Here is a 112584-nt window from a genome sequence, read left to right on the forward strand (position 1 = left end):
CGCCTTCCGCCTGCCAGGCACGGTCGCGGGTCAGCACGATGTGGCGACGGCCCGGCAGCAGCCCGGGCAGGCTGTCGAAGGTCTTGCGGCCCATCAGCATTGGCGTGCCCATGGTCATGGCCTTGAAGCGCTTGAGATCGCCGGGAATCCGCCAGGGAATGTCGCCCTCGCTGCCAATCACGCCATTGTCGGCGCGCGCGAGCAGCAGCACGATTTCTGGACGCGCGTCCATCGTCATGCCGCGCTATCGCTTGTGTGCACGCGCGTCACATGGCCCATCTTGCGGCCGGGGCGTGCTTCGTTCTTGCCATAGAGATGGAGATGCGCGGTCTCGTCGGCCAGAATCGCTTCCCACTCTTTGGCCTCGTCCCCGATCAGATTCTGCATGGAGACGGCCGGCGCGGCGAGCGCCGTCGATCCGAGCGGCAGGCCGCAGACGGCGCGGACATGGTTCTCGAACTGGCTGGTGACAGCGCCCTCAATGGTCCAGTGCCCGCTATTGTGGACGCGCGGCGCCATCTCGTTGAAGATCGGCCCGGCGGCCCCGGCAAAGAACTCCAGCGTAAGCACGCCAACATATTCCAGAGCCTGAGCGACTCGCGCAGCAATCGCCCGCGCTTCGGGCACCTGCGCGAGCACGACCGCCGGAGCCGGCAGCGTGGATGTCGCGAGAATGCCGTCGACATGCACATTATGCGGCGAATCCCAGAAGCGCACGTTGCCATCCTGTCCGCGCACGAGCACCACCGAAAACTCGTGGTCGAAGGTGACGAACCCTTCCAGGACAGCCGGATTGCAGCCGATCGCGTTCCAGGCGCTATCCAGAGTCTCGGGCGCCGCATCCATCAGCCGGACCTGGCCCTTTCCGTCATAGCCAAAGCGCGTTGTCTTGAGGATGGCCGGCGCGCCGATCCGCGCGATTGCATCCTGCAGTACCGCGCCGCTGGAGACGGGCGCATAGGGAGCCGTCCGTCCGCCAAGGCCGGCGACGAAGCTCTTTTCCAGCAACCTGTCCTGCGCGACCGCCAGTGCGCGGGCATTGGGCCGGACGTGCCCGAGCTTAGCGAGCAAGGCGACAGCGTTGCTCGGCACATTCTCGAATTCATAGGTGATGATATCGACCGCGTCTGCAAAGGCCGTGAGCGCGGCGTCGTCCTCATAGGGCGCCTGCGTCCACGCACTTGCAATGTCTGACGCGGGGCCGCTCTCCTCTGGCGCGAAAATATGGACCCGATAGCCAAGCTGGATCGCGGCCATGCCGATCATCCGGCCAAGCTGGCCGCCGCCGACGATGCCGATGGTCGACCCCGGCGCAATCGTCATGGGGGAGGTCATTGCGGGCTGCCCGCCACCGAATCCGTTTGCGCCGCGCGCCATGCATCCAGTCGATCCGCAAGCGCCGCGTCGCTGTTCGCCAATATTGCAGCTGCGAGCAGACCGGCGTTCTTGGCGCCGGCCTTGCCGATGGCCAGCGTCCCGACCGGAATGCCGCCCGGCATCTGCACGATCGAAAGCAGGCTATCGAGGCCGGAGAGGGTTGCCGATTGCACCGGAACACCAAGCACCGGCACGCGAGTCATGGCCGCGACCATGCCGGGCAAATGCGCCGCTCCGCCGGCTCCGGCGATAATGACGTGCAGACCTCGGCCTGCTGCCGTCTTGGCATAATCGACGAGTCGATCCGGTGTGCGGTGAGCCGAAACAATCCGCGTTTCGCATTCAATTTCAAGGTCTTGCAGAATATCGACGGCATGGCGCATCGTGTCCCAGTCGGACTGCGAGCCCATGATCACACCGATTTTCGCCATTCTTCGCCGCCCCGTCCTCATGCTGCCTGGCGTCAACGGGAACGCCGGCCGGAAACTTCTCTTTAAGTCTCAGCCCATAGACACCAGCGCCATGGCGCACAACCGGTCAAAACGCTCTGATCATACGGCGGAACGCGGGTTCCGCAGTGCACAAAGGCAAAGCTTGGAACTATACCCAGTTCACAGGGTTACATGCTGCGGTCGCGCACAGGAGATAGAGCTTTGATGGAAGCCACTGCGCGGACGGTCGCACTCGATCTTCCCGCACCTGACATTTCAGCGCTTGAGCAGGAGTTGGATATACTCCGCCGGGAGCTGTCCCTTCTTAAAACCGCCAACAAGGAACTTGAACGACTCGTCATTCGCGATACGCTCACCCCGCTCTACAATCGGCGGCATTTCATGAACTGCCTTCGGGATCGGCTGGACCGGCTCGAACGGCATGAAGGCAAATGCGCACTGGTGTTCATCGATGTGAACTCGATGAAGCGGATCAACGATCGCTTTGGCCATGGCGCCGGCGATGCCGCTCTGGTGCATATGGCGCGCCTTCTCGCGAATGGGCTGCGGTCTACAGACGTCGCGGCCCGCATGGGCGGTGATGAGTTCGCGTTGTTGCTGGACGATCTTGACCCTGAGGCCGTGGAGGAAACCACCCGGCGGCTCCAGCGCATGATCGCGGAATCGGCCTGCTTGCACGAAGGCGTGCTGCTGCCGCTGTCTATTTCCGTCGGCTGGACGGCCCTCGAACAAGGTGACACGGAATTTTCCGCCCTTACTCGCGCGGATATGGCGATGTATGCTGCCAAAAGACCCGGCAGCACCTTTGCCGAGGCAGCAGAATAAGGAGCAGGTCATGGCCCACGCGGTTCAGGACAATGCCGAGCGCAATCGATACGAGATCATAGTGGACGGCGAGATCGCTTTCGCTACCTATGAGCGCGATGGCGACACGCTGGCGATCACGCACACCTTCACCCCACCGGCTTTGCGGGGGAAGGGCGTCGCGGCCGATCTGGTCGCCGGGCTGCTCGACGATGCGCGCGCACGCGGCCTCAAGATCCGGCCGGTGTGCAGCTACGTCGTCACCTATTTCGAGCGCCACCCCGATCAGCGCGACCTGCTGGCCGCCTGACGCGCGGGCCGTCCGCTCACGGTCAGGCCCCCTCTAGCTCGGCCTTCTCGCGGTCCATCATCGCCTGGAGGATACGCCGCCCCTGCACCGCCGTTCCGTCGCTTTTGAGCATCAGCTCGGGCGGGAGGACGTCCAGCGTGGAAATGATCTTCTCGATTTCCTCGGTCGCGAACTTGTCCTCATCCAGCACCGGCTCGAGACGCCGGCGGGCGTCGTCCACCCGCGCCTGTGACGGCGCGCTCATCGCAAAGAAGTAGTTGCAGCTGGTCTTCTTCGCCGGGGTGACGGCATGCCAGACCCGGCTGGTGTGGAGCACCTCGCCGGCCTTCTCATGACCCTGCGGATAGCGGGATTCCCCAATCCCTGCGTGAAAGCCGGGGAAGAAGAAATCCATGCCGGAGATACGATCGACCAGCCCGTCGTGCACGCTGCGGTCATGATAAGGCGGCATCGGCGTATCGCGCATGATCCGCCGGCTCGACAGGCGGCGATCATTGAGGTCGCGTACTTCGGGCGTCGCGGCATCATCGGGCGTGCCGATCGACGTGGCATGGAGATAGCCGAGATGGCTCAGGTCCAGCAGATTATCGTTGAGCAGTTGATAGCGCCCATCCACATGCATGGAATAAAAGGCATCCGGGATCATGCCGGGAATGTTGAAGCCGATCTCGTCCAGCGTCGGGATGAGCGACTCGTCCGCCTTGTCGGGATCGCCTGGCCAGATCCACGCCCATAGCCCGCGCTCGACCAGTGGGTGGCTCTTGATCCGGTAGACACCGGGAATGGTGCTCTGGCTCGGCACCATCGTGCAGGCCCCAGATGAATCGAAGGTGATGCCGTGATAGCCGCATTGGATCGCATCGCCGACGCGCTTGCTCGCGCCCAGGGGATAATGCCGGTGCGGACAGCGCCCCTCCACCGCCACGGCCGTGCCATCTTCCTTGCGGTACAGAACAACCGGCTCGTTCAGAATCCACCGGCTGAGCAAATCCTCGCCGATTTCGCGCACAAATGCGGCGACGTACCAGCCGTTGCGCGGCGCGTAGCTGCCAGGGGTGAAAGGATACATGGGGCCCGCTCCTAATCGAACATCGTTCGTTTAGCGATTGATGCTTTTTCACCGGCAAACTGTCAAGGGAGCAGCATGTCATTCGCGAAGCTGGATCAGGACGGGATCGTCGAGGAAGCCATTGCGCTGCTGAAGGAAGAAGGGCTGGCGGCGGTCAGCCTGCGGAAGATCGCCACCCGGCTCAGCGTCAGCGTCTCATCGCTTTACTGGCATGTGGAGGACAAGCAGGCCCTCCACGCACTCATGTCCATCTCCATTTTCAAGGCCTGCCTTGACTCGGTGCCGCCGGCAGAAAGCTGGTGGGCATGGCTGCATGATTTCGGCATCGCCTTATGGGACGCGCAGACATCCATACGCGATGCGCGTCAGCTCATTGCCGTCACCCGCGCGCAGCGGGGAGCTGGCAACCATCTGATCGGCCAGATCGTGAAGGAGTTGACCGCGCTCGGCCTGAGCGCGGAGATGGCCGCCGTCGCACAGCGGTCCGTCCAGGCGCTCGTCACGGGCTGGACGACGCTTCGCGCGGTTCAGGTCGAGGCGGACCGGGACAGCTTCATCCTGGCGCTGGATGTTCTCATCGACGGCTGGCGAACACGCGCAGCCACAGATCAGCCGTGACGGACACGCCAAAACGCCCGGCCAGCAACTGACCGGGCGCCTGATTGGCAGAGGCAGGGCGAAAGCGCCCCGCCGCGCGTCTTCAGCCCTGGCGGGCCTTGAAGCGACGCTGCGTCTTGTTGATGACGTAGGTGCGCCCACGACGGCGGATCACGCGGTTGTCCCGGTGACGGTCCTTGAGCGACTTGAGCGAGTTGCGGATCTTCATGATCGGGTCCAAATGATTCTTGGGTGACGGAAAATTCGAAGCCGCGCCTCTATGGGTCAGCCTCCGGAAAGTCAAGGCGGCGGTGCAAGTTTTGCGCAGCCCCGTCCCCTCATGTCGGCAACCGCTTTCCTGAACAATCGTTAAGCCATCATGCAGCATTTCCGGTGCAAACTCGACCGATGAGACGCCATTTCAGAGAGATGGCCAGATGATAAGGGATGCAAGGCCATGACGAGCAGTTTTCCCATGCCGCCGCTCCATGGGCGGGCGACTCCCAACATCGAGAGTCGTCGGCGATTCGCCTCACGCAAGGCCGGCGTCGCGGCCATTGTGCTCGGCGCGCTCGCCCTGGGTGGCTGCGCGACATCCACCGGGCCTGTCGACGTCACCCGATTTCATCAGCCGGACGTCGCCCGGCAGGGAAGCGTGCTCATCATGCCCGGCAATCCGGACGATAGCGCCAGCCTCGAATTCCGCACCGCCGCCAACGCCGTGAGCGCGGCGCTGGCGCGGACGGGCTTCTCTCCCCTCCAGCCCGGCGCATCCGGTGCAGGGGCAGCGCAATATGAGGCGGTTGTGGACATGGGGCGGGAAACGATCGCGCCCCTGCCCGCACGCTCCCCGGTGAGCGTCGGCGTGGGCGGATCGACCGGTTCTTATGGCAGCGGCGTCGGCCTTGGCATCGGCATCAATCTCTCCGGTAAACCCAAGCCGGTGATCGTGAACCGGATGCGCGTGCAGTTGCGCCGCGCGGGCGACAAGGTGGTTGTGTGGGAAGGTCGCGCTGAGACGCAGGCCAAGGAAGGCACGCCGGCCGCCCAGCCCGGCCTCGTGGTCGGTCGCCTTGCCGATGCGCTGTTCAAGGGCTTTCCCGGCACGTCCGGCGAGACTATCACGGTGCCATGACCGCACAGCAGACAGGCAGCACTCCGCCCCTTCGCATCAACAGCAGCTTCGATAGCGGCAACATCCGTGTCGAGGCGATCGACGGCACCACCGCGACTCTCTCCATCCACAAGGACCATGAGAGCGATTTCTTCCAGTGGTTCCACTTTCGCGCTGCCGCGCCGGCGGGCACGCGCCTGACCTTGCGCATCACCGGACTTGCGCAATCCGCTTACCCCGATGGCTGGCCCGGTTATGCTGCCTGCGTATCGGAAGATCGCGAGCGCTGGGGCCGTGCCGCCAGCCGCTACGATCCCGGCGTCGATGGCGGCACCCTCACCATCGACTACACGCTCGTCGGTGATGCCGCATGGTTCGCCTATTTCGCGCCTTACTCACAGGAGCGGCATCATGATCTCGTGGCGCAAGCGGCGGCCTGCGAAGGCGTATCGGTGCGCCAGCTGGGCGAGAGTCTGGACGGGCGCCCGATCGATTGCCTGGAATTGGGGAGCGGCGACAAGCCGGTCTGGCTGATTGCCCGCCAACATCCCGGCGAAACGATGGCGGAATGGTGGATGGAAGGCGCGCTCGACATGCTGACCGACCCCACCAACGCCCACGCCCTGCGTGCCGCCTGCCGCTTCTACATCGTGCCGAATATGAACCCGGATGGCGCCTTTCGCGGCCATCTGCGCACCAATGCCCGGGGTATCAATCTCAATCGCGAATGGCACGAGCCGCAGGCCGACCGCGCGCCGGAAGTGCTCTGCGTGCGCAATCGCATGGACCAGACCGGCGTCGCCTTCGCCATGGACGTGCATGGCGACGAGGCGATCCCCGCCGTCTTTCTCGCCGGGTTCGAGGGCATTCCCTCGATCAAGGACACGCAGCTCGCACTGTTCCGTCGCTATCGCGACACCCTGGCCATCCGCACGCCGGACTTCCAGACCCGCTTGGGCTATCCCGAGGCGCGGCCGGGCAAGGCCAATCTCTCCATGGCCACCGCCCAGATCGCCGAGCGCTACGGCGCGGTGGCGATGACGCTGGAAATGCCGTTCAAGGACAATGACGACCTGCCGGACACCGCCCAGGGCTGGAGCCCGGAGCGCTCCATGCAACTCGCGCGCGACTGCCTCGCCACGCTGGCGGAGATGGTCGGGGATATTTGAGGGCGGTCTGAAACTGTCCTTTAGCCCCTCCCCTGAAGGGGAGGGGCTTTTCTATACGCCGAGCCCTCGCTCGTCGGGCCGCTCTACTTCACTTCACCCCAGCTCATCGCCCAGAAAGGCCATCGCCGCGCGCCAGCTCCGGCGGTTGGTTTCCGGCTCGAAGCCGAAGCTGCGGTCCGCATTCAGCGGCACATCGTCCGCCGTGAAGGCGTGACCGGTGCGGCTGTAGGTGGTGAACTGGAAGTCCACGTCCGCCGCGGCCAGTTCCTTGCACAGCGCCAGCTTGGCCTCGGGCGGGCAGAGATTGTCGTTCCACCCGTCGCAAATCATCAGCTTGGCAGTGATCGGCGCATTGGCGAATGGCGGCGCGTCATAAACGCCATGGAAGGAAACGCCGACCTTGATGTCCGCCCCGGCACGCGCGAGATCGAGCACGCATTTGCCACCGGCGCAAAAGCCGATGGCGCCGATCCGACTGCCATCCACGCCCGGCAAGCCGCGCAGCTCCGCAAGGGCATCGAGCAGCCGGGTCTTCACCGCCTGCCGATCCGTCATGAAATCATGCAGCAGCTTGCCAGCGCTTTCCATATCCGTAGCGCGCTTGCCCTGCCCGTAATAGTCCACGACCAGCACCTTGTAGCCCTGTGCCGCCAGCGTCTCGGCCTTGGCGAAATCCCATTCCTTGGTGCCCATGAAGTTGGGGAACAGCAGCACACCTGGCTGATCGCCTGCATCCGCATCGCCGACGAACATCGATTCAAAGGGACCGCCGGGGCCTTCATGAAGGTGGACAGTGCGGGTGATCGCCATGGTTCCTGCTCCTTTGCTGCAATGGGATGATGCGCTCATCCATGGCGAATTGTGCTCGGGCGGACAAGGGCGCTTGCGGCAGTGATCCCGGTCGAAAAGACAGCCCGCGCCGGTGGTTTCTCAACATTTAACGCAGCCGATCGCTTTTGCCGGAACCAACCGGCCCCGGCGCAGTTTTCTGCCAGCAATATGGGAGTTTACGAGATGAAGACGTTGTGGGATCCGGGCTTTCTCCAGAGCCAGATCCAGCAATTCGAAGCGCAGGCCACAACGGCGATGCACCCGGATGAGAAAGCCGCCTATCAGAGCTATGTGCAGCATTATCAGACGATGCTGAAAGCGCTTCAAGCGCGTGGCCACGCCGCGACCCTCGAGCACGCCTGAAGCGTCTCTGCGCGTCTTCAAGACCCGCCCGAACGGATTGCGCTCACACCAAATCCCGCTATCAGGCCCGATAACGGTAAAACCGCCGAAGATCGGGAGATAAGACCTCATGCCCACCCTCGTCCTCATCCGCCATGGCCAGTCGGCCTGGAACCTGGAGAACCGCTTCACCGGCTGGTGGGATGTCGACGTGACCGAGAAAGGCGCTGCCGAAGCCAAGGCTGCCGGCGCGCTGATGCGGGACAAGGGCCTCGATTTCGACCAGTGCTTCACCTCGCTGCAGACCCGCGCGATCAAGACGCTCAATCTGGCGCTCGAGGAAATGCAGCGGCTCTGGCTGCCGGTGGAAAAGGACTGGCGGCTCAACGAGCGGCATTATGGTGGCCTGACGGGCCTCGACAAGGCCGAGACGGCAGCCAAGCATGGCGATGAGCAGGTGAAGATCTGGCGCCGCAGCTTCGACGTGCCGCCGCCGCCACTGGAGGCCGGCAGCGAATTCGACCTGAGCAAGGACCGGCGCTATGCCGGCATCGCCATCCCGGCGACGGAGAGCCTGAAGGATACCATCGCGCGCGTGCTGCCCTATTGGGAGGGCCGGATCGCTCCCGAGCTGAAGGCCGGCAAGCGCGTGCTCATTTCAGCGCATGGCAATTCGCTGCGCGCGCTGGTCAAGCACCTCTCGAACATCCCCGACGACGAGATTACGGGCCTCGAAATCCCGACCGGCCAGCCCATTGTCTATGAGCTGGCCGACGATCTTTCCGCAAAGGACCGTTATTATCTGTCGGAGCGGTAAGGGTTAGGCGGCCGGTCAGGCCGCCACCTTCACCTCAAGCTGATCGACGGCGGCGAGCGCCGCCTCGATGCCGGCAGCGCGATGCTCTGGACCGACGGCAGCGCCTTCTGCCACGATGAACTCGGGCACGATGCCGATGAAGCCGAAGACGGCGCGCAGATAGCTCTCCGCATGTTCGACAGCGGCGGCAGGCGTGCCCGCGCCGTAAAAGCCGCCGCGCGAGAGCGCGACGATCACGCGCTTGTCGCCTGCCAAGCCGATGGCATTGCCGCTTTCATCATAGCGGAAGGTCTTGCCGGCCACCGCGATATGATCGATCCACGCCTTGAGCTGGGTGGAAATGGTGAAATTGTACATCGGCGCGCCGATCACGACGGTGTCCGCGTCCAGGAATTCAGCCAGCACCGCCGCCGCCTCGTCCGTGCCGAAGCCGGGCAGCGTCAGGTGGGGCAGCGGCTGGGCGGCGAGATCGCGATAGCGCACGTCCGCGCCGGGCTGCTCCGCCTTGAGGCGCTCGAAAATGGCTGCCGAAATCTGGCGGGTGATGGAGTTTTCGCCCTGAATGCTGGAATCGATATGCAACACGGTCATGGTCGGCCCTTTCGTAAATTGCTCTTGAGAGACGGATCAGGAAGATCAGTTTCTGTTTGCAACCAGCTAGGGTGGACCTCTAGAACCAACAAGAACGCATTTTTTCGAGACCTAGTCACATGGATATGACCACCACCCGCCTCACCGTGACGTCGCACAAGGAGTGCATGCGGATCACGCAGACCCTCGCGCGATTCGGTGACAGATGGACGCTGCCGGTGGTTGCGGCTCTTGGTGACGGCACGATGCGCTTCAACCAGATCCGGCGGGAGGTGAGCAGTATCTCGCAGCAGATGCTGACCCGCACGCTGCGCGCACTGGAGCGGGACGGCATGGTCAACCGCACCGTCCATCCGACGACCCCGCCGCAGGTGGATTACGCCCTCACCCCGCTCGGCCATTCGCTGGCCCGCGAAGCGATCCGGCTCGGCAAATGGGCGCAGATGCATCGCGAAGAGATCGACGCGCATCGGGAGCGGTTCGATCGCCTGCAGGAAGGCTGACGCGGTTTAATCAGCATAGTGCTCCTGCGAAAGCAGGAGCCTAGGGCAGCAAGGCCCGGCTTTTGCGCCCTGGGCTCCTGCCTTCGCAGGAGCACTCACGCCTTGCTGCGGACGAACGCCACGGCGATGCCGGCGATGAACAGCGGCAGCCCGAAGGCCAGCGCCACGCCGAACGGCCCAACACCCTGCGCCAGCAGCCAGCCGCCGGTCGCCGGCCCGATGATCGCGAGCAGGCGCCCCGCCCCGGCCGTCCAGCCAAGCGCCGTGGAGCGGATCTGCGTGGGATAGGCGGCTGAGATGAAGGCATAGAGCCCGCTGATCGAGCCGACCACGAAGGCGCCGAAGGCAATCGCCATGAAGGCAGCCAGTGCAGGCGTGAACGGCTGGACCATGTAGACGAGCATCGAGATGCCACCCGCGAAATAGCAGAAGAGCAGGGTGCGCTTGACGCCGATCCACCCGACCAGCGCGATCATGATGAACGGCCACACGATCGCGCCCACTGAGGAAAGGGCGAACAGCGCCGCCGCATCCGCCATCGGGAAGCCGGCCTGCATGTGCCAGAAGGTCGGCGCCCAGGAGGCCACGGCATTGCCGACGAACATCATCATGCCGCCCGCCAGCATGAACAAGAGCGTCATGGCGAGCCGCCCCTCGGCAAAGACGGACTTAAGTGACGCCCGGCCGGCTGGCGGTTCATCGAGAAAATAATGGGCCGTGTCGCTGACGTGGCGCGTGATGTGCCGCAGGACGCGGTTGACTTGTGCAGTGCTGCGCCCGGCGGTGACGAGAAAGCGTGGAGATTCAGGCAGAGTGAAGATCAGCACCGGCAGGAGCAGCAGCGGTGCGGCGCCACCCGCCAGAAACGCGCCCCACCAATCGAGCCGATGAACGATCAAAGGCGCAAGCGCACTGCCCATCGCCGAGCCGAATGCAAAGCAGGCCGTGACCAGAATGATCTGGCGGGGCCGGATGCGGCGCGGCGAAATCTCCGCCACCATCGCGATGATGTTGGGCGTGATGCCGCCGAAAAACGCAAAGGCGACCAGCCGCAGGAGCGACACCGCCGTCAGGGTCGATGCCAAGGCCGTGACAAGCGTGACCAGGCCGAAGCCGAGCACGCACAGAATGACGATCGGCTTGCGTCCAACCCGATCTGCCAGCGGTGCGATGAAGGCGTAGCCCAAGGCCAGGCCGATGCCCTGCGCCACGAACACGGCGGAAATCGCGGCTGGCTCGACAGCAAGACCCGCAGCAAGAGCCGGCACGATGGCCCCGAGCATGTACATGTCGAAGCCCTCCATCGCCATGGCGATGCCGCAGAGCGCAAAGATGTACCAGCGCCAGGCCCCGTAAGGCCGGTCCAGAATGGTCTCGATGTCGATCCGCTGCCCGTCTGCATGGGACTGCGCCATGTATCTCTCCCCCGAAGGCTGGTCGGTCTGTATTCGAGGGTCGAATGATGAGAACCGCCCCCGCCGCATGTGCGCTCCTGCGGAACCGCTGCCCGTCTGGCAAGCCAGAATTCACCGTGACCAACCGCGCGCGAAGCAAGATTTTGCGCCGGCGAACAATGCCTTGCGGCTGCCTCCCATAGCGCCGGTTGAAGGAATTCTGGCCCTTCGCGATCACGTAAAGGTAGAGCGCTCCCCTGCGCTTTCATCGAAAACGGGTCCGATTGTGCGGTTGCACCAAAGTCGTGCGCCTGTAATGTCCCGCTCAGGTGCGCAATTCATCAGGCCACGAAGGGTCCCCAGTCTTGTTCGAAAAGTCCGCGACACTCATCCTGTTCGGCGCCACCGGCGATCTGGCGCACCGGATGCTGTTTCCTTCGCTCTACCATCTGCTGTGCGACGGGCTGCTGCCCGAGCCGTTCAACATCCTCGCCTCCGGCCGGTCCGAGATGGATGACGCGGCCTTTCGTGAAACCATCCGCAAGGCGCTGGCGACCTATCTCGCCGATGAGCATCATGATGAGGCGCGCGTCACCGCTTTTCTCGAAAAGATCAGCTATTGCGCCGTGTCTGCCGGCGAGCAGGCGCATTTCGATGCGCTGGCGAAACGGGCGAAGGCGCTGGGCGAGGGTCCCATCGCAGTCTATCTGTCCACCCCGCCCTCGCTCTTTGCGCCCACCGCCCAGGGTCTCGCCGCCGCTGGTCTGGTCGATGCGCACACCCGTATCGCCATGGAAAAGCCCATCGGCAAGGATCTCGCCTCGTCCAAGGTGGTGAACGACGCCATTGGCGACCTGTTCGATGAAGAGCAGATTTTCCGCGTCGACCATTATCTGGGCAAGGAAACGGTGCAGAACCTGATGGCGCTGCGCTTTGGCAACCGCCTGTTCGAGCCGCTGTGGAATGGCGGGGCGATCGATCATGTCCAGATCACCGTCGCCGAGACGGTGGGGCTGGAGGGCCGCGTCTCTTATTATGACGGCGTCGGCGCGCTCAAGGACATGGTGCAAAACCACATGCTCCAGATCCTCTCGATCATCGCCATGGAGCCGCCCGCGCGGATGGATTCCACCTCGGTGCGCGACGAGAAGGTGAAGGCGCTGCGCTCGCTGCGGCCGATGACGCCCGAAACGGTCCGCACCCACAGCGTGCGCGGCCAGTATCGCGACGGCGCGGTGAAGGGCAAGATCATCGCCGGCTATGCCGAGGAACTGGGCAAGGAGAGCGATACCGAGACCTTCGTGGCGTTGAAGGCCCATATCGACAATTGGCGCTGGACGGGCGTGCCGTTCTACCTGCGCACCGGCAAGTGTATGCCCAACCGCCAGTCGGAAATTCTCATCCAGTTCAAGCCGGTGACGCACAGCATTTTCCGCCGCAACGGCTATGATCGCGCGCTGGAGCCCAATTCGCTGATCATCCGCCTGCAGCCGGACGAGAACATCCGCCTGTGCATCATGGCCAAGCGGCCGGGGCTCGACCGGGATGGCGTGAAGCTGCAGGAAGTCGGCCTCGACGTCTCGCTCACACACGCCTTTGCCGGTGAGCGCCGACGGATCGCCTATGAGCGGCTACTGTTGGATCTGCTGGAGGGCGACACCACATTGTTCGTGCGCCGCGACGAGGTGGAAGCGCAGTGGACCTGGATCGATTCCATCACGCAGAGCTGGCAGGAATCCGGCCAGCAGGTCGTGCATTATGCCGCCGGCACCTGGGGGCCATCCGCTGGCATTGCCTTGATCGAGCGCGATGGAGCAAGCTGGTATGACTGATCTCAATTCCACCGTCGCCGCCGTCACGCAGCGCATCGTCCAGCGCAGCGCGGTCAGTCGCCGCAAATATCTCGACCTCATCGAGCGCGGGCGCGATGCCGGCACCAACCGGGATCGGCTTTCCTGCGGCAACCTCGCCCATGGCTTTGCCGCCAGCGGCGAGGACAAGCCGGCGATCCGCGCGGGCAATGCCATGAACATCGGCATCGTCACGGCGTACAACGACATGCTCTCGGCGCATCAGCCCTATGGCCGCTACCCGGAGGCGATCAAGATCGCGGCGCGGGAAGTCGGCGCCACCGCGCAGGTTGCGGGCGGCGTGCCGGCCATGTGCGACGGCGTGACGCAGGGCCTGGCCGGCATGGAGCTCTCGCTTTTCTCGCGGGACACCATCGCGCTCGCGACCGCCGTGGCGCTCAGCCATGCGATGTTCGAGGGCGCGTTGATGCTCGGCATCTGCGACAAGATCGTGCCCGGCCTGTTGATGGGCGCGCTGCGCTTTGGCCACCTCCCCACCATCTTCGTCCCCGCCGGGCCGATGCCTTCGGGCCTCGCCAACAAGGAGAAGCAGCGCATCCGCCAGCTCTATGCCGAGGGCAAGGTTGGGCGCGAGGAACTGCTGGAGAGCGAGAGCGCCAGCTATCATGGCGCGGGCACCTGCACCTTCTACGGCACGGCCAACACCAACCAGATGATGATGGAAGTGATGGGCCTGCACATGCCCGGCGCTGCCTTCGTCAATCCCGGCACCAAGCTGCGCAGCGAGCTGACCCGGGCCGCCGTGCATCGTGTCGCCTCCATCGGCTGGGACGGCGATGATTATCGCCCGCTCGGCAAGTGCATCGATGAAAAGGCAATCGTGAATGCCGCCGTCGGGCTGCTGGCGACCGGCGGATCGACCAATCATGCCATCCACCTGCCCGCCATCGCGCGGGCGGCAGGAATCGTCATCGACTGGAAGGATCTGGCCGAGCTGTCTGCCGCCGTCCCATTGCTGGCGCGCGTCTACCCCAATGGCGCGGACGATGTGAACAACTTCCACGCGGCAGGCGGCATGGCCTGGATCATCACCGAATTGCTGCGCGGTGGCCTCTTGCACCGCGATGTGATGACCGTCGCCCGCGCCGACCTCACCGATTACGGGCGGATGCCGACGCTGGAAAATGACGCGCTCGTCTGGGATGCGCCGCCGACTGCGCCGGGTAATGAGGCGATCCTGCGCCCGCTCTCCAATCCGTTCAGCGCGGATGGCGGAATGCGGCTGCTCGCCGGCAATCTTGGCCGCTGCATCATGAAGACCAGTGCCGTGGACCGCGAACGCTGGACCATCGAGGCGCCGTGCCGTGTGTTCTCCGATCAGGATCAGGTCATGGCCGCATTCAAGGCGGGCGAGCTGGATCGGGACGTCGTGGTTGTCGTGCGCTTCCAGGGGCCGCGCGCCAATGGAATGCCAGAGCTGCACAAGCTCACCCCGCCGCTGGGCGTGTTGCAGGACAAGGGCTTCAAAGTCGCTCTGGTGACCGACGGGCGCATGTCCGGCGCGAGCGGCAAGGTGCCGGCGGCCATTCACCTCTCGCCCGAGGCGCTGGGTGGCGGCCCGATCGGCAAGCTGCGCAATGGCGACATCGTCCGCGTCTGCGCCGAGAGCGGCACGCTGGAAGCAAAGGTGGGTGCCGCGGAATGGGACGCGCGCGATCAGGCCGATGCGCCACCGCCGCCCTATGACACCGGTCGGGAACTGTTCGCCCTGTTCCGCCATAATAGCGATCTGGCGGAAGCCGGCGCCTCGCCGCTGCTGGCAGCCATGGATGCGGAACTATGACCGATCTTGTCGCCGCCGACATTGGCGGCACCAATGCCCGCTTCGCCCGTGCGACGCTCGATGCGCGCGGCGTGCCCACGCTGGGTACCGTGCGTAAATACAAGGTCGCGGATCATGCCAGCCTGCAAAGCTGCTGGCAGGCCTTTCTAGCCGATGACGAGGGACCGGCGCCCGAGCGGGTGTCCATCGCCTTTGCCACGGCCATCGGGCGGGAGGTCATCAAGCTCACAAACTCAAGCTGGATCATCCGTCCTGCCCAGTTGGCCGATGATCTCGGCGTTGCGGCGGTGCGGCTGGTCAATGACTTCGAGGCGGTGGCCCACGCCATTGCGCGGCTGCCGCTCAGCGATCTGCCGCTGCTGTTCGGACCGGACGAGGCTTTTCCTGAAAATGGCTCGGTGACCATTCTTGGCCCCGGCACCGGTCTTGGCGTGGCGATGATCGCCTTTGACGAGGGCATGCCGCATATCGTCGCGACCGAGGGCGGCCATGTGGATTTTGCCCCGCTCGACGCGCTGGAGGGCCGCATTCTCGCGCAGTTGCGCACCGATCTCGTGCGGGTCTCGACGGAGCGGATCGTCTCCGGACCGGGGCTCAATACACTCTACCGGGCGCTGGCGACGATCAGCCAGGCGCCGGTCACGCTGATGAACGACGCGGACCTGTGGGCCGCCGCGCTGGAGGGCAGCAACCCCCTCGCCCGCACGGCGCTGGAGCGCCTGTGCATGAGCTATGGCGCCACGGCCGGCGACCTCGCACTGGCGCAAGGGCCGCATCATGTGGTGCTGGCCGGCGGACTGACGCAACGGATGCGCGACTTCCTCGTGAACAATAGTGCCTTCCATGATCGTTTCACCGCAAAGGGTCGCTTTGAAGCCCTGATGAGAACCGTTCCGGTTCGCTTGGCAACCCATCCTGAAATTGGCCTTTATGGCGCCGCCGCTGCATGGCGGGAGAAGAAAGCATGAGCATGACTGTCGATGACGTAATAGCGCTGGCGCCGGTGATTCCGGTGCTGATCGTGGAGTCCGTGGCCGATGCCGTCCCGCTGGCGCAGGCGCTGGTCGCCGGGGGCCTGCCGGCCCTCGAGGTCACCATGCGCACCCCAGTCGCGCTCGAGGTGATGCGCGAAATGGCGCAGGTCCCCGGCGCCGTGGTCGGGGCCGGCACCGTGCTCAACCCCCGGCAGCTCGATCAGGCGCTGGAGGCGGGCGCGCAGTTCATCGTGTCGCCCGGCCTCACCGAGCCGCTCGGCAAGGCCGCGATCGCCAATGGGGCCACCCTGCTCCCCGGCGTCGCTACGGCGGCGGACATCATGCGCGGACTGGATCTCGGGCTTGAGCGCTTCAAATTCTTCCCGGCCTCGACCAGCGGCGGCCTGCCCGCGCTCAAAGCCTTGGCGGCGCCGTTCGGCGGCGTGCGCTTCTGCCCGACCGGCGGCATCACCGCGGCCAATGCGCCGGAATGGCTGGCTCAATCCTTCGTCGGCTGCGTGGGCGGAAGCTGGGTTGTGCCCAAGGGGCCGCTCGATCCCGCAGCCATAGAAGCGCTGGCGAGGGAAGCTGCGACGCTTCCGCGATAATCGGAGAGGCGCCGCTGGCGTGCCTTGATGGGCACGCCCACACTTAGGTTACCGTCAGTCCAGCGCGCCCCACAGGCTCGCGGCCTGCACATAGCCGCGCCGGCCGTTCACCTCCATCGCGCACCAGCCATCGGAACAGCCAGAGAGACGCCCCACGACGCCCGGCGCCAGCCGGAACAGAAGGCGGGCGCTCTCGGAGGGGCCGTCGCGCATCTGGGCAATGCCATCCTTCACGATCGCGGTCGCTTCATCCTTGAGCAGCCGCACGTGCATCCAGCCCTGCGTGCCGTCCGGATCCTCGATCTTGCGCCAATTTGTATAGACCTCGACCACCTTCACCGGCAGGTCGCGCTGGCGGTAGATCCAGCTCGCCGGATAGTCGGCGCTCGGCCCCACGCGCATCTTGGCCTCCCCCTTGGAGAGGGAGGCCCAATAGGGTGTCGGGCGACCGGTTTGCGCCTGCGCGTCGGCAGCGCCCAGCCCGAGTCCCAATCCCAGGGCCAGCGCCGCAAAAGCCGTAAATAGCCCGCGCGCGTTCATGCCATCAATCTCCCGGAAAATGCCCACACCATAAGGCCCGCTTCTGCCACGGCCACCGCATGGCATCAACCGGAAGCAGCCTTGCGCGAATTGCCGCTTGCCTTTCCGCTCTCGCCTGAGCATTCCCGCCACATGTCCAGGCGTCCCCGGCCCGCTTCGCCCCGCGTGATCGTGACGCGGCGTCTGCCGCAAGCGGTGGAAGCCCGGCTGGGCGAACTGTTCGACGCCCGCTTCAATGTCGACGATCATCCTATGGCCCGCGCCGAGTTGCATGAGGCCATGCAGCAGTGCGACGTGCTGGTGCCCACGGTGACGGACGATCTCGATGCCGATCTGATCGCGGGCGCAGGCGATGCGCTGCAGCTGATTGCCAATTATGGCGCCGGCGTGAACCACATCGCCCTGCCCGCCGCCCGCGCGAAGAACATCATTGTCACCAACACGCCCGGCGTGCTGACCGAGGACACGGCGGACATGACCATGGCGCTCATCGTCTCGGTGCCGCGCCGTCTGGCCGAGGGCGAGAAGCTGGTGCGCTCGGGCGAGTGGACCGGCTGGAGCCCCAGCAACATGCTCGGCCATCGCATCGGCGGCAAGGCGCTCGGCATCGTCGGCATGGGCCGCATCGGCCGCGCCGTCGCCCGCCGCGCCCGCGCCTTTGGGCTCTCCATCCATTATCATAATCGCCACCGCCTGCCCGAGGTCGCCGAGCAGGAAGTGGATGCGATCTGGCACCCCGACCTCGACGAGATGCTGCGCAGCATCGACATCCTGACGATCCACACGCCGCGCAATGCGCAGAGCGAGAACCTGATCGACCGGCGCCGCATCGGGCTATTGCGTCCCCATGTCTATCTTATCAACGCCTCGCGCGGCGGCATCGTGGACGAGGAAGCGTTGATCGAAGCGCTGGAGGCCGGGCAGCTTGCCGGCGCCGGCCTCGATGTGTGGGAGTTCGAGCCGCAGATCGACCCGCGCCTGCTCGCTCTGCCCAATGTGGTGATGACCCCGCATATGGGCTCGGCGACCTTCGAGGGCCGCATCGCCTCGGGCGAACGAGTGATCGCCAACATCCGCATGTGGGTCGGCGGCGACCGGCCGCCGGATCAGATTCTCGAAGGCTGGGTTTGAGCGAACAGCGCGCTCCTAACCTCACGTCATCCCGGACTTGATCCGGGATCCCGCTTCTTCTTCGCTCACCACAAAAGGCAGCGAGACCCCCGATCAAGTCCGGAGTGACGAGAAAGGGAAAGGTGGGGCTGGCTTCCGCTCTTCAACCCGCCAACGCCTTCGTCGCCTCAATCGCGCTGCGATAGGCTTCCTGCCGCGCCTCGCTCCAGTAAGCGAGTTCGCCGAGCGGGATTTCCACCCCGCTCACGGCGCAGATCACGAAACGGCCCGAGCGGACCACCTGATAATCCGCCGCGCGATATTTGAGGATGGCGAGGCCCGGCATGTCCGGCGTGCGCATCATGCTCATCAATCCCCGGTGAGGATGCGGTCGACCAGTTGCTTCACGGTCGGCACGAACCCGTTGGAATAGAAGGGGTCCTGCTTGAAGCGATAGGCGCCATGGCCGGCGAACAGCAGGTTCTTGTCGACATCGCCGCCATGCACTGCGTCCTGCAGGGTCTTCTGGATGCAGAAGCTGCGCGGATCGGCGAGGCGACCGGTCGAATAATCGTCATGGTCCTTCCACGACGAAAAACCGCAGTGCGAGAGGCAGCCCATGCAATCAGCCTGATCCTTGCGGATGACAGCCCGGTCCTCGTCGGTCACGAAGACCAGCGTGTTGTCGGGTGTCTTGAGCGCAGTCTCATAGCCCTGCAGCACCCACTCGCGAGCGCGCAGCAGATCGTTGCGGGTCACCCAGTAATTGCGGCCTTTGATGCCGACATCGAGCTGATGGTTATGGTCGCCCGCTTCCTCCATGGAGAAGGCGATCTGCCGCTCCGAGCGCGCCTCGAGATCGCGCAGGAAGGGATTGCGGATCGCGGAGGAATAGAAGCCGGTCGGCGAGAAGCGGTGGAGGAGGATGTCGCCTTCCTCCAGCGTCATGAGCTTCTCCTTCCACGCCTGCGGAATCGGGCTTTCCTGGGTGAGCAGCGGACGGGTGCCGAACTGGAAGGCAATCGCGCCCAGCTCCGGATTGTCGATCCAGTCGCTCCAGTCCCGCAGATACCAGACGCCACCGGCCATCACGATCGGCACTTCGTCGCTGATGCCGCCCTCGCGCATCGTGTCGCGCAGCGCCTTCACGCGGGGATAGGGGTCTTCCGGCTTGGTCGGGTCTTCCGCATTGGAGAGGCCATTATGGCCACCGGCCAGCCAAGGATCTTCATAGACCACCGCACCCAGCCATTCCGCAGCCTTGTGATAGGCCCGCTTCCACAGCGCGCGGAAAGCGCGGCCTGAGCTGACGATCGGCAGGTAGCTGACCTGATGCTGCGCAGCAATCTCGCTGAGCTTGTAAGGCATGCCGGCCCCGCAGGTCACGCCTGCGACCATGCCCTTGGTGCGCTCCAGCACGCCTTGCAGCACGGCCTGCGCGCCGCCCATTTCCCAGAGCACGTTGATGTTGATGGCGCCCTTGCCACCGGCCATCTCATAAGCGCGCTTGACCTGCTCCACCCCACCTTCGATGGCGTAGGCGATCAGCTCTTCATGGCGCTGCTGGCGGGTGCGGCCATGGTAGATTTGCGGGATGACATTGCCGTCGGCATCATAGCTGTCCGCATTCACGGCCGACACGGTGCCGATGCCGCCAGCGGCAGCCCATGCCCCGGAGCTCATGTGATTGGAGACCGCAACGCCCTTGCCGCCTTCGATAACCGGCCACACCTCGCGACCGCCATAGACGATCGGCTTCAAGCCCTTGAACAAATGAAACTCCTCAGTGCCCCATCGGCCAGCTTCGCAAGCCAGCCACGAGCGCCTTTACCAGCATTTTCCTCAAACCAAGTGCTAAAATGCCACAAAACTCAAAATAACGCCAGTTCGTTACCGACCGCCTCACCATAGAGCCGGGCGTAGAGCTGGATCATCACGGCTTCATCGAAACAGCGCCTCGCTCTGTCGCGATTGGCTGCCCCGATAGTCCGACGCAGATCGGCATCCCCGGCCAGTTCTGCAAGGGCAGCCTGAAAATCATCGGTCGCATCGGGGGCCACGATGAAGGGCCGGTTGTCCGGCGCGACCATGCCGAGCGTATCGCCGACGTCGGTCGCGACCACCGGCAGGCCGGCCGCCATCGCCTCCATCAGGGCCGTGGGGAACTGCTCACTATCGGAGGACAATGCGAAAATATCGAACGCGCCGACATAATCCTGCGGGCGCGGCAGGGCACCCGGCATCAGCAGATCGTGCATCCCTTGCCGCTGCGCCTCCGCCAGAATCGCCTCCCGCTCCTCCCCGTCACCGACGATGACCAGACGCAGCCGGTCGCGCAGCGGCGCCACCGCCCGGACGAGCCGGGGCAGGTTCTTGACCGCACGCAGATTGGCGACGGTGCCCACGATCAGCCGTCCGTCCGGTACCAGCCCGGGAATCGCAGCGACCGGCCGGGTGCCTTCATAGGCGGCGACATCCAGCCCGTTGGGGATCTGGTGGACTTTCTCGGCGGACTGCCGCCACTCCGCCTGAGCGATATGCGCCAGCTGCGCCGACGGGACGACGAGCGCCCGCGCGCCCTGCAAGGCGATCTGGCGGTAGCGGTTGCGAGCGGCCTGGCGGACGAACGCCTCGTCCACATCGAAGCCCTCTTCGTGGTGGATCAACGGCGGCAGGCAGCGCAGCCGGCGGAAGAGACGGTGCGCCATGACGCCATCGATCGCGCCCCAATTGAAGCTCAGGATGAGGTCATAGCCGCGCATCGCCTTGGCCAGCGCGTTGAAGCGGGCGAAGGTCGCTGGCCCCTCCAACGCGGGCGAATCGAGAAAGCGCACCTTCAGCGTGGGGTCGAGCAAGGCTTGCGCCGCGGTGGCGCCCGGCTCGCCCAGCAGGATGTCGTGCTGCATCCGCGCGCCCCAATGATTCATCAGCCGGACAAGGCGCACTTCCTTTCCGCCCAGATCGAAGGTGCGGTGAATTTGCAGCACGCGCAGCGGCTCGCGGGAGAGATCGCGCCGGGCCGCCCGCCGCGTCATGGCTTCTCGCTGATCCTGGCGAGCAGCCTGTCGAGCGCCGCCACCGCTTCTGGCTCTTCCAGCGTGGGTGCATGACCCACCCGCGGCACCGTCACCAGATCCAGCTGCGGGAGGCGCGTCTGCATCGCCTGCGCCGTCTGGACGGTCAGCAGATCGCTAAGCGCGCCACGCACCAAGGTGAGCGGGATATCGCCGATCGCCTCGAACGCCGGCCACAGGTCGACGCCCGCCGCACCGCCGGGCGCCCGGAACGGCTCGGCGAGGCGCTGGTCATAATCCAGCACGATGCGCCCCTGGCTCGTCAATCGATATAGCCGCTTGGCGATGCGCAGCCAGTCGGTCAGCTTGTAATCGGGGTAGATCACCCCCTGCACATCCGCCACCGCCCGCGCGGCGTGCACCCAGGTCGGCTGCGCGCTACCGGTGCCGACCCCTTGCCGGATGCGCTCCAGCCCTTCCTCGGCGATCTCCGGCCCGATATCGTTGAGCAGCGCGCCCGCGAGGCTCCCGCGCCGCGTCGCCGCGATTAGCATAAGCATGATCCCGCCGAGCGACGTGCCGACCCCCACGAAGCGCGGCAGGGCCAGCTCATCGATCAGCTTGAGCAGATCCTGCAGATAGACCAGCGGCACATAGCTCATCGGGTCCTTGGCGTAAGCGCTCTCGCCGCGCCCGCGCAGTTCCACCACGATAACGCGCCATTCGCCCGCCAGCCGCTCTGCCACCGGCTCGAAGTCGCGGACGTTGCGCGTCAGGCCTGGCAGGCACAGGATCGGCGGCCGATCGTCGCGCCCGGGATAGTCCCGGTAATGCAGCCGTAAATTGTCCTGCGACCACCAATATTTGTCTTCATAGCCCGACAAGCTTGATCCTTTCCCGGGGCGCCCCCCATATCAGAGCATGGACGCAGCGCTTAAGACAGACATATTTCATCCGGAACGCGCAATAGAGTCGATTGCGGATTTTCTGACCGACCCTGTGCAGCCGGCGGATTTCCCGCAGACGATCCTGCGTTTTCGCAACGATCGCGCGGCCCGCACGGTGGGGCTGGCGGCACTCGACGATGCGCAATGGATCAGCCATTTCGGCCGCTTCACGCCCCTGCCGGGCGCGCAGCCGGGGCCGCTGGCACTGCGCTATCACGGCCACCAGTTCCGCACTTACAATCCCGATCTCGGCGATGGCCGCGGCTTCCTCTTCGCCCAGATGCGCGAAACAGAGACGGCCGGCGGCCGGTTACTGGATCTTGGCACCAAGGGCTCGGGCCGCACGCCCTGGAGCCGCACGGCGGACGGCCGCCTGACCCTCAAGGGCGGCGTGCGCGAAATTCTCGCGACCGAAATGCTGGAGGCGCTGGGCGTCACCACCTCACGCACTTTCTCGATCATCGAAACCGGCGAGCCGCTGGTGCGCGGCGACGAGCCTTCCCCCACCCGCTCGGCGGTGATGGTGCGGCTCAGCCACGGCCACATTCGCATCGGTAGCTTCCAGCGGCTCGCCTATCTCGGCCAGCGCGAGGAGAGCGCACGGCTGATCGACTATTGCCTGCGCCATCTGCTGGCGCTGGAGCCCGGCGCGGTGCCCGCGCTCACGCTGCTGAAGGCGGTCGTCGCGCGGACGGCCGATCTCGCCGCGAGCTATATGGTCGCCGGCTTCGTCCATGGCGTGTTGAACAGCGACAACATCGCAATCACCGGCGAGAGCTTCGATTACGGGCCGTGGCGCTTCACCCCGCGCTGGGAGCCGGGCTTTACCGCCGCCTATTTCGACCAGACCGGCCTTTATGCCTTCGCCCGCCAGGCCGAGGCGATCCACTGGGATGTCGCGCAACTGGCGCAGTCGCTGGTGGAGCATGCCGAGACAGAGGCGCTGATCGAGGTGCTTCGGCGCTTCCCGGCCATTTATGAAAGTCGCCTGATCGAGCGGTTCCTCTGGCGGCTGGGCCTGACCGCGCCGGAAGCGGAAACGGCACGCGCCTTCGTAGTCTCCGCTGTCGAGGCGCTGCGCGGCAGCGATGTGCTCATCGACCGCTTCTTCTTCGATTGGCGACGTGGCGACCATGCCGAATCGCGTTATTCGGGCACAGCGTGGGACAAGGTGCGGGCCGCGCGCGAGTCCCTCACCCCACGGCCCGAGGCCTGTGACCATCCCTATTGGCAGGCCGACGCCCCCTGCTCGATGCATATCGAGGAAGTGGAAGCCCTTTGGGCGCCCATTGCCGAGCGCGATGACTGGGGTCCGCTGTACGCCAAGATCGAGGCGATCCGCGCCACGGGGGCGGCGCACGGCCCGGTGCCGGGCCAGCCGCTTGCCTCGCGCAGCGCATAAGCCGATGCGCGCTCCGGAGCGCGCGTCGTAAATCCGCTGGAAACTAATTGCGCCGCATAGCCGCTGCATGTTGCACGCCCCGCTTCATGCCACCGAGGCTCCGCACGAGCCTTCCGTCCTCGAATCGCTCGATCCGGCGACGGGCGCGGCCGTCTGGCAAGGAAAGGAGACCGACCCCGCCGCGCAGATCGCGCTGGTGGCCCACCACTGGACCGCATGGGCAGGCCTCTCCTCCGCTGTCCGCATCGAGACCATGCGCCGCTTCGCCAACGGCGTGCGCGCCAGTGAGGAGGCCTTCGCGACCCTGATCTCGCGCGAAACCGGGCGGCCGCTCTGGTCTACACGGCAAGAGGTGATCAGCCTGTTCGAGCGCGTCGAGAAGGCCGTACAGGCCTATTCCGAACGCACGGGCCAGCGGCAGAGCGAAGGCGCGATGGGCGCCCGCACCGCGCTGCGCCACAAGCCGCATGGCGTGCTCGCCATCATTACGCCGCATTGCCTGCCCGCACGCATCCCGGTCGATCATATCGTGCCGGCGCTGCTGGCCGGTAATGGCGTGCTCTTCAAGCCCTCCGAGAAGGTGCCCGCCACCGGCGAAATGCTGGTGCGCCTGCTGCATGAGGCCGGTGTGCCGTACGATCAGGTGCAATGCGTGATTGGTGGCCCGGCGATCGGCGAAGCGCTGGCCGCCGCGCCGGACGTCCACGGCGTGCTCTTCACCGGATCGACCCGCACCGGCCGCGCCATCAACCGCGCCTGCGCCGACCAGCCCGGCAAGCTGCTGGCCCTGGAAATGAGCGGCAACAATCCGATCATCGCCTGGGACACGCCGGACATCGCCAGCGCCGCCGCGCTCATCGTCCAGTCCGCCTTCGACATGAGCGGGCAGCATTGCCTGTCCGCCCGCCGCCTCATCGTGCGCGACACCCTTGCCGAGCCGCTGCTGGGCGCGGTGAAGGCGCTCACCGACCGCCTGCTCGTCGGTCCCCCGACCGCCGATCCGCTCCCCTTCATGGGGCCGGTGATCGACATGGACGCCGCCGACGGCCTCACCGAGAGCTTCCTGTATCTGATGAGCCATGGCGGCAAGCCGATCCGGCACATGCAGCGCCCGATCGAAGGCCTGCCCTTCGTCACGCCCGGCATCATCGATGTGACGGCCATGGCACCGCGCAGCGACGTGGAACTGTTCGGCCCCATTCTGCAGGTCATATGCGTCACCAGCTTCGACGCGGCGATCATCGAAGCCAACAGCACCCGCCACGGCCTGTCCGCGACGCTGATCGGCGGTGGCCCCGAACATTATGATCGCTTCTGGGCCAACAGCCGCGCCGGCATCGTCAACTGGAACCGACCCACCTATGCGCTCGCGCCCAATGCACCGGTCGGCGGTATCGGCCTGTCAGGCAATCACCGCCCCGGCGGCCATTATATGGCCGACCATTGCGCTTACCCCGTCGCTTCATCCGAAATGCCCCAGCCCCGCGCGACAATCGGCGTAGGTCTGCGCGCGATTGTGGCGGATCGGTGAAGTGAAGGCTCTCTGATAATTGGCCTGCATAGTTGCGGAAAGCAGCCTTAGCCCCCCTCTAAAGAGGGCGGGAGACGTCTCCGCCAAATCAGAACGCCTGGACATCCTGCTGGCGGGCAGCGTCCAATCGCTCAGATACAGCGTGTGCATGGCAAGCATGATACGGCGAACCCTCCACGCCAACCTTCACCGTTCGTGCTGAGTAGGGTCTGAGTAGCGCCGCAGGCGCGTATCGAAGAGCCGTATCGAAGCATCGCGACCGCACAACCAGTCCTTCGATACGCTTCGACAGGCTCAGCCACTACTCAGGACGAACGGAGCGCGATCCGCAATGGCGCGCTGTCCGGGCACCCAGCTTCAACTATCCCAAAAGACCGAGCAACACCCTCACGCCGCCAGCGGCTGCTCGTCCCGCCGCAACGTCAGCACCTCGACGCCGGTCGCCGTCACGGCAACCGTATGCTCGAACTGCGCCGAAAGCTTGCGGTCCTTCGTCACCACCGTCCAGCCGTCGCCCTTGGTCATCACGCCGCGCGTACCCTGGTTGACCATCGGTTCGATGGTGAACACCATGCCCTCGCGCAGTGTAAGGCCAGTGCCGGGGCGGCCGAAGTTCATCACCTGCGGCTCCTCGTGCATCTTGCGCCCAATGCCATGGCCGCAATAATCCCGCACGACCGAGTAACCATGCTTCTTGGCGTGGCGCTCGATGGCAAAGCCGATGTCGCCGAGGCGCGCGCCGGGGCGCACCTGGCGGATGCCCTGCCACATCGCTTGCTGGGCAACACGCACAAGCCGGCGCACGGCGGGCGAGACCGTGCCGACGAGATAGGTCTTGCTGCTGTCGGCAATGAAGCCGTTCTTCTCCAGCGTGATATCGAGATTGATGATGTCGCCATCCGCAATGATCCGGTCGGCATCCGGCACGCCATGGCAGACGACCTCGTTTATCGAACAATTGAGCACATAGGCAAAACCATATTGCCCCTTGCTCGCCGGACGCGCCGCCAGATCATCGACGATGAAGCGCTCGACCATATCGTTGACCGCCATGGTGGAGCGGCCGACGAGATCCTCCCCGTCCAGCATCTCGAAGACCGATGCGAGCAAGCGGCCGGAGATGCGCATGAGGGCGAGTTCGTCCGGCGTCTTGACCATCTCAGGCGGCCTGCGCGGTGGCGAGGTCCTGCCGGTCCTTTTCCATCTTCACGATCTCGTTGAACGACAATGTGGGATGGGCCTCGGCGAGCATCCCGATCTTCATCCAGAACTCGGCCTGAGCATTGATGGAGCGGCACATGACGGCGCTGGTGCGGCGCGCTTCCTCGTGTAACCCATCCTCGATCTTGACCAAACCCATGAACCGCTCCGCATATAGAGAATATGCGGACCATATATGGTTCATATCGTCATACGTCAAACGATACGGTTCAGCTGGTGAGTCCCGCCAGCGTGGCCAGGCCCAGGAAGGAGAGGAAGCCCATCGAATCGGTGACCGTCGTCACGAAAATCGAGGAGGCAACCGCAGGATCGACGTTGAACCGCTCGAACAGGATAGGCACCGCGACTCCGGCAAAGCCGGCCGTGACGATATTCAGCACCATCGCGGAGCCGATCACCCCGCCCAGCAAGGGGTCCTGAAAGAACAGGCCAACGCCAATGCCGAGCACCACCGCGACCGTCGCCCCGTTCAGCACGGCCACGCGCAATTCGCGCATGATCATGCGCCAGGTGTTGGAGGCGGTGATCTGGTTGGTGGCAAGGGCGCGGACGGTGACCGCCATGGTCTGGCTGCCGGCATTGCCACCCACGCTGGCGACGATGGGCATCAGCACCGCCAGCACAACCATCTTCGCGATTGCATCCTCAAAGGCAGCGATGATGGCGGTGGCGAACAACGCGGTGATGAGATTGGCGAGCAGCCAGCGCACGCGCGCCTTGTAGCTCTCCCGCACCGGCTCGTTGATGTCGCCTTCACCGGCGCCCGACAGGCGGAGAATGTCTTCGCCGGCTTCTTCCTGGATGATGTGGACCACGTCATCCACGGTAATCATGCCGACGAGGCGCCCACCCGGATCGACCACCGCTGCCGAGATCAGCGCATATTTCTGGAAGCGCAGCGCGACCTCTTCCTGATCCATATCGACCGGGATCAGCGTCTGCTCGCGCTTCATCACATCGCTCATGGCGATTTCGCGCGGGCAGCGCAGCACCCAGGAGAGCTGGCAGGAGCCGATGGGCCGATGAGCCGCGTCGACAACGAAAATCTCCCAGAAATCCGATGTCAGGTCGCGGGTATCGCGCAAAAAGTCGATGGTCTGGCCGACGGTCCAATGCTCGGGCACCGCGACCAGATCGCGCTGCATGAGTCTGCCTGCGGATTCCTCGGGATAGCCCAGCGCGCTCTCGATAGCGGCGCGGTCTTCCGGCTCCATCGCATCGAGGACGGTCTGCTGGTCCTCCTCGTTGAGATCCTCGATGATGGCGACGGCATCGTCGGTATCCAGTTCGCCGGCCAGTTCCGCGAGCTGCTCAAGCTCCAGCGCCTCGACGACGGTATCGCGCACATAATCGTTCAGCTCGGACAGCACTTCCGCGCCGACCAGCGAGCCCAGCGCATGAACCAGCCCGGCCCGCCGATCCTCGGGCGTCAGCTCGAGAAGGTCGGCGATGTCGGCGGGGTGCAGCGTCTCGACCAGCGCCTGCGCCGCATCGTCCTTGCCCTCCTCGACGGCGGACAGAACGGCAGAGACGAACTCCGGCCGAAGACGATCGTCCTCGTCCAGATTGGTATCGACGAGCGCGTCTTCCTCCTCGGGAGGGATCGCGCCGGGCTGCGATGCGGCCTCGGTCTCGCTCATGCGGCGCCTCCCTTTCCGGCTGCGGCCGCCACTGGCCACGCCTGCTCTCGATAATCGCTCCTTTTGCCCATGCCCGGGGCAAATGCAACGTCATGCAGCCTTCCCTTGACGAAAGCAGTCACTATAGAGGCCGCTCCATTCCCCCGCCCGCTTCCGCTCCGCATTGCGACCCGAGGCCGGTAGAGACAAGGAGACTGCCCCCATGGCCGACCAGACCCTTACCCTGACGCTCGACACCGGCGACGTCGTGATCCAGCTGCGCCCCGATCTGGCCCCCAAGCATGTCGAGCGCATCAGCGCGCTTGCCAGGGACGGCTTTTATGATGGCGTGGTGTTCCACCGCGTGATCCCCGGCTTCATGGCGCAGGGCGGCGACCCGACCGGCACCGGCATGGGCGGCTCGAAGCTTCCCGATCTGCCCGCCGAGTTCAACAGCGAGCCGCACGTGCGCGGCGTGTGCTCTATGGCACGCAGCTCCAACCCGAACAGCGCCAACAGCCAGTTCTTCATCTGCTTCGACGATGCGACGTTCCTCGATCGTCAATATACCGTCTGGGGCGTTGTGACCGAAGGCATGGAGCATGTCGACGCGCTGCCCAAGGGCGAGCCGCCGGCAAAACCGGGCAAGATCGTGAAGGCTACGGTGAGTGAAGCCTAAGGCAAGATTGCCTGCGCGATTGTAATACTATTGCGAAGTCTTCAAGTAAAACTGAACGCCAAGTGAATGGCCCCGTTGTGTAGCACATGTGCAACAGCGGGGCCTTTCCACAATTGCTCCACAATTCATTCGGGAACGGTTCATCTGGCTGAGCCATTTTAGGGACAGTGATCGACGCAGGTCGGTCGCGAAACGAGGACCTAAACAGTCCTGTTCTGTTAATAGAAGGTTCAGTGTTATGAAAGCTTTTCCCCTCACCCTCGCCGTTGCTCTGGCAGCGGGTCTCTCGGCCCCGGCTCTGGCACAGGACGCGCAGGGCCTGCAGCCCTATGTCGGCGTGATGGGCGGCCTGCATGACTTCGACAACCAGCAGCCCGCAGGTGGACCGCCGAGCGGCTATCGCGGCTGGGTCGCTGAAGGCGTGGCCGGTCTGAACTACGACCTCGGCCCCGTCGTGGTCGGTGCCGAAGGTAGCGTCGCCAAGGGCTTCGACAAGGACATCGACTGGGAATATGGCGCCGCAGGCCGTCTGGGCCTCAAGGCCGGTAAGGACAGCATGTTCTTTGCCAAGGTCGGCTATCAGTGGACCCAGTTCAATGACAAGACCGTGCCGCTGGCCGACACCGATCGCCACTATCATGGCGTGACCTATGGCGGTGGCGTCGAGCTCTCGCTGGCCGACATGGGCAGCACGGCCGAAACCAGCAACATCCGCCTGCGTGCGCAGGTCGATACGCGCGGTAACTTCAACAGCTTCCGCCCGATGGTCGGTGTTGTTGCCAAGTTCTGATGACGGATCGATGCGGCCCGCTCGCGAGGAGCGGATCGTATGAAAATAAGCGGCCGGGAGTTATCTCTCGGCCGTTTTTTTAATGCATTACCCTCCCGTTCGCCCTGAGCTTGTCGAAGGGCAAACGGGACGAGTGAGAGGGGGCGGCAACGCCTACCCGCCAGCCGTTCCTTAGCCGCTGTTGCGCAGAGCCGTGGCAATGGCGTTGATCGAGAGTTCAATGCCTTCGCGAATGCGCGGATCGGTCTCCCCGGCGCGGTGGCGCTTGAGCAGTTCCACCTGCAGCAGATTGAGCGGCTCGATATAGGGCAGCCGCAAGCGGATGGAGGCATCCAGCGCCGGGCTGTCCGCCAGCAAATGGGTCTGCCCGGTGGCACCGAGCAGTTGATCATGGGCAAGATGCCAGCCCTCGCGGATGCGCTCGAAGATCGGATCGCCCACCGCGCGGTCCGCGACCAGCGGCAGATATTTGGCGGCGATCTCCAGATCCGACTTGGCGAGCACCATTTCCATATTCGCCATGCTCGCCCGGAAGAAGGGCCAGGCCTGCGCCATGTCCTTGAGCAGGGCGTCATCCCCGAAATCGCGCAGCGCCTGCCCGACGCCATACCAGCCCGGCAGCATCACCCGCGCCTGTGCCCAGGAGAAGACCCATGGGATCGCGCGCAGATCCTCGATGCGATTGCTCTTGGTGCGGCTGGCCGGGCGCGAGCCGATCTTGAGGCCGCTGATCTCTTGAATGGGCGTCAGCTCGCGGAAGAACTCGCGAAAGCCCTTGGTCTCGTACACCAGCCCGCGATAGGCTTCAAACGCGAGGCCGGAAATGCGCGTCATTGCCTGGGTGAAGCGCTCGTTGTCCGCAGGGGAGAGCCGCTCGGGCTCCAGACTGGCCAGCAGGGCCGCGCTGGTGACCGCCTCAAGATTGGTTCGCGCGCTCTCCAGCGTGCCATATTTGGCGGCGATGACCTCGCCCTGTTCGGTGATGCGGATGCGGCCCTGCACGGTGCCGGGCGGCTGCGCCTGAATGGCTGCGAAGGACGAGCCGCCCCCCCGCCCGACCGCACCGCCGCGCCCATGGAAGAGCTGCATCGCAACCCCGGCTTCCTCGAACACCGGCGTCAGCGCAAGGCTGGCTTCGTACAGGCCCCAGGTCGAGGTGAGGTAGCCGCCATCCTTGTTGGAGTCGGAATAGCCGATCATCACTTCCTGATGGCCCCGCGCCCGGACCAGCGCGCCGATCTCCGGCAGGGCGAAATAATCGCACATGATGGCAGGCGCCTTTTCGAGGTCCGCGATCGTCTCGAACAAGGGCACAGCCATGATCGGGGCATGCGGCGCGCCCTCGTCCTGCGCCGCGCGCCACAGGCCCGCTTCCTTGAGGAGGATGTTCACCTCCAGCATGTCCGACACGCTCTCCGCCTTGGAGATGAGGTAATGGCGAATGCAGGCCGCGCCATAGCGGCGATGCGCCTCTGCGGCGGCCTCCACGATGCCGAGTTCGGTGGCGGTTTCCTCGCTCCAGTCGGCAAAGCGGGAGCCCGGCGGGCGGTTGGTGGCCAGTTCGCGACGCAGCAGGGCGACGCGCGCCTCTTCATCGAGCGCGAGATAATCCGGCTCCACGCCGGCGACCTTGAGCAATTCCGCGACGACGCGCTCATGCACCGCGCTGTTCTGGCGCATGTCCAGCGTGGCGAGGTGGAAGCCGAACAGCTCGACCGCGCGGATCAGCCGGGCCAGGCCGCCGCCGCTGCCGAGCGCGCCGTTGCCTTCGACGGCGAGGCCGCGCCCAAGCGTCGCGAGATCGGCGCGCAGTTCCCCCGCATCGGCATAGGGCTCGCCTGCAAGGCGTGAGGGGCGCGGCGGCGGGGTGCCGATGAGCTGCTCATAGGTCGCTGCGACGCGCGCGTAGATGCCCGCCACGGCCCGGCGATAGGGCTCGTCGCGCCGGCTGGCCGCCTCGTCGCCGCTGGCCGCTGCCAGATCGCGGACGCCGGCAGGAATGGCCGCAAGCTCGCTGGAGATGGAGAGCTGCGCGCCCAGCTCGTGCAGCGCATCCATGTAGAAGCGCAGGGTCGATCCGCTCGCCCGGCCCAGCGCGGTGCGCAACTGCTCGGCCTGGACGAAGGGATTGCCGTCCCGGTCCCCACCGATCCAAGTGCCGAGCCGCAGGAAATTGGGGACGCGCTGGCCCAGCACCCGGTCCCAGCGGGCGTAAAGGCTGGGGAGCACCGGCATGAAGATGTCGCGAAAATAGGAGAGCGCATTGTCGATCTCGTCGCGTACGAACAGCCGCTCGCGGCGCAGTGGGCGCGTCTGCCACAGCAGGGCGATCTGACGGCTGATCGCCTCGTCGATCGGCTCGCCATGATCCGTCTCGCGCGCGCCGGTATCGCGCAGGGCCATGAGATCGGAAATGACGTTGCGATGGTCGATCATCGACTTGCGGCGCACTTCCGTCGGGTGCGCGGTCAGCACCGGCACCACCAGCGCCGTTTCCAGCAGCTTGACAATATCGGAGGGGCTGACGCCATGCTCGCTCAGCTTGGCGGTCGCACTGGCAACGTCCGCGCCCGGCTCGGCGGCGACGCCCTGGCGGTCCTCCGCGAGATTGGCGAGCATGGAGAACAGCATGAAGCCGCGCACGAAGGCGAGCGTATCGTCCAGCGTCAGCGCATCGAGACCGCTGTCCACGCCCTCGGCAGGGGCGACGCCGCGCGCCCGGTCGACGGAGGCAGACCGGATATATTCAGTCTGTTTGAACAGGCGCTCGCCGCCATAGACGCGAATGACATCCCCGAGCAGGCGCCCGAGATAGCGAATGTCAGGATTTTGGGTGATGGCGGGGCGCATGGGTGACATGCACACCATGCTGCATTGCAGCGATCAACGGGTCAAGAACGGATTGAGCTGGCGCGCCGCGAGTTCACCCGCCCCATTAGCCGGTCAGGCATGCTCCAGCGTGCACTGGAGCGGATGCTGGTTCTGGCGGGCGTAATCCATCACCTGATTGACCTTGGTTTCGGCCACTTCATAGCTGAACACACCGCACACGCCGACACCGCGCTGGTGGACGTGGAGCATCACGCGGGTCGCCTGCTCGATGTCCATGCGGAAAAAGCGCTGCAACACATCGACGACGAATTCCATCGGCGTGTAGTCGTCGTTGAGCATCAACACCTTGTAAGGCGTGGGCTTGCGGGTGCGTGCGCGGGTACGGGTGGCAACGCCAAGACCGGGATCGCCCGGCCCTTCCTCATCGGGCCGCCCAGCCATGAGCGGCTGATTCATGATCGCGCTTCTGTCTTGCATGGCCCAAAAATAGGGCATCGCCCCCCTTGGTTGCAAGGGCACAGAGACGGACTGCCCAAAAAAGCAAAGGCGGCCCGCCGGAGCGAGCCGCCTTTTCTGAATCGGATCGGCCTGATCAGGCTGCGATCGACTTCACCTTTTCCGTTACAACCGACACGCGGTTGCTGATCGGCTGGGAAATGTCGCTCACCAGCTTGAGCATCTTTTCGCTGTTCTTGGCAGCCTCGGACGCGAAGCTGTCCATCGTCTGGCTGAGCAGCTCGCTCTGGAGCTGGAAGAACTCGGCCGGCGACTTGATCGACGCAAAGCTCTTCATCGTGGCGCTCGACTTCTCGAAGGACTTGCGGCCGAATTCGGCGGCGTCCTGGCCCAGCGTTTCCATGCCCTTGGCAGCGATCTTGGAGGATTCGACCATCGCCTCGAGATTGCCGCGCGTCAGTTCGCCCAGCTCTTCGAAAGCCCTGCCAGACTTCTCCATGGCAGCCTTGGTCTTCTCGTTCATTTCAGTGAAGGCACTCTGCATACGGGTCTTGGCCTCCTCGGCATAGGTTTTCGCGGTGTCCATCATATCGGTCATGGTCGGTTCGCCTTTCGCTGCGGCGGATTTCCCGGTGTCGGGAAGGGGGAATGCATCCGCCAATTCTGGGTTCGAGACAGGTGAGAGGGGCGCCGGACTGGCATCAACGGCTTCAGCCTTGGGGGCAGCGCTGACGGGCCATTCCACCGGCGTTCTGACGGCCGGCACATCGACTGGCTTGCGCGCAACTGTCGAAGTCGCAGGCGTGGCTTTGGGAGCCGCCGCGGCGACAGATTTGGGCGCGAGTGGTGCCTTCGGTGTCACCGGTGCCTTGACCGGCATCGGAGCGGCCGCCGCGACCTTCTCACCCGTGGGCTTAGCCACAGGCTTGGAAGCGTCGTTCTTGGCCGGGCTCCGTGCAACGGACGTCGCGGGCCGGGGACCGGCTTTGGACGAACGGGACTTGCGCGGGGTTGCCAACAGACTCACTCCTCGAACTTTGCTGCGATGCAACATAAGCGAATCGGATCGAATCCGCAAGCAAAATGATGCAGTGCAACAAAACTGCCTTATAGGCGGTGAAACGACGCAAAAGCGCCTGTCAACGCTGCACGACGTAGCGTCCGGGCGCATCCTCGATCGCGGGAAGTTTGCCTTCTCCGGGCATCCGCGCACCGCTGGCACTGACCGTCTCTGGTGACAGCTCCCCCAGCCACGCCCGCCAATCCGGCCACCAGCTTCCCTTCGTTTCCTGCGCGGTCGCGCGGAACGCGGCAAAGTCAGGCTGTGGCGCCGCGCTGGTCCAATATTGATATTTGCCTGCCGCTGGTGGATTGACCACGCCGGCAATATGCCCCGAGCCCGCCAGCACGAACCGCCGCGGCCCGGAGAACTGGTCCATCAGCTTCCATACGCTGCAGGGCGGCGCGATATGGTCCTCGATACCGGCCTGAATATAGGAAGGCGTCTCCACCTTGCGCAGGTCGATATGGATGCCATCAACCTCAAGGCCGCCCGGCACGACCAGCCGGTTATCGCGATATAATTGGGTGAGATAGGCCCGGTGCCATTTCGCCGGCAGGTTGGTGGTATCACCGTTCCAGTAGAGCAGGTCGAACTGGGGATAATCCTTCCCCAGCAGATAGTTGTTGACCACGTAGTTCCAGATCAGATCCTGCCCGCGCAGCAGGTTGAACGTCGCAGCGAGATAGCGTCCATCCAGATAGCCGTCCTTCACGAAGCCATCGATCAGCGCCAGTTGCTCGTCGTCGACGAAAAGAGCGAGATCGCCGGCCTCGGAGAAATCGACCTGGGTGGTGAAGAAGGTCGCGCTGGCGACCTTGTCGCTCTCCCCGCGCGCGGCCAACCATGCGAGCGTCGCGGCCAGGAAGGTTCCGGCCACACAATAGCCGATGGTATGAACGCTGGGCACGTCGAGCAGATCGCGCACCACGTCGATCGCGTCCACCTGCCCCTTGAGCATGTAATCGGCCAAGTCAAAATCGGCCATGCTGGCATCGGCGGATTTCCAGCTGACCATGAACACGGTCAGCCCCTGATCCACCGCCCATTTGACGAAGCTCTTTTCCGGGTTGAGATCCAGAATGTAGAAGCGGTTGATCCATGGCGGGAAGATCAGCAGCGGGGTCTTCATCACCTGCGGCGTGGTCGGCGCATATTGGATGAGTTGGTAGAGCGGTGTCTCGTAGACCACTTTGCCCGGCGTGGTGGCGATGTTGCGCCCCAGCTCGAAGGCCGACCCGTCCGTGTGGGTGAGTTGGCCGCGATCAAGGTCGGCGAGCATATGCTCCAGCCCGGTCAGCAAGCTCTCGCCCTTGGTATCGATCAGCCGCTGGAGCGCGGCGGGGTTGGTGAACAGGAAGTTCGCAGGGCTGGCCGCCTCGACAAACCGCTCGGTCACGAAGCGCAGCTTCTCCTTATCCCGCACATCAAGACCATCGACGCTGTCGGCCAGTTGCATGAAATAATCGGAGGCCAGCAGGTACATCTGGCGAATGAGGTCGAACACCGGATTGTCGTGCCAGCTCGGATCGGCAAAGCGCCGATCACGACTGGTAGGCGCAGGTTTCGCATCGCCATCAGGTCCTGCGCCGATGCCGTCCATCGCTCGCGCCAGCACCTGCTGCCACACCGCCATGCTGCGTTCCGCCGCCTGCGACTGGATGCGCGCGATCTTCTCGAGATTGGGCCGCGCCTCATGCCCGGGAAAGCGCGTCGCCTGCTCCGCCAGCTCGGCGCTGCGCTCCAATATCGCCTGCTGGGCAAGCCCCACCACCCGCGTCCAGTGCTGCAGCTGAGCAAGGCCGGTCGCGTCTTTCAGGTCCTGATCCATAGGAGATGCCTCGCTCGATTGTCCGGACGGTCTGTTTTCCAGACTCGCCGCCCGTTGTTTGGGTGGCACGACTGGCTGGCGCAAGCTATATGCAGTATTGGCCGGTCCTTACCACTTGCAGTGTGACACGGCCATTTCAACCCAAATGGAGATCGACATCCCAATGTCCGACGAATTCTACCGCATCAAGCGACTGCCGCCTTATGTCATCGCCGAAGTGAATGCGATGCGGGCAGCGGCGCGTGCGGCGGGCGAGGACATTATCGATCTCGGCATGGGCAATCCCGATCTGCCGCCGCCCGATCATGTGATCGCGAAGCTGGTCGAAGTGGCGCAAAAGCCGGATGCGCATGGCTATTCGCAGTCCAAGGGCATTCCCGGTCTGCGCCGCGCGCAGGCGAATTATTATGCCCGCCGCTTCGGCGTGGAGGTGGACCCGGAGACCGAAGTCGTGGTGACGATGGGCTCCAAGGAAGGGCTTGCCAGCCTCGCCACGGCGATCACCGCGCCCGGCGACGTCGTGCTGGCGCCCAATCCGAGCTACCCGATCCACACCTTCGGCTTCATCATTGCCGGCGCGACCATCCGCTCGGTGCCGACGACGCCGGACGAAAATTATTTCCGCGCGCTGGAGCGGGCGATGCACTTCACCGTGCCGCGTCCCAGCATCCTCGTCGTGAATTATCCCGGCAATCCGACGGCGGAGACGGTGGACCTGGCGTTCTACGAGCGGCTGGTGGCCTGGGCGAAGGAGAACCAGGTCTGGATCCTCTCCGACCTTGCCTATTCCGAACTTTATTTCGACGGCAACCCGACGCCTTCCATTCTGCAGGTGCCGGGAGCCAAGGACATTGCAATCGAGTTCACGTCCATGTCCAAGACCTATTCCATGGCCGGCTGGCGCATGGGTTTTGCGGTCGGCAACCAGAAGCTGATCGCGGCGATGACGCGGGTGAAGTCCTATCTCGATTACGGCGCCTTCACGCCCATTCAGGCCGCCGCCTGCGCAGCCCTGAACGGCCCGCAGGACATCGTCGAGAAGAACCGCCAACTCTACCAGAAGCGCCGCGACGTGATGGTGGAGAGCTTTGCGCGGGCGGGCTGGGATATTCCGTCCCCCCGCGCATCCATGTTCGCCTGGGCGCCCCTGCCGCCGGCGCTCAAGGAGATGGGCAGCCTGGAATTTTCCAAGCAGCTCCTCACCCACGCCAAGGTCGCGGTCGCGCCGGGCGTCGGCTACGGCGAGGATGGCGAGGGCTTCGTGCGCATCGCCATGGTCGAGAATGAGCAGCGCCTGCGTCAGGCAGCGCGGAACGTGAAGAAATATCTGCAGTCCATGGGCGTCAATACACCGGTGACCAAAGGCGCGGCCTGATGCCGGTGCCGGTGCTGGAAGCGCCCGAGGTCAGCCTCGTCGCGCACACGATCCAGTTGGCGGTGGCGCCGGTGTTCCTGCTCGCAGGCATCGGCGGCTTCCTCAACGTCTGCGCCAGCCGCCTCGCCCGCGTCATCGACCGGGCGCGGGCGGTGGAAGCGCAGGTGATGCGCACGACGGGCGCCGAACATGACCGGCTGATCGACGAGATCCGCATTCTCGATCGGCGCATCACGGTGGTGAATGCGGCGATCTTCCTCTCGGTGCTCGCCGCATTGACGATCAGCGCGGTGGTCATCCTGCTGTTCGCGTCCAATCTTATCGAAGTGAATCTGGGCACGGTCATTTCGCTGCTGTTCGTGGGGTCGATGACCTCCATCGCAGCCGCATTCGCGATCTTTCTCTACGAGACCCGGCTGGGCTCGCGCGTGACGCACATCCGCAATGAGGTGCTGTATCACAAGGTGGAGAGTGAGCAGCTGAGCGAAGGGCCACGCCCAAGCAAGCCGGCTATTCCCGCGCCCGAGGTCAGGCAGTCGCACTAAGCCCGATGCCCGAGCCGCTTCGCCTCGTCATGCCGGCGCCCATCTACCTGCCTGCCTATCGTGCGGCGCTGGAAGCGGGCTGGTCGCCGGACACCGTGCTGGGCAATCTGGCGACCCAGCGCGAGCTGGACCGGATCGACCGCGACGCCATGGCCTTCCTTCTGTCACTGGATGATCCCAAGGCCAAGGGGCCGCCGGTGCTGATGAAGGATGGGACGCCCCGGCCACGTCTACCGGGCTATCGCCGCTGGATGTGGGATGGCGAGTTCTGCGGCAGCATCAGCCTGCGCTGGCAGGAGGGCACGGCTGCGATGCCGGACTACTGCCCCGGCCATATCGGCTTTTCCGTCGTGCCCTGGAAGCGCGGGCACGGCTATGCGGCGCAGGCGCTGGGCGCCTTGCTCCCTGAGGCACGTGGACGCGGCCTCCCCCATGTCGACCTGACGACGAACATCGACAACGACGCGGCGCGCCGGACCATCGAGCGGTGCGGCGGCATTCTGGTCGATCATGTCGAGAAGGACGCCGGCGACGGCGGTGGCCGCGCGGCGCGCTATCGGATCATGCTGGGATAATCGGCCTTGCGATCGGCAGGCCGCGCCCGCCACCCTCGCCATCGAAGAGACACAAGCCCAAATGAGAGGGGCCGCCGGAACCTCCCATCGGAGGCGCCGAGCGGCCCATCAGCATGGTAGATCATGCTGGCCTAACCGGTCTTCGGCCGGCAGGCCTGCTCATCGCCGGAAATACATAAGCCCAAATGAGAGGGGCCGCCGGAACCTCCCATCGGAGGTACCGAGCGGCCCATCAGCATGGTCAGCGGCCGGAAGTGCCGCCACCCGGGGATTTACGCCGCGGTCCGGTTTCCCTCAGGAGACCCTCGCGCGACCCGCCACCAATGCCTTAGCGGCAGGCTCCCCGAACGGACTTGACCGACCCCATTGCTGAACCATGAGACATCGGATCACCTCCTTTCGCTTGCGTTGAAACTCTCTCGCCGGGTTGGCTGGAAGCCGTGCGTCCCTGCGATGGCTTAGATGTGAGTCATTCCGCGCTTGCGAACAAGACTTGTAATTATCTTTTTTCGAATCATAATCATGCGCTCGCCGATTTGGGCGAGGGGCGCTGGAACGGCCTAGCTCCGGCAGTCCTCTACAACGCGCCCGATTTCTGAGACCACCGGCAGAATGATCCGTTGCCCGCCTGCGGGCTCGATGGACACGCGACCGCGCGAAAAGGCCATCCAGTCCAGCCCGGGATCATTGGCGGGGCGCGTGATGACCAGCCCGCTGGCGCCACCCATCGGCTGGGTCGTCCCGCTCCAGTCGAGCACGCCCTTGCTGGTGCGCAGGGTGACGCGCGGACTGGCGCTCCCCGCCAGCGTCATCGACACTTGCCGGCTGCTCTTCTGGCAGCGCAGGACCACCAGCGGCGCGACAGGGGACGCGCCGAAGCTGGCGACACTCTCGCCGCTGCGGCTTTCATAACCCCAGCTACCGGACGTCAACGGCGCCACTTCCCAGGCATCGTTCGACTGCGACGGGGCAGGGACGGGCGCGGGGGCCGGGGCAACTGGCGCAGGCGTGGGCGCCGGCGAGGGCTGCCGGCCGCCCGTTTCCGGCACGACCTGACAGCCAGCCAGCGCGATAGTAACGAGGGAAGCCGCAATATGCGGCGCGATGCTTCTACCGATGCGCATGATCAGGGCCGGACCTGACCGGTGCCGCGCACGACCCATTTGTACGTCGTCAGCCCTTCCAGCGCCACCGGCCCGCGTGCGTGCATCCGCCCCGTCGAGATACCGATCTCGGCGCCGAGGCCGAATTCGCCGCCATCGGCAAATTGTGTGGACGCGTTCCACATGCAGATCGCGCTGTCGCAGCGGGCAAGGAACTGCTCGGCAGTCGCCGCGTCCTGCGTGATGATCGCATCGGTATGGTGGCTGCCATGCACGGCGATGTGATCGAGCGCCTCATCGACGCCATCCACGAAGCGCGCCGCGATGATGGAATCGAGATATTCGGTGTTCCAGTCGCCATCCTGCGCCGGCTCGATGCGGGGGTCGAGCTTGGTGACGGCCTTGTCACCGCGCACCTCGCATTGCGCATCCAGCAGCGCGGCCACCAGCGCTTGCGGCTCGGCATAGCCCTTGTCGATCAGCAGTGTCTCTGTGGCGCCACAGATGCCGGTGCGCCGCATCTTGGCATTGACCACGATCTCGCGGGCCATTTTGGGGTCGGCGGCGGCGTGGACATAGGTGTGGCAGATGCCATCGAGATGGGCGAGCACGGGCACCCGCGCCTCGTCCTGAACGCGCGCGACGAGGCTCTTGCCCCCGCGCGGCACGATGATGTCGATCAGCCCCACCGCGCGCAGCATCGCGCCCACCAGCGCACGATCGGTGCTTGGAACATATTGCACGGCATCGGCGGGCAGGCCGGCCTCGGTAATGCCGCGTACCATGGCAGCGTGGATCGCCCGGTTGCTCTCCACCGCTTCCGATCCGCCCCGCAGGATTACAGCATTGCCGGAGCGCAGGCCCAGCGCAGCCGCATCAGCGGTGACATTGGGGCGGCTCTCATAGATGATGCCGATGACGCCGAGCGGCACCCGTACACGGCTGAGGCGCAGGCCATTGGGCCGCTCGGATTCATCGATGACCTGTCCCACCGGATCGGCAAGATTGGCGACCTGCTCAACGGCATCGGCAATGCCATTGATCCGCGCCTCGTCCAGCCGCAGCCGGTCCAGCATGGCGGAGGAAAGGCCATTGGCGGCGCCGCGCTCCATATCGGTGCGATTGGCTCGGATGATCTTCGGCATCGCCTCCCGTAATGAACGGGCCGCGGCAACCAGCGCCTGCGCCTTCAGCTCGCTCGGCGCCTGCGCCATGTCCGCAGCGGCGCGGCGGGCACGCGCACCCATCTGGGCAATGAGCATTTCAGGCGTCTGCGTGAGATCATTCATGGTAAGAGTCGTCCTGTCCGGCGGAGGGCACTCCCCATAGCATGGGGAAAGAGTCGCGCAAATGGCGGCAACCCGACGCATGGCGGAGCGTTTGCCCTTTCAGCCGAAGGGAACCGCAAGCGATGCCCAAAAGGGAGACGAGCATGAACCGACTGAGCCAGATTTCCTCGATTGCCGCGCTCACCCTCATCCTTGCGGGATGCCAGGTGTCGCCCGATGCGGACAATCAGGCCAATGGCATGAACGCGGCGCAGGCGGACGAAGCCCTCGATAACGCGCTCAATGCCAATGACAGCGGCACCACTTCGGTACAGCCGGAATTTCTCGGCACGCTCGTTCCCCCTGCCCCTGGCGAGCAGGGCGGCCTGCCCGATGACCGCACCCCGCTCAACGAGGCGGCCGCGCGCGTGCCGACCAGCGTCGAGGCTTCCGGCGCGACCATCCAGCTTTGGGGCCTCGCGCTGGCGCAGGGCCGCTTTGGCGATGCCTACCGGCTCTACGCGGATTCCGGGCGGGGCAGCGGCATGACGGAGGCCCAGTTTTCGAGCGCCTATAACCGTTATAGCGATGTCCAGGTTCTGGTCGGCCGTCCCCAGTCGACCAGCAATCAGCGCGTGAAGGTGCCGGTGCAGATGTATGGCCGCATGCGCGAGGATGGTCGCCCGTTCAACATGATCGGCACGATGACGCTGGTGCGCAATCCCGGCGGACAGAAAGGCGAGAGCGGCCAGATGGCCTGGCTGATCGCGGAATCAGACCTCTCGCCGCGCGGCACGGTGAAGATCATCCCGCCGGGCGGCGAGACAGGCGCCGGCGCCATTCCGCAGGCCTTCCGAGGCAACTGGTCGTCCAGCGCGGCGGCGTGCGGCAAGCCCGGCGACAATATGCGGCTGGCTGTTGGGGCTGACGACCTCACATTCTACGAGAGCGTGGGAAAGGTGACGCAAGCCCGCCCGCTTTCGCCCAATCGCCTGAGCGTCACCGCCACTTATTCCGGAGAGGGCGAAAGCTGGACGGATACGGCCGCGCTGACTCTCGCCGGCGGGGGCGAAGTGTTGACCATCGGGTCCGTCAAGCGCGTGCGCTGCCCGAGCTGATGCCCGGCACGAGGCCGGCGCAATAGCAGGACATTTGGCGGCCAACGTTTGAATAGCCGGGCAGAGAAATGTCCGGATTGATAGCCTTGCGTGTGTCTACGATCCGCTTTACGCCCGCCACCGCCGCCCTGTTTGTCAGACAGTATCCGCCTCCGAAGGGGCGGACATCCAGCGCCGGCAGGGAGAGGCGCGATGAGTCAAACCACGAGTCTGTTGGCAGGCCGGCTTCGCTGGGGCGTCCTCGCCGTGCTGTTTGGCGTCACCGTCATCAATTATGCGGACCGGGCGATCCTCTCGCTGGCAGCGCCCCTGATGACGCGCGATCTCGATATCGATCCGCTGCAACTCGGCATCGTCTTCTCGGCCTTTGGCTGGTCCTATGTCGCGGCGCAGCTCCCCGGCGGATGGTTGCTCGACAGATTTGGCGTTCGCCGGGTCTATCTCGTTGCCATTGTGGGCTGGTCGCTGTTCACGGCCACGCAGGGCCTGGTGGTGTTCCTCTCCGGCGCCGCCGCCATCACCGCGCTCTTTCTGCTCCGGCTCCTCGTTGGTCTGGCCGAAGCCCCGTCCTTCCCCGGTAATGCGCGGATCGTCGCCAGCTGGTTCCCGGCCAGCGAACGCGGCCGCGCCACCGCCATTTTCACCTCCGCGCAATATTGCGCCACGATCCTGTTCGCGCCCATCATGGCCTGGATCATCGGGGTCATCGGCTGGCCAGAGGTCTTCCTGTTCATGGGCGGGGTCGGGCTGGTCGCGGCCACGGCCTGGGCGCGCACGGTCCACGAGCCGCATCGTCACCCGCGCATCCAGCCCGCAGAGCTGGCACTGATCGTCGATGGCGGCGCCTTGATCGAAAAGGCCGAACCGGCAGGCCGGCCGGATGGCGAGACGGCGCGGCACGTGCGGGCCCTCATTCTCGCCCCGTCGCTCTGGGGGCTTTATCTCCACCAATTCTGCGTGAACGCCCTCACCTATTTCTTCATCACCTGGTTCCCGGTCTATCTCGTGCAGGAGCGTGGCCTCTCGATTATCGAGACCGGGCTGATGACCGCCATTCCATCGATCTGCGGCTTCCTTGGCGGCTTGCTGGGCGGCCTGTGGTCGGACTGGCTGCTCAAGCGCGGGCATAGCCTCACGCTGGCCCGCAAACTCCCCATTGTCACCGGCATGATGGGTTCGCTCGCCATTCTCGGCTGCAATTACACCAGCGCGCAAACCATGATCATGATCTTCATGAGCCTGGCCTTTTTCGGCAAGGGCTTCGGCGCGCTGGGATGGGCCGTCATGTCCGATATCGCGCCACCCGGTGCGGCCGGCTTGAGCGGCGGCATCTTCAACATGTTCGGCAACATGTCGTCCATCGTGACGCCGATCGTGATCGGCTTCATTCTGCAGGAGACGCAATCTTTCGAGCTGGTATTGATCTTCCTCGCCGGCTGCGGCTTCACGGCCGCCTTCAGCCTGCTCTTCCTGTTCGGCAAGGTCGAGCGCATGAAAGCGCTCGCCCCTGCCGCTGGATAACCCGAAACAATTTAGTCAGAGTTATTCATCGATCGGCTGCGGCTCGGGCAAGGCGTTGGTCGGCTTCGCCCCCCACAACGCATAGAACAGCACGTAGAGTTCGCACGCCGCCGTCAGCATGAAGGACATTTGCAGGCCATAGCTGTCCGCCAGCCAGCCCTGCACGATGACCAGCGCGCCGCCGGCAATTGCCATGATCAGCAAGCCCGAGCCTTCCTCGGTCAGCGGCCCCAGCCCCTTGATGCCGAGCGTGAAGATGGTCGGGAACATGATCGAGTGGAAGAAGCCCACAAGGATCAAGGCCCACATCGCTGCCGGGCCGGTGGTGAAGACCGTCACCAGCATCACCACAAAGGCACCGATGGAGAAGGCCGCCAGCACTGTCTCCGCCGGAATCTTCTGCATGATCGCCGAGCCGACGAAGCGGCCGACCATCATCCCGCCCCACAGGAAGGTGAGGTAGCGACCGGCCTGCTCATGGGTGAGGTTGGCGATGTGCGGCTGACTGACGAAGTTGACGAACAGATTGGCGACGCCGATCTCGGCAATCAAATAAATGAAGATCGCCGGCACGCCGAACACCAGATTGCGGTGCCGCCAGAGCGAGTGGTTGCGGCGCTCCTCCTTGCTCGCGCGATTGGCGGCCGACCCCATGGCGGGCAACGGAAAGCGCGCAATGACGATGGCGAGCACGATCAGCACGACCGCGACGAGGCCATAAGGCAGGATCACCGATTGCGCATCGGCAAGGCGCTCCGCCTGAGTGAGCACAACGCCCGCTTCCGCCGTGCCGCCCTTGGAGCGACCGAGGATCAGATAGGCGCCGAACAAGGGCGCGAACATGGTGCCCGCCGAGTTCATGGCCTGCACGAGATTGAGGCGGGAGGATGCCGTTTCCGGCGATCCGACCACCGCAACATAGGGATTGGCAGCCACCTGGAGCAGCGTGATGCCGCTCGCGATCACAAAGAGCATGACGAGGGTGACGCCATAAGACGGCAGGCTGGCGGCGAGCATCATGCCCAGCGACCCCGCCGCCATCACCAGCAAACCGACGACCAGCGATTTCTGATAACCGATCCGCTTGATCAGCCAGGCTGATGGGATCGACGCGACGAAATAGGCAATGAACCAGACCGATTCGATTAGCGTCGTCTGCGTATAATTGAGATCGAACACGCTGCGCAGATGCGGCAGCAGCGTGTTGTTGATGACGGTGATGAAACCCCACATGAAAAACAGGCTGGCCAACAGCACCAGGGCCGGGGTGTAATTGACCCCGCCGCTGTCCCTGCTCACCCCATTTGCAACCCCTGCCGGTCCGGCCATCGGCTCCATCCCCTCATCAATTTTACCGAGGCGTTTTCGCCGGAATGTCGGCTTGCGTCAATGTCATTTGTCTGACTATAAACCCGCACAGTGCGGACAGAGACAAAAGGATTGGGGCAGGGATGCGACGTGCATATTGGATAGCGATCATCTCCGGAACACTGGCGATGGCGATGCCGGTTTCCGTGGTTCAGGCCGCCGAGGCGCACCGCGCAGCTGCCGGCGCTCTGGCCGATGGCACCGCGATTGAGGCGATCACGCTCAAGAACGCGCAAGGCGTGGAAGCAAAGATCATCACTTATGGCGCCACGCTGCAGTCGCTGCTCGTCCCCGGGCGCGACGGCAAGCGGGCCGATGTGGTGCTCGGCTTCGACAATGCGGCCCAATATGAGGCGCACCCCAATTATCTCGGTGTTACCGTCGGGCGGTTCGCCAACCGCATCGCCAATGGCCGGTTCGCGCTGGATGGCAAGACCTACCAGCTGACGCAAAATGACGGGACCAATTCGCTGCATGGCGGCGGCAAGGGCTTCGATCGCGCCGTATGGAAGATCGTCTCGGTGGAGAGCGGCCCGACCGCGCGCGTCGTGCTCGCCCATGTCAGCCCGGATGGCGATGCCGGCTACCCCGGCAAGCTGGACGTCACCACCACTTACACGCTGGATGAGAATGGCGCGCTCGGCATTACCTTCGAGGCCAGGACGGACAAGCCGACCATCGTGAACATGACCAACCACGCGCTGTTCAACATGGCCGGCGAGGAGTCACCCGGCGGCGCGCTCGACCAGTTGCTGACCATTCCGGCCAAGGCCTTCACGCCCGTCGATGCCAAACTGATCCCCACCGGCGAGTTGCGGCCGGTGGCCGGCACGCCGTTCGATTTTCGTAAGCCCCGCCGCATCGCGCAGGACATTCGCGATGGCCGGGACGACCAGATCCGCGCCGGCCGCGGCTATGACCATAATTTCGCGCTCGACAAGGGCGTGACGGCCAAGCCCGAACTGGCCGCCCGCCTTGAAGACCCCGCCTCCGGGCGCGTCCTCGAAGTGCTGACGACCGAGCCGGGCGTGCAATTCTACGCCGGGAATTTCCTGGATGGCACAGTCCCCGGCAAGAGCAGCCGCCTGTATCGCATGGGGGATGGCATCGCGCTCGAACCGCAGAAATTCCCGGATGCGCCGAACCATCCCGATTTCATTTCCGCCCGCGTTGATCCCGGCAAGCCCTACCGGCATGCCATGATCTACCGCGTTTCAATCCAGCAGGGCACGCACCACAAATGACAGACCCAAAGGGCTCGCGCCTGCGCTCGCGCGCATGGTTCGACAATGACGACAATATCGACATGACGGCGCTCTATCTGGAGCGTTACCTGAATTTCGGGCTCAGCCTCGAGGAACTCCGCTCGGGCAAGCCGATCATCGGCATCGCCCAGACCGGCAGCGACCTCTCGCCCTGCAACCGCCACCATCTCGTGCTGGCCGAGCGGGTGCGCGAGGGCATTCGCGAGGCCGGCGGCATCGCCATCGAATTCCCCGTCCACCCCATTCAGGAGACGGGCAAGCGACCGACAGCCGGGCTGGACCGCAACCTCGCCTATCTTGGCCTGGTCGAGGCGCTGTACGGCTACCCGTTCGATGGCGTGGTGCTGACCACCGGCTGCGACAAGACCACGCCCGCCGCGCTGATGGCCGCAGCCACGGTGAACATTCCCGCGATTGCGCTCTCCGTTGGCCCGATGCTCAATGGCTGGCATGAGGGCGAGCGCACCGGATCCGGCACCATCGTGTGGAAAGCGCGGCAGATGCTCGCCGCCGGCGAAATCGACGATGAGGGCTTCATCAAGCTCGTCGCCTCCTCGGCCCCCTCGACCGGTTATTGCAACACCATGGGCACGGCGACGACCATGAACAGCCTTGCCGAGGCGCTGGGCATGATGCTGCCCGGCTCCGCCGCCATTCCCGCGCCCTATCGCGACCGGCAGGAAGTCGCCTGGCGCACCGGCAAGCGCATTGTCGAGATGGTAGCCGAAGACCTCAAGCCCTCGGACATTCTGACGCTCGATGCCTTCCACAATGCCATCGTGGTCAATTCGGCCATCGGCGGCTCGACCAATGCGCCCATCCACCTCGCCGCGATCGCGCGTCATATCGGCGTGGACCTGCCGCTCAAGGATTGGGAGCGGCTCGGCCACAAGGTGCCGCTGCTGGTCAACCTCCAGCCGGCCGGCGAATATCTGGGCGAGGATTATTATCGCGCTGGCGGCGTGCCCGCCGTGGTCGCGCAGCTCATCCGCCATGGCCTGATCCGCGAAGGCGCGCTGACCGTGAACGGCGTTACGATGGGCGAGAATTGCCGGGATGCGCGGATCATGGACGAGCGCGTCATCCATCCGTTCGAGCAGCCGCTGGTCGAGGACGCCGGCTTTCTGGTGATGAGCGGCAATCTGTTCGATGCCGCGATCATGAAGACCAGCGTGATCAGCCAGGAGTTTCGCGACCGCTACCTCTCCAACCCCGACGCGCCGGGCGTGTTCGAAGGCCCCGCCATCGTGTTCGACGGGCCGGAGGATTATCACAAGCGCATCGATGATCCGGCCACGGGCATTACCGAGAACACCCTGCTCTTCATGCGCGGCGCCGGTCCCATCGGCTATCCCGGCGCGGCGGAGGTGGTGAACATGCGACCGCCGGCCTATCTCATCACGGAAGGGATCAGTGCCCTCCCCTGCATCGGCGACGGGCGCCAGTCCGGCACCAGCGCCAGCCCGTCGATCCTCAATGCCAGCCCGGAAGCGGCGGCTATGGGCGGACTCGCCCTGCTGCGCGACGGCGACCGGGTGCGCATGGACCTGAATGCCTGCACGGTGGATGTGCTGATCTCCGACACTGAGCTTGCCGAGCGGCGTGAAGCCCTGATGGCCAAGGGTGGCTATGCCTATCCCGCGTCCCAGACCCCATGGCAGGACATCCAGCGTTCGCTCGTCGGGCAGCTGGATAAGGGCGCAATTCTGGAAGGCAGCGAGCAGTTCCAGCGCATCGCGCAAACCCGGGGCCTGCCGCGCGACAATCACTAAGGCCGAAAGGGCAGCAAGATGACGGGCTGGCGGATCGTCGAGCGCGACGTGCGCGACGAGCTTGGCGAGGGAACGCTGTGGAGCGCGCGCGACAACGCGCTCTACTGGACGGACATTCTCGCGCCGGCGCTCAACCGGCTCTCGCTCGCCGATGGCACGGTCGACCGCTGGGCGATGCCCGAGCGGCTGGGCTGGGTGGTGGAGCGCGATCAGGGCGGTTTCATTGCCGGTTTCGCGAGCGGCTTTGCGCGGCTCTCGCTCGGTCCGCTGATCATCGAGCCGATCGGCAACCCCGAGCCGCATCTGCCGGACAATCGCATGAACGACGGCAAGGCCGATGCCGGCGGGACGATCTGGTGCGGCACCATGCACAGCCGGATCGAGGGTGAAAGCGGTACGCTCTACCGGTTCACGCCGGATGGTCGCTGGACGCCGATGGACAGCGGCTACACCGTCACCAACGGCCCCGCCTTCTCGACCTGCGGCCGCTGGCTCTACCATACCGACACCATGCGCGGCCTCATCTACCGGTTCGCGCGCACGCCCGATGGTGGCATCGCCGACCGCGAGGTCTTCGTCCGCTTTGGCGAAGGAGATGGCGGGCCGGACGGCATGACTGTCGATGCCGAGGACGGGCTGTGGGTCGCGCATTGGGGGGCCGGCCGGGTGAGCCGCTTTTGGCCGGATGGCACGCTGGATCACAGCATTGCGCTACCCGCCTCCCAGATCACCAATATCGCCTTTGCCGGTGAACGGCTCGACCGAATGTTCGTCACCTCTGCGGCAACCGGCCTGCCTCCGTCCGACTATGATGGCGCCCTGTTCGAGATCGAGACGCGGTTCAAGGGTATCGCGCCGGGCCTCTTTCCGGCCTGACATCGACGCCAAGCCTCATCCGTCCTGCCCTGATCCTATTAGCGAGTGGCTATAACTTATAGCCTCACAGGCCGTTGCTTCTACCTGCCTCTCCGCATGACAAGGTGGTTCAAAATAGGGAGAGGAACGATGAGCTATTCAAGGAAGATGGCGTCCAAAGCCGCGTGGCATGGCGCCAGCCGGCTGATTATCGCGGCATGTGCGGGCCTTGGGCTTTCCGCCGCGATGGCACAACAAGGCGCGAATTCGCAGCAGGGGTCGCCGCCGGTCGGCCCTGACTGGACCTATTATCCCCAGCCGACCAAGGCCCCCAAGGGCGCCCCCAATATCATCCTCGTGCTTATGGACGATGTGGGCTTCAGCGCCTCCACCTCTTATGGCGGGCCCATTCCGACGCCGGTGTTCGACAGTCTCGCTGCCTCCGGCCTGCGCTACACGCGCTTCCACACCACCGCCATGTGCTCGCCGACGCGCGCCGCATTGCTCACCGGCCGCAACCACCATGCCGTCGGCAACGCTTCGATCTCCAACGTGTCAATCGATGCCCCGGGCTACACCTCCGTGATGCCGGACAGCGCCGCGACGCTGGGCCGGGTGCTGCGCGACAATGGCTATGACACGTCGTGGTTCGGCAAGAACCACAATATCCCCGACTGGGAAACCGGGCCGATGGGACCGTTCAAGCGCTGGCCGATCGGTCTGGGCTTCGATTATTTCTACGGGTTCAACGGTGCGGGCGCCGACCAGTTCAACCCGACCATTGTCGAGAATATCAACCCCGTGCGGCGCGACCGGACGGACGATAATTATATCTTCGACCGCGATATGACCGACAAGATGCTGGGCTGGCTGGGCGCGCAGCAGGCGCAGGACCCGAACAAGCCCTTCTTCCTGTATGTCGCGCCCGGCGCCATGCACGGCCCGCAGCAGGCCCCGGCCGATTGGGTGGCCAAGTTCAAGGGCAAGTTCGACATGGGCTGGGACAAGATGCGCGACCAGATTTTCGCGCGTCAGAAGGCCATGGGCATCATCCCCAAGGACGCCCGCATGGCGCCACCGCTGCCCGGCGTGCCGCGCTGGGATAGCCTGCCCGCCGACCAGAAGGCGCTCTACGCGCATATGATGGAAGTGGCCGCCGCGCAGCTTGCCTTCTTCGACAATCAACTGGGTCGCGTGATCGAGCGGGTGCGTCAGGATGGCGAGTTGGACAACACGCTGGTGATCTTCATCAACGGCGATAACGGCGCGGCGCTGCACAATATGTACGGCTCGATCAACGCTTACTCGCAGTTCGCCGGCATCAAGGAAACGCCCGAGACGCTGCTGCCGCAGAAGGACAAGTTCGGTACGGAGGAGAGCTTCGGCAACTATCCGGTCGGCTGGGGCTATGCGCTCAACACGCCCTACCCATGGGGCAAGACGGTCGCCTCCCAGCTCGGTGGGTTGCGTGTGGGGATGGTCGTCTCCTGGCCTGACAAGATCAAGGACAAAGGCGGCATTCGCACCCAGTTTAGCCATGTCATCGACATCGCGCCGACCATCTATGACGTGGTGGGGATCACCCCGCCGGCCATGGTGGACGGTGTGGCCCAGCAGCCGATCGACGGCATTTCGATGAAGTACAGTTTCGATGCCCCCAAGGCCCCGTCGCAACGGCGTGAGCAGTATTTCGAGATGCTGGGGAGCCGCGGTTATTACAAGGATGGCTGGTTCGCCGGGACCGAGGTCAATTGGGAACCATGGGGACCGAACAAGACCGACCCGACCAAGGCCGGCTGGGAGTTGTATAATCTCAACGAGGACTGGTCGCAGACCCGTAATGTCGCCGCGCAATATCCCGACAAGCTGGCCGAACTGAAGGCGGACTTCGAGGCGGCGGCCCAGAAGTTCCATGTCTATCCGCTCTCGGCCGACTTCTTCGAGCGGCTGAACTACAAATATCGCCCCAACGCCCTCGCGCCCGAGCGGACGCGCACTTATTATACGAGCGACATCCGCTATCCGGCCGTGACCTTCCCGGAACTCAACCCCAACTGGACTGCCGAAGCCCGCGTCAAACTTAGCGGCTCAGCGGTGAGTGGGCCGATCTTGACTCAAGGCGCCAAGTTCGCGGGTTACACCCTCGCGATGGAGAACGGCGTCCCGGTCTTCACCTACAACCCCTCGGGCCGCGCGCAGGAACGCAAGATTCTGCGTGGCACCCAGGCGCTCGGTGCGGGCGACCATGTGATCACCGCCCAGATCGCCCCGGCGAGCGAAGGGCTGACGATCTCGCTGCTGGTCGACGGCAAGTCGCAAGCAACGGCGTCGATCCCCCGCGTCATCAAGATCGTGACCGGCGAAGCGATGATCGGCCACGCGCTGATCGATGATCGCACGGGGCCGCTGAACTTCCCCGATACGATCGAGAAGGTGACGATCACCAGCTACTGAGACCAACACTTGCCCATGGCCGCCTGCCTATCGGTGGGCGGCCATGTCATTTGGGGTATGCAGGCCGCTTAGCGGCCGCTGTTGACCAGCAGCAAAATGGCCACGATCAGGATCGCGAGTGCCTGGAAGGTCACGCGGCCCATCATCGCCTTGTTCTGGCGCAGGCTGGACTGGCTCGGGCCGGTGCCATCGCCTTTCAGCTCCGCCTCGGTCGTGCGCAGGAACGTCACGATGCCGCGAACGAGCATGAAAAGTGCGCCTAGCATGGCGAGCACCAGCAGGATGATCATGAGGGCATTGCCCATAGCTTGTCTCCTTGTGGCCCCGATTTAGGAGGCTTCGACCCTGATTCCAACCGGAAAGCGGCCAGCCCGCAAATCTTCGGCGAGCGCCGGCCCGGAAAGGCCCTGATCGCGCAGGTCCGCGAGGCTCAGGCCATCGGCGCGCTTGGCAAGGCGCTTGCCCGCCGCATCCACGATCAGCCGGTGATGCCGGTAGCGCGGACTGGGCAGGCCGAGCAGCGCCTGCAGGGCGCGATGGGCGTGGGTGGAGGCGAACACGTCCCGCCCCCGGATGACATGCGTGACGCCCTGTGCCGCATCGTCCACCACCACAGCAAGATGATAGCTGGCCGGCCGGTCCCGCCCCTTGATGATCAGGTCGCCCAGCGCATCCGGCTCGACCGGGACCGTACCGGCAAAATCGTCCTGCCAGACCAGCGGACCGGTGCGCGCCAGCGCCGCGCCCATATCCAGCCGCCAGCTATGCGGATCGCCCGCCGCGATCCGTGCCGCGCGCTCGTCCAACGACAGCGCGCGGCAGGTGCCGGGATAGAGCGGCCCGTCGGCGCCATGGGGGGCGTGCAGGCTCGCGGCCAGTTCCCGCGCGATATCGCCGCGCGTGCAGAAGCAGGGATAGACGACGCCCGATGCCTTGAGTCGCTCCAGCGCCTGCTCATAGGCATCGAAGCGCGTCGACTGGATCATCAGCCCGTCCCAGCCGATGCCGAGCCAGCGCAAGTCTTCGTAAATGCCCTCGGTAAATTCGGGCCGGCAGCGGGTGACGTCGGTATCCTCGATGCGCAGCAGGAAGGTGCCGGCATTTTCCCGCGCGAAGTCATGAGCCTGCAACGCCGACCAGCCATGGCCGATGTGCAGGCGCCCGGTCGGGCTCGGCGCGAAACGGGTCACCACATGTCGTGGAGAGTCGTTTTCCATCATACAAGGCCTTGACGAAGACTCATCGTCTCTGCTGTCATATGCACGTCACGCTTCTCTTGGAGAGAGTGCGGCGAAACGAAAGGGGCAAGAGCGCGCATGTATCATCCCGATCGAATACGCCATCCAGAAAATTGCCCGGCGCTCGTGTTGAACGCCGACTACACCCCGCTTTCTTATTATCCGCTGAGCCTCTGGCCCTGGCAAACCGCCATCAAGGCGGTTTTTTTGGATCGGGTGGACATCGTCTCCAGCTATGAGCAGGAAGTTCATTCGCCGAGTTTCCAGATGCAAATCCCCTCGGTGATCGCGCTCAAGCAATATGTGCGGCCGAGCGAGCATCCCGCCTTCACCCGCTTCAACCTCTTCCTGCGCGACAAATTCTCCTGCCAGTATTGCGGATCAACCAAGGATCTCACTTTCGATCATGTCGTGCCGCGCCGCGCGGGTGGCCGCACGACCTGGGAGAATGTCGCCACCGCCTGCTCGCCGTGCAACCTCAGGAAAGGTGGACGCACCCCGCGCGAGGCGCATATGCCGCTGCGCCAAATGCCGATCCGCCCGACGACCTGGCAATTGCAGGACCATGGCCGCGCCTTCCCGCCCAACCATCTGCACGAGAGCTGGCACGACTGGCTCTATTGGGATGTCGAACTGCTGGCCTGAGCCAGGGAACCCGTCTCCGCCCTGCCCCTTGCACGCGGCTCTGGAGCCGCTAAGAAGCCGCGATGGACCGTATCCTCATCCGCGGCGGCAAGCCGCTCTCCGGCAAACTCCCTATCTCCGGCGCGAAGAACGCCGCGCTGACGCTGCTGCCTTGCGCGCTGCTGACCGAGGAACCGGTGACCCTGCGCAACCTGCCCCGCCTGGCGGACGTGGACAGCTTCGGCCATCTGCTCAACCAGCTTGGCGTCTCGACCACCATCGAGGGATCGCGGCAGGAAGATTTCGGCCGGGTGATGACGCTCAAGGCCGCGCGCGTCACCTCGTCGGTCGCGCCCTATGACATCGTGCGCAAGATGCGCGCCTCCATCGTTGTGCTGGGGCCACTGCTGGCGCGCACCGGCGAGGCGACCGTTTCGTTGCCCGGCGGCTGCGCGATCGGCAATCGCCCCATCGACTTCCACCTGCGCGCGTTCGAGACGCTGGGCGCGACGATCGAGATGGCCAATGGCTATGTCCGCGCCATTGCGCCGGATGGTGGCCTTAAGGGCGCGCTCGTCACCCTGCCCTTCCCCTCGGTCGGCGCCACCGAGAACACGCTGATGGCCGCCGCGCTCGCCAATGGCGAGACGATCATCGAGAATGCCGCGCGCGAGCCTGAGATTGTCGACCTGTGCGGCCTGCTTGTCGCCATGGGTTGCGAGATCGAGGGCATCGGTACGGACCGGATCGTCATCCACGGCAAGCAGCGCCTCTATGGCACCACCTATCGGGTGATGGCAGACCGCATCGAGGCGGGAAGCTATGCCTGCGCCGCTGCGATCACCGGCGGGGAGCTGGATCTGATCGGTGCCAATGCCGACGACATGCACGCGATCCTCAAGGGCCTGCGCGATGCCGGCGTCCACATTGAGGAAAGCAAGACCGGCATCAAGGTCGCGGCCGATGGCCCGCTCAAGCCGCTGACGCTGACCACCGCGCCGCACCCCGGCTTCCCCACCGACATGCAGGCGCAATTCATGGCGATGCTGACCCTGGCCGGTGGCGCGAGCGTGCTCACAGAGACGATCTTCGAGAACCGCTATATGCACGTGCCCGAGCTGGCCCGCATGGGTGCGGATATCACCGTGAACGGCCGCACCGCCGTGGTGCGCGGCGTCGAGAAGCTGACCGGCGCCCCCGTGATGGCGACCGACCTGCGCGCCTCAATGAGCCTGATCCTGGCCGGCCTCGCCGCACAGGGCGAAACCGTAGTGAGCCGCGTCTACCATCTCGACCGGGGCTATGAGCGGCTGGAAGAGAAACTGAGCGCAGTCGGCGCCGACATCGAGCGCGACAGCGACGGGTAAGCGCGCGTGGGGCCGTACAGTCCCCGACTGAGTGACGTTTGCAGACAGACCCAGATCCTCCTTGAGCGTGCTCGAGGAGGGGGACCGCCGGCAAAACCGGTGGTGGAGGGGTCATAATCCGACGCTTCGCATCAGCCCCTCCACCATTTGCTGCGCAAACGGTCCCCCTCCCCATGCAGACATGGGGCGGAACTTGGAAGGCTGCTGCGAACTTCCCCTTTTCGTCATTCCCGCGAACGCGGGAATCCAAGGGCGCCTGCGCAGTGCGGCTGGATTCTGGATTCCCGCGTTCGCGGGAATGACGGTGATTGAAATCGGCGGATGACTCTGCCGCCGATCTTACCGGCAAAGGACTAGAGCGGCCCTCTCAGGCCGCCGTATCGATGCCCAGTTCGGCCAGCTTGCGATACAGCGTCGAGCGGCCGATGCCGAGGCGACGCGCCACTTCCGTCATGCGGCCGCGATAATGGCCGATGGCGAGGCGAATGACGTCGGCCTCGATATCAGCCAACGCGCGCAAATGGCCGTTCGGCTCGTAGAGCGTGACGCCAATGCCACTTTCCTGCGCGTTGCGGACCATGGGCGTGACCTGCCCGTTCTCGCGCCGCACCGGCTCGCTCTGGTTGAGTTTGCCGGAGAGTTGCGGGAAATCCGCGGCTGTAAGAGCATCCCCCTCGCACAGCACAGCCGCGCGGAAGAGCGTGTTGTGCAACTGACGGACATTGCCCGGCCAATCGTGCAGGGCGAGCAGGTTGATCGCCTCATTGGTGATGCCGAGGCTGCGCATCCCCGGCTGCGCCACCACGCGCTCCAGCAAATGACGCGCCAGCGCGGGGATATCGCCGCGACGATCCCGCAGCGGCGGAATGGTCAGCTGGACGACGTTGAGGCGGTAATAAAGGTCTTCGCGGAAGCGTCCCGCCTCCACCTCGTCAAGCAGGCGCTTGTTGGTCGCCGCGATCACGCGGACGTCGACCTGACTGGGCAGGCGCGCGCCGACGGGCTGAATCTCGCCATCCTGCAGCACGCGCAGCAGCTTGACCTGCGCATCGAGCGGCAATTCGCTGATCTCATCGAGGAAAATGGTGCCGCCATTGGCGGTGCTGAACTTGCCGACATGCCGATCGAACGCGCCGGTAAAGGCGCCGCGTTCGTGACCGAACAGGTCCGATTCGACCAGATTGGACGGAATCGCGCCGCAATTGACCGTCACCATCGGCGCGCGGGCGCGCGGACTGGCGGCGTGGATGGCGTGGGCGATGACTTCCTTGCCGACACCGCTTTCCCCCTCGATGAGAATGGGCACGCGGGCACGCGCCGCCTTGGCGGCGATGGCGAGGGCAGAGCGGAAGGTGGGCGAGGAGCCGACAATCTCGTCGAAGCCGAGCGGTGCGCGGTTCTTCTCGGTGAGCGGGCGCAGTTCACCCGCGCTGCCTGAATGGTTGAGCGCCGCCTGCAGCGCGCTCAGGAAACTGTCCGGCGCGATCGGCTTGATCAGGAAATCATGGGCGCCGGCCCGCATCGCATCCACCGCCCGCTCGGCAGAGCCATTGGCGGTGATGACCAGAACCGGCAATTGCGGGCGACGGACGCCGATGGCGCGGATGAGGTCGCTGGCCTCGCCTTCCTGCGTCCAGTCGTCGATCATCACGGCATTGATGCGCGCGCCTTCACGGGAATCGAGCAGCTCGAGCGCATCCTCGGCCGTGCTCGCGCTCATCGCACGCCAGCCTGCCCGATGCGCCATGGCAATATTGAGTCGGCGCTGCGCCGGCTCGTCGTCGACCAGCAGCAGAACAGGATTTTCGGGATCGGTCATGCTCTCTTCCGCTCGTTGCAGCCGCCGGAATTAAAGAGCGGGGGTAAAGAGGCTGTTAAGCCGACCTGTCTTTGCGGCAAGCTGCTTGAGGCCGCCAAATAATGCCGCTAGGACATTGCGAAGACGACAATCTGGAACAGGATAGCCATGGCGCACGAACAGGACATGAATCAGGCAACCGGCAGCTACAGCGGCTTCGTGGCGCTGATGAAGTGGGGCACGATTCTCAGCGCAATCGCCGCGCTCATCGTCATCATGATCATCGCCTGACCCCTCCGAACGGGGGGATGTTCATGAAAATCGCCGTCATTCGCGAGACCGCCGCTGGCGAGCGGCGCGTGGCCGCGTCGCCCGAAACCGTCCGCAAGTTCAAGGCGCTCGGTGCGGAGCTGGCGGTGGAAACGGGCGCGGGCCTGTCTGCCAGCGTCTCCGATGCGGAGTATGAGGCCGCTGGCGCTACGGTGACCGACCGGGCTGCCACGGTGCAGAACGCGGGCATTATCCTGTGCGTGCAGGGACCGGATCCCGAGAGCATTGCGGGCGCGGCGCCGGGCGCATGGCTGGTCGGATCGCTCAACCCATTTGGCGAGCGCGCGCGGATCGACCGTTATGCGGCCGCCGGGCTGGAAGCGCTGGCCATGGAGTTCATGCCGCGCATCACCCGCGCGCAGAGCATGGACATTCTCTCCTCCCAGTCCAACCTCTCGGGCTACAAGGCGGTGCTGGACGCCGCCGCCGAATATGGCCGCGCCTTCCCGATGATGATGACGGCGGCCGGCACCGTGTCCGCCGCACGTGTCTTCGTGATGGGTGTGGGCGTCGCGGGCCTGCAGGCCATCGCCACCGCCCGCCGGCTCGGCGCGCAGGTGAGCGCGACGGACGTGCGCGCCGCGACAAAGGAACAGATCGAATCGCTCGGCGCCAAGCCGATCTTCGTCGATGCGGTGAAGGGCATCGAAGGCGAAGGCAGCGGCGGCTATGCCACCGAAATGTCGCCGGAATATCAGAAGGCGCAGGCCGAGCTGGTCTCCAGCCATATCTCCAAGCAGGACATCGTCATCACCACCGCGCTGATCCCTGGCCGCGCGGCGCCGCGCCTGATCTCGGACGCCCAGATCGCCACGATGAAGCCGGGCAGCGTGATCGTGGACCTGGCCGTCGAGCAGGGCGGCAATGTCGAGGGCGCGGTGCCAGGCGAAATCGCCCTGCGCCATGGCGTGAAGATCGTCGGCCACCGCAACATGCCCTCGCGCCTCGCGGCGGACACTTCCGCGCTGTTCGCGCGCAATCTCTACAATTTCCTGTCCGCTTATTGGGACAAGGACGCCAATGCGCCGGTGCTGCCGGATGACGACGAGATCGTGAAAGGCATCCGCGTCACCCAAGGCGGCAAGGTGGTGAATGAGAGGCTGCAGACAAGCAGCACCTAGTCTCCATGGGAGGGGACCAGAATCATGGACTTCATTGCGATTCTTTCGATTTTCGTGCTGGCCTGCTTCGTCGGCTATTATGTCGTGTGGTCGGTCACGCCCGCGCTGCATACGCCGCTGATGGCGGTGACCAACGCGATTTCCTCGGTCATCATCGTCGGCGCGCTCATCGCGGCGGCGGAGGCTGGCAATCCGCTGGCTGAGTGGCTGGGGCTGATCGGTGTGGTGCTGGCCTCGATCAACATCTTCGGGGGCTTTGCCGTGACCGAGCGGATGCTGGCGATGTACAAGAAGAAGGAGCGCAAGTGATGCTGGCGTTCCTGCCTGTCGGGCCTCTGGCGGCCCTCGCCTATCTCATTTCCGGCGTGCTGTTCATTCTGGCGCTGCGCGGCCTTTCCAACCCGGAGAGCAGCCGGCGCGGCAATCGCTTCGGCATGCTCGGCATGTTCATCGCGGTGGGCACCACCGTGGCGACGCATGATGCGGTGGCGATGCCGCGCATCGGCGTGGCGATCATCATCGGCGGCGTGCTCGGTTTCGTGATCGCGCGGCGGATTGCCATGACGGCCATGCCGCAGCTCGTCGCGGCCTTTCACAGCCTTGTCGGCCTTGCCGCCGTGCTGGTCGGCGTCGCCGCCTTCCTCAGCCCGGTGTCCTTCGGCATTGCTGACGAGCTGACCGGCGCGATCCATGCCGCCAGCCGCATCGAGATGGCGCTGGGCGTGGCGATCGGCGCGATCACTTTCTCGGGCTCGGTCATCGCCTTCCTCAAGCTCAACGGCAATATGAGCGGCAAGCCCATCCTGCTGCCGGGGCGCCACATCATCAACATCGGCACGCTGCTGGCGATCCTCTTCTTCACCTACGGCTTCTGGCACAGCCAGGCGCCGATGGACTTCTGGATTATCCTCGTCCTCGCCTTCGTCATTGGCTTCCTGCTCATCATCCCCATTGGCGGGGCCGACATGCCGGTCGTGGTCTCGATGCTGAACAGCTATTCGGGCTGGGCCGCCGCTGCGATGGGCTTCACACTGGGCAATAGCGCGATGATCATCACCGGGGCGCTGGTCGGCTCTTCCGGTGCGATCCTGAGCTACATCATGTGCAAGGCGATGAACCGCAGCTTCCTGTCCGTGATCGCCGGCGGGTTCGGCGCAGAAGCAGCGAGCGGCGATGGCGAGGCCAAGGAGCAGCGCCCGTGGAAGCGCGGCAGCGCGGAAGACGCGGCGTTCCTGATGAAGCAGGCAGATAGCGTCATCATCGTGCCGGGCTATGGCATGGCCGTCTCCCAGGCGCAGCACGCGCTGCGCGAGATGGGCGATATCCTCAAGGCGGCGGGCGTCAGCGTCAAATATGCCATCCACCCGGTGGCAGGCCGCATGCCCGGCCATATGAACGTGCTGCTGGCCGAAGCGAATGTGCCTTATGACGAGGTGTTCGAGCTGGAGGACATCAACAGCGAGTTCGCGCAGACCGACGTTGCCTTCGTCATCGGCGCCAATGACGTGACCAATCCCGCGGCCAAGACGGACAAGTCCTCGCCGATCTATGGTATGCCCATCCTCGATGTGGCCAATGCCAAGACCGTGCTGTTCGTGAAGCGCTCCATGGGCGGCGTGGGCTATGCGGGGGTGGACAATGACGTCTTCTACATGGACAACACGATGATGCTGCTCGCCGATGCCAAGAAGATGGTCGAAGAGATCGTCAAGTCGCTCGGGCACTGACACGCAAGATGGAGTTTTGATGCGCAAGCTTGGACTGATCGGTGGCATCTCCTGGACGTCCACGGCCCGCTATTACGACCTCATCAACCGCTCCGTGCAGCGCGAGCTGGGCGGGCTGCACAGCGCGACCCTGCTGATCGACAGCCTCGACTTTGCCGATGTCGCCCGCTGCGCTTCGGCCAATGACTGGGATTGCGGCGCCGGCCACATGGTCGGCGCAGCCAAGCGCCTGCAGGCGGCCGGCGCAGAAGCGCTGATGATCTGCGCCAACAGCCTGCACAAGGTGGTGCCGCAGATCGATGCATCGGTGGACTTGCCGGTGATCCACATCATCGACGAGATCGGTGCGCGGCTGAAGGCGGACAAGGTGAAATCGGTCGCGCTGGTCGGCACCAGCAATGTCATGAGCGACCGCGATTATCGTCAGCATCTGGTGCAAGAGGGCGGCGTCTCACTGCTGCCCGCCGAGGCCGATCTGGCCGAGGGCATCGACAAGCTCGTCTATACCGAGCTGGCAGCCGGCATCATCACCCGCGAGGCCGAGCGCTACATGAAGACCGAGCTGACCAACATCGCCAAGGAGGATGTGCAGGCCGTGGTCCTGGCCTGCACGGAGCTCGACCTGATCGTGGACGTGAACGCCAATGTGCTGCCGATCTACGACAGCACGACCATCCATGCCGAGGCCGGCGCCCGCTTCGTGCTGGGCAAATAGCCGGACCGCTTTGGGCTTGTGCCGGGGTTCGCGCCGGGCGATACATACGGTCCTAATGGTTTAAAAGACCAAGCGAGAGGATCTGCCCGATGCGAGTCTCCCCGACCAAGATCTCGTTGCCTTTGATCGCCGCTGCGCTGCTGTTGAGCACCGCGCCTGCCCATGCCCAGATGCGGGCACTCAATGACGCGGTGGTGGCGCATCCCGACCCCGAATCGCTGTTCACGAGTCCCGACCCAAAGCTGCATCGCAACAAGCAGGCCGCACTCAAGATCGTGAAGGAGCTGCTGGAGGCCAATCACTGGGACCGCGCGCCGCTGTACCTCACCGATCGCTACATCCAGCATAATCCGATGGCGGGTTCAGGCCTCAAGGCCGTGATGGACTTCTTCATGAACGTCGCCAAGCGCACGCCCACGCCGATCCCTGAGAAGATGAAGACGCCGGTGGTGGCGGTGCAGGCCGAGGGTGATTTTGTGACGGTCAGCTTCGTGCGGGAAGTGCCCTATCCCAACGATCCTTCCAAGACCTACACGACGACCTGGTTCGACATGTGGCGCTTTGTCGATGGCAAGGCCGACGAGCATTGGGACCCGGCGACGCTGCCCGCCGCCCCGCCGCCCGCCGCAGCCCCGACGGCCGCGCCCGCCGCGCCGTCCCAGCCCGTGCCGCCGCCGGCCGGCTGAATCATAAACAGGGAGAGGACAAATGACGACACGCACAACTCTGACCGGCGTGGCGCTGAGCGCACTCATGCTGGTCGCTCAGCCTGCCCCGCTGCTCGCGCAACATGCCGGGCATGGCGATCAGGCCGATCACGCCCGCATCCTGCAGGAAGTGCAGGACCGCACCCAGATCGAGAAGCTGATGTGGGATTATGTGCGCGCGGCCGACAGCTTGAATGCCGAGGCCTATGCCGCGCAGTTCACGCCCGACGGCGCGTTCAACGACGTCAAGGGCAGCGAGGCGCTGCGCAAGATGATCACCGCCATGAAGACCAGCCAAGAGGAGCGCCGGGCCAAGGGCGAGCATATCGGCGCGATGCACCACATGATGAGCAACCAGACCATCACCTTCATCGACCGCGACCATGCGCAGGTGAATTACTACTGGCAGACGGTGTTCGCCGACCGCGCGCTCAATCCTCCGCCGCGCCTCGCCGCCGCCGGTCGCGGACGCGACGACGTGGTGCGCGTTAACGGCAAGTGGCTGATCCAGCTGCGCAATGTCGCGGTAAAGGACTGACAGCGGAGGCCGCCCGTGCAGCAACAGATCGCCGTCATCACGCTGGGCATCGGCGATCTAGCACGCGCGCGGCGCTTTTATAGCGTGGGTTTCGGCTGGACGCCGGTGTACGAGGGGGAGGACATCCTCTTCTACCAGATGAACGGCTTCGTCCTCGGGCTTTGGGCGAAGGACGCGTTGGCGCAGGACATGCAGCGTCCGGTGGCTGGCCATGGCGCTGCTTCGGTGGCGCTGGCGCATAATGTCGCGACGCAAGCGGAGGTCGCGCCGCTGATTGCCCGGCTTGTCGAAGCGGGCGGCGAACTGCTGCGTGCCGCCGACGCGCCGCCCCATGGCGGGATGCGCGGCTATGTTGCCGATCCGGACGGCCATGCCTGGGAGATTGCTTGGAATCCGGCCTGGCCGATCGATGCCGAGGGGCGCGTGACCTTCGCGCTTTGAATGGGGGTTAAGCTGTTTGTGCGCGCCTTAGCCCCTCCCCTTCAGAGGAGGGGTTGGGGTAGGGCTCAACCACCACGGATGTTCGCAATGCGAGCGATGCTGCGCATCGCCACCACCCCCTTCCCCTCCCCTGAAGGGGAGGGGCTGATGGACGTCAGGCGTCCGTCGGCTCGGCAGGCTCCTTGGCAAGCAAGATCGGATCGTCCAGCCCCGCCGCGAGCGCATCCTCGACTGTCTCCAGCCAGATGAACTCCAGCTTCTCCCGCGCATTGGCGGGAATGTCGTCATAGTCGCGCTTGTTACGGGCGGGGAGCATGACGCGGGTGATGCCGGCACTCGCGGCGGCGACGACCTTCTCCTTGATACCGCCTACCGGCAGCACAAGACCGCGCAGGGAAATCTCCCCGGTCATCGAGGTATCGCTGCGCACCGTGCGGCCGGTGAGCAGGGAGGTGAGCGCCATGAACATGGCGACGCCCGCGCTTGGCCCGTCCTTGGGCGTGGCGCCGGCGGGGACATGGACGTGAATGTCGCTCTTCTCCAACAGCTCCGCCGAGACGCCGAGGCTGTCGGCTCGGCTCTTGAGCAAGCTCAGCGCCGCCTGCGCGCTTTCCTTCATCACGTCGCCGAGCTGGCCGGTGAGGATGAGCCGGCCGGAGCCGGACATCTTCGTTGCCTCAATGAACAGGATGTCGCCGCCGACGGGCGTCCAGGCCATGCCGGTGGCCACGCCGGGCACGCTGGTGCGCTGCGCCACCTCATTCTCGAAGATGCGGTCGCCCAGCACCTCGTGCAGATCATCGACGTCGATGGAGACCTGCGCGGCGCTGCCCTCGGCAATCCGCACGGCGGCGTTGCGGATGGTCTTGCCGATCTCCCGCTCCAGGTTCCGCACGCCCGCCTCGCGGGTGTAGTAGCGGATGATCTCGCTCAGCACGGCATCGTCCACCGTCACCTGCTCGGCCGTGACACCATTGGCGGCGAGTTGGCGCGCGACGAGATAGCGCTGGGCAATCGCCAGCTTCTCATCCTCGGTATAGCCCGAGAGGGTGATGATCTCCATGCGGTCGCGCAGCGGGCCGGGGATCGTGTCCAGCATGTTGGCCGTGGCGATGAACACCACGCGCGAGAGATCGAACGGCACGCCGAGATAATTGTCCCGGAAGCTGCCATTCTGCTCGGGGTCGAGCACTTCGAGCATGGCGGCGGAGGGATCTCCCTGCACACCGCGCCCCATCTTGTCGATCTCGTCCAGCATGATGACGCAATCGCGCCGCCCGGCCTTGCGGATCGCCTGGATGATGTTGCCGGGCATGGCGCCGACATAGGTCCGGCGGTGGCCGCGGATCTCGGACTCGTCATGCACGCCGCCCAGGCTCACCCGCTCGAACGGGCGCCCCATGGCCCGCGCGATGGACTGGCCGAGCGAGGTCTTGCCGACGCCGGGCGGGCCGGCGAAGCACAGGATCGGCGCCTTGCCGCCGGGCGCGAGCTTGCGCACGGCGAGATATTCGACGATCCGCCGCTTGATCTTGTCGAGGCCATAATGATCCGCATCGAGCGTCTCGCGCGCCTTAGCGATGTCGATGGGCTGCTCTTCGGGAATGTCCCAGGGCAGTTCCGTCAGCCAGTCGAGATAGGTGCGGATGATGCCATGCTCGGCGGCGGCCTCGGGCATCCGCTCGAGCCGCCGCAACTCCTTGCGCGCTTCCTTCTCGACCGCCTCGGGCATCTTGGCGGCCTCGATCTTCTCGGTCAGCTCCGCGATCTCCGCCGCGCGGCCATCATCCTCGCCGAGCTGGCGCTGGATCGCGGCCATCTGCTCGCGCAGGATCGCCTCGCGCTGGCGGCTGGTCAGCGTCTCCTGCACGTCCTTGCCGATCTCGGCTGAGAGGCGCAGCACCTGCAGGCGCTGCTCCAGCAGCCGTGAGACACGGTCCAGCCGCGCCGGCAGCGAGACAGTCTCCAGCAGTTCCTGCTTCTGGGTGGTGTCCACGTCCAGATAGGCGGAAACGGTATCGGCCAGCGTCGAGGCCGACGCGATGTTCTGGATCGCCTCGGCCAGACCCTGCGGCGCCTGCGGCAGCAGCTGCACGGTCTCCAGCGCCTGCTTGCGCACATGGATCAGCCGCGCCTCGACGTCCGGCGTCTTGTCCTCCTGCTCGGCGAGCTTCTCGACCCGCGCGACCATGAACGGCCAGCCTTCCAGAAACTCGACAATGCGAAAGCGCGTTTCGCCCTGCAGGATGAGGTGATGGGTGTCATCGGGCGCTGTCACATAGCGCAGCACATTGGCGAGCGTGCCCATGGCGTGCATGTCCGCAGGGACGGGGGCGTCGACGCCCGCATCGCGCTGGGTGAGCACGCCAATCGGCAGGCTCTCGCGCACCGCAGCCTGTGCGGCGTTGACCGAGATGGCCCGGCTGAGCGCCAGCGGCATCACCACATCAGGGAACAGCACGAAGCCGCGCACGGGGACGATGATGATCGCATCCTCCGGCAGCGGGCGGAAAGGCTGCGTCTCGCCGGGCGCGGCGCCCTGGGGCTGCGCGGCGCCGGTGGACGTGGGATTGGCGGTGTTCGTGGTCAGAACGTCCATCAGAAGCGGCCTCCATCGACCTTGCTGAGCGTAACGAGCAGGCAGCCATTCACGGCGGCGCGACGCACGCCTTGATACTGGCCGCCGGGGAGCGGCAGGCGGCGCTCGAAGCGGCCCTGCGGCAATTCGAGGCGATGAATGCGCGCGGTGCGCAGCTCCGGCGGCAGGATGCGCTGGCCGCGCACGATGAGCACGCCATCCTCGATGAACGCCTCCGCCTTCTCGGCATCGACGCCGGGCAGCGCCACGATGACCAGCACCTCATGCGCCGTCTCGATCATGTCGGCGGGTGGCTCCCAGGCCGGCGGACCGCTGGCGGCGCGGACGGGCGCATAATTCTGCTGCTGGAGGCGCTGCATACGATCCAGCAGGTCGACCGCATCGGCCCACATCCAGTGCCTGTTCCGCGAAGTCATGCGCGCCCTCTTCCCCTTGGGTCACCGGGCGAGATGCGCGGCGTGCATCCAATAAGGTTGCTCGCCGGGCCGATTTCAAGCCCGGCAGAAGGGCGCGGGGAAAGCCCAGGCAGCAATCAGCTGCCGGGCAGCACCGCAGGCAGATGCACGGGCGCGTTCGGCCCGAGCGGTAGGTCGAGGAGCGTCCAGCCGGCGAGCAGTGCCCCGCCAAAGAGCAGCAGCCAGAGGGAATAAGGCAGCATGACCGCCGCAAGGCTGCCAAGGCCGAAGCTCGGCACCCAGCGCTGGCAATAAATGAGGATCAGCGGGAAATAGACCATCAGCGGCGAGATGATGTTGGTCGCCCCATCGCCGACGCGATAGGCGGCCGTCGTCGTCTCCGCACTGATCCCGAGCAGCATCAGCATCGGCACCAGCACCGGGGCGAGCAGCGCCCATTTTGCGCTGGCCGAGCCCACGAACAGATTGAGCACGGTGGTAAACAGCACGATCAGGAGCAGCAGCACCGGCGTCGGCAAGGCGACGGCCTGCAGACCGCCGGCGCCGTGAATCGCGAAGATGAGGCCGAGATTGGACCAGCCGAACATCGCCACGAAATGCGCCGCCGCGAAGGCGAGGACGAGATAATAAGCAAGGTCGCCCATCGCCCCGCTCATCATCTTCACCACGTCGCGATGATCGGCGATGGTGCCCGCCGCCTTGCCATAGGCCCAGCCGCCGGCAAGGAAGAGCAGGAAGAAGCCGCCGACCAGCGACTGGTAGAAGGGCGTCAGTCGCGCCTCCGGCACCGCTGCATTTGCATCGACCAGTGGCGCACCCGGCATCAGCGCCATGATCGCCCAGAGTGCGACCACCGCCAGCATCGCCAGGCCGCCGTGGCGCAGGCCCTTGCGCTGCGCGGTGGTGAGGCGCTGTTCGGCGGTGGCATCCGGCGTGCCCGCAATCATCGCCGCCTCGCCCTGCGGCACATAGCCGCCAAGGCGTGGCTCGATGATCCGGTCGGTGACGTACCAGATGACCGGGATGTAGAGGATGAGCAAAGCGGCCATGAAGAACCAGTTGCCGGCAATGTTCATCTGCCAGTCGGCATCCAGCAACTGCGCGGCCTGCTGGGTGATGCCGAAGAGCAGCGCGTCGAGCTGGCCGGGCAGGAGATTGGCCGAGAAGCCGCCGGACACGCCGGCAAAGGCGGCCGCGATCCCGGCGACGGGATGGCGACCGGCCGCCGCATAGATGATGCCGGCCAGCGGTACGAGCACGACATAGGCCGCATCTGCGGCGAGATTGCCCATCATGGCGACGAAGGCGACCATCGGCGTCAGCAGCATCGCCGGTGCATTGGCGACGCTGGCGCGCATGGCAGTGCCGAACAGGCCGGAGCGCTCGGCCACGCCCGCGCCGAGCATCACCACCAGCACATAGCCGAGTGGGTGGAAATGGGTGAAGGTGGCGGGCATCTCGACCCACAGGCGGCGGATATTCTCCGCGCCGAGCAGGCTCTGGGCGGTGATCGTTACCGGCGCGCCGGTTTGCGCATCGACCTGCGTCGGGTGCACGGCCGACAGGCCGGCCAGCGCGGCGACGAGCGAGATCAGTACCAGCGCGAGGATCAGGTAGAAGAAGATGAACACCGGATCGGGCAGCTTGTTGCCCGTCCGCTCGATCCAGCCGAGGATACCCTTTGGTGCGCTGTCCGTCCCCGCCTGTGCCACGAGCCCTCGCTATGTGATTGTGATCGCTTGGCTTGTGCTAACCCGACGGCGCGAGTGGGGCAAGGCGGGTGGTGGGCTGGAGGCGATCCAGTGCTCCTGCGAAAGCAGGAGCCTCGGGCAGATAAGGTGGTCGGTTGGGCCTTGGGCTCCTGCTTCCGCAGGAGCACGCGTGAGACCTAATAGCGATAATCCACCGCAATGCGCACGGTGCGCGGGCGCTGGGGGGTGGTGTAGCCGCCGGTGCCGGTGCCAAAGGGCGTGCCGAGCGCGAAGCGGTTGCCGGTTGTGTCCAGCAGGTTGGTGAGCGACAGCGTCACCCCCCGTCGCGTATCGCCGTAGCGGGCGGTGACGCCGGTATCGACATAATCGCCTTGCTCGTCGCCCAGCACCGGCCCGATGCCAAGGCGCGAGGGACCGATATATTTGAGCCAGCCGGCCAGCCGCAGATCCGCCGCCCCCAGCGGCACGCGATAATCGATGCGGGCCTGCGCCGCATATTCCGCGACATTGGGAATGCTGCCAGGCGAGGCATCCGCGCTGAGCTGACCGAGAGAGCCCAAAGCGGGAAGCTGGGCCAGGGCGTTGGTCACCGGCAAATCAGTGGCCCGCAGCGCGGCAAGCCGGAACGCCTCGGGCGTCAGCGCGATGACGCGGCTGTGATTGTAGACGGCATTGAGATCGATCTGCAGCCCCTCGATCGGGAAGAGCGAGAGGCTGCCGGCGATGGAGGTGATGCGGCCATTGCCGATATTGGCCGTGGTCGGCAGCCCGGTCCCGTCGATGAAATCGGCCTGAATGTCGCGCCAATAGGCATAAGCGGCCGAAAGGCTGGCGGCGAAGCCATAATAAGCGCTGCCCATCCGTACCCCGCCTTCCAGGCTCTGGATGTGATCGTTGCGGAACTGGCGGACGAACTGGGATTCGATGGCAAGGCCGCCGGGGCGGAAGCCCTCTTCATAGCGGGCATAGACGGTGAGCCCCGGCACCAGATGCGCCAGCACCTCGCCGGAGGGCAGCAGCTTGGTTTCGGTCCGGCTCGCAACAATATCGCCGCCCTGCAGGGCGAACAGCGGCTGCACATCCTCCGCGCTGCCGCTCAGCCGGCTGTGGGTGATCCGCCCGCCGCCGCTCAACAAAATGCCGCGCGACACCTCGACGCTGAGCTTGCCATAGCCGGTCAATTCCGTGACCCGATTGCGCACGCCCGTGGTCGCTGCACGCAGCGTGGTGAGGCCAAAGGCGCGGCGCTGCTCGGCCTCATTGTCGATGGCGCTAACGCCCAGCACCCAGCCAAAGCCATTTTCGACCGGGCGCCACAGCCGCGTCTCGCTGGTCAGCATCCGCGTGCGGTTGCGCTGTTCGAACACGCGTGGGAGCGTATCCGCCCGTGTCGCATCGAAGCGTTCGTCCAGACCGTGGCTGACATAGGCATTGGAGGACTGGAAGCGCAGCGCGCCGAAATCCTTGCGGACCACCAGCGTCGCCATGCCATAATCGGCATTGGCATCCTCGACGACAAAGCTGTTGCGGGTGAGCGGCGGGGCATCGCGGTCGGCATATTGGGAATCGTCGATGAGCGTCGACTGATAGATGCCACCGACATCCACCGTCCATGCATCGCCCAGGTCCAACCGCAGCACGGCGCGCCCGCCAGCAATGCGCGTGCGGTTGACATCGTTCACGCCGCGCACCGGATTGTCGATATAGCCGCCATCGGTGATGCCATAGCCGGTCAGGCGCAGGGCATGGCCGCGCGTGCCGATGGGCATGTTGACGGTCGCGGCGACATCGGCGCCCGGCTCGCCATGCTGGGTGAAGCTGAGCCCAGCGCTGGTCTCAACCGTGAACCCGCGCGGATCAGGATCATTAGGCACCAGCCGGATGATGCCGCCGAGGGACCCCGCACCATAGAGCGTGCCCTGCGAGCCCTCCAGCACCTCGACCTGCTTGATGTCCTGCAGGCGCAGATCCGGGTCCGGCGCATTATAGGTGAGGCGCAGGTCGCCCAGATACTGCCCTACCGTCGCCTGCGTTGGCCCGGTGAAGCTGGAATCGGCGATGCCCCGGATGAACAGCTTGTTGCGCCCGGAGCCCAGATGCGTCGAGGCAACGCTGGCGAGGCGCGAGGCGATGGAGTCCGTGCCGCGCTCACCGCCAAACCGCAGGTCACTGCCATCGAGCAGATGCACCGCGCCCGGATAATCCTCATAGCGCTGATCGAGCTTGCTGGCGGTGACGACGAAGGATTCCACTTCGGCCGGCGGGGCCGGAGGGGGTGGCGGAGCGACCGGACGCCTGGGCCTTTGCGCCTGCGCTACGGCAGCGGGCGCGCTCACCGCATCGATCCGCCAGCTCGTGGCGCTCAACTGCACGGCCCGGCTGCGCGTGCCGGCCAGCATCCGCGCAATGGCCTCGGCCGGCGTCATGGTGCCGCGCACGGGCTTGACCTTTGTGCGCCAGAGCGCGTCGCTGGTCACACTGATGCTGATGCCCGCCTGCCGCGCGAGTTGCGGCACCCGATCGGACAAGCGCCCTGCAGGCACGTCGATGGGCCGGGTCTGCGGCGCCTGCGCGGCGGCCGGCCCGGCGACGCCCAGCAGCGCCGCCGTGGCGAACAGCGCCAGCTGGGCACGAGCTATCTTGAGAGCGTCCACCCTCCGCTTTCCTTTGTCGCAGAGGTGCCGGAAAGGGCCGCGAGATCGTTCACCAGCCGTTCCTCGGGCAGATCGGTGCGCAGGGCCCCGCGGAAGCGGATGCCTGCCGCGGCTGGCGTGGTGCGCAGGGCAATGCCGGTGGTGCGCGCGACTTCCGCCGCGACATCATCCAGATGCACACCATCATAGACGAGCTGGCCGGCGCGCCAGCCGCCTACCGCTGCGGGACTGACCGCGCTCAGGTCCGTCGCGCTGCCATCATCCCGCACGGTGAAGCGATAGCCGGCATCGACGCGGATCGCCGCGCCGCGCGGATTGTAGACCACCGCGCCTTCCGACACGGCCACGCTGATCCGCCCGTCATTGCGCGCGACATCGAACACCGTGCCGACATCGACCAGCTCGGCGCCGCCGACCGACACACGGAATGGCGCAGCATCCTTGTGGACGACGGAGACGAGCACCTGCCCTTCCTCCAGCTCGATCCGGCGCGGATCGCTGCGACTGAGCTTGACCGAGGAGCCGCCGTTCACCGCGATCTCGCTGCCATCGACAAGGGTGACCACTTGCGAGCGGCCCAATGGGGTCTTCACCCGGTAGCTATCCGACGACGCCTGAAACAGGCCGATGCCGACCATGCCGGCGATGGAAGCAGCGAGCGCACCGCCCACCCACAGCCGACGGCTGAACCGGCGCGGGATAGGCGGCGTGGGCGAGGCAGCCCGGCCCCCGTCCCGCGCTACGGCGCCACCCTCCGGCCAGATGTCCTCCGGGCGAGCGGGCAAGGTATCAAGATCGGCATCCAGCGCGGCGAGCTGGTGATAGGCCGTCGCATGGGCCGGATCGCTCTCGAGCCAGTCGGTGAAGGCCTCCCAAGCATTGAAGGCCGGATCGCGCTGGCGCATCAGCCAGTCGATGGCCGCTGCGTCCGCCGGGTCCATCCCCGCCTGCCGATCATGCGTCATCGGACTGTCTCCTTGCGGCCAGCAGGGCAGCATAAGCACGACGCAGATCGCTCTCGACCGTGCTGAGGCTTACCCCCAGCTCGGCGGCAATCTGACGCTGGGGCACGCCATCAAGACGATAGCGGCGGAAAACCTGGGAGGCGCGCGAGCCCAGCGCCTCCAGCGCGCGGTCGAACCGCCGCAAATCCTCGCGCGCAATCAGCTGCGCTTCCGCAGTCGGCTCGGGTACGACCTCGCCCATGCCGCGCGCCTCCGTCCACGCCTGGTCGCGGGCCCGGGCCTGCCGCTCGGCACGATAGCGATCGACCATGAGGTTGTTGGCGGCGCGATACAGATAGCCCAGCGGATTGCCGACCGGGCCGGTCGGGCGCTGGGTGACGCGCATCCACAATTCCTGAAACAGATCCTCGGCGGCCTCCCCGGCGCCATGGGCAACCAGAAAGCGGATGAGCTGGACGCGATGCGCCATCAGCGCACTGGCCAGCCCCTGCCCTTCGACAGGACCGCTATCGGTTCCCGTTTCACCTCTCATGGTCCGTCCGTTGTGGCTTCCCTGTGCCTTCATCGCCCGGCACCCTGTGTCCCGGGTCGCACCTGAAGCTCCTGCGCGGTATAGCCCGCTGACACCACCACGCAAGGGCCGGTGCGGCCCGCTCCACACAGGCTCCACGCCCCCTGAGCGAACGGCGCAAGGGGATTGTGAGCCGGCATGCGTGCAGCGGTCGATCGCAAGGACGGTCATCTCCATTCAGCTCCGGGTTGGGCAAGAGGGAGTTGGGGGGTGGTGGGCACGGTTCCACGCTCCCTCTTGCCCGCACACCGGCCTCAAGAACCGCTTAGAGGCCGATGCGAAGACTGGCGCGCAGCGACAGAGCCCAATTGCCCTGATACTGCTCCGCGCCGAGTTCACCGCCGATCTGGAAGCCGCTGTTGCCGGCGACGCCGCGCAGGCGCCCGACCCAACCGCTTTCCCGATCATCGGGCAGCAGCGTGAACGCTTCGCCACCCTTGAACTGCGCCACCGTGGTGCCGAGATTGCCGCTTACGATCTCGCGACGACCGGCCTCTACCTCCAGCCGCGACCAGCCGGACCACTCATCCTGGCCGCCCATGTCTATGCCCAGCACTGCGGTGCCTGTAACCGCCAGCTCGTCGCTGGTCCGCGAGCGCACGATGAGGTTCATGGCATCGCCGCCGCCCGTCTCGGTGTAGCCATTCTCCTTCAGCCGGAAATAATCGAGTGTCACGACCGGGCGGAAGGAGATGCCGCCCTGCGACACCCAGTCGTAGGAGAGCGTGCCCATCGCCGAATAGAGCCGGGCATTGCGATCGCTATTGGCTGTCAGCGTGGTGGTGGCGCCATCCTTCAGCCCATCGAAACTGCGCTTGCCATCCAGATCGACAAAGCCGACCGACCCGCGCGCCGTCGCCCGCAAGCGCCCGGTCTTCAGGCGCCAGTAGCCGGCGACCTCGATCTGGTTGGCGGTCACCTGATTGGCCGTGTCGCCATCGCGATTGCGGCCCCACAGATAGGCTACCGACGTGCCGAAGCTGCCAAGGCCGGTCTTGATTTCGGCGCCGCCGCCAAAGCCCCAGCCGGAGGTCTCATAGGCAGCCGTGTCACCGCGCCCCTTTTCGACGCCCCAAACGAGCTGGTTGATCCAGTAACCCCATTTGCCTTCATCCTTGAACGGGCCGGTGGGGTCATCCAGCATCCGCCCGAAGGTGCGCGATCCTTGGGTGACGACTTGGAAGGTGCCGCCGGCATGATCGGGCAGGAGCTGGCGCAGGCTGGTGCGGAAGTCCTCACCATCGGTGATGCCGAGGAAGGCGGTTTCCACCCGCTCGTCCTTGGAGAGCGCGGCATAGATCGCATCGAAGGCCGCAGCCTCCGAGCGGTTGAGGCCTAGGTCCGCAGTGGTCTTGCGGCCGAGGGTCACGCTGAGCGTGTTGGCGCTGCTGCTGAGCGTCGCCTTGTAGAGATAGGGCACCAGCGCGGTCTCGGCATTGAGGTTGCCGGCGCCGGTGAGCGTGCCGGCTGTCAGCACCAGATGATTGCCCACTGCATTCTCGATATCGCTGACCCGCAGCACCAGCCGCGAGTCCGTCGCGAAGCTCGCGGTGCCGGCGACCGAGAGATAGGCCGTGCTGTTGCCGGCCGCCCCCAGCGTGATGCCGAGCGCGCCCTTGTCGGTCACGGCCAGGCTGCCGATCTGCGCCGGGCCCGTGAGATCGAGTGCACCGCCCGCAAGGCCGAGCGCCAGTTGGCCGGCATTGGCAAAGGTGCCGGAATAGACGGCGGTACCGCCAATCGAGAGCGTGCTCGCGGTGCCCTCGAAATCGGTCGTGCCCTTGAAGCGCGACGTGCCGGCAAGGCTCATCGTGCTCGTGCCGGTGCCGAAGGCGACATTGCCGGTGTAGACCGCATCGCCGCGCAGTCGGAGCGTGTCGGCTCCGGCACCGAAGCTGGTGTTGCCGGTGACGGTGCCGTCCGCAATGTCGAACACGTCATTGCCGCTGCCGAACCGGACATCGCCCACAATGCTGGGCGCGGTGGCGCTGGCGGCGACCTCGGTCTGCTTGACGGTCACGCCGCTGCTGTTGGCGGTGAGATCGATAGCGATGTTGCGCCCCGAATCCGCCTTGGCGCCGGTCGCCGAGATGGCGCCGCTGTTCTCGATGAGCGTCAGCCCGCCCGAGGCATCGACGATGGCGACCGCGCCGCCGGCCTCGCCGGTGGTCGCCTTGATCGTGCCGGCGTTGCGGAGGGTCGGCAGGCTGGCGCCGGCATCGACGCGCACGGCGGTCGCCGTCGTGCCATCCTTGCTGGTGCCGGTCGCCTCGACCTTGCCGGTGACGTGCAGCAGCGGTGTCGATGCCCCGGCGCCGAGGCGCAGGGCCGTCGCCGAAGCATCGCGGGCGGAGGCCTCGACGCTGCCACCGATACCGATGCCTCCGGCGATGGTCACCGCGCCGCCCTGCCCGCCGACAAGCAGGCCATTGCCCTGCACGCCAGTGTAAAGGCCGCTGCCGGACACGGTGCCGTCGATGATCAGGCCATAGCCGCTGCCCGTCGCCGGCACCGCGCCGATGGCGATATCCCGCCCGGCCGCGCCGATCCGCATCGCCGGTGCCGCGCCATAAGAGCGCACGACGGCAGAGCCTTCCTCGCTGTCCTTGATGCCGTCCTTGTCTTCGTCATCATCGGTGGTGCTGCTGTCTTTGGGGGGTACGGCAAGGATGATGCCGCCCGCGACATTGCCTTCCACGATGACCGCCGAACCGCCCTGCAGCAGATCGTCGGCACCCAGCTTGGAGGGGTCTGACGGCGGCGTGGTGTAGCGATAGCCCGTGGCGCTGATCGCGCCCTGAATGGTCAGCGTGCCGCCGACATTGCCTAGGAACGCCGCGCCAACCGCATTCACCCCCTGAGCGCCGACCGTGCCGGCGAGACGGACATTGCCGCTGATATCTCCGGCCTGCACGCCGATCGCACGATCGCCCAGCACGCTGGTCGTTCCATCGTGCGAGAGGGCGCCGGTGAGCGGACCGCCCAGCCGGATGCCGAAGGAATCATTGCCCTCGACCTGGATCGTGGCACCGCGCGCCACCGTGATGGCGCCGGAATAGGCGCCCAGCGTGCGGATGCCGTAGCGCCCGGTGCCGACCGCGAACGGCCCGTCGAGATCGCCATCATTGTCGCCGTCGGTGGGCGTGTAGCTCTCATCAATGATGATCTTGCCGCTGTGGACGATGCCGCCCGACGTGCCGGCATTGGCGACGATGCCCGCGGCATTGTCCGCATTGCTGATCTGGATCGTGCCTTCATTGGTGATCTTGTTGGCACTGTTGACCGTGACCGCAACGCTACCCGCGCCAGTCAGTTCGATCGATCCCGCCGAGGCGATCTTGATATCGTCGGCTGCGCCATTGTTGGCGGTGGCCGTCGCGATTGCGGTGGTCCGCTTGGTCGTGATCGAGGTTTCCGCTGACGCCGCACTGGCAAGAGCGAAGGCGCAGGTGGAAGCAAGCAGGAAATGACGCATGAATACTCCGCTGGTCGTTCAGTACCGGGGAGTGTTCCCTCCCCCCTTTGACCAGCAGGACGGAGCCGAGGGCATACAGCCTTGGCTCCGACCGATATTCTGCGCCGCGTGATGCGGCGACCGGCGGACGAAGGCCCGCCGATCCGCCGCTTATTGCGGTTTTGCCGCCACGCTCATCACATAAGTGGCGACGTCGTTGATGTCCTTCTCGCTCAACTGGCCCTCATAGCCCGGCATGGCGCCGGCACCCTTCGTGACGCGCTCAACGATCAGCGCGTGGGTAAGGTTGGCATTGCCATCCAGCGAGGGGCCGATGGGGCCGCTGGCATCAGCTGCCGCCAGCGTGTGACAGGCACCGCACACGGTGCTCTCGAACACCTGCTTGCCATGGGCAGGATCGCCGGCGGGTGCATCGGCTGCCTGCGCCGGAATCAGGGCAAGCGGTGCTGCGGCGAGCAGGGCGGCAATCGCTGATATGCTCCACATCTTGGCGGCGTTTGCGCGTGTCACAGAAAATCCCTCCGTCCGAATCATTGCCATTCTAATCATCTGCGCCCTAAGTCAGGATCGGCGAAAAAGTCCAGAACCGCGCCTGACGCTCAAGGTCTTCGTCCCGACGCCTGAACCGGGGCGGCTGAACGGCGGCTGACGCGCGCGGTAAGACGAGAGGAGCAGAGCCATGGGCCAGGCAGACACAACGCGCTTTTCCGACGTGCGCTTTCCGCAAAGCGGCGGGTGCCAGTGCGGCGCGGTCCGCTATGAACTGAGCGCGCCGCCAGTGGGCATCTGGGCCTGCCATTGCAGCCTGTGCCGCAAGCAGAGCGGCAGCGCCTTTGGGCTCTCCATGGGCGTGGCTATCGAGAGCCTGGCGTTCACGCAGGGGACGCCGGCGATCTGGACGCGCGACACCGACTCCGGCCATCGGCTCGACTGCCTGTTCTGCGCTGATTGTGGGTCGCGACTGGTCCATCGTCGCCATCGACATGAAGGCATGCAGACGCTCAAGCCGGGCACGCTGGACGATACGAGTTGGGTGGTGCCGGGGCGCCATTTCTTCGCGGAGACGGCGCTGGATTGGGTGAGGCCGCTGATCCAGGGCACGGACTGAAGGACGACCTAAAACCTATTTGGAATATTCTTTAAGATCAATCATTCCAAATTCGCGCTTCCTCGGCTGAGGCTGCAAACACCTCAAGTCTCTGGTGCCCCCTGCACTTGCCAATATCCCCGGTCAGGCCCATGGGATGGGGATGCTTTCGCTGCTCTCCATTCTGATCGGCGCGGTCGCGCTGATTCTTGCCATTCCCGCGATCATCCCCGGCCTTGGCTGGGCCAATTGGGTGATTGTGCCGATGGCCCTGTTCGGGGCGCTGATCGGCCAGTTCGCGGCGGGCACCGGAGCGCGCAATTTCTGCCTCGCCGTGGCCGCCTTCGGCATGTTGCGCCTGTGGGCCGGCGGCGGAATTTTCTGAACGAGAGCGGCAATATGAGCAGCCAACCCACCGACATCGCGGATGCCGAACAGGCGGCCCAACGGCGCGCGGGTCTGCTTGCCGGCGTCGGCGCCTATGCGATCTGGGGCCTGATGCCGCTTTATTTCAAGCTGCTCGGCCATGTCTCTCCCTTCGAGATCGTGGCGCATCGGGTGATCTGGTCCGTCGCCTTCCTCGCCATCGTGCTGGCGGCGATGCGGCAATATCGCGCCTTCGTCGCGATCTTCAGCCAGCCGCGCATTCTCGCCGCGCTGGCGCTGAGCGCGGTGCTGATCGGTATCAACTGGCTCGTGTATATCTGGGCGGTGGACACCGACCATGTCGTGGCGGCGAGCTTGGGCTACTTTCTCAACCCGCTGGTCAATGTGCTGCTCGGCACGCTGGTGCTCAAGGAAGTGCTGCGCCGCCGGCAGGCTGTCGCCATCGGCATCGCGGCGGCGGGCGTGGCATTGCTCGCTATCGGCGAGTGGCAGACGCTCTGGATCAGCCTCGCGCTGGCGATCAGCTTTGCCTTTTATGGGCTCGTCCGCAAGCTGACGCCGGTGCCCTCAACCTCGGGTCTGGCGGTGGAGACGCTGGTGCTGTGCGCCCCGGCCCTCGCACTGGTGAGCTTTTATGCCGCGCAGGGCACCCTGGCCTTCGGTGAGGATCGCTGGGTGACGCTCGGCCTGATCGGCACCGGGGCGCTCACCTCGATCCCGCTCATCCTGTTCGCGATTTCCGCGCGCGCCCTGCCGCTCGTGACCCTTGGGCTGATGCAGTATATCGCCCCCTCGCTGCAGTTCCTGTGCGGGGTGTTCCTGTTCGGCGAGCCGATGTCCGCCGGGCGCTGGGGCAGCTTCCTGCTCATCTGGGTCGCCCTCGCGCTGTTCGTGTGGGACAGTCTGAGCGGCGCTCGCGCGCGACGGCGCACACTGGCATGAGCAGCGCCGCCGCTGCCGAGGCCCCCTCCGCGCCCGCACGCCGCGACCGGCCCCTGTTCGCGATCATGCTGCGGCTGCTGGCGATGATGATGATCGGCGCGACCTACGCCATCGGCAAGCTGCTGATCGAGCGCGGCGCCAATCTGGCCGAAGTGGTGTTCTACCGGCAGTTATTCGCCTTCCCCGTCGCGGCGATCTGGGCGGTCGCACTGATGGGCACGGCCCTGTTGCCCAAGGCGCCGATGCGCACCCATATCACCCGCACCAGCCTCGGCATGATCGGCATGTTGCTCAACTTCGGCGCGGTAGCGCTTCTGCCATTAGCCGAGGCGACCTCCATCGGCTTTACCATGCCGATCTTCGCCACAATCCTTTCCGCCCTTCTGCTGCGCGAACAGACCGGCATTCACCGCTGGAGCGCGGTGCTGCTCGGCTTTGTCGGCGTGGTCATCATGACTCATCCTGATTCCGCCAACTTCGCCTCCGCCGGGGTGTTCGTGGCACTCGGTGGGGCGATGGTGACGGCGCTCGTCGCCATCGTGCTGCGCGATCTTGGCAAGCGCGAGTCGGCCCCGATCATCGTCTTCTGGTTCACCCTGCTCTCGCTGCCGCCGCTCGGGCTGATGCTGATCTGGTACGGGCAAAGCCACGATCCCGTTGAATGGTTGCTGTTCATCGGCTTGGGGCTGACCGGCGGGGCGGCGCAATTGTTCATGACCTCGGCCCTGCGCTACGGGCCGGTCTCCATCGTCATCCCCATGGATTACAGCCAGATGATCTGGGCCACGCTGGCCGGCTGGCTGCTCTGGTCCTACTGGCCGGAATCCTCCACCTGGGTGGGAGCCGGGCTGATCGCAGCGAGCGGGCTCTACATCGCTTGGCGCGAGCATGTCCGCCGCCGCGCGCTTACCGTCAGCCCGGATGAGGACCGCGCCGGAAGATCAGGCTGAGATTATTGGCCGGCATCTCGACGACGCGCTTCAACTCGAAGCCCTCGGACGCCGCCGCCGCCTCGACATCATGCACCCAGCGCAGGCCCCAGGCGGGGTCGCGCGCGCGCAGCGACTCATCGAAAGCGAGATTGCTCGGCGCCGTCTCCACCTCGCGGCGGAAATAGGGGCCGTAAAGAAAGAGCGGCGCGCCTTCCGGCAACAGCATCGCCGCGCCGTGGAGCAGGCCGAGCGTCGCAGCCCAAGGCGAGATATGCACCATGTTGATGCACAGGATCGCGTCCGCCTCGCCGATCGGCCAGGCCTCGGGATCGGCAGCGTCGATCTGCAGCGGCGGGGCGAGATTGGGCAGCGCCACCTCATCCGCCCAGGCGGTGATCGAGGCGCGCGCGACCGGGTCAGGGTCGCTCGGCAGCCAGCGCAAGGCAGGGAAGCAGCGCGCGAAATGCACGGCATGTTCGCCCGAGCCGCTGGCGATCTCCAGCACCAGCCCGGTGGCGGGCAAGGTCTGGGCGAGCAATTGGGCAATGGCATCACGGTTGCGCACCGTGGCGGGAGCATGACGCTTGCCGCCCCGTGCGGGGGAGTCACCGGTCAGCCAAGGCTTCGACCTGTCATCCATCGATCCATGCTCCCTGTTCAAGCTCACCCTCTATAACAGACCGGGCGACGAAAAGAGGCATCAAACCGACGTAAAATGGCTCAATCCCAGCGCATGACGGTCTTGCCGATCAGCGCACCGGCCTCCAGCGCGGCGTGCGCATCACGCAGCGTCTCGACACTGGCGGTGAGCGTTCGGGTGCGGGTGGAGACGAGCGTGCCCGCATCGACCAGCGCTGCAACCTGCCGCAAAACCGCCTGCTGCTCGGCCATGCGAAAGCCGTTGATCGACTTGGCGAACATGAACTCCCAGTGGACCGAGAGCGCCTTCTGCTTGAACGGCAGGATGTCCAGCGCGGCGGGATCGTCGATGACCATGAGATGGCCAAAGGGGCGCAGCAGCGCGGGGATGACCGGCAGATAGGCGTCGGTATGCGTGGTGCTGAAGATGGCATGGAGATCATGCAGGCCGAGCGCCGCCAGTTCGGGCTGAACGTCGCGGCCGATGACATGGTCGGCGCCCATAAGCTGCGCAAAGGCGACCGTCTCCGGCCGGGACGCGGTGGCGATAACGGTGGCCGGGGTCAGCGCCTTGAGCAGTTGGATCGCCATCGAACCGACACCCCCTGCCCCGCCGATGATCAGCACGCGGCTGTCCGCATCATAGACGATGCCGCGCTCCAGCATCGCCTCATAGGCGGTGAGCGCGGTCAGCGGCAGGGCGGCGGCATCGGCGAAATCGAGGCTCGCGGGCTTGTGCGCGACAAGGCGATGATCGACCGCTTGCAGGCGGGCATAGCTGCCCGGCCGGTTGAGATCGCCCGCATGATAGACCGCATCACCGACCGCAAAGCCCTGCACCTGCGCACCCACGGCCTCGACGATGCCGGCAGCGTCCCAACCGAGCACGACCGGCGCATTCGCCGTGCCGCCCCGGCGCTGGCGGATCTTGGTATCGACCGGATTGAGCGCGAAGGCCTCGACCCGGACCAGCAGATCCTGTGGGCCGGGCACCGGATCGGGCAGGTCGCGCAGGGTGAGCGCAAAGTCCGTCAGCGGGTGGGCGGCGTCATAAGCAAAGGCCTTCATCGCGGGTCGACTCCTGGCTCCTGAATTGGGCATCTGGTTGGAAAGGGCGCCGTCAGTCCTTCAGGCGGACCCAGACCGGGGCGTGATCGCTGGCTTTCTCCCGCCCGCGATAGGCCTTGTCCACCTGCGCATCGGCCAGCCGGTCGGCAGCAGTGGGCGAGAGCAGCAAATGGTCGATGCGGAAGCCTGCATCGCGCTGCCAGGCACCGGCCTGATAATCCCAGAAGGTCCACACGCCGCCGAGCGGATGGCGCGCGGCCAGCGCATCGGTCCAGCCGTCGTTGAGCAGGGTCTTGTAGGCGGCGCGGCTCTCCGGCTGCATTAACGCGTCGCTGGCCATGGCGGGTGGCGACCAGACATCGCGATCGAACGGGATGACATTATAATCGCCGGCTAGCACGGCGGGCACTTCCTCCGCCCAGATCTGCGCCGCACGGGCGCGCAGCCGCGCCATCCAACGCAGCTTGTACTCGAACTTGGGGCCGGGAACGGGATTGCCATTGGGCAGATAGATGGAAGCGATGCGCACGCCGTTCACGTCCGCCTCGATGTAGCGGCTGTGCTCGTCTTCCGGCTCGCCCTCCAGCCCGCGCGTCACTTCCTGCGGAGTAGCGCCCTTCGCCAGAATCGCGACGCCGTTAAAGCCCTTCTGGCCGTGCCAGATGGCGCCATAGCCGGCATCTTCGATATCCTTGATCGGGAAGCCTTCATCCTGCGTCTTGATTTCCTGCAGGCAGGCGACGTCCGGCTGGGTTTCCGTCAGCCACTCGACCAGACGCGGCAGCCGCGCCTTGATGCCGTTGATATTGAAGGTCGCGATCCGCATGAACTAAAGCCCTTTTGCCGGCACCTGCCAGTGAGGGTCCGTCTTAGGGAGAAGCATGGCGCTTCGACAAGCGCGTCCCGGCGCGAACGCTCAGAAAGTCAGACCGAGAAGCTGGTTCCGCAGCCGCAGCCGGCGGTCGCATTGGGATTTTCCACCTTGAAAGCCGCGCCACCGAGATTGTCCACAAAATCGACCACGCAGCCGCGCACCAGATCGAGGCTCATGGAATCAACGACCAGCTTCACGCCGTCCGTCTCGACCATCACATCGTCCGCCTCGGGCGCATCGGCCAAGCCGAAGCGATACTGGAAGCCGGAGCACCCCCCGCCTTCCACCGCGAGGCGGAGAATGGCCGGCTTGCTCTGGCGCTCGGCGATCCAGGCGACCCGCGCGGCGGCGGTGGGAGAGAGGCTGATATCCATGGCTGCTAGATAGGGCGCACACGCCGCAACGGCAAGCGGCGGCCCGCAAGGGAGCCGCGCCGCGCTTGACGATGGAGAAGGAAACTCAGGACAGCCTGCTCACCCCTGAAAACTCACCCGAGCGGGCGAGCGGCGATCAACGATCGCGGTTGTCGGTGGGGCGGTTGGCTTCCGGGCCACCCATGGCGACCTGACGATCGCTGTGCTCCTTGGCCTCGGCCAGAGCCAGCTCGTAATTGGTGCCTTCCAGATAGGGCATCGGGTTCACGGCGCTGCCGGCGATGCGGACTTCATAGTGAAGGTGGCTGCCGGTGGAGCGACCGGTGGAGCCCATCAGGCCGATGAGCTGGCCGCGACGGACGCGCTCATTGGGCTGGGCGATCAGCTTGGACATGTGGCCGTAGCGGGTCTCGAGGCCGTTGCCATGGTTGATCTCGACGAGATTGCCATAGCCGTTCACCCACTGCGAGCGGCGCACGACGCCATCGGCCGTCGCATAGATCGGCGTGCCGATCGGGCCGGGAATGTCGATGCCCTGATGCATGCGAGCGCGGCCGTTAAACGGATCGCTGCGAGTACCGAAAGAAGAGGTGAGACGCACATCGTCGACCGGCTGGCGCGACGGGATGGAGGCCTTGCTGTCCGTGCTCTGCTCGGTGGACTGCTCCATCTGGACCATCGCCGAGAAGAGCGAGGCAAACTGGGCGTCGTGGCCGGCATCGGCCAGGGCAGGAGAGGCAACCATCAGACCGGCAATCGCCAGAACCTTCGCGGCAGCTTTGAGGACACCCTCTTTAGCGAAGGTCATAGCGCTCGAATCGATCATTTGGACCCCGTGATGGGCCGTGACCGACCCCTCAATGCTTTTGTGTTTCCGGCTCATGTGAACCGGCTGGGGCTTTTCGAGCGAAGAACGGGTTAAGGCGCAAGAGGCAGGTAGAAATCGCGCGTCAAACCGGCCTGACTCCGCGCTGAGTCGTTGAACGGCGGCTTAACGGCACCGCGAAAGTGGCGCCGAACCAACATTTGGTAGCTTTCCTGCGGGTTTGCGCCGGATCGATTCATCGACCACAAAAACCATTTCGTCCCTGCGCCGACATGACGAACTTCGTCGTCAATGATTCGGGTCAGCATCCGCGCGGTCCGCTCATCGTTGAAATGCCTGAACCGCACGATGGTTTCCGGCGTGATGTCCAGCGCCCGCGCTTCCAGCACCATCGGCACGATGGCGAGACGGGCCGCGACATCATGGGCGGTTTCGATCGCGGCTTCCCACAGACCATCATGGGCAGGCAGATCGCCATAGGCGCTGCCCAGTTCTTCCAGCCGGCGCGCAAGCAGGGCGAAATGCATCGCCTCGTCGGCACCGACACGCAGCCAGTCGTCGGCAAAGTCAGGCGGGAAGTCCGCGCCAAAGCGTGCGACGAGATCGAAGGCCAGGTCGATGGCGACGAATTCGATATGCGCCAGCGCGTGGATCATCGCGATGCGGGCGCGCTCCGAGCCGCCCTTGCCGCGCTTTGGCATGCGGTTGGGCGGCAGAAGCTCAGGGCGCTCGGGCCGGCCGGGCCGGTCTGGCGGTGGCGTATCGAACCGGTGCGCGAGGCGCCCGAGCCGCCAGTTCCGTGCGGCCTTGCGGGCCGCCATCACCTTCTCGCGCGGATTGCTGCAGTGCAATACGGCAACGCAGGCCTCGCCCACGGTAGCGGGTTCAGTCAGAGCCATTCCATCACCGCCTTCCCGATGTAGAGCATGCCAATCGCGGTAACGATCCATGCTGTGTAGCGCCGGAAGTGGCCGTCACTGATCCGGTCCAGCAGTCGCCCGCCCAGCATCGTGCCGACCATGGACAGCGGCACCGCGATGGCGAACACCCACCAGGGCGGCATGGCGCTCCGCCCCGCAAGCAGCATCGGCGTTCCGAACACGCCGATCTTCGCGATATGGCTGAAAACCTGTCCCGCCGCCTTGGTCGAAACGATCTGGTGGCGAGTGAGCGGGGTGCGGACGAAGAACACGTCCATCATCGGGCCGGCAACGCCCGCCGTCAGGTTGAGACAAGAGACAGTGAACCCGGCAAGGAAGGCATGGGAGGGCCGGGATGCATCGAGGGCGATCCAGCGGCGGGGCAGCCAGACGACCAGCGGCACCAACCCGAGCAGCAGGAACAGCAAGGGTCGCGAGGGCGAGAAGCCGATCATCGCGACCACCGCACCTGCAGCAAAAACGCCCAGTGCATAAGTGCGCATGATCGGCCAGACGACATGCTCGCGATGCACCACCGCCCGCCAGCCATTGGCGACAAGCTGGAGGATGCCATGCGTAACGAACGCCGCCGACACCGGCAGCAGGAAGGCGAGGATGCCCATCAGCAGCAATCCCCCCGCCATACCGAAGATGCCGGAAAGAAACGCGGTGGCGAAGGCCGCGATTATGATCAGGACGCCCGTCATCGTCGGCGCGGTTAGCCGCTTTTGGTCGGCCCGTCACCCGCCTGCTTGCCCATCACCAACGCGCCGCCGCATCAGTCTTGCCGGGCGAGAACGACGCGCCTAGGGCGAAACCGTGTGACGGATCAATGATCGGTTCAGCACGGAGGGGACCAGCATGATGAGCGCGCAGCAGACAAGGGACCAACGGCTATGAGCGGCGGCACCTTTTCTCCCTTGCGCCACCGGACCTTCCTGCTGATCCTGCTCGGCAGCCTGTTCTCGCACTTCGGCAATGCCATCCAGTCCGTGGGCGCCGCCTGGCAACTCACCATCACCGGCCAGCCGGCTGACGTCATCGCCCTCGTCCAGAGCGCGACCAATCTGCCGATCATGCTACTGGCCCTGCCGGCCGGCGCGTGGGCAGACATGTTCGACAAGCGACTGGTGATGCTGGGCGCGCAGACCGGCATGGTCTCGCTTTCCGTCCTGCTGGCGGCGCTCGCCTTTGTTGGCACGACACCGCCGGGGCTGCTCATCGGCCTCACCGCCCTTCTCGCCTGCGGCGTGGCCTGCTTCAACCCGGCGCTGGCCTCCTCCATCGGCAGCATCGTGCCGCGCAACGAACTGGCCGCGGGCGTCGCGCTCAACATCCTCGCCTTCAACATCGCGCGCAGCCTTGGCCCGGCCATCGGCGGCGGCATCGTCGCGCTGGGCGGCGCGAAGGCCGCCTTCGTCGTCAATGCCCTCTCCTATCTGATGGTTATTGTCATTCTGCTGCGCTGGCGCACCGCGCCGCCAGCGCCGGCCACAAGGCGCCCCCTGCTGACGGTGATCGGCGAAGGCTTCCGCTTCGCGCTCGGCTCCCCGGCGATCCGCACCGTGCTGGTCCGCGCGATCAGCTTCACGCTCGCCGGCAGCGCCGCCTGGGCGCTGATGCCACTGGTCGCAACACAAATGCTCGGCCAGGGATCGATGACCTTCGGCCTGCTGCTCGGCGCACTCGGCCTTGGGGCCGTGATCGGCGCGGCGAGCAGCACATGGTTCCGCCAGCGCTTCTCCAGCGAGGCGATCATCCGGGGCGCCGGCCTGCTTTATGGCGCGGTATGCGTGTGCGTCGCGCTCGGCATCGGGCTGGTCCCCACGCTCGTGCTGCTTGTGCTGGGCGGTGCCGGCTGGGTGCAGGCGCTCTCCGGCTTTGCCGTCGCCGGCCAGATGTGGTCGCCCGCCCCGCTTATCGGGCGCATTACCGCCATGGTGAGCAGCCTCACCTTCGGCGGGATCGCGCTGGGGAGCTGGCTGTGGGGCCATGTGGCGCAGGCCCATGGCGTTGCCAGCGCGCTGCTGTTCTCCGGTCTGGCGATGCTGGTTCTGCCGTTCATCGGCCTGATCTGGCCGATGCCCCGGCACGAGGGCGCCAAGCCCGCCTGAGGCTCTGCGTCCGCGGGGCCTGCCCGCCTCTCCTCTGCCCCACGCTCTTGCCGCCGCTGGCCCACGCGCCTAGGGAAGCAAGGGACCATGGCCGATCCCCGCATCATCGACATCGTGCTCGACGAGAAGACGATATTGTGGCGCAGCGCGGATGTGGAGCAGGAACGACGGATCGCGATCTTCGACCTGCTGGAAGACAATCATTTCGCGCCGGTGCGCCAGCATGAGGACGGCTATGCCGGCCCTTACCGGGTGTTTCTGCGCGTGGCGGACGGGCGGCTGGTGATCGAACTGCGGCGCACGGACGACAGCGCGCTGGAAGCGATCATCCTCGGCCTCGCCAGCCTGCGGCGCGCGATCCGGGACTATTTCGCGATTACGGAGAGCTATTATCAGGCGATCCGGCAAGCGACGCCGAGCCAGATCGAAACCGTCGACATGGCCCGGCGCGCTGTCCACAACGATGCCGCCGAACTGCTGCGCGGGCGGCTGGAGGGGAAGATCGACGTGGATTTCGATACCGCGCGGCGGCTGTTCACGCTGATCTGCGTGCTGCATATCCGCGCATAACAGGACTGACGAAACGACATGAGCACCACAAAGGCCAAGCGCATGACCAGCGCTCCGGGCGCCCGGCGCCGGCGGATCAAGGTGACGCCGCTGCGCCTCTTCATGCTGCTACTGGTGATCGGCGGCGGACTGGTGGCGGGCCTCTTCATGCTCGCCCGCAGCTGGACGCCCTCTGCCAAATATTTCCCCGTGCAAGGCATCACGCTGAGCGCCCAGAGCGGCGCGATCAACTGGCGGATGGCCCGCGCGGCAGGTGCCGACTTCGTCTATCTGCGCGCCACCGATGGCGCGCGCGGGCGGGACAGCGCCTTTAATGATTATCTCGCCGGCGCGGTCGCCAACGACATGCGCCACGGCGCCATCCATCGTTATGATCTGTGCAGCAGCGCCTCGGCGCAGGCCACGCGGTTCATCGCCACCGTCCCGCGCGACCCACAGATGCTGCCGCCGGTGGTGGAAATGGACTTCGACCTGCCCTGCACGGCGCGGCCCAACCGCGATACGCTGCTCGCCGAGCTGAACACCTTCCTCAACCAGATCGAAACCCACGCCGCCAAGCCCGCCGTGATCCGCACCAGCCGCGAATTCGAGGCGGCCTACGACGTGGCCGGTGGCATCAACCGCACCTTGTGGGTGGACGGCGACTTCTTCGTGCCCGATTACACCACGCGTCCCTGGACGATGTGGACCGCCTCCACCTGGAAGCGGATCAACGGCATCGAGGGGCCGATCGAATGGAATGCGGTGCGGCAATGAGCGAAAAAGCGACCCGACAAGACCCGACGACGCCAACCCCGGACGAGCGCGCGCTGATCGACGCTGCCCGCGGCGCCATGGCGCAGGCCCATGCGCCCTATAGCCGCTTTGCGGTCGGCGCGGCTTTGCGGCTGACCGACGGGACGATCCTCACCGGCGCCAATTTCGAGAATGCGAGCTACGGCCTGTCGCTCTGCGCCGAGACCGTGGCCATCGCTGCCGCCAATGCGCAGGGGCAGCTACGGGATATCGCGGCCATCGCGGTGACGGGCGGCGCGATGGACGGCGGGGATGGCGGCATCATCACGCCCTGCGGTCGCTGCCGGCAGATCATCAAGGAAGCGCAGGATATGGGCGGACGCCCGCTCGCGATCCTGTGCGCCACGCCCGATGGCGCCGCCGTGCTGCGCCTCACGCTCGACGCGTTGCTGCCGCACGCCTTCGGCCCGGCCAATCTCGGCATCGGCCCGGGCTGATCCCCACCATATCATCGCCTCTGGCATTCGGCGCGGCGAGCGATTAGCAACGCCCCCATGGCCATACTCTCCGACAAATGGATTCGCCGTCAGGCGCAGGAAAACGGCATGATCGAGCCGTTCGTGGAAAGCCAGCGGCGCGAGGGCTGCATCAGCTATGGCCTCTCCTCTTATGGCTATGACGCGCGGGTGGCCGAGGATTTCAAGATCTTCACCAATGTCGACAGCGCCGTGGTGGACCCCAAGGACTTCGCCGCCAACAGCTTCGTCGACCGCAAGACGGACGTGTGCATCATCCCGCCCAACAGCTTCGCGCTGGCGCGGACCGTGGAATATTTCCGCATTCCGCGCGATGTGCTGGTGATCTGCCTCGGCAAATCCACTTATGCGCGCTGCGGCATCATCGTGAACGTAACGCCGCTGGAGCCAGGTTGGGAAGGCCATGTGACGCTGGAATTTTCCAACACCACGCCGCTGCCCGCCAAGATCTACGCCAATGAAGGCGCCTGCCAGTTCCTGTTCCTGGAAGGCAATGAGCCGTGCGAGACGAGCTATGCCGACCGCGCCGGCAAATATATGGGCCAGCGCGGCGTGACACTGCCCAAGCTCTAACCGTGCTGGCATGTCGCCGGAAAGCTTTTGCTAAGCACGATTGCGCTGGCCGGATCGCTCCCGCTCGCTTTATATGGAGAGGCACATGTTTGGCCTCTTCAAATCAAAGTCAAAGCCTGAACCTCTGACCCATGCCCCAGACCTGGGCGAGGGCCGCCGCGTCTATGCGATCGGCGACATTCATGGCCGGCTGGATTTGCTGCTCGAACTCATCGATCTGATCGCGGCCGACGACCATAGCCGAGGCCCGACCGGCAGCACGCAACTGGTGTTCCTGGGCGATTATGTCGATCGCGGGCAGGACAGCAGGGGCGTGATCGACTATGTGCTGCAACTTCGCGACTGGTGGCCAAACATCCTCTGCCTGCGCGGCAATCATGAGGAAGTATTCGCAATGGCAGTGGAAGGCGATGAAAGCGCGCTACGCTTCCTCACCCGCATCGGCGGACGCGAGACGCTCCTCTCCTATGGCGCGAGCGAGACCGATCTCGATACGATGACGCTGGGGGAACTGCGCGACTGGCTGACGAGCGCCGTGCCGGATACGCATCGCGCCTTCCTCGCCGGCCTGACGGACAAGGCGATCATCGGCAACTACGCCTTCGTCCACGCCGGCGTCCGGCCCGAAGTGCCGCTGGACGAGCAGGACGAAAAGGACCTGCGCTGGATCCGCGAGGAATTCCTGTTCTACGACGAACCGCACGATTATTTCATCGTCCATGGCCACTCGATCACCGAGGCGGTTGAGCAGCGCGAGAACCGGATGGGAATCGACACCGGCGCGTACAAGTCCGGCGTGCTGACGGCTGCGGGGCTTGAGGGCACGGAGCGGTGGTTTCTCTCCACCGGTAAATCGGGGGACTAGGTCGGCTCCGTCAGGCACTACGCAGACATTGTGATGAGTGCAGCCGGACTGCCCTCGCTTCCCGTCACCTACGGCTCCCCACCGCTCCGTTCGTGTCGAGCGAAGTCGAGACACGGTTGGCACAGGCCTCGCGTGTCTCGACTTCAGCCAAAGGCTGAAATTCATCCCGAGCGCTCGCCTGCGGACAGTCGAAGGGCTCGGCACGAACGGCGCGTCTGTTCTGAGCACATGATGCGATCACGCCGAGGGCCATCGCCACGGGGTTGAGGCCGCGCGCAACTGCTTTAAAGGCTTCCGCTCACGCTCTACGAGCGCCTTGTCGGTCGCCGCGCCCGCCCGCCCGGCCGCGCGTGTCAGGAATTTGAATCACCATGAATTATCGCCATTCCTTCCATGCCGGCAACAGCGCCGATGTCGTGAAGCACAGCCTGCTGATCGCCCTCGTGCGGGCCTTGCAGCAAAAGCCGGGCGCCCTGACCCTGATCGATACCCATGCCGGCTGCGGGCTGTACGACCTTGGCAGCGAGCAGGCCCAACGCACTGGCGAGGCTGTGCACGGCGTGCTGCGCGCCTTTGCCGATCCGAACCCCTTGCTGAGCGACTATCGCGCCGCCGTGCAGGCGGTGAACGTCGGGGCCGAGCCGCGGCTCTACCCAGGATCGCCGCAAATTCTGGCGCAGCTTCTGCGCCCGCAGGATTTGCTGATCCTCAACGAAAAGCATCCCGAAGACGCCTATGCCCTGCGCGGTGTAATGCGCGGCACGTCCGCCGCCGTGCACGAGCGCGATGCCTATGAGCTTTGGCTGGCGATGGTGCCGCCCCGCACCGCGCGCGGCGTAGTTGTGGTCGACCCGCCCTATGAGCAAACGGACGAACGCGCCCGCATCACCGCCACCCTCGCCGCCGCTCACCGCAAATGGGCGCATGGCGTGACGGTGATCTGGTACCCGCTCAAAGACCGCGCCACGCATCAGCGGTGGAGCGGGCAACTCCGCAAGCTCGGCATCCCGAAATTCTTGCAGGTGGATCACTGGTTGTACGATGCCGACCAGCCGGGCATCTACAACGGCGCAGGCCTTTATATCGTCAACCCGCCCTACGCCTTCACGCAGGCGCTTCCGCCTCTGCTGGACGCCTTGCGAGCCGTCTTGGCGCCCGAGGGGCACAGGGGCGAGATCACGGCCGATTGGTTGAGCGAGTAGGGCAGAATCTCATCGGGGGCGGTAGTGGGCCGATCCTTCGATACGCTGCTTCGACAGGCTCAGCAGCTACTCAGGACGAACGGAGGATTGTCCGGATGTCGTTTTCGGCCGCAGATGACGCGGCGGCTATTCCATCGGAGACTGCATCTGCCTGGGGGTGCGCCAGGCCAAATCGAGGTGCTTGTTTGCCCTGGGCTCCTGCCTTCACAGGAGCACGGGGTGGTTTTTGATGGTCGGGCGTGTCCGGTATAAGGGGCCTATAGGCCGCCCGCGTGCGGCTGGGTTTCTGCACCCCTATCGCGCGTCCACAGGTTCCGGCGAGGCCCACGCAGCAAAGGCCGACGGATCGCTCCGCCGGCCTTCGCCATAAATCCAGTTCGCAGCGTGACGTCAGGCGACCTGCGCCGTCTCCAGTTCGTCGATGATCTCGTCGGGATCGCGCAGCACATAACCGCGGCCCCAGACGGTCTCGATGTAATTGTCGCCGCTGCACGCGAGGCTCAGCTTCTTGCGCAGCTTGCAGATGAACACGTCGATGATCTTGAGTTCCGGCTCATCCATGCCGCCATAGAGATGGTTGAGGAACATCTCCTTGGTGAGCGTGGTGCCCTTGCGGAGCGAGAGCAGCTCCAGCATCGCATATTCCTTGCCGGTGAGGTGGACGCGATTGCCATCCACTTCCACGGTCTTTGCATCGAGATTGACCGACAGTTTGCCGGTGCGGATGACGCTTTGCGAATGGCCCTTGGAGCGGCGGACGACGGCATGAATGCGCGCGACCAGCTCTTCCTTGTGGAACGGCTTGGTGACGTAATCGTCTGCACCGAAGCCGAAGGAGCGGACCTTGCTGTCCATCTCCGCAATGCCGGAGAGAATAAGGACCGGGGTCTGCACGCGAGATGCGCGGAGCTTCTTGAGCACGTCATAGCCGTGCATGTCCGGCAGGTTCAGGTCGAGGCAGATGATATCGTAATCATAGAGCTTACCGAGATCGAGGCCTTCTTCGCCCAGATCGGTCGTGTAGACGTTGAACCCCTCGGTGGTCAGCATCAGCTCGATAGCTTTGGCAGTCGTCGGTTCGTCTTCGATCAGCAACACGCGCATACACCAGCCCCTTTGCTCAGTTGGCCGGAGAGCGCTCTTCACTCGATCCAACCACCAGTAACTATTAACCATATGAAGAGTGAACGCAAAAGGTTAATTTTGCGTAAACTGGCCTAAAAGCACGAGTCGCGGGCCGTTTGCGTGCTTAATGGGGTGAGAATCGTTGTGGCCCCGTCCGCCGGGGGCAAGTAAATGGAGCAGATCCCTCCCTGCGTCTTCCCCCTGCCGGCGATAGCGCCTAGGGAGGCAGCATGTCCTTCACTTATGATCCCCGGAATAGCCGCAGAGGGTCGCCTGCCGGCGATCTGTCCCCCCTTACCGACCGGGTGATCTTCATGGATGGCGAGGCCATCGTGCTGGACAAGCCGGCGGGCCTGCCCGTCGACCGCCCGCGCGACGGCGCGCTGAGCCTGGAAAATCATCTCGACAGCCTGACCTTCGGCTTTCAGCGCTGGCCGGTGGCGGTGCATCGGCTGGATCGGGATACCAGCGGCTGCCTGCTGCTCGCTCGCAATCCCAAAGCCGCCAAGCGCTTCACCCAGGCGTTCGAGGCGCGCGAGGTGGAAAAGGTCTATCTTGCCGTGCTGGACGGCGTGCCGGCGGAGCGCGAAGGCGTGATCGACCTGCCGCTGGGCAAGACCAGCACGCGCGAGGATGGCTGGCGGATGCAGCCGGACCCGAAGGGCAAGCCGGCCGTGACACGCTGGCGCCTGCTGGAAGCGCGCGATGGCCGCGCCCTCGTGCAGTTCCGCCCCGAAACCGGGCGCACGCACCAGTTGCGCGCCCATGCCCTGCACGGCCTTGGCCTCGGTATATTGGGCGACCGTTATTACCCCTCTGCTACACCCGGCGCGCCATGGGATGGCCGGATGCTGCTGCACGCGGTCAGCCTCAAGCTGCCCCGCCCAGGCAAGCCGCCCGTCGAGGCCGAAGCCTTGCCACCGGCCCCGTTTGCAGCGGCGGGCTTCCCGGATGCCGAGGCGCTTAACCGGGATGCGCCCTCACCGGCCGAGGGCTAACGGGGCTGGTCAGACCTGCGCCTTGAACGGCGTGAAGTCAGTCTGCTCATCATAGACGTCCAGCCCTTCGCGCCGCTTGAAGAAATTGACGGCGAGGTAGGTGACCGGCGTCAGCACCGCTTCCCAGCCTACTTTCAGCGCCCAGTTGGTGACCATCACGGTCAGCACCTGATCGGTGGACCACAGGCCATAAAAGGCCAGCGGATAGAAGAGCAGGCTGTCGACACCCTGCCCGACGATGGTCGAGCCGATAGTGCGGGTCCACAGATGCTTGCCTTTGGTCAGCAGCTTCATCTTGGCGAGCACGAAGCTGTTGGTCAGCTCACCGGCCCAAAAGGCGAAGATCGAGGCGAAGACAATCCGCGGCACCTGGCCGAAGACCGACTCATAGGCTGCCTGCCCGTCCCAGCCGTCCGCCGGGGGCAGCGAGACGACCACCCAGCTCATCAGGGCCATGAACAGCATCGCGGCGAAGCCGGCCCAGATGCAGCGCCGGGCGCGGGCGTATCCATAGACTTCCGTCAGCACATCGCCCAGCACATAGCCTAAAGGAAAGAACAGGATGCCGGCACCGAAGGTGAAGCCCCACAGGCTCGCCAGCTTGGCGGCGCCGATGACGTTGGAGAGCAGCAGCACCGCGACGAAGGCGGCCATCACGAAATCATAATATTGCAGCCTGTGCCCGGCGAGTGCGCTGGCATCGACATGAGCGATCGAATGGGGAGCGATCGAGGGCGGAGTCGCGGCGGACGCGGCGTCAGAGGGAGCAGCCATGGCGCGGGACTATGCCGCGCGATATCGCGCCCTGCAATCGATCTTGCAGCCTCCTGCTCCCACGCAAAACCGCGCGCGGCATCGCTTTGCCATTGCCAGACGCCCGGCGATGCGGTTAGCGGATCGTTCCGTGGCCCCGTAGCTCAGCCGGATAGAGCATTCGCCTTCTAAGCGAATGGTCGCAGGTTCGAATCCTGCCGGGGTCGCCACTCCCTCCTCGGCGCGGGCCAAGGCCGCGGAAACTACGCCCGCGCCGCCTGTGCCTGAGCGCGCCGTCGCTTGGCGGCATAGAGCGCCTCGTCCGCCTCGCGCATCAGCACCTCCATGTGGCTCTCCTCGGCGCGCGCGGTCGCGGTGCCGATGCAGGTGGAGATGCGGATGCGGTTGCCCTCGATGACGAAGGGCTGCGCGATGGCGCGGACGACGCGATCGGACAGCAGCGTAGCATCCTCCGGCTTATCGAGGCCGAACTGAACGATGACGAACTCGTCGCCGCCCAGCCGCGCCACGATATCCTCGCTGCGGATGGCACTGCTCAGTCGCTTGGCGACCATCTGCAGCAGCGTATCGCCGGCGGCATGGCCGTGGGTGTCGTTCACCGGCTTGAACCCGTCGAGATCGAGATAATGAACGGCCACGATCCCCTTTCCCCGCTTGAGGACCACGGCCTCATCGAACCGCTCGCGCAAGGCGAGGCGATTGGCGAGGTTGGTCAAAGGATCGCGCCGGGCCAATGACCCCGAGGTCAGCCGCTTGCTGATCCCCGTCACGGCAGACTCATGCCGCGTCGCGAGACTCTGCGCGCCGGCATAGAGGAAGGCCAGAATGGAGGCGCCGGTGGCGATCGACATGGCGTCGGCACGGATAAAGGCGGCCAGAGCGGTGGGGAGGCTGGCCGCCAGCATGCCCGGCACGGCAACGGGGGGGCGCAGGCCCGACCCGGCGGCGAGGCCGGCACAGAAGCCGACGACCAGACACACCATCAATGGCTGCCCGTCCGACTTCTGCAGGATGACAAGCCCGCTGAACAGGCCAAGCGCGAGGGCAAAGCTGAGCTGGGGTATGAGGAACATGAGCTCGAGCTGTCTGGCCCGGACCGGGTGAAGATCGCTGGCGAGCGCCTGTCCGCGCAAACGCAGCGTGACGATGATCCGCACCCCCATCGCCAGCACCCCGGCCACGCCGAGCGTCAGCGTGAGCCGGTCCCGCGTCTCGTTCACAATGAGGGCGACGCTGAGGGTAAAGGCGACCGCCATGATGGCAGACGGCGTCACATTGACGAACAGGCTGCGCACCAGTTCGACATACACCTTGTCTGCGAGCAGCACCTGCCGGTTGATCATGGCCCTCTTCCCTGCCCCTTTGTACCAGCAAAACACACGGGCGCCGAGAATGTTCGCCGGGAGCCGGAAAAGACGGGAAATGCCAAGACGGCGCAGTGGTTCCCTACGCGCGGAGTTGGCGCGTTATCCGCGGATCAAGGTTCCGGCGGCCCGCAGGCTTTCATCGCTATTGACGAGCATCGACCAGCCCTGCGCATGCTGCTGCTCCAGCAGGCGACCGATCTCGCGATAGCCCTGCGCGAGCGGGTAGCGCTCATGCGCCTCCAGCCAGAGCCGCAGCAGCAGCCGCTCGCGACCGGGCGTGTTGGTAAAGCCGGTGCGCGAGTGCATCACCCGGAAATTGTGCCAGAAGATCATCTCGCCCGGCTGCAAGGTGAAGGATACCTTCAACTCCGGCCGCGCCGCCATGCGCATCAGGACGCGCAACGCCTCCACGAAACGCTCCGGCACCGGCTCGCCCCTGATCTGCGCGGCTTGCACGATGAAGAGCACATAATTGTAGATGCCGATATGCCCGTCGATCACGGAGAAGCTGGGCACCTTGTAATCGGTGACGCTCTCCAGGCTGGTCGGGTAATAATAGCCCTCCTCCAGCACTGCCAGGACGTCCGGCCGCTCTGCCTGGATCGCCGCATAGACGGCGGCAGCACTGACCAGCCCGCTCACCCCGCCCTCCGGCGAGGTGACGACGGAAGCCAGGCTGAGGATCTCGTGATAATCGGTGTGCGGCCCGAGCTCAGTATCGTTAAGATAGCCGCGCCGTTCGGGATTCGGCTCCTTGCGCACCAGCCCGATGCGATCGTGGCGCGCGCTCTGCTCCACGGCACGGCCCAGATGCGTGCCAAGACCGAAGTGCAGGCGCTGGAACGCCTCCAGATCGTAACGCGCGATGTCGATCCCGCTCAGCAACACGGCGCCGCGCCCGGCCATCAGGTCGTAGTTCACCGCTGCCATCAGGCTCGCGATCGCCGGCGCGCCGAAATCCTCCCGCGTAACGGATGTTGGCGCGCGGCCCTGCGTGGCGCGAACGGCAGCGTCCAGCGCGTCGAGCTGCGCCGGTCCCAGCCGCCGGGTCAGGCCCTCGGCACCCCCGCCGAGCGTGCCGGTCCATGCGCCGGAAGGCTTGCCGAGACGGGTCAGTTCGCTCGGCTCGGGGCGGGATAGGGTCGCGCTGTCAGTCATCAATACTCTCAATTCACGGGATTATTCCGCCGCGGCGGCCTGTTCGGCTTCCGGCATCTTGCCTGCCTGGTCATGCAGGAACACGCCCTGCCTGCGCAACTCTGCCTGCAGGCTGGTCACATCGAGCGCGCGCGGTTGGACGCCGGCGTTCACCGACAGCGCGGCTGCAGCACCGGCGGCCTGTCCGGTCAGCCAGCATTGCGGGATCTCGCGCATGAAGCCATGGGAGTTGGCATCGCAGCTGATGTGCTTGCCGCCTGCCAGCAAGCCATCGAGCTTGCGCGGCACCAGCGCGCCATAGGGCACCGAGATCACCGGATATTTGAGGCTGACCGAGGGGCTGACCCCGACCTCGTCAGGCAGCGCAATGCCGTCCGCCCACTGGCTGCGCAGGATCTTGCCCATGCCGGCCAGACGCCTTGTGTGCCGCACGCCAAGCTGCGAGCCGCTCTGCAGCATATAGCATTGCTCGAACCCCGGCGCATGCGCGAGGAAGAACTCGCAATGCGTCTGCATGAACCGGTGCGAGCGGATCTCCAGCTCGGTCTGGTCATCCACGTCCAGCGCCGAGAGGCCGGATTGGCGCGGGCCGAGGAACAGCGCGATATCGTTGCGCCAGGAGACATAAGGCGGCTGGAAGAAGCCGAGCCGCTCACGGCCGAGCTTGGCGAACTCGGCATATTGCTCGGGCTCATTGGCCCGGAAGGCCAGCCAGCGGTCCATGTCCACACCGCCCAGCATGAAGCCGGTGTTGGCGCTGTGATGGACGTCGCCTTCCTCGATGTCGGTGTCGAACTCGGCCCCGGCCCGCGCGAAGATGTCGCCATCGCCAGTGGTGTCGACCACCACCTTGGCGCGCAGCGCCTGACGCCCGGCCTTGGATTCGAACACCACGCCCTCGACCTTGCCGTCGGCGACCATCGGCACCGCTGCCCAGCTGTGGAACACCAGCCGCACCCCGGCTGCCAGCAGCATCTCCTGGCTGATCAGCTTCAACCGCTCGGGATCGAGCGTGGGCGACCAGCAGACCGTGCCGTGGAACGCCGCAGTGCGTTGGCCCCAGTAGCTCGCCTTCTTGGGATCGCGCGAGCCCCAGTCGGCGCGCGGCGGCCCGGCGAGGCCGGCGGCGGGCAGGCGCCCGAGCACATCATTGGCAAAGCCCTGAATGACCTGCCGGCCGGTCCAGTCGGTCATCCGGTCGATCCAGATGACGAGGCCGCCGGTCGAAAGGCCGCCGAGGTGATTATAGCGCTCCATCAGCACCACATCGGCCCCGGCCTGCGCCGCCGCCCAGGCCGCCGCCGTGCCCGAAGGCCCGCCGCCGACCACCAGCACGTCGCAGCTATGATACACCGGAATCTCGCGCGCGGGCTCGACCCAGGTCCCCGTGCCATTGGCCCGCGGCAGCACCCGACCACCCGTCTCGAACACGTCAGAGGCCAGAAAACGATCCTCCGACTGGCGAACCTGACGGACCTTCGGCGTCTGCTCTTCAGCCATCTGACATTCTCTCCTCACTGATTCGCCTTGCTATAGTCAAGGCAACAAATTTTCGCTCGTGTATAGAGAGCTTGCTAATTATTAGTTCAGATGTAGCTAAACAGGTAGCGAAATGATCGCGGTCCCGGCAAAGGACGGCGAGATATGGATAATCTGCGCGAAGAGGGAGATGCCTGCGGTATGGCCAGAGCGGCAAAAACGGTTGATCTTGCGACGTTGCTCGACGGACGCAAGCTCACGCCCTTCAACTATCTGCTGATCATGCTCTCCTGGCTCGTCACGCTGTTCGACGGGCTGGACATGATGATGATGTCGTTCACCGCCCCCTATATGCAGGACGAACTGCAACTGACCGACATCGAGATCGGCAATGCCTTCTCGGCCGGCACAGTGGGCATGGTCGTCGGCGGGTTGATCTTCACTTATGTCGGCGACCGCATCGGCCGCCGCCCGACCATCATCATGTGCACCTTCGCCTTTGGCATCCTGACCTTCCTCACCGGTTTCGCGACCAATTATCCGGCCCTGCTCACCCTGCGCTTTCTCGATGGTCTGGCCATTGGCGGCGCTCTGCCGCTCGCCTGGGCGCTCAATGTCGAATTCGTGCCGCCCAAGCTGCGTGCCACGGTGATCGCCTTCATCATGATGGGCTTCAGCCTCGGCAGCGCGGCCGCCGCCCCGCTCACCAACATGATCGCGCCGTTCCATGGCTGGGAAGGCGTGTATTTCGCCGGCGGCATCGGCTCGGTCGTCTGCGCGCTCGCCATCGCGATTTTCCTGCCGGAATCCCCGCGCTTCCTGGCCAGCAAGGGCATCAAGCCCGAGCTGATCGTCGCGACCATCAAGCGGCTGGACAAGAGCATCGACGTGCAGGCGGACGACCAGTTCATTCTGGCCGACGAAGGCAAGCACAAGCGCAACTTCCGCTTCAGCGACCTGTTCGTTGGCAATCTGCGCCTGCTCACACCGATCATTTGGATCGGCTATGGCGCCAGCGCCCTCGGCATCTTCTTCAAGTCCGCCTTCGGCCCGCTGGTGCTGGAGCGGATGGACGTCGCGCGGGAAACCGCCGCCAACGTCTCGGCCATCGGCGCGCTGCTCGGCGCTGTTGCCGGCGTGGTCATCATGCGCTTCTCCGCCCGCTATGGCCTCAAATTCGCGGCTGCCTGCACGCTCCTTATCGTGCCCATGGCCGTGGGCATCGGCATGGAGTGGATTCCGCGCGCGATGCTGCTGCCGACCATCGTGGTGCAGAGCATGCTGGTCGGTGGCTGCCATGCGGCGATCATCAGCCAGCTCGCGCTTTATTATCCGAGCGCGATCCGGGCGAGCGCCGGCGGCTGGGCATCGGCGGTTGGCAAGATCGGCGGCATCGTCGGCCCGCTGATCGGCGGTGCGATCCTTGCGAGCGGCATCCCCGCCGTACGCACCTATGCGCTCGCGGCGATCTGCCCCTTCATCCTCTTCCTCTCGATCCTGGTGATCAACATGCTGCTCAAGCGGCCGGAACGTCCGGCGGCTGCGGCATAAGGACGATGACTTAGCCAGATCCTCCCCGCTTGCGGGGAGGGGGACCGCCGAAGACGGTGGAGGGGGTCTCGCCCGCCCCCTCCGTCAGCGCTGCGCGCTGCCACCTCCCCACATATGGGGAGGATTTGAGGCGCGCTTAGCCGAGTGCGCGCTCTATGAGCGCCATGGTCGAAGGGTCGAACCCCTGCGCGCCGTTCTGTTCGATGGACTTGGCGATCTCCTTGCCGAGTTCCACCCCGAACTGGTCGAAGCTGTTGATCTCCATCAGCACGCCATTGGCGAAAGTGCGGTGCTCATAGAAGGCGATCAGCGCGCCCAGCGTGTGCGGGCTCAGCTCATCAATGAGGATCGTCGTTGAGGGGCGGTTGCCCGGATAGGCCCGGGCCGGATCGGCAGCATTCTCGCGACCCTGCATCAGCGCGGCGCCCTGCGCGAAGCAATTGACCAGCAGGGTCTGGTGATGGGCAGGATCGAGCGTGTCGCCCGGTTCGGTCACCGCGACGAACTCCACCGGCACGACATGCGTGCCCTGATGGAGAAGCTGGAAGACCGCGTGCTGCGCATCCGTGCCGACACCGCCCCAGGTGATCGCAGACGTGGGGCCATCGACCGGGCTGCCATCCGCCTTCACCGACTTGCCGTTGCTCTCCATCTCCAGCTGCTGGAGATAGGAGGGCAACAGCCGCAGCCGCTGATCATAAGCGAAGACGGCGCGGGTCTGGCAGGCCATGACGCGGGCATAGAACAGGTCGACAAAGGCAGCGCGCAGCGGGGCATTATCGCGGGCGTCGGCGTGGCGGAAATGCCGGTCCATCGCCGCAGCACCCTCCAGCAGCGCCTCATAGGCATCCCAGCCCAGCGCCAGCGCGGCCGGGAAGCCGATAGAAGACCAAAGCGAATAGCGCCCGCCCACGCTTTCGGAAAAGCCGAGGATGCGCGTTTCGTCCACGCCCCATTCGATCGCCTTGTCCGGCGCTGCCGTCAGCGCAATCACCTGGCCGTAGGGATCGTCCACCCCGGCCTGCGTCATCCACGCGATCGCGCTGGCGGCATTGAGCATCGTCTCGGTGGTGGTGAACGTCTTGGAGGCGATGACGAGCAGGGTGAAGGCCGGATCGAACCGGGCCATCGCATCCTCCAGCGCCACGCCATCGACATTGGAGACGATGGCGACATCATAGCGGTCGGCATGACGAGCAAGCGCATCGACCAGCAGATCCGGCCCCAACGCCGATCCGCCGATGCCGACGTGCAGGATGTGGCGGATCTCGCCGAGCGCGCCGGCCTCAATGGCGTCGATCAGCGTGCGCATCCGCACCTTATGCTCGCGTGCTGCGGCCACGCTGTCCGGGTTGCCCTCGCCCCGCTCGGCGGTGTGCTCGACAGCGCGACCTTCGGTCACATTGATGACCTCGCCGGCGAACATCGCCGCGCGCTTGCCGTTAAAATCAACTGCCTGTGCCAGCGCCTCGAAGGCCGAGAGCGTCGTCTCGGTGAGGTGCGTCTTGGAGAAATCGAAGCGCAGGCCAGCCTCCTCGACCACATGGCCCGCCAGCCGATCCGCCTCGTCGCGGAACAGGCTGCGCAGATCGGGAATCGGCGCCGCCTTGATGTCGGTCCAGCAAGCGGTGATGCGATCAGGGTCGGTCATGGTGCGTAAGCGCTCCGGTCTGGCGTTGCTTCATTAAGGGGCGGCATATCCAATGCGCAGGCCTATTGCACGTGCGAAGCGCGCCACAATGCTTGACGCCGCCACCCCCGCCCCGCAAAGACACTATATTCCCCGTCATCGCGACGAAACTGTCTGGAAAGCTGCCTTTCGATGTCCCACAAATCCGAGACACGGGATTTCCTGTGGTTCCTCGTCAAGCTTGTGGTGATCGTGGTGGCGATCCGCTCGCTGCTGATCGCGCCGTTCAATATTCCCTCCGAATCCATGCAGCCGCGCCTGCTGATCGGCGACTATCTGCTCGTCTCCAAATGGTCCTACGGCTATTCGCGCTACAGCTTCCCCTTCCAGCCCGCTTTGTTCGAGGGGCGGGTGATGGGCAAGGTGCCCGAGCGCGGAGACGTGGTGGTGTTCGCTTCGCCAGGCAATCCCAAGGAAGACTGGATCAAGCGCGTCATCGGCCTGCCGGGCGATACCATCCAGATGCAGGACGGCGTCGTCTATCTGAACGGCAAGGCCATTCCCAAGCGGCGAATCGATGATCTGGTGATCCCGGTGACCGCCAACATGCTGCAGGCAGCCAATACCGAGCGCAGCCCCTCGCCCTGTTTCATCGAGGAATTCGAGTTCACGGATGCCAAGGGCGAGGCGTTTTGCCGCTACCCGCGCTATCGCGAGACGCTGCCGAACGGAAAAAGCTACGAAGTGCTGGACCTTATCGACGGTCCGGCGGACAATAGCGCCGTCTCTGTTGTACCGGAGGGCCACGTCTTCGTCATGGGCGACAATCGCGACCGCAGTGCCGACAGCCGCATTCCCGTCGACGCCCGGGGCGTCGGGCCGTTGCCGATCGACCATCTGATCGGGAGGGCGCTGGTCAGCTTCTTCTCCACCGACGGTTCCGCCAATCTGCTCCTGCCCTGGACATGGTTCACCGCCGCCCGGCCTGAACGCATCGGCGAAGGCTTTTGAGCACGGCCGATCTCGACGCCTGGCTCGCCGACCTTATCGGTCAGGCGCCGGGGCAGCGGGCGCTCTATGAGCAGGCGCTGACCCATGGCAGCGCGAGCGCGACCCATTATGAGCGGCTGGAGTTTCTGGGCGACCGGGTGCTGGGGCTGGTGATGGCCGATTGGCTCTACGTCCGCTTTCCCGCCGAGAAGGAAGGCCAGCTCTCCCGCCGGTTCAATCAGCTGGTGACCGGCACTAGCTGCGCGCAGGTTGCTCGCGAGATTGGCGTGCGCACGCATCTGCGCCTCGGCAAGCAGGCGCGCGACGACGGGGCGGTCGAGAGCGACAATGTGCTCGGCGATGTCGTGGAAGCGCTGATCGGCGCCATGTATCTGGACATCGGCATGGATGCCGCGCGGGCATTCATCCACCGCATGTGGGAGCCGATGCTCGAGGGACAGGCCAGCGCGCCCAAGCACCCCAAATCCGCGCTGCAGGAATGGGCGGCCGCCCATAACCGCCAGCCGCCGCATTATGAGCTGCTGGAGCGCAGCGGGCCGCAACATGCCCTGCGCTTCACCATCTCGGTGTCCATCCGCAATGCGGGTGAGGCGCAGGGCGAGGGCCATTCCAAGCAGGAGGCCGAGACGGCCGCCGCCATTGCCCTGCTCGCCAAGCTCAAGGCATGATCCGCACCCCCTTTTCAGCCAGCGCGCGCCATGCGCCCGACGGAGTGACCAGTGACCTCAACGCCATCGCCTGACCATCAACGCTGCGGCGTCGTCGCGGTCGTGGGGGCTCCGAATGCGGGCAAGTCCACGCTGACCAATGCCTTGGTCGGCCAGAAGATCGCGATCACCAGCCCCAAGGCGCAGACCACCCGCACGCGGGTAATGGGCATCGCCATAGAGGGGCCCGCGCAGATCATCCTCGTCGACACGCCGGGCATCTTCCAGCCGGACAGGCGGCTCGACCGCGCCATGGTGCAGGCCGCGTGGGGCGGCGCGCAGGATGCCGACCTGATCGCGCTCATCGTCGATGGCCGCGCCGGCCTTGGGCCCAAGATGGAGCCGATCCTCGATGGCCTCGCCCAGCGGCGCGAAACAAAATGGCTGATCGTCAACAAGGTGGACATCGCCGCCAAGGACAAGCTGCTCACGCTGACCCAGCGCCTGCACGAGCGGGTGGATTTCGCTGAGACCTTCTTCGTGAGCGCCACCACCGCGGACGGGCTGGTCGACCTCAAGGCCGCCATGGCCGCCGCCGTGCCGGAAGGGCCGTGGCATTTCCCCGAAGATCAGGTTTCGGATGCCACAGACCGCCTGCTCGCCTCCGAAATCACGCGCGAGCAGCTCTATCACCAGCTCCACGACGAACTGCCCTATCAAAGCGCGGTCGAGACCGAGCAGTATAAGGAGCGCGCCGACGGGTCGGTAGAGATCCACCAGCAGATCCTCGTCGCGCGGGCAACGCAGCGCGGCATCATTCTCGGCAAGGGCGGGCAGCGGCTGAAGGAGATCGGCAGCAAGGCCCGGGCCGAACTGTCGAGCCTGCTGGGCGTGCCCGTCCACCTCTACCTGCATGTGAAGGTGAAGGAAGGCTGGGACGAGGACCGCCACGTTTATCGTGACATCGGTCTCGACTGGGTGGACTGACCCCATCCCTCGCGCAATCCCGGATTGGATCAATCCGCTCCTCGCGTCGAAACCAGTGGTTGACGCCACGACCCTGCTTTTTCATGGAGCTTAGGTCGCTACCGAACGCCGGGAGGCTCGGTCGCGGGGGTGGGAGGATTGATCGCTTTTGGGAAGAGCGCTGCCCAGTCTGACCGAAGCTATCCTGAGTGCGCCTCTCACCGAGGGCGGCTGGGAGGACGCCTTGCGTGCGCTCGCCAGAGAGACGCGGTCCTTGTCCGGCCAGTTGCTCGGGATCGGGTCGCCAACCACGCTGGCCTTCAACCTCCTCACTGATCCGGTGAACGAGCGTCTCTGCCGCCAGTTTGACAGCGAGGTTGCCAATTATTCCCATGGGAACTGGCGGGTCGCCGCTGCCAGCGGTCCGCTCGATGTGCGCCACGAATATCATTATGATGCCATCAAGGCCGCGCAGAACACCGACATCTATGACGACTTCACGCATGACGCCAACATGCCACATGGCTGCCAGGTCGTGCTCGTCAATGACGGGCAGGTGATGGTTGGACTGGCCGTTCTGCGCACCTATCAGGATGGGCGCACCACCGAGGCCGATCGCGCCGTTTTCACGCAGGCCGCGCCGCTGATGCAGTCCGCCGTCCGGATGCAGCGCACGCTGGAAGGCGAAGGCGCGAAGCTGCTCGCCGGATCGCTGGACACGATGAACACCGCCGCCTTCGTGTGCGACGGGCTGGGCCGGGTGTGCGCCACCACCCGCGCCGGCGAGGTGCTGCTCCGCGCCGAAGATCTGATCATGCTGCGCGACGAGCGGTTGACCGCCCCCAACAGCGCCGAAGCGCGCGAGCTGCGGTTGCAGATCGGCGCGATGCTGCAGGCAGGCGACGTGGCGCTGCCGAGTTGCGGGGTGTGGCTGGGCCAGCAGCGCCCCATCGCCCAGCGCCGCCTGTGCGAGATCTTCCGCCTGCCGGCCAAACCCGCCGCGCTCGGCTTCGAGCCGCGGCTGCTCGTCACTGTACGCGCGGCTGGCAACATTGGCGCGATGGAGCGCCAGGCATTGCAACGCATGATGGGCCTGACGCGGGCCGAGACCGAGATCGCCATGCTGCTGGCCGAAGGCACCTCCCGCGAAATGATCGCCCTGCAGCGCAGCACGAGCCTTGGCACCGTCAACATCCAGATCAAGCGCCTGTTCGAGAAGACGGGCACCAATCGGGAAGCCGAGCTGGTCGCGCTGATCAATCGCCTGCTCCGCTGAGCCGCTTTTCGGACTTTATCAACGTCAACCATCGCGCATGGCTTGACCGGCGGGGGACAAGCGGGCAGCAGCGGCAGCACGAGACTTTTCGAGAGGAGCCGGAAATATGAGCGCCGGAAATATGAGCGATCGCCGCATGGTGACCATTGCGCCCACCGGGGGCACCACCTTCAAGAGCGCCAACCCGGCGCTGCCCACCCAGCCGCAGGAAATCGCCGACGACGTCTACGCCTGCTACAAGGCCGGCGCCTCCATCGCCGCCATCCACGCGCGGCGCCCGGACGATGAGGCGACCTGCAACCCGGCCATCTACCGCGACATCAACGATCGCATCCGCGCCAAGTGCGACATCATCCTCAACAACTCGACGGGCGGCGGCAACAGCGGCGACATGCTCATCGAGCGGCCCGACGGCATGTTCGAGAACAGCTTCGAGGAGCGCCTCAAGGGCACCGAGGGCGGCGCGGAAATGTGCACCTTCGACGGCGTGACCGTGGTCGACACGATCAGCGGCAAGGACGTGCTGGTCATCACCCCGCCCTCGCGCTGCGAGACGCTGGTCAAGGCGATGGTCGACAAGGGCATCAAGCCGGAGTGGGAAGTCTTCTCGCCCGACCACATCCTTCAGGACGTGACGCGCCTGATCCAGAAGGGCTATGACAAGCCGCCCTACTACATTAACATCGTGCTGGGCGGCGAAAAGGGCTTTCAGGGTGCAATGCCCTACAGCACCGACATTCTCGACTTCATGGTGAAGTGCCTGCCGCCGCAGTCCATCTGGTGCATCTCCGGCATCGGCCCGGCCCAGCTTCCCGCCACCACGCAGGCGCTGCTGCTCGGCGGTCACGTCCGCGTGGGGCTGGAGGACAATCATTATTATTCGCGCGGTGTGAAGGCGACCAATTTGCAGCTGATCGAGCGGCAGGTGCGCATAATGAACGAGATGGGCATCGAGCCGATGAGTGCGGCGGAGTCGCGGGAGTTGCTGGGATTGAAGGCGGTCTGAAGTCAGGCGGTGGGGATGAGTGATGTGCCACTGCCTCGACGGCAGGCACAGGTGCGAGCTTGCTCCCCACCCCAACCCCTCCCCTGAACGGGAAGGGCTTAGGAGGGTACGCGCAGCGGTTTGACTCTGCTGCACCGACCATCCAAGGTTGCCCGGTCGATGAACGCGCGGACGGGCTGCTGAGATCTGCCTCATCGAGCATGGAACCGCCCGATTGTCCGCGCTGACCGCGCCGGCCTGACGGCTGCCGGGGATTGGGACGGACAGCATGGCGGACGCATCGATGGGTTTCGGGCTGGGGCAGGCCATCATCCTGATGGGGGCCGGCGTGATTGCGGTGCCGCTGTTCCGGCGGCTGGGCCTCGGATCGGTGCTGGGCTATCTCGCCGCCGGCCTCGCCATCGGTCCCTTCGGGTTGGGGCTGATCAACGATCCGCAAGCGCTGCTGCACATCGCCGAGCTGGGCGTGGTGATGTTCCTGTTCATCATCGGCCTAGAGATGCGGCCGCGCAAGCTGTGGAACCTGCGCAAGCAGATCTTCGGCCTTGGCGCGGCGCAGGTGCTGGCGTGTGGTGCGCTACTGACCCTGCTCGGCATGACGGCCGGCCTGCCTCCGGCCGTGGCGGCGGCAGGCGCGATGGGCTTTGTCCTCTCTTCCACCGCCGTCATCATGCAGATACTGAACGAAGCTGGGAACGCGGGCACCGAGGAAGGCCAGAAGGCGATTTCCATTCTGCTGCTGGAAGATCTTGCCATCGTGCCGCTGCTGGCGCTCGTCGCCTTCTGGGCGGCGTTCCATGGCGCGACGGGCGCGGAAGACGCACCGCCGGTGTGGCAGAGCATCGGCCTGGCACTGGCGGCGCTGGCCGCATTGATCGCGGCTGGGCGCTGGCTGCTCGATCCGCTGTTCGGCCTGATCGCGCGGGCCGGCGCACGCGAAGTGCTGACCGCCGCGGCGCTGCTCATCGTGCTGGGATCGGCCGTGTTGCTGGATGCCGCCGGGCTTTCGATGGCGATGGGCGCTTTCCTCGCGGGCGTGCTGCTCTCCGAATCCAGCTATCGCCATGAGCTGGAGGCGGATGTCGAGCCGTTTCGCGGCATCCTCCTCGGCCTGTTCTTCATCAGCGTGGGCATGTCGCTCGATCTCTCGACGGTGCTGCGCGAGTGGCAGCTGGTGCTGGGCGGCGTCCTCGCCTTCATGGTCGTCAAGGCGATCGGCATTTATGCCGTCGCGCGGCTGATGGGCTCGGCCCACAGCGCCGCAAGCCACCGCGCCGCGCTGTTCGCGCAGGGCGGCGAGTTCGCTTTCGTGCTCTATGGCGCCGCGCTGGCCGTGGGCCTGTTCGATGCGCGGATCGCAGCGATCATGAGCGCGATCGTCATCCTCTCCATGGCGCTGACGCCGCTGGTGCTCATCGTGCAGAACCGGATGCGCCGCAACGCGCCGGTTTCGCTCGACGGCGTAGACAAGGCCAAGGACCTGACCGGCCGCATCCTGTGCATTGGCTTCGGCCGGTTCGCGCAGGTGGCGAGCCAGGCGCTGCTCGCGCGGCGCTTCGAGCTCTCGCTGATCGAGAATGATGTCGAGATGATCCAGGCGGCCGGCAATTTCGGCTTCAAGGTCTATTATGGCGATGGCACGCGGCTGGACGTGCTCCATGCCTCCGGCGCCGGGCGGGCCGAGGCGATCCTCGTCTGCGTCGACAAGCCGGATGTGGCCGACAAGATCGTCGAGCTGTGCCGGCACGAATTCCCGCTCGCCAAGCTCTATGTGCGCGCCTTCGACCGCGGGCATTCGCTGCGCCTGATCAAGGCGGGCGTCGACTATCAGATCCGCGAGACGTTCGAGTCCGCGCTGGCCTTCAGCGAGGCGGTGCTGACCGACCTCGGCGTCGATGAGGACGACGCACGCGAGGCAATCGAGGACGTGCGCGAGCGCGATGCGCAGCGGGTGGAGCTGCAGTTGGTCGGGGGGATCACGGCGGGGCGCTCACTGATGCGCGGCAATATGGTGACGCCGGAGCCGGAGCCCTTCTTCCCGCCGCAGCGGGCTGAGGGCGGCTAGGGGGAACTGCCACGTTCCGTTCGCGTCGAGCGAAGTCGAAACACGCCGGAGCCACGCTTGGTGTCTCGACTTCGCTCGACACGAACGGGTGTAGGGGGACGGGACTGAGCAAAAAGCAACGCCCTCTCTTCCCCCCTTCCGTTCGCCCTGAGCGAAGTCGAAGGGCCCTGCTGAGCGGAGGCGAAGCCAACCTCGCTGCGCTCGGCTTCATCCTTCGACTTCGCTCAGGGCGAACGGTGAGAGGGTAGTCGGCGCGAGAACCGCTCGCCTCAGCCCTCGCTGAGCGCAGCCACCAGGGCCTTCACCTTCTTCTGCCGCCATTGCGGAAGCGGAGCGATCAGCCAGTATCCGGGGCCGTTGCGCGACTCGCCAAGGGCGGCCACGCGGCCGGCGGCGATGTCCGCTGCCGCCAGCAGCGCGGGCACGCAGGCGCGGCCGAGGCCGTTGGCTGCGGCATCGATGGCGAGGCCGGCGTCGGCGACGCGGACGACGGCCTTGCCGTCATCGACCGGGCAGCCGGGCCAGGCGATGGGCGACTCCAGTCCGCCGCCATCGGGCGCGCCGACCGTGACGAAGCGCGGCTCGCCGAGGGCGACGCCCTCATGCTCGCCGGCACCATCGGTCAGGCGCAAGGCGAGATCGAGATTGGCCTCGGTGAAATCGAGCGCATCGTCGGCAGCTACGAGCATGAACTGCACGCCCGGCTCCTGCGCCGCGTACGCAGCAAGGCGCGCGCTGAGCCATTTGGCGGTGAGGTCGCGGGGTGCGGCGATAGTGAGATGTTGGCTGCTCTGCCCGGCCTGCATGGCGCGGACCGATTCCTCGAGTTCCAGGAAGGCGCTGCGTAGCGCAGGAAGCCCCGCTTCCGCTTCCGGGGTCAGTTCCAGCCCGCGGGGCGTGCGGCGGAAGAGGACGACGCCGAGCATATCCTCCAGCGCGCGGATCTGCTGCCCTACGGCCGCGGGCGTCACCGCCAGCTCATCCGCCGCGCGGGTGAAGGAGAGATGCCGCGCTGCCGCGTCGAACACGCGCAGGCCGTTCAGCGGCAGATGGGTCCGCTTCATCCCGAGACCGCCGGCGCCTGCAGCGCGAAGCGGGGAATGCGCACATCCAGCAAGCTGCCGCCGGCATCGAGCATCTGGTAGCTGCCTTCCATCCAGCCGGTCGGCGTGGAGAGCGGGCAGCCGGAGACATAATCATAAGCCGCGCCGGGATGAATCACCGGCTCCTCGCCGACGACGCCCTTGCCCTCGCGCTTGTAGAGCGCGCCGCGTCCGTCCGCGATGGTCCAGTGGCGCGTGAGCAACTGCACCGGGGCCTTGCGGCCATTTTCGATGCGGATGTGATAGGCCCAGAACCACTTGCCCATGTCCGGCTCCGATTGCTCGGAGAGAAAGTTGACGGACACGCGCACGGTCACGTCATGCGTCGTCTCGGCATAGGCGAAAAGGGCGTTCATCAAGGCATTCATGCTACGACCCGTCCTGTGTCCTGCCTGGCCCCGAGACCGACCCTACTCAAAGGCCGACAGCGGTCAATGCCTGATCCAGATCGGCGATGATGTCCTCCGGGTCTTCCAGCCCGACATTGATGCGCACCATGCCCTCGCCAACGCCGGCCTCGGCGCGGCCCTCCGGCCCCATATTATTATGGGTGGTGGAGGCGGGATGGCACAGCAGGGTGCGGGAATCGCCGATGTTGTTGGAGATGTCGCACAGCTCCATCGCATTGAGCAGGGCCATGGCCTGCCCGCGATCAGCGAGGTTGAACGAGAAGATCGGCCCGGCGGCGCTCATCTGCTTCATCGCGAGATTGTGCTGCGGATGGCTCGGCAGGCCGGGATACAGCACATCCACGCCACGCTGCTCCATGAAGCGCGCGACCTTGAGCGCGTTCTCGGACTGGCGATGGGCACGCAGGTCCAACGTCTCCAGTCCCTTCAGCACCACCCAGGCGTTGAAGGGCGAGCAGATCGGCCCGGTGTTGCGCTGGAAAGGCGAGAGCACGCCGTTGATCCACGCATCCGTGCCGCAGATGGCACCGGCCAGCACCCGGCCCTGCCCGTCCATCAGCTTGGTGGCGCTGTAGGCCACGACATCCGCGCCGAAATCGAGCGGGCGCTGCAGCACCGGCGTCGCGAAGGCATTATCCACCACCGTGGTGATGCCATGGGCACGGGCGAGGCCGCAGACATGCTCCAGATCGACAATGTCCATCGTGGGATTAGCCGGCGTCTCGAAGAAGAACACCTTGGTGTTGGGCTGGATCGCCTTTTCCCACGCATCATTGTCCCGCGCGTCGACGACGCTGTGCGTGATGCCGAAGCGGTTGAGCACGTTGGAGAGAATCCAGCGGCACGAGCCGAAGGCCGCGCGCCCGGCGACGACATGATCGCCGGCGCTCAGCATGCACAGCAGCGCGCTGGTCATCGCGGCCATGCCGCTCGCCTGCACCTTGCACGCCTCGGCGCCTTCCATCAGCGCGATGCGCTCTTCCAGCATCTGCACGGTGGGGTTCTGGAAGCGGGAATATTGCATCCCCGTCGCTTCCCCGGCGAAGCGGGCGGCGACTTCCTCCGCGCTGTCATAAGTATAGCCCGAGGTGAGGAAGAGCGCCTCGCTCGTCTCTCCCTGCTCGGAGCGCCAGGTGCCGCCGCGCACGGCCTGTGTCGCGGGCCGCCAGCGGCTGGTGCGGGAACGATCCTGTCCGGTTTGTCTCTTCATGACGTTGCCTTCTAGACCCTGTCAGGGGTCGGTCAATCCAATGGCGTCAGATCGCCGCGAGCACAGCATCGCCCATAGCAGACGTGCTCATCGAGCCGCCAAGGTCGGCAGTGCGGGCACCACCGGCCAGCGCCTCGGCCACGGCCGCCTCGATGCGATCAGCCGCCTGTGCCTGATCGAGCGAGAAGCGCAGCATCATCGCGGCGGAGAGGATCGTCGCCAGCGGATTGGCCTTGCCCTGCCCGGCGATATCCGGCGCGGAGCCGTGGATCGGCTCATACAGCCCCTTGCCGTTGGCATCGAGCGAGGCCGAGGCCAGCATGCCGATGGAGCCGACGCACATGCTCGCCTGGTCGGAGAGAATGTCGCCGAACAGATTGCCGGTCACGATCACATCGAACTGGCCGGGATTGCGCACGAGCTGCATGGCGGCATTGTCGACATACATGTGGGACAGCTCGACATCGGGATAGTCGGCGGCAACCTCGATCACTACGTCGCGCCAGAGCTGGCTGGTTTCCAGCACATTGGCCTTGTCCACCGAGCAGAGCTTGCCCCTGCGCGCCTGCGCGGCGCGGAAGGCGCTGTGGGCGATGCGGCGCACCTCGGCCTCGTTGTAGGACATGATGTCATAGCCCTCGCGCAGGCCATCGGCAGTCTTGCGAATGCCCTTCTCGCCGAAATAGACGTCGCCATTCAGTTCACGGACGATCAGCAGGTCGATCTTCTCGGCGACCTCCTTGCGCAGCGTGGAGGCATCGGCCAGCTCCGCGAACATCTTTGCGGGGCGCAGGTTGGAGAACAGGGTCAGCTCCTTGCGCAGGCCGAGAATGGCCTGCTCTGGCCGCAAGGCGCGCTCAAGCGAATCGCAATCGGGATCGCCCACCGCGCCGAACAGGATCGCGTCCGCGCGCTTTGCCAGATCGAGCGTAGCGGGAGGCAGCGGATGACCCTCCGCCTTATAGGCCGCGCCGCCGACCGGCGCTTCCTCATAGGTCAGGCCGGGGATCGCCAGCGCATCGAGCACGCGCTTGGCCTGCGCGGTGACTTCCGGACCGATGCCGTCTCCGGGCAGGATCGCAACGAGCATGGGTTTCCCTTTCTCAATCTGAAGACGGGCGGTGCTGCTAGACAGGCGCGCCGGCCCTGAGGATGTGGGCTGAGCCATTGCCTCAAGCAGGCCGGGTCACGCAACCGCTCTTTTGAGCCGTTCGATCAGCCGCTCGCGCGCGGCCAGCACGTCAGACCGGCGTGGATCGAACAGCGACTGGGCGAGGAAATGGCCGGTCAGGTCAAATCCGGCGAATATGTCCGGCCAGCCGGCTTCGCCGCCCTCGGTGAGGAAGCCGGGCAAGGGCAGCAACCGGTCGCGGTGCGTACCGGCCGCCGCTGCCGTCACCGCGCGCCCGGTGCGCGGGCTGACATAGGCCAGCCCCTCGCGCGCGCCGGTGACGGCGCATTCCGCCAGATCGAGTCCGAAGCCCAGCTCGGCGAGCAGCAGCAGCTCGTAGCGCACCAGCGCCACGGCCCAGCCGCGCGCAGCGGGCGCTGCTTCCACCGCATCGAGCACCGCGCCCAGCGCGGCGTAGAGCGCGGGGTAGGGATGACCTTCCGGCAAGGTCACCGCCGTGAAGGCGCAAGCCCAATCGATGGCCGCGGCGGGCAGCGGCTCGGCGAGTAGCGGCCCCCGGCTATGCTCCAGCTCGGCCGAGAGGCTGGCGAGCTGATCGGCCGTGCGGGCGCGGAAGGTGCCCCGCACGATATTGCCGGGCAGCAGCACCGGGCGCATCCGGCTCGAGCGGCCGCCCTGCACATAGCCCGCGACCAGCCCCGCATCCGCCGTGAGCGCCCGCACGATCGCGCCATGCTCGCCATGCGCCCGAACGGCGCAGACGATGGCAGTGGCGGCGAGCGTGGACATGGGCGCTTATCTACCGGCTCGCGACCGGTTTAGCGATGCCGATCAGGCTGCAGCGATGATCGGCCCGAATTTGGCGGCGGTGAGGCTCGCCCCGCCGACCAGCGCGCCGTCGACATTGTCGGTGTGGAGGATATCCGCGGCGTTCTCACCGCTCACCGAGCCGCCATAGAGGATGCGCATGGCATTGCCGGCCTCCGCGCCCAGCGCCTTGACGAGCGCGGCGCGCAGCGCGGCGTGCATGGCGGCGATTTGCGGCGGGGTAGCAACCTTGCCGGTGCCGATCGCCCAGACCGGCTCATAGGCGATGGTCAGCCATTCCGGGTCCGCGCCCTCGGGCAGCGAGGCGACAAGCTGATCGGCCACGAAGGCGTGCGCCACATCGTCGCCCTGTTCGCGAGTGTCCAGCGTCTCACCGACGCACAGCACCACGGAGAGACCGCTCTTATGCGCGGCGAGTGCCTTGGCGGCGACATCGGCATTGCTCTCGTGCTGATATTGCCGGCGCTCGCTATGGCCGACCAGCGTGCCGCGCGCGCCAGCTTCGGCCAGCATGGCGGCCGAGAGATTGCCGGTATAGGCCCCGGCCTCTTCCTGATGGCAATCCTGCGCGCCGATGAGCACGGCGCCGCCAAGCGGCGCGGCGGCCGCGATGAGGGTGGCCGGGAGATAGAGCGCCACATCGATATCGTTGCGGGCGGCGGCAAGCTCGGCAATGGCGGATACCTCGCCAAGCTGCCCCTTGAGGCCGTTCATCTTCCAGTTGCCGGCGACGAATTTGCGGCGGACGGTCATAGCTTCACTCTCCTGCACAGGTGATCAATGATCTGGCGGCCCGGATGAACGGGCAGGACGGCTTTGTCCAGCCGGCACCGCATGGCTGCGGAAGCCCCATGGACAGCCGAGCGCGCAAAGGCTTGATGCCGTCGGACGCCCGCCCTAAAGCAGCCCCCAGCCTTTCGCCGCCTTTCTGGACAAAGACCCCATGCAGATTTTCCGTCGTCTTCTCGGTTCGAAATTTGGCGGCCTGTTCGCAATCGGATTTCTCGCGATCATCGCCTTCGCGTTCATCGCGGGAGATATCAGTGGCAATAGCGTGAATTTCGGTGGCAGCTCAAAGACGGAAGTCGCCAAGATCGGCGACCGCCCGCTGACCGTGGCCGAGCTGCAGAGCCGCACGCAGATGGTGTTCGAGCGGCAGCGGCAGGAAAATCCGGCGCTGACCATCGACCAGTTCCTGGCCCAGGGCGGCCTTAAGCGCGTGGCCGACGAGCTGATCTCCTCACGCGCGCTGATTGCCTATGGCGAGAAGCACGGGATGCGGGTGAGCAAGGCGCTCATCGACGCGGAGATCGCCCGCAATTCCGCCTTCACGGACGCAACCGGCAATTTCAGCGAGACGGTATTCCGCCAGATGCTCGCCCAGCAGCGCGTCTCCGAGCAGGATCTGCGGGACGATATTGCCGCGCAGATCATCCAGCAGCAGCTGCTCCAGCCGGTGGGCGTGGGCACCAAGGCGCCGGCCAGCATGGTGCCGCCTTATGCCGCGATGCTGATCGAGGAACGCGCCGGCGAGATGTTCGCGATTTCCGCCGCCAGGTTCGCGCCGCAGACCGCGCCGACCGAGGCGCAACTGCAGGATTATTACAAGCAGCATGGCAGCCAGTTCGCGATTCCCGAGCAGCGCCAACTGCGCTACGCGCTCGTCAATCTTGCTCGCTTCGAGCCCCAGGCGACGCCGACCGACGCGGAAATCGCCGATCTCTACAAGAGCCGCCAGAGCCAGTTCGCCGGCCGCAAGACGCGCGATTTCAGCCAGCTGATCCTCGCGACGGAAGCGCTCGCCAAGGACGCCGCCGCCAAGGCGAAGGCCGGCCAGTCGCTGCAGGATGTCGCCAAGAGCCTCGGCCTCGCCGCCTCACGCGTCGATGGCGTGGACGAGAAGCAGCTTGCCACGCAGATGAATGCGGAGATCGCCAAGGCCGGCTTCGCCGCCGCGCAAGGCGGCATCGTCGGTCCGGTCCGCTCGCCCGCCGGCTGGGCAGTGCTGCGCGTGGAAGCCCAGCGTGACGTGCCCGGCAAGACGCTGGCCGAAGCGCGCGAGGAGCTGTCCGCCGAAGTGCGCCAGATCAAGGAGCGCCAGCTCTTCAGCGAATTCCTGAACGATATGGATGGCCGCCTGGGCGCCGGCGCGACGCTGACCGACATCGCCAAGGAGCACAACCTCACCATCGTCGAGACGCCGCTGATCGTGCGCAACGGCCAGTCGCTGCGCGACCCGGCGTTCAAGCCCGACGCGACGCTGCAGGCGCTGCTCGAAGGCGGCTTTGCGGCGCGGCAGGATGACGATGCGCAGATCGTGCCGGTAAAGCCCGACGAAGAAGCCGCGCT

Annotated in this window: 109 protein-coding genes and 1 tRNA gene (2 of these 110 cut by a window edge); 57 read left to right on the forward strand and 53 right to left on the reverse strand. The window is 65.4% G+C overall.

All coding sequences use genetic code 11. From position 1 onward, the window contains the following. The 3 genes in view from M2332_RS07040 to purE are tightly spaced (at most 8 nt apart) and all read right to left on the reverse strand, a layout consistent with a single transcriptional unit that may run on beyond the window. Positions 1 to 232 carry the beginning of a dihydrofolate reductase gene (locus M2332_RS07040; RefSeq protein WP_264574916.1) on the reverse strand. It extends 266 nt beyond the left edge of the window, so only the first 232 of its 498 coding nucleotides appear in the window; the start codon lies at positions 230 to 232; its stop codon lies beyond the left edge, outside the window. A gap of 2 nt (positions 233 to 234) precedes the next feature. Continuing rightward, positions 235 to 1323 (reverse strand): 5-(carboxyamino)imidazole ribonucleotide synthase, encoded by a 1089-nt coding sequence (locus tag M2332_RS07045; RefSeq protein ID WP_264573491.1) that lies wholly within the window; start codon positions 1321 to 1323, stop codon positions 235 to 237. Between the two features lie 8 nt (positions 1324 to 1331). After that, the gene (gene purE / locus M2332_RS07050) at positions 1332 to 1808 is read right to left on the reverse strand and encodes a 5-(carboxyamino)imidazole ribonucleotide mutase (RefSeq protein WP_264573492.1); all 477 of its coding nucleotides are present in this window, start codon (positions 1806 to 1808) and stop codon (positions 1332 to 1334) included. A 225-nt stretch (positions 1809 to 2033) separates the two neighbouring features. Here purE and M2332_RS07055 point away from each other — a divergent pair, with 225 nt between their 5' ends. Both M2332_RS07055 and M2332_RS07060 read left to right on the forward strand, forming a co-directional pair. Next, positions 2034 to 2654, forward strand: a complete 621-nt coding sequence (locus M2332_RS07055; protein WP_264571176.1) for a GGDEF domain-containing protein — start codon at positions 2034 to 2036, stop codon at positions 2652 to 2654. A gap of 10 nt (positions 2655 to 2664) precedes the next feature. Then, positions 2665 to 2943, forward strand: coding sequence for a GNAT family N-acetyltransferase (locus M2332_RS07060; protein ID WP_264573493.1), 279 nt, complete (start codon positions 2665 to 2667; stop codon positions 2941 to 2943). A gap of 22 nt (positions 2944 to 2965) precedes the next feature. On the opposite strand, the gene M2332_RS07065 is transcribed toward M2332_RS07060, so the two are convergent. Continuing rightward, on the reverse strand, positions 2966 to 4012 hold the full coding sequence (locus M2332_RS07065; RefSeq protein WP_264573494.1) for an aromatic ring-hydroxylating dioxygenase subunit alpha: 1047 nt from the start codon (positions 4010 to 4012) through the stop codon (positions 2966 to 2968). A 75-nt stretch (positions 4013 to 4087) separates the two neighbouring features. On the opposite strand from M2332_RS07065, the gene M2332_RS07070 reads away from it, so the two are divergent. Next, positions 4088 to 4630 (forward strand): TetR family transcriptional regulator, encoded by a 543-nt coding sequence (locus M2332_RS07070; protein ID WP_264573495.1) that lies wholly within the window; start codon positions 4088 to 4090, stop codon positions 4628 to 4630. Between the two features lie 82 nt (positions 4631 to 4712). Here the strand turns inward: M2332_RS07070 and ykgO are convergent, their stop codons facing one another. Beyond that, entirely contained in the window at positions 4713 to 4838 is a 126-nt protein-coding gene (gene ykgO / locus M2332_RS07075; protein WP_008069451.1) for a type B 50S ribosomal protein L36, read from the reverse strand. 228 nt (positions 4839 to 5066) lie between these two features. Here ykgO and M2332_RS07080 point away from each other — a divergent pair, with 228 nt between their 5' ends. Both M2332_RS07080 and M2332_RS07085 read left to right on the forward strand, forming a co-directional pair. Further along, positions 5067 to 5744, forward strand: a complete 678-nt coding sequence (locus M2332_RS07080) for a hypothetical protein (protein WP_264573496.1) — start codon at positions 5067 to 5069, stop codon at positions 5742 to 5744. After that, positions 5741 to 6892, forward strand: coding sequence for a M14-type cytosolic carboxypeptidase (locus tag M2332_RS07085; RefSeq protein WP_264573497.1), 1152 nt, complete (start codon positions 5741 to 5743; stop codon positions 6890 to 6892). The genes M2332_RS07080 and M2332_RS07085 overlap by 4 nt, the downstream gene beginning before the upstream one ends. A gap of 93 nt (positions 6893 to 6985) precedes the next feature. Here M2332_RS07085 and M2332_RS07090 read toward each other — a convergent pair whose 3' ends face one another. After that, entirely contained in the window at positions 6986 to 7702 is a 717-nt protein-coding gene (locus M2332_RS07090; protein WP_264573498.1) for a dienelactone hydrolase family protein, read from the reverse strand. Positions 7703 to 7783: 81 nt separating this feature from the next. Here M2332_RS07090 and M2332_RS07095 point away from each other — a divergent pair, with 81 nt between their 5' ends. Beyond that, on the forward strand, positions 7784 to 8086 hold the full coding sequence (locus M2332_RS07095; RefSeq protein ID WP_264573499.1) for a hypothetical protein: 303 nt from the start codon (positions 7784 to 7786) through the stop codon (positions 8084 to 8086). A gap of 109 nt (positions 8087 to 8195) precedes the next feature. Continuing rightward, complete coding sequence (gene gpmA, locus M2332_RS07100; protein ID WP_264573500.1) at positions 8196 to 8882, forward strand: 2,3-diphosphoglycerate-dependent phosphoglycerate mutase; 687 nt, start codon at positions 8196 to 8198, stop codon at positions 8880 to 8882. 15 nt (positions 8883 to 8897) lie between these two features. On the opposite strand, the gene M2332_RS07105 is transcribed toward gpmA, so the two are convergent. Continuing rightward, on the reverse strand, positions 8898 to 9473 hold the full coding sequence (locus tag M2332_RS07105) for an FMN-dependent NADH-azoreductase (protein WP_264573501.1): 576 nt from the start codon (positions 9471 to 9473) through the stop codon (positions 8898 to 8900). Between the two features lie 125 nt (positions 9474 to 9598). On the opposite strand from M2332_RS07105, the gene M2332_RS07110 reads away from it, so the two are divergent. After that, positions 9599 to 9976, forward strand: coding sequence for a helix-turn-helix domain-containing protein (locus M2332_RS07110; RefSeq protein WP_319801104.1), 378 nt, complete (start codon positions 9599 to 9601; stop codon positions 9974 to 9976). Between the two features lie 95 nt (positions 9977 to 10071). Here M2332_RS07110 and M2332_RS07115 read toward each other — a convergent pair whose 3' ends face one another. Then, positions 10072 to 11391, reverse strand: coding sequence for an MFS transporter (locus M2332_RS07115; RefSeq protein ID WP_264573502.1), 1320 nt, complete (start codon positions 11389 to 11391; stop codon positions 10072 to 10074). Positions 11392 to 11735: 344 nt separating this feature from the next. On the opposite strand from M2332_RS07115, the gene zwf reads away from it, so the two are divergent. The 4 genes from zwf to eda are packed head-to-tail and all read left to right on the forward strand — an operon-like array spanning position 11736 to position 16606. Further along, the gene (gene zwf, locus M2332_RS07120) at positions 11736 to 13202 is read left to right on the forward strand and encodes a glucose-6-phosphate dehydrogenase (protein ID WP_264573503.1); all 1467 of its coding nucleotides are present in this window, start codon (positions 11736 to 11738) and stop codon (positions 13200 to 13202) included. Beyond that, a complete protein-coding gene (gene edd / locus M2332_RS07125; protein ID WP_264573504.1) occupies positions 13195 to 15024 on the forward strand; it encodes a phosphogluconate dehydratase in 1830 nt (609 codons plus the stop codon). The genes zwf and edd overlap by 8 nt, the downstream gene beginning before the upstream one ends. Beyond that, positions 15021 to 15992, forward strand: a complete 972-nt coding sequence (locus M2332_RS07130) for a glucokinase (RefSeq protein ID WP_264573505.1) — start codon at positions 15021 to 15023, stop codon at positions 15990 to 15992. Before edd ends, M2332_RS07130 begins: the two co-directional genes overlap by 4 nt. Then, positions 15989 to 16606: a bifunctional 4-hydroxy-2-oxoglutarate aldolase/2-dehydro-3-deoxy-phosphogluconate aldolase gene (gene eda / locus M2332_RS07135; protein ID WP_264573506.1), complete on the forward strand. Its 618-nt coding sequence runs from the start codon at positions 15989 to 15991 to the stop codon at positions 16604 to 16606. Before M2332_RS07130 ends, eda begins: the two co-directional genes overlap by 4 nt. Before the next feature lie 54 nt (positions 16607 to 16660). Here eda and M2332_RS07140 read toward each other — a convergent pair whose 3' ends face one another. Continuing rightward, complete coding sequence (locus M2332_RS07140; RefSeq protein ID WP_264573507.1) at positions 16661 to 17146, reverse strand: SH3 domain-containing protein; 486 nt, start codon at positions 17144 to 17146, stop codon at positions 16661 to 16663. Between the two features lie 132 nt (positions 17147 to 17278). On the opposite strand from M2332_RS07140, the gene M2332_RS07145 reads away from it, so the two are divergent. Then, a complete protein-coding gene (locus M2332_RS07145) occupies positions 17279 to 18277 on the forward strand; it encodes a 2-hydroxyacid dehydrogenase (RefSeq protein WP_264573508.1) in 999 nt (332 codons plus the stop codon). 142 nt (positions 18278 to 18419) lie between these two features. Here the strand turns inward: M2332_RS07145 and M2332_RS07150 are convergent, their stop codons facing one another. From M2332_RS07150 to M2332_RS07165, 4 genes are all read right to left on the reverse strand, one after another. Further along, positions 18420 to 18620 (reverse strand): DUF2093 domain-containing protein, encoded by a 201-nt coding sequence (locus tag M2332_RS07150; RefSeq protein ID WP_413715945.1) that lies wholly within the window; start codon positions 18618 to 18620, stop codon positions 18420 to 18422. A gap of 5 nt (positions 18621 to 18625) precedes the next feature. After that, complete coding sequence (locus M2332_RS07155) at positions 18626 to 20029, reverse strand: NAD(P)H-dependent flavin oxidoreductase (RefSeq protein ID WP_264571194.1); 1404 nt, start codon at positions 20027 to 20029, stop codon at positions 18626 to 18628. Between the two features lie 98 nt (positions 20030 to 20127). After that, positions 20128 to 21291 (reverse strand): glycosyltransferase family 4 protein, encoded by a 1164-nt coding sequence (locus tag M2332_RS07160; protein WP_264573509.1) that lies wholly within the window; start codon positions 21289 to 21291, stop codon positions 20128 to 20130. Continuing rightward, positions 21288 to 22154, reverse strand: a complete 867-nt coding sequence (locus M2332_RS07165; protein ID WP_264571196.1) for an alpha/beta fold hydrolase — start codon at positions 22152 to 22154, stop codon at positions 21288 to 21290. Before M2332_RS07165 ends, M2332_RS07160 begins: the two co-directional genes overlap by 4 nt. Before the next feature lie 37 nt (positions 22155 to 22191). On the opposite strand from M2332_RS07165, the gene M2332_RS07170 reads away from it, so the two are divergent. Continuing rightward, the gene (locus M2332_RS07170) at positions 22192 to 23619 is read left to right on the forward strand and encodes a protein adenylyltransferase SelO family protein (RefSeq protein ID WP_264573510.1); all 1428 of its coding nucleotides are present in this window, start codon (positions 22192 to 22194) and stop codon (positions 23617 to 23619) included. Positions 23620 to 23686: 67 nt separating this feature from the next. Then, positions 23687 to 25150 carry a succinylglutamate-semialdehyde dehydrogenase gene (locus tag M2332_RS07175; RefSeq protein ID WP_264573511.1) on the forward strand — a complete coding sequence of 488 codons (1464 nt, stop codon included), beginning with the start codon at positions 23687 to 23689 and terminating at the stop codon, positions 25148 to 25150. A 387-nt stretch (positions 25151 to 25537) separates the two neighbouring features. On the opposite strand, the gene map is transcribed toward M2332_RS07175, so the two are convergent. From map to mgtE, 3 genes are all read right to left on the reverse strand, one after another. Beyond that, positions 25538 to 26308, reverse strand: a complete 771-nt coding sequence (gene map, locus M2332_RS07180; RefSeq protein WP_264573512.1) for a type I methionyl aminopeptidase — start codon at positions 26306 to 26308, stop codon at positions 25538 to 25540. Between the two features lies 1 nt (position 26309). Beyond that, positions 26310 to 26510: a ParD-like family protein gene (locus tag M2332_RS07185; protein WP_181560517.1), complete on the reverse strand. Its 201-nt coding sequence runs from the start codon at positions 26508 to 26510 to the stop codon at positions 26310 to 26312. A 70-nt stretch (positions 26511 to 26580) separates the two neighbouring features. Beyond that, positions 26581 to 28011, reverse strand: a complete 1431-nt coding sequence (gene mgtE, locus M2332_RS07190) for a magnesium transporter (protein ID WP_181560518.1) — start codon at positions 28009 to 28011, stop codon at positions 26581 to 26583. Positions 28012 to 28213: 202 nt separating this feature from the next. On the opposite strand from mgtE, the gene M2332_RS07195 reads away from it, so the two are divergent. Both M2332_RS07195 and M2332_RS07200 read left to right on the forward strand, forming a co-directional pair. Then, the gene (locus M2332_RS07195) at positions 28214 to 28669 is read left to right on the forward strand and encodes a peptidylprolyl isomerase (protein WP_264573513.1); all 456 of its coding nucleotides are present in this window, start codon (positions 28214 to 28216) and stop codon (positions 28667 to 28669) included. Positions 28670 to 28907: 238 nt separating this feature from the next. Then, on the forward strand, positions 28908 to 29459 hold the full coding sequence (locus tag M2332_RS07200; protein WP_181560520.1) for an outer membrane beta-barrel protein: 552 nt from the start codon (positions 28908 to 28910) through the stop codon (positions 29457 to 29459). Between the two features lie 171 nt (positions 29460 to 29630). Here the strand turns inward: M2332_RS07200 and ppc are convergent, their stop codons facing one another. From ppc to M2332_RS07220, 4 genes are all read right to left on the reverse strand, one after another. After that, a complete protein-coding gene (ppc, locus tag M2332_RS07205; RefSeq protein WP_413715946.1) occupies positions 29631 to 32318 on the reverse strand; it encodes a phosphoenolpyruvate carboxylase in 2688 nt (895 codons plus the stop codon). An 84-nt stretch (positions 32319 to 32402) separates the two neighbouring features. Next, the gene (gene clpS / locus M2332_RS07210; RefSeq protein ID WP_264571201.1) at positions 32403 to 32747 is read right to left on the reverse strand and encodes an ATP-dependent Clp protease adapter ClpS; all 345 of its coding nucleotides are present in this window, start codon (positions 32745 to 32747) and stop codon (positions 32403 to 32405) included. A gap of 136 nt (positions 32748 to 32883) precedes the next feature. Beyond that, entirely contained in the window at positions 32884 to 33801 is a 918-nt protein-coding gene (locus tag M2332_RS07215; RefSeq protein WP_264573515.1) for a phasin family protein, read from the reverse strand. 85 nt (positions 33802 to 33886) lie between these two features. Further along, positions 33887 to 35638, reverse strand: a complete 1752-nt coding sequence (locus M2332_RS07220; RefSeq protein WP_264573516.1) for a PHA/PHB synthase family protein — start codon at positions 35636 to 35638, stop codon at positions 33887 to 33889. Between the two features lie 163 nt (positions 35639 to 35801). On the opposite strand from M2332_RS07220, the gene M2332_RS07225 reads away from it, so the two are divergent. From M2332_RS07225 to M2332_RS07235, 3 genes are read left to right on the forward strand one after another with little or no spacing between them, the layout of a single operon-like run. Continuing rightward, positions 35802 to 37013: an LL-diaminopimelate aminotransferase gene (locus tag M2332_RS07225; RefSeq protein WP_264573517.1), complete on the forward strand. Its 1212-nt coding sequence runs from the start codon at positions 35802 to 35804 to the stop codon at positions 37011 to 37013. After that, the gene (locus M2332_RS07230) at positions 37013 to 37558 is read left to right on the forward strand and encodes a DUF2721 domain-containing protein (RefSeq protein WP_181560524.1); all 546 of its coding nucleotides are present in this window, start codon (positions 37013 to 37015) and stop codon (positions 37556 to 37558) included. The genes M2332_RS07225 and M2332_RS07230 overlap by 1 nt, the downstream gene beginning before the upstream one ends. Before the next feature lie 5 nt (positions 37559 to 37563). Continuing rightward, complete coding sequence (locus M2332_RS07235) at positions 37564 to 38133, forward strand: GNAT family N-acetyltransferase (RefSeq protein ID WP_264573518.1); 570 nt, start codon at positions 37564 to 37566, stop codon at positions 38131 to 38133. Positions 38134 to 38693: 560 nt separating this feature from the next. Here M2332_RS07235 and M2332_RS07240 read toward each other — a convergent pair. Both M2332_RS07240 and M2332_RS07245 read right to left on the reverse strand, forming a co-directional pair. Continuing rightward, the gene (locus M2332_RS07240) at positions 38694 to 39257 is read right to left on the reverse strand and encodes a hypothetical protein (RefSeq protein ID WP_264573519.1); all 564 of its coding nucleotides are present in this window, start codon (positions 39255 to 39257) and stop codon (positions 38694 to 38696) included. A 2-nt stretch (positions 39258 to 39259) separates the two neighbouring features. Then, the gene (locus tag M2332_RS07245) at positions 39260 to 40525 is read right to left on the reverse strand and encodes a glutamate-5-semialdehyde dehydrogenase (RefSeq protein ID WP_264573520.1); all 1266 of its coding nucleotides are present in this window, start codon (positions 40523 to 40525) and stop codon (positions 39260 to 39262) included. Positions 40526 to 40668: 143 nt separating this feature from the next. On the opposite strand from M2332_RS07245, the gene M2332_RS07250 reads away from it, so the two are divergent. Then, positions 40669 to 41622 (forward strand): hypothetical protein, encoded by a 954-nt coding sequence (locus M2332_RS07250; RefSeq protein WP_264573521.1) that lies wholly within the window; start codon positions 40669 to 40671, stop codon positions 41620 to 41622. A 192-nt stretch (positions 41623 to 41814) separates the two neighbouring features. After that, the gene (locus tag M2332_RS07255) at positions 41815 to 43143 is read left to right on the forward strand and encodes an MFS transporter (protein WP_264573522.1); all 1329 of its coding nucleotides are present in this window, start codon (positions 41815 to 41817) and stop codon (positions 43141 to 43143) included. Positions 43144 to 43164: 21 nt separating this feature from the next. Here M2332_RS07255 and M2332_RS07260 read toward each other — a convergent pair whose 3' ends face one another. Continuing rightward, positions 43165 to 44472, reverse strand: a complete 1308-nt coding sequence (locus M2332_RS07260; RefSeq protein ID WP_264573523.1) for a sugar MFS transporter — start codon at positions 44470 to 44472, stop codon at positions 43165 to 43167. A 167-nt stretch (positions 44473 to 44639) separates the two neighbouring features. Here M2332_RS07260 and M2332_RS07265 point away from each other — a divergent pair, with 167 nt between their 5' ends. The 4 genes from M2332_RS07265 to M2332_RS07280 all read left to right on the forward strand — a co-directional run bounded on the left by M2332_RS07265 (position 44640) and on the right by M2332_RS07280 (position 50857). Further along, positions 44640 to 45755, forward strand: a complete 1116-nt coding sequence (locus tag M2332_RS07265; RefSeq protein WP_264573524.1) for an aldose epimerase family protein — start codon at positions 44640 to 44642, stop codon at positions 45753 to 45755. After that, a complete protein-coding gene (locus tag M2332_RS07270) occupies positions 45752 to 47548 on the forward strand; it encodes an IlvD/Edd family dehydratase (RefSeq protein WP_264573525.1) in 1797 nt (598 codons plus the stop codon). The genes M2332_RS07265 and M2332_RS07270 overlap by 4 nt, the downstream gene beginning before the upstream one ends. Before the next feature lie 18 nt (positions 47549 to 47566). Further along, positions 47567 to 48424, forward strand: a complete 858-nt coding sequence (locus tag M2332_RS07275) for an SMP-30/gluconolactonase/LRE family protein (RefSeq protein WP_264573526.1) — start codon at positions 47567 to 47569, stop codon at positions 48422 to 48424. A gap of 129 nt (positions 48425 to 48553) precedes the next feature. Beyond that, positions 48554 to 50857: an arylsulfatase gene (locus M2332_RS07280; RefSeq protein ID WP_264573527.1), complete on the forward strand. Its 2304-nt coding sequence runs from the start codon at positions 48554 to 48556 to the stop codon at positions 50855 to 50857. A 68-nt stretch (positions 50858 to 50925) separates the two neighbouring features. Here M2332_RS07280 and M2332_RS07285 read toward each other — a convergent pair whose 3' ends face one another. Beyond that, on the reverse strand, positions 50926 to 51162 hold the full coding sequence (locus M2332_RS07285) for a twin transmembrane helix small protein (protein ID WP_181560534.1): 237 nt from the start codon (positions 51160 to 51162) through the stop codon (positions 50926 to 50928). Positions 51163 to 51186: 24 nt separating this feature from the next. Beyond that, the gene (gene gluQRS, locus M2332_RS07290) at positions 51187 to 52077 is read right to left on the reverse strand and encodes a tRNA glutamyl-Q(34) synthetase GluQRS (RefSeq protein ID WP_264573528.1); all 891 of its coding nucleotides are present in this window, start codon (positions 52075 to 52077) and stop codon (positions 51187 to 51189) included. A gap of 96 nt (positions 52078 to 52173) precedes the next feature. On the opposite strand from gluQRS, the gene M2332_RS07295 reads away from it, so the two are divergent. Together M2332_RS07295 and murA are read left to right on the forward strand one after the other, a co-directional pair. Further along, positions 52174 to 52740, forward strand: a complete 567-nt coding sequence (locus M2332_RS07295) for an HNH endonuclease (RefSeq protein ID WP_264573529.1) — start codon at positions 52174 to 52176, stop codon at positions 52738 to 52740. A gap of 62 nt (positions 52741 to 52802) precedes the next feature. Continuing rightward, entirely contained in the window at positions 52803 to 54086 is a 1284-nt protein-coding gene (gene murA / locus M2332_RS07300; protein ID WP_264573530.1) for a UDP-N-acetylglucosamine 1-carboxyvinyltransferase, read from the forward strand. Between the two features lie 367 nt (positions 54087 to 54453). Here murA and M2332_RS07305 read toward each other — a convergent pair whose 3' ends face one another. Next, complete coding sequence (locus M2332_RS07305; protein WP_264571218.1) at positions 54454 to 55905, reverse strand: sigma-54-dependent transcriptional regulator; 1452 nt, start codon at positions 55903 to 55905, stop codon at positions 54454 to 54456. 147 nt (positions 55906 to 56052) lie between these two features. On the opposite strand from M2332_RS07305, the gene M2332_RS07310 reads away from it, so the two are divergent. The 8 genes from M2332_RS07310 (at position 56053) to M2332_RS07345 (ending at position 61463) form a co-directional block, all read left to right on the forward strand. Beyond that, entirely contained in the window at positions 56053 to 56175 is a 123-nt protein-coding gene (locus tag M2332_RS07310; protein ID WP_264573531.1) for an aa3-type cytochrome c oxidase subunit IV, read from the forward strand. 23 nt (positions 56176 to 56198) lie between these two features. Continuing rightward, positions 56199 to 57335 carry a Re/Si-specific NAD(P)(+) transhydrogenase subunit alpha gene (locus M2332_RS07315; protein WP_264573532.1) on the forward strand — a complete coding sequence of 379 codons (1137 nt, stop codon included), beginning with the start codon at positions 56199 to 56201 and terminating at the stop codon, positions 57333 to 57335. Between the two features lie 24 nt (positions 57336 to 57359). Next, positions 57360 to 57644, forward strand: a complete 285-nt coding sequence (locus M2332_RS07320; RefSeq protein ID WP_264573533.1) for an NAD(P) transhydrogenase subunit alpha — start codon at positions 57360 to 57362, stop codon at positions 57642 to 57644. Beyond that, a complete protein-coding gene (locus M2332_RS07325) occupies positions 57644 to 59062 on the forward strand; it encodes an NAD(P)(+) transhydrogenase (Re/Si-specific) subunit beta (protein ID WP_264573534.1) in 1419 nt (472 codons plus the stop codon). The genes M2332_RS07320 and M2332_RS07325 overlap by 1 nt, the downstream gene beginning before the upstream one ends. A gap of 19 nt (positions 59063 to 59081) precedes the next feature. Beyond that, positions 59082 to 59777 (forward strand): aspartate/glutamate racemase family protein, encoded by a 696-nt coding sequence (locus M2332_RS07330; RefSeq protein ID WP_264573535.1) that lies wholly within the window; start codon positions 59082 to 59084, stop codon positions 59775 to 59777. 89 nt (positions 59778 to 59866) lie between these two features. Then, positions 59867 to 60463 (forward strand): nuclear transport factor 2 family protein, encoded by a 597-nt coding sequence (locus M2332_RS07335; protein ID WP_264573536.1) that lies wholly within the window; start codon positions 59867 to 59869, stop codon positions 60461 to 60463. Between the two features lie 22 nt (positions 60464 to 60485). Beyond that, positions 60486 to 61022, forward strand: a complete 537-nt coding sequence (locus M2332_RS07340) for a nuclear transport factor 2 family protein (RefSeq protein WP_264573537.1) — start codon at positions 60486 to 60488, stop codon at positions 61020 to 61022. Positions 61023 to 61037: 15 nt separating this feature from the next. Further along, positions 61038 to 61463, forward strand: a complete 426-nt coding sequence (locus tag M2332_RS07345; RefSeq protein WP_264573538.1) for a VOC family protein — start codon at positions 61038 to 61040, stop codon at positions 61461 to 61463. Positions 61464 to 61617: 154 nt separating this feature from the next. On the opposite strand, the gene lon is transcribed toward M2332_RS07345, so the two are convergent. The 8 genes from lon to M2332_RS07385 form a co-directional block, all read right to left on the reverse strand. Next, a complete protein-coding gene (lon, locus tag M2332_RS07350) occupies positions 61618 to 64062 on the reverse strand; it encodes an endopeptidase La (protein ID WP_264573539.1) in 2445 nt (814 codons plus the stop codon). Further along, positions 64062 to 64478 (reverse strand): Hsp20/alpha crystallin family protein, encoded by a 417-nt coding sequence (locus M2332_RS07355; protein ID WP_264573540.1) that lies wholly within the window; start codon positions 64476 to 64478, stop codon positions 64062 to 64064. The genes lon and M2332_RS07355 overlap by 1 nt, the downstream gene beginning before the upstream one ends. Positions 64479 to 64594: 116 nt before the next feature. Next, the gene (locus M2332_RS07360) at positions 64595 to 66190 is read right to left on the reverse strand and encodes an AbgT family transporter (protein WP_264573541.1); all 1596 of its coding nucleotides are present in this window, start codon (positions 66188 to 66190) and stop codon (positions 64595 to 64597) included. 176 nt (positions 66191 to 66366) lie between these two features. After that, positions 66367 to 68844: a TonB-dependent receptor gene (locus tag M2332_RS07365; protein WP_264573542.1), complete on the reverse strand. Its 2478-nt coding sequence runs from the start codon at positions 68842 to 68844 to the stop codon at positions 66367 to 66369. After that, positions 68826 to 69809 (reverse strand): FecR family protein, encoded by a 984-nt coding sequence (locus tag M2332_RS07370; RefSeq protein ID WP_264573543.1) that lies wholly within the window; start codon positions 69807 to 69809, stop codon positions 68826 to 68828. The genes M2332_RS07365 and M2332_RS07370 overlap by 19 nt, the downstream gene beginning before the upstream one ends. Next, a complete protein-coding gene (locus tag M2332_RS07375) occupies positions 69799 to 70341 on the reverse strand; it encodes a sigma-70 family RNA polymerase sigma factor (RefSeq protein WP_264573544.1) in 543 nt (180 codons plus the stop codon). The genes M2332_RS07370 and M2332_RS07375 overlap by 11 nt, the downstream gene beginning before the upstream one ends. A 304-nt stretch (positions 70342 to 70645) precedes the next feature. Then, the gene (locus tag M2332_RS07380) at positions 70646 to 73855 is read right to left on the reverse strand and encodes an autotransporter domain-containing protein (RefSeq protein WP_264573545.1); all 3210 of its coding nucleotides are present in this window, start codon (positions 73853 to 73855) and stop codon (positions 70646 to 70648) included. 150 nt (positions 73856 to 74005) lie between these two features. Then, positions 74006 to 74365 (reverse strand): c-type cytochrome, encoded by a 360-nt coding sequence (locus M2332_RS07385; RefSeq protein WP_264571232.1) that lies wholly within the window; start codon positions 74363 to 74365, stop codon positions 74006 to 74008. Positions 74366 to 74534: 169 nt separating this feature from the next. Here M2332_RS07385 and M2332_RS07390 point away from each other — a divergent pair, with 169 nt between their 5' ends. From M2332_RS07390 to M2332_RS07405, 4 genes are all read left to right on the forward strand, one after another. Continuing rightward, a complete protein-coding gene (locus M2332_RS07390) occupies positions 74535 to 74963 on the forward strand; it encodes a GFA family protein (protein WP_264573546.1) in 429 nt (142 codons plus the stop codon). Positions 74964 to 75099: 136 nt separating this feature from the next. Next, positions 75100 to 75327, forward strand: coding sequence for a hypothetical protein (locus M2332_RS07395; protein ID WP_413715145.1), 228 nt, complete (start codon positions 75100 to 75102; stop codon positions 75325 to 75327). Between the two features lie 14 nt (positions 75328 to 75341). Beyond that, on the forward strand, positions 75342 to 76271 hold the full coding sequence (gene rarD / locus M2332_RS07400) for an EamA family transporter RarD (protein WP_264573547.1): 930 nt from the start codon (positions 75342 to 75344) through the stop codon (positions 76269 to 76271). Next, the gene (locus tag M2332_RS07405; RefSeq protein ID WP_264573548.1) at positions 76268 to 77221 is read left to right on the forward strand and encodes a DMT family transporter; all 954 of its coding nucleotides are present in this window, start codon (positions 76268 to 76270) and stop codon (positions 77219 to 77221) included. The genes rarD and M2332_RS07405 overlap by 4 nt, the downstream gene beginning before the upstream one ends. Here the strand turns inward: M2332_RS07405 and M2332_RS07410 are convergent. The 7 genes from M2332_RS07410 to M2332_RS07440 all read right to left on the reverse strand — a co-directional run bounded on the left by M2332_RS07410 (position 77184) and on the right by M2332_RS07440 (position 82611). After that, positions 77184 to 77843 carry a class I SAM-dependent methyltransferase gene (locus M2332_RS07410; protein WP_264573549.1) on the reverse strand — a complete coding sequence of 220 codons (660 nt, stop codon included), beginning with the start codon at positions 77841 to 77843 and terminating at the stop codon, positions 77184 to 77186. The genes M2332_RS07405 and M2332_RS07410 overlap by 38 nt on opposite strands. A gap of 80 nt (positions 77844 to 77923) precedes the next feature. Continuing rightward, positions 77924 to 78910 (reverse strand): zinc-binding alcohol dehydrogenase family protein, encoded by a 987-nt coding sequence (locus M2332_RS07415; RefSeq protein WP_264573550.1) that lies wholly within the window; start codon positions 78908 to 78910, stop codon positions 77924 to 77926. A 52-nt stretch (positions 78911 to 78962) separates the two neighbouring features. Beyond that, entirely contained in the window at positions 78963 to 79736 is a 774-nt protein-coding gene (gene xth / locus M2332_RS07420) for an exodeoxyribonuclease III (protein ID WP_264571238.1), read from the reverse strand. A 98-nt stretch (positions 79737 to 79834) separates the two neighbouring features. Further along, positions 79835 to 80158, reverse strand: a complete 324-nt coding sequence (gene erpA, locus M2332_RS07425; RefSeq protein WP_181560559.1) for an iron-sulfur cluster insertion protein ErpA — start codon at positions 80156 to 80158, stop codon at positions 79835 to 79837. A 136-nt stretch (positions 80159 to 80294) separates the two neighbouring features. Further along, positions 80295 to 80966 carry a M23 family metallopeptidase gene (locus tag M2332_RS07430; RefSeq protein WP_264573551.1) on the reverse strand — a complete coding sequence of 224 codons (672 nt, stop codon included), beginning with the start codon at positions 80964 to 80966 and terminating at the stop codon, positions 80295 to 80297. Between the two features lie 110 nt (positions 80967 to 81076). Then, positions 81077 to 81883, reverse strand: coding sequence for a ferritin-like domain-containing protein (locus M2332_RS07435; RefSeq protein WP_264573552.1), 807 nt, complete (start codon positions 81881 to 81883; stop codon positions 81077 to 81079). Then, positions 81874 to 82611: a sulfite exporter TauE/SafE family protein gene (locus M2332_RS07440; protein WP_264573553.1), complete on the reverse strand. Its 738-nt coding sequence runs from the start codon at positions 82609 to 82611 to the stop codon at positions 81874 to 81876. Before M2332_RS07440 ends, M2332_RS07435 begins: the two co-directional genes overlap by 10 nt. Positions 82612 to 82800: 189 nt before the next feature. Between M2332_RS07440 and M2332_RS07445 the strand changes: the two genes are divergently transcribed. From M2332_RS07445 to M2332_RS07475, 7 genes are all read left to right on the forward strand, one after another. Continuing rightward, the gene (locus M2332_RS07445) at positions 82801 to 84018 is read left to right on the forward strand and encodes an MFS transporter (protein ID WP_264573554.1); all 1218 of its coding nucleotides are present in this window, start codon (positions 82801 to 82803) and stop codon (positions 84016 to 84018) included. Positions 84019 to 84105: 87 nt separating this feature from the next. Beyond that, a complete protein-coding gene (locus tag M2332_RS07450; protein WP_181560564.1) occupies positions 84106 to 84588 on the forward strand; it encodes a UPF0262 family protein in 483 nt (160 codons plus the stop codon). An 18-nt stretch (positions 84589 to 84606) separates the two neighbouring features. Beyond that, entirely contained in the window at positions 84607 to 85344 is a 738-nt protein-coding gene (locus tag M2332_RS07455) for a GH25 family lysozyme (RefSeq protein ID WP_264573555.1), read from the forward strand. Beyond that, positions 85341 to 85820 (forward strand): cytidine deaminase, encoded by a 480-nt coding sequence (locus tag M2332_RS07460; protein WP_264573556.1) that lies wholly within the window; start codon positions 85341 to 85343, stop codon positions 85818 to 85820. Before M2332_RS07455 ends, M2332_RS07460 begins: the two co-directional genes overlap by 4 nt. Positions 85821 to 85877: 57 nt before the next feature. Further along, positions 85878 to 86432 (forward strand): dCTP deaminase, encoded by a 555-nt coding sequence (gene dcd / locus M2332_RS07465; RefSeq protein WP_181560566.1) that lies wholly within the window; start codon positions 85878 to 85880, stop codon positions 86430 to 86432. 85 nt (positions 86433 to 86517) lie between these two features. Next, positions 86518 to 87297: a metallophosphoesterase family protein gene (locus tag M2332_RS07470; RefSeq protein WP_264573557.1), complete on the forward strand. Its 780-nt coding sequence runs from the start codon at positions 86518 to 86520 to the stop codon at positions 87295 to 87297. A 371-nt stretch (positions 87298 to 87668) separates the two neighbouring features. Then, on the forward strand, positions 87669 to 88499 hold the full coding sequence (locus tag M2332_RS07475; RefSeq protein WP_264573558.1) for a 23S rRNA (adenine(2030)-N(6))-methyltransferase RlmJ: 831 nt from the start codon (positions 87669 to 87671) through the stop codon (positions 88497 to 88499). A 390-nt stretch (positions 88500 to 88889) separates the two neighbouring features. On the opposite strand, the gene ctrA is transcribed toward M2332_RS07475, so the two are convergent. Continuing rightward, complete coding sequence (ctrA, locus tag M2332_RS07480) at positions 88890 to 89603, reverse strand: response regulator transcription factor CtrA (RefSeq protein ID WP_181560569.1); 714 nt, start codon at positions 89601 to 89603, stop codon at positions 88890 to 88892. A gap of 335 nt (positions 89604 to 89938) precedes the next feature. On the opposite strand from ctrA, the gene M2332_RS07485 reads away from it, so the two are divergent. Next, positions 89939 to 90622, forward strand: a complete 684-nt coding sequence (locus tag M2332_RS07485; protein ID WP_264574917.1) for an RluA family pseudouridine synthase — start codon at positions 89939 to 89941, stop codon at positions 90620 to 90622. A 9-nt stretch (positions 90623 to 90631) separates the two neighbouring features. Here M2332_RS07485 and M2332_RS07490 read toward each other — a convergent pair whose 3' ends face one another. Beyond that, positions 90632 to 91396: a queuosine precursor transporter gene (locus tag M2332_RS07490; protein ID WP_413714709.1), complete on the reverse strand. Its 765-nt coding sequence runs from the start codon at positions 91394 to 91396 to the stop codon at positions 90632 to 90634. Between the two features lie 132 nt (positions 91397 to 91528). Here M2332_RS07490 and M2332_RS07495 point away from each other — a divergent pair. Then, positions 91529 to 91605: transfer RNA gene (locus tag M2332_RS07495), tRNA-Arg, on the forward strand. A gap of 33 nt (positions 91606 to 91638) precedes the next feature. Here M2332_RS07495 and M2332_RS16615 read toward each other — a convergent pair. The 3 genes from M2332_RS16615 to M2332_RS07510 form a co-directional block, all read right to left on the reverse strand. Then, positions 91639 to 92739, reverse strand: a complete 1101-nt coding sequence (locus M2332_RS16615; protein WP_319801480.1) for a GGDEF domain-containing protein — start codon at positions 92737 to 92739, stop codon at positions 91639 to 91641. A 123-nt stretch (positions 92740 to 92862) separates the two neighbouring features. Beyond that, positions 92863 to 93921, reverse strand: coding sequence for a TauD/TfdA family dioxygenase (locus tag M2332_RS07505; protein WP_264573559.1), 1059 nt, complete (start codon positions 93919 to 93921; stop codon positions 92863 to 92865). A 21-nt stretch (positions 93922 to 93942) separates the two neighbouring features. After that, a complete protein-coding gene (locus M2332_RS07510; protein ID WP_264573560.1) occupies positions 93943 to 95421 on the reverse strand; it encodes an FAD-dependent oxidoreductase in 1479 nt (492 codons plus the stop codon). 144 nt (positions 95422 to 95565) lie between these two features. Between M2332_RS07510 and M2332_RS07515 the strand changes: the two genes are divergently transcribed. Further along, positions 95566 to 96951, forward strand: coding sequence for an MFS transporter (locus tag M2332_RS07515; RefSeq protein WP_264573561.1), 1386 nt, complete (start codon positions 95566 to 95568; stop codon positions 96949 to 96951). Positions 96952 to 97087: 136 nt separating this feature from the next. Here the strand turns inward: M2332_RS07515 and pgi are convergent, their stop codons facing one another. Beyond that, positions 97088 to 98602 (reverse strand): glucose-6-phosphate isomerase, encoded by a 1515-nt coding sequence (gene pgi, locus M2332_RS07520; RefSeq protein WP_264573562.1) that lies wholly within the window; start codon positions 98600 to 98602, stop codon positions 97088 to 97090. Between the two features lie 171 nt (positions 98603 to 98773). On the opposite strand from pgi, the gene lepB reads away from it, so the two are divergent. The 6 genes from lepB to M2332_RS07550 all read left to right on the forward strand — a co-directional run bounded on the left by lepB (position 98774) and on the right by M2332_RS07550 (position 105552). Beyond that, positions 98774 to 99592 carry a signal peptidase I gene (gene lepB / locus M2332_RS07525; protein ID WP_181560576.1) on the forward strand — a complete coding sequence of 273 codons (819 nt, stop codon included), beginning with the start codon at positions 98774 to 98776 and terminating at the stop codon, positions 99590 to 99592. After that, positions 99589 to 100260, forward strand: a complete 672-nt coding sequence (gene rnc / locus M2332_RS07530) for a ribonuclease III (RefSeq protein WP_264573563.1) — start codon at positions 99589 to 99591, stop codon at positions 100258 to 100260. Before lepB ends, rnc begins: the two co-directional genes overlap by 4 nt. A gap of 51 nt (positions 100261 to 100311) precedes the next feature. Next, the gene (era, locus tag M2332_RS07535; RefSeq protein ID WP_264571252.1) at positions 100312 to 101226 is read left to right on the forward strand and encodes a GTPase Era; all 915 of its coding nucleotides are present in this window, start codon (positions 100312 to 100314) and stop codon (positions 101224 to 101226) included. A gap of 223 nt (positions 101227 to 101449) precedes the next feature. Then, a complete protein-coding gene (locus M2332_RS07540) occupies positions 101450 to 102481 on the forward strand; it encodes a helix-turn-helix transcriptional regulator (protein ID WP_264573564.1) in 1032 nt (343 codons plus the stop codon). A gap of 106 nt (positions 102482 to 102587) precedes the next feature. After that, a complete protein-coding gene (locus M2332_RS07545; protein ID WP_264573565.1) occupies positions 102588 to 103487 on the forward strand; it encodes a 3-keto-5-aminohexanoate cleavage protein in 900 nt (299 codons plus the stop codon). A 268-nt stretch (positions 103488 to 103755) separates the two neighbouring features. After that, a complete protein-coding gene (locus tag M2332_RS07550) occupies positions 103756 to 105552 on the forward strand; it encodes a monovalent cation:proton antiporter-2 (CPA2) family protein (RefSeq protein WP_264573566.1) in 1797 nt (598 codons plus the stop codon). A gap of 269 nt (positions 105553 to 105821) precedes the next feature. Here M2332_RS07550 and M2332_RS07555 read toward each other — a convergent pair whose 3' ends face one another. The 6 genes from M2332_RS07555 to tpiA form a co-directional block, all read right to left on the reverse strand. Beyond that, positions 105822 to 106616: a LysR family transcriptional regulator gene (locus tag M2332_RS07555; RefSeq protein WP_264573567.1), complete on the reverse strand. Its 795-nt coding sequence runs from the start codon at positions 106614 to 106616 to the stop codon at positions 105822 to 105824. Next, positions 106613 to 107011 (reverse strand): Co2+/Mg2+ efflux protein ApaG, encoded by a 399-nt coding sequence (gene apaG, locus M2332_RS07560; protein ID WP_181560583.1) that lies wholly within the window; start codon positions 107009 to 107011, stop codon positions 106613 to 106615. The genes M2332_RS07555 and apaG overlap by 4 nt, the downstream gene beginning before the upstream one ends. 58 nt (positions 107012 to 107069) lie before the next feature. Continuing rightward, positions 107070 to 108275, reverse strand: a complete 1206-nt coding sequence (metZ, locus tag M2332_RS07565; protein WP_181560584.1) for an O-succinylhomoserine sulfhydrylase — start codon at positions 108273 to 108275, stop codon at positions 107070 to 107072. 46 nt (positions 108276 to 108321) lie between these two features. Further along, positions 108322 to 109365 carry a 3-isopropylmalate dehydrogenase gene (leuB, locus tag M2332_RS07570; protein ID WP_264573568.1) on the reverse strand — a complete coding sequence of 348 codons (1044 nt, stop codon included), beginning with the start codon at positions 109363 to 109365 and terminating at the stop codon, positions 108322 to 108324. A gap of 96 nt (positions 109366 to 109461) precedes the next feature. Further along, complete coding sequence (gene recO / locus M2332_RS07575) at positions 109462 to 110196, reverse strand: DNA repair protein RecO (protein ID WP_264573569.1); 735 nt, start codon at positions 110194 to 110196, stop codon at positions 109462 to 109464. Positions 110197 to 110238: 42 nt separating this feature from the next. Next, on the reverse strand, positions 110239 to 110988 hold the full coding sequence (gene tpiA, locus M2332_RS07580; protein ID WP_264573570.1) for a triose-phosphate isomerase: 750 nt from the start codon (positions 110986 to 110988) through the stop codon (positions 110239 to 110241). Between the two features lie 190 nt (positions 110989 to 111178). Here tpiA and M2332_RS07585 point away from each other — a divergent pair, with 190 nt between their 5' ends. Continuing rightward, positions 111179 to 112584, forward strand: the 5' portion of a protein-coding gene (locus M2332_RS07585) for a peptidylprolyl isomerase (RefSeq protein ID WP_264573571.1). Its footprint extends 544 nt past the window's final position; only the first 1406 of its 1950 coding nucleotides appear in the window; its start codon is at positions 111179 to 111181; the stop codon falls past the right edge of the window.

The organism is Sphingobium sp. B11D3A, from assembly GCF_025961695.1.
In the GTDB taxonomy this organism is placed as follows: Bacteria; Pseudomonadota; Alphaproteobacteria; order Sphingomonadales; family Sphingomonadaceae; genus Sphingobium.

Excerpts from the sequence above, each read along its gene's own strand:
- lepB (WP_181560576.1), top strand. The coding sequence starts at position 98,774 with ATGTCCCACAAATCCGAGACACGGGATTTCCTGTGGTTCCTCGTCAAG.
- M2332_RS07390 (WP_264573546.1), top strand. The coding sequence starts at position 74,535 with ATGGGCCAGGCAGACACAACGCGCTTTTCCGACGTGCGCTTTCCGCAA.
- M2332_RS07405 (WP_264573548.1), top strand. The coding sequence starts at position 76,268 with ATGAGCAGCGCCGCCGCTGCCGAGGCCCCCTCCGCGCCCGCACGCCGC.
- M2332_RS07260 (WP_264573523.1), bottom strand. The coding sequence starts at position 44,472 with ATGGCCGGACCGGCAGGGGTTGCAAATGGGGTGAGCAGGGACAGCGGC.
- M2332_RS07065 (WP_264573494.1), bottom strand. The coding sequence starts at position 4,012 with ATGTATCCTTTCACCCCTGGCAGCTACGCGCCGCGCAACGGCTGGTAC.
- mgtE (WP_181560518.1), bottom strand. The coding sequence starts at position 28,011 with ATGAGCGAGACCGAGGCCGCATCGCAGCCCGGCGCGATCCCTCCCGAG.
- M2332_RS07320 (WP_264573533.1), top strand. The coding sequence starts at position 57,360 with ATGGACTTCATTGCGATTCTTTCGATTTTCGTGCTGGCCTGCTTCGTC.
- M2332_RS07395 (WP_413715145.1), top strand. The coding sequence starts at position 75,100 with ATGGGGATGCTTTCGCTGCTCTCCATTCTGATCGGCGCGGTCGCGCTG.
- M2332_RS07145 (WP_264573508.1), top strand. The coding sequence starts at position 17,279 with ATGTCCAGGCGTCCCCGGCCCGCTTCGCCCCGCGTGATCGTGACGCGG.
- M2332_RS07325 (WP_264573534.1), top strand. The coding sequence starts at position 57,644 with ATGCTGGCGTTCCTGCCTGTCGGGCCTCTGGCGGCCCTCGCCTATCTC.
- M2332_RS07105 (WP_264573501.1), bottom strand. The coding sequence starts at position 9,473 with ATGACCGTGTTGCATATCGATTCCAGCATTCAGGGCGAAAACTCCATC.
- M2332_RS07080 (WP_264573496.1), top strand. The coding sequence starts at position 5,067 with ATGACGAGCAGTTTTCCCATGCCGCCGCTCCATGGGCGGGCGACTCCC.
- M2332_RS07455 (WP_264573555.1), top strand. The coding sequence starts at position 84,607 with ATGAGCACCACAAAGGCCAAGCGCATGACCAGCGCTCCGGGCGCCCGG.
- M2332_RS07195 (WP_264573513.1), top strand. The coding sequence starts at position 28,214 with ATGGCCGACCAGACCCTTACCCTGACGCTCGACACCGGCGACGTCGTG.
- M2332_RS07330 (WP_264573535.1), top strand. The coding sequence starts at position 59,082 with ATGCGCAAGCTTGGACTGATCGGTGGCATCTCCTGGACGTCCACGGCC.
- M2332_RS07305 (WP_264571218.1), bottom strand. The coding sequence starts at position 55,905 with ATGACCGATCCCGAAAATCCTGTTCTGCTGCTGGTCGACGACGAGCCG.
- ctrA (WP_181560569.1), bottom strand. The coding sequence starts at position 89,603 with ATGCGCGTGTTGCTGATCGAAGACGAACCGACGACTGCCAAAGCTATC.
- M2332_RS07225 (WP_264573517.1), top strand. The coding sequence starts at position 35,802 with ATGTCCGACGAATTCTACCGCATCAAGCGACTGCCGCCTTATGTCATC.
- M2332_RS07490 (WP_413714709.1), bottom strand. The coding sequence starts at position 91,396 with ATGGCTGCTCCCTCTGACGCCGCGTCCGCCGCGACTCCGCCCTCGATC.
- M2332_RS07370 (WP_264573543.1), bottom strand. The coding sequence starts at position 69,809 with ATGACGCATGATCGGCAGGCGGGGATGGACCCGGCGGACGCAGCGGCC.
- M2332_RS07285 (WP_181560534.1), bottom strand. The coding sequence starts at position 51,162 with ATGGGCAATGCCCTCATGATCATCCTGCTGGTGCTCGCCATGCTAGGC.
- M2332_RS07220 (WP_264573516.1), bottom strand. The coding sequence starts at position 35,638 with ATGGATCAGGACCTGAAAGACGCGACCGGCCTTGCTCAGCTGCAGCAC.
- M2332_RS07440 (WP_264573553.1), bottom strand. The coding sequence starts at position 82,611 with ATGACGGGCGTCCTGATCATAATCGCGGCCTTCGCCACCGCGTTTCTT.
- M2332_RS07235 (WP_264573518.1), top strand. The coding sequence starts at position 37,564 with ATGCCCGAGCCGCTTCGCCTCGTCATGCCGGCGCCCATCTACCTGCCT.
- edd (WP_264573504.1), top strand. The coding sequence starts at position 13,195 with ATGACTGATCTCAATTCCACCGTCGCCGCCGTCACGCAGCGCATCGTC.
- erpA (WP_181560559.1), bottom strand. The coding sequence starts at position 80,158 with ATGGATATCAGCCTCTCTCCCACCGCCGCCGCGCGGGTCGCCTGGATC.
- M2332_RS16615 (WP_319801480.1), bottom strand. The coding sequence starts at position 92,739 with ATGATCAACCGGCAGGTGCTGCTCGCAGACAAGGTGTATGTCGAACTG.
- clpS (WP_264571201.1), bottom strand. The coding sequence starts at position 32,747 with ATGAATCAGCCGCTCATGGCTGGGCGGCCCGATGAGGAAGGGCCGGGC.
- M2332_RS07380 (WP_264573545.1), bottom strand. The coding sequence starts at position 73,855 with ATGCGTCATTTCCTGCTTGCTTCCACCTGCGCCTTCGCTCTTGCCAGT.
- M2332_RS07415 (WP_264573550.1), bottom strand. The coding sequence starts at position 78,910 with ATGAAGGCCTTTGCTTATGACGCCGCCCACCCGCTGACGGACTTTGCG.
- M2332_RS07310 (WP_264573531.1), top strand. The coding sequence starts at position 56,053 with ATGGCGCACGAACAGGACATGAATCAGGCAACCGGCAGCTACAGCGGC.
- M2332_RS07430 (WP_264573551.1), bottom strand. The coding sequence starts at position 80,966 with ATGACCTTCGCTAAAGAGGGTGTCCTCAAAGCTGCCGCGAAGGTTCTG.
- M2332_RS07470 (WP_264573557.1), top strand. The coding sequence starts at position 86,518 with ATGTTTGGCCTCTTCAAATCAAAGTCAAAGCCTGAACCTCTGACCCAT.
- ppc (WP_413715946.1), bottom strand. The coding sequence starts at position 32,318 with ATGTCACCCATGCGCCCCGCCATCACCCAAAATCCTGACATTCGCTAT.
- M2332_RS07150 (WP_413715945.1), bottom strand. The coding sequence starts at position 18,620 with ATGATGCGCACGCCGGACATGCCGGGCCTCGCCATCCTCAAATATCGC.
- xth (WP_264571238.1), bottom strand. The coding sequence starts at position 79,736 with ATGCGGATCGCGACCTTCAATATCAACGGCATCAAGGCGCGGCTGCCG.
- M2332_RS07275 (WP_264573526.1), top strand. The coding sequence starts at position 47,567 with ATGACGGGCTGGCGGATCGTCGAGCGCGACGTGCGCGACGAGCTTGGC.
- M2332_RS07265 (WP_264573524.1), top strand. The coding sequence starts at position 44,640 with ATGGCGATGCCGGTTTCCGTGGTTCAGGCCGCCGAGGCGCACCGCGCA.
- tpiA (WP_264573570.1), bottom strand. The coding sequence starts at position 110,988 with ATGACCGTCCGCCGCAAATTCGTCGCCGGCAACTGGAAGATGAACGGC.
- M2332_RS07115 (WP_264573502.1), bottom strand. The coding sequence starts at position 11,391 with ATGGCGCAGTCCCATGCAGACGGGCAGCGGATCGACATCGAGACCATT.
- murA (WP_264573530.1), top strand. The coding sequence starts at position 52,803 with ATGGACCGTATCCTCATCCGCGGCGGCAAGCCGCTCTCCGGCAAACTC.
- M2332_RS07445 (WP_264573554.1), top strand. The coding sequence starts at position 82,801 with ATGAGCGGCGGCACCTTTTCTCCCTTGCGCCACCGGACCTTCCTGCTG.
- M2332_RS07435 (WP_264573552.1), bottom strand. The coding sequence starts at position 81,883 with ATGGCTCTGACTGAACCCGCTACCGTGGGCGAGGCCTGCGTTGCCGTA.
- M2332_RS07130 (WP_264573505.1), top strand. The coding sequence starts at position 15,021 with ATGACCGATCTTGTCGCCGCCGACATTGGCGGCACCAATGCCCGCTTC.
- apaG (WP_181560583.1), bottom strand. The coding sequence starts at position 107,011 with ATGAACGCCCTTTTCGCCTATGCCGAGACGACGCATGACGTGACCGTG.
- M2332_RS07315 (WP_264573532.1), top strand. The coding sequence starts at position 56,199 with ATGAAAATCGCCGTCATTCGCGAGACCGCCGCTGGCGAGCGGCGCGTG.
- gpmA (WP_264573500.1), top strand. The coding sequence starts at position 8,196 with ATGCCCACCCTCGTCCTCATCCGCCATGGCCAGTCGGCCTGGAACCTG.
- M2332_RS07160 (WP_264573509.1), bottom strand. The coding sequence starts at position 21,291 with ATGACGCGGCGGGCGGCCCGGCGCGATCTCTCCCGCGAGCCGCTGCGC.
- M2332_RS07375 (WP_264573544.1), bottom strand. The coding sequence starts at position 70,341 with ATGAGAGGTGAAACGGGAACCGATAGCGGTCCTGTCGAAGGGCAGGGG.
- gluQRS (WP_264573528.1), bottom strand. The coding sequence starts at position 52,077 with ATGATGGAAAACGACTCTCCACGACATGTGGTGACCCGTTTCGCGCCG.
- M2332_RS07245 (WP_264573520.1), bottom strand. The coding sequence starts at position 40,525 with ATGAATGATCTCACGCAGACGCCTGAAATGCTCATTGCCCAGATGGGT.
- M2332_RS07270 (WP_264573525.1), top strand. The coding sequence starts at position 45,752 with ATGACAGACCCAAAGGGCTCGCGCCTGCGCTCGCGCGCATGGTTCGAC.
- M2332_RS07175 (WP_264573511.1), top strand. The coding sequence starts at position 23,687 with ATGTTGCACGCCCCGCTTCATGCCACCGAGGCTCCGCACGAGCCTTCC.
- M2332_RS07060 (WP_264573493.1), top strand. The coding sequence starts at position 2,665 with ATGGCCCACGCGGTTCAGGACAATGCCGAGCGCAATCGATACGAGATC.
- metZ (WP_181560584.1), bottom strand. The coding sequence starts at position 108,275 with ATGAAGAGACAAACCGGACAGGATCGTTCCCGCACCAGCCGCTGGCGG.
- M2332_RS07110 (WP_319801104.1), top strand. The coding sequence starts at position 9,599 with ATGACCACCACCCGCCTCACCGTGACGTCGCACAAGGAGTGCATGCGG.
- M2332_RS07510 (WP_264573560.1), bottom strand. The coding sequence starts at position 95,421 with ATGGCTGAAGAGCAGACGCCGAAGGTCCGTCAGGTTCGCCAGTCGGAG.
- leuB (WP_264573568.1), bottom strand. The coding sequence starts at position 109,365 with ATGCTCGTTGCGATCCTGCCCGGAGACGGCATCGGTCCGGAAGTCACC.
- M2332_RS07170 (WP_264573510.1), top strand. The coding sequence starts at position 22,192 with ATGGACGCAGCGCTTAAGACAGACATATTTCATCCGGAACGCGCAATA.
- dcd (WP_181560566.1), top strand. The coding sequence starts at position 85,878 with ATGGCCATACTCTCCGACAAATGGATTCGCCGTCAGGCGCAGGAAAAC.
- M2332_RS07185 (WP_181560517.1), bottom strand. The coding sequence starts at position 26,510 with ATGGGTTTGGTCAAGATCGAGGATGGGTTACACGAGGAAGCGCGCCGC.
- M2332_RS07085 (WP_264573497.1), top strand. The coding sequence starts at position 5,741 with ATGACCGCACAGCAGACAGGCAGCACTCCGCCCCTTCGCATCAACAGC.
- M2332_RS07410 (WP_264573549.1), bottom strand. The coding sequence starts at position 77,843 with ATGGATGACAGGTCGAAGCCTTGGCTGACCGGTGACTCCCCCGCACGG.
- M2332_RS07055 (WP_264571176.1), top strand. The coding sequence starts at position 2,034 with ATGGAAGCCACTGCGCGGACGGTCGCACTCGATCTTCCCGCACCTGAC.
- M2332_RS07200 (WP_181560520.1), top strand. The coding sequence starts at position 28,908 with ATGAAAGCTTTTCCCCTCACCCTCGCCGTTGCTCTGGCAGCGGGTCTC.
- M2332_RS07255 (WP_264573522.1), top strand. The coding sequence starts at position 41,815 with ATGAGTCAAACCACGAGTCTGTTGGCAGGCCGGCTTCGCTGGGGCGTC.
- M2332_RS07450 (WP_181560564.1), top strand. The coding sequence starts at position 84,106 with ATGGCCGATCCCCGCATCATCGACATCGTGCTCGACGAGAAGACGATA.
- eda (WP_264573506.1), top strand. The coding sequence starts at position 15,989 with ATGAGCATGACTGTCGATGACGTAATAGCGCTGGCGCCGGTGATTCCG.
- M2332_RS07280 (WP_264573527.1), top strand. The coding sequence starts at position 48,554 with ATGAGCTATTCAAGGAAGATGGCGTCCAAAGCCGCGTGGCATGGCGCC.
- lon (WP_264573539.1), bottom strand. The coding sequence starts at position 64,062 with ATGGACGTTCTGACCACGAACACCGCCAATCCCACGTCCACCGGCGCC.
- M2332_RS07555 (WP_264573567.1), bottom strand. The coding sequence starts at position 106,616 with ATGAAGCGGACCCATCTGCCGCTGAACGGCCTGCGCGTGTTCGACGCG.
- pgi (WP_264573562.1), bottom strand. The coding sequence starts at position 98,602 with ATGACCGACCCTGATCGCATCACCGCTTGCTGGACCGACATCAAGGCG.
- M2332_RS07070 (WP_264573495.1), top strand. The coding sequence starts at position 4,088 with ATGTCATTCGCGAAGCTGGATCAGGACGGGATCGTCGAGGAAGCCATT.
- M2332_RS07505 (WP_264573559.1), bottom strand. The coding sequence starts at position 93,921 with ATGACTGACAGCGCGACCCTATCCCGCCCCGAGCCGAGCGAACTGACC.
- map (WP_264573512.1), bottom strand. The coding sequence starts at position 26,308 with ATGGTCAAGACGCCGGACGAACTCGCCCTCATGCGCATCTCCGGCCGC.
- M2332_RS07545 (WP_264573565.1), top strand. The coding sequence starts at position 102,588 with ATGAGCGCCGGAAATATGAGCGATCGCCGCATGGTGACCATTGCGCCC.
- M2332_RS07355 (WP_264573540.1), bottom strand. The coding sequence starts at position 64,478 with ATGACTTCGCGGAACAGGCACTGGATGTGGGCCGATGCGGTCGACCTG.
- recO (WP_264573569.1), bottom strand. The coding sequence starts at position 110,196 with ATGTCCACGCTCGCCGCCACTGCCATCGTCTGCGCCGTTCGGGCGCAT.
- M2332_RS07090 (WP_264573498.1), bottom strand. The coding sequence starts at position 7,702 with ATGGCGATCACCCGCACTGTCCACCTTCATGAAGGCCCCGGCGGTCCC.
- M2332_RS07215 (WP_264573515.1), bottom strand. The coding sequence starts at position 33,801 with ATGTTGCATCGCAGCAAAGTTCGAGGAGTGAGTCTGTTGGCAACCCCG.
- ykgO (WP_008069451.1), bottom strand. The coding sequence starts at position 4,838 with ATGAAGATCCGCAACTCGCTCAAGTCGCTCAAGGACCGTCACCGGGAC.
- rarD (WP_264573547.1), top strand. The coding sequence starts at position 75,342 with ATGAGCAGCCAACCCACCGACATCGCGGATGCCGAACAGGCGGCCCAA.
- M2332_RS07515 (WP_264573561.1), top strand. The coding sequence starts at position 95,566 with ATGGATAATCTGCGCGAAGAGGGAGATGCCTGCGGTATGGCCAGAGCG.
- M2332_RS07295 (WP_264573529.1), top strand. The coding sequence starts at position 52,174 with ATGTATCATCCCGATCGAATACGCCATCCAGAAAATTGCCCGGCGCTC.
- M2332_RS07230 (WP_181560524.1), top strand. The coding sequence starts at position 37,013 with ATGCCGGTGCCGGTGCTGGAAGCGCCCGAGGTCAGCCTCGTCGCGCAC.
- M2332_RS07485 (WP_264574917.1), top strand. The coding sequence starts at position 89,939 with ATGGATGGCGAGGCCATCGTGCTGGACAAGCCGGCGGGCCTGCCCGTC.
- M2332_RS07335 (WP_264573536.1), top strand. The coding sequence starts at position 59,867 with ATGCGAGTCTCCCCGACCAAGATCTCGTTGCCTTTGATCGCCGCTGCG.
- M2332_RS07460 (WP_264573556.1), top strand. The coding sequence starts at position 85,341 with ATGAGCGAAAAAGCGACCCGACAAGACCCGACGACGCCAACCCCGGAC.
- M2332_RS07240 (WP_264573519.1), bottom strand. The coding sequence starts at position 39,257 with ATGCGCATCGGTAGAAGCATCGCGCCGCATATTGCGGCTTCCCTCGTT.
- purE (WP_264573492.1), bottom strand. The coding sequence starts at position 1,808 with ATGGCGAAAATCGGTGTGATCATGGGCTCGCAGTCCGACTGGGACACG.
- M2332_RS07250 (WP_264573521.1), top strand. The coding sequence starts at position 40,669 with ATGAACCGACTGAGCCAGATTTCCTCGATTGCCGCGCTCACCCTCATC.
- M2332_RS07475 (WP_264573558.1), top strand. The coding sequence starts at position 87,669 with ATGAATTATCGCCATTCCTTCCATGCCGGCAACAGCGCCGATGTCGTG.
- M2332_RS07045 (WP_264573491.1), bottom strand. The coding sequence starts at position 1,323 with ATGACGATTGCGCCGGGGTCGACCATCGGCATCGTCGGCGGCGGCCAG.
- M2332_RS07550 (WP_264573566.1), top strand. The coding sequence starts at position 103,756 with ATGGCGGACGCATCGATGGGTTTCGGGCTGGGGCAGGCCATCATCCTG.
- M2332_RS07140 (WP_264573507.1), bottom strand. The coding sequence starts at position 17,146 with ATGAACGCGCGCGGGCTATTTACGGCTTTTGCGGCGCTGGCCCTGGGA.
- M2332_RS07340 (WP_264573537.1), top strand. The coding sequence starts at position 60,486 with ATGACGACACGCACAACTCTGACCGGCGTGGCGCTGAGCGCACTCATG.